The 115343-nt window shown below is 44.9% G+C and carries 94 protein-coding genes and 1 tRNA gene (2 of these 95 cut by a window edge); 56 read left to right on the plus strand and 39 right to left on the minus strand.

The features are described 5' to 3' along the window. Positions 1 to 1327, minus strand: partial view of a YfbK domain-containing protein gene (locus K1Y79_RS19550; RefSeq protein WP_220251844.1) — the 5' portion only. 566 nt of this gene lie to the left of the window's left edge; only the first 1327 of its 1893 coding nucleotides appear in the window; it begins with the start codon at positions 1325 to 1327; the stop codon falls past the left edge of the window. A gap of 145 nt (positions 1328 to 1472) precedes the next feature. Here K1Y79_RS19550 and K1Y79_RS19555 point away from each other — a divergent pair, with 145 nt between their 5' ends. Further along, complete coding sequence (locus K1Y79_RS19555) at positions 1473 to 2555, plus strand: anhydro-N-acetylmuramic acid kinase (protein ID WP_220251845.1); 1083 nt, start codon at positions 1473 to 1475, stop codon at positions 2553 to 2555. Between the two features lie 55 nt (positions 2556 to 2610). On the opposite strand, the gene ade is transcribed toward K1Y79_RS19555, so the two are convergent. Together ade and K1Y79_RS19565 are read right to left on the minus strand one after the other, a co-directional pair. After that, positions 2611 to 4248 carry an adenine deaminase gene (ade, locus tag K1Y79_RS19560; RefSeq protein ID WP_220251846.1) on the minus strand — a complete coding sequence of 546 codons (1638 nt, stop codon included), beginning with the start codon at positions 4246 to 4248 and terminating at the stop codon, positions 2611 to 2613. A 12-nt stretch (positions 4249 to 4260) separates the two neighbouring features. Beyond that, entirely contained in the window at positions 4261 to 5268 is a 1008-nt protein-coding gene (locus K1Y79_RS19565) for a helix-turn-helix transcriptional regulator (protein ID WP_220251847.1), read from the minus strand. 101 nt (positions 5269 to 5369) lie between these two features. On the opposite strand from K1Y79_RS19565, the gene K1Y79_RS19570 reads away from it, so the two are divergent. Together K1Y79_RS19570 and K1Y79_RS19575 are read left to right on the plus strand one after the other, a co-directional pair. Continuing rightward, positions 5370 to 5954: a hypothetical protein gene (locus K1Y79_RS19570; RefSeq protein WP_220251848.1), complete on the plus strand. Its 585-nt coding sequence runs from the start codon at positions 5370 to 5372 to the stop codon at positions 5952 to 5954. Between the two features lie 262 nt (positions 5955 to 6216). Next, positions 6217 to 6852 (plus strand): peroxiredoxin, encoded by a 636-nt coding sequence (locus K1Y79_RS19575; protein ID WP_220251849.1) that lies wholly within the window; start codon positions 6217 to 6219, stop codon positions 6850 to 6852. 541 nt (positions 6853 to 7393) lie between these two features. Here the strand turns inward: K1Y79_RS19575 and K1Y79_RS19580 are convergent. The 3 genes from K1Y79_RS19580 to rlmN are packed head-to-tail and all read right to left on the minus strand — an operon-like array spanning position 7394 to position 10716. Continuing rightward, positions 7394 to 8137 carry an RluA family pseudouridine synthase gene (locus tag K1Y79_RS19580; RefSeq protein ID WP_220251850.1) on the minus strand — a complete coding sequence of 248 codons (744 nt, stop codon included), beginning with the start codon at positions 8135 to 8137 and terminating at the stop codon, positions 7394 to 7396. 3 nt (positions 8138 to 8140) lie between these two features. Continuing rightward, positions 8141 to 9637 carry a pseudouridine synthase gene (locus K1Y79_RS19585; protein ID WP_220251851.1) on the minus strand — a complete coding sequence of 499 codons (1497 nt, stop codon included), beginning with the start codon at positions 9635 to 9637 and terminating at the stop codon, positions 8141 to 8143. Between the two features lie 35 nt (positions 9638 to 9672). Continuing rightward, on the minus strand, positions 9673 to 10716 hold the full coding sequence (rlmN, locus tag K1Y79_RS19590) for a 23S rRNA (adenine(2503)-C(2))-methyltransferase RlmN (protein ID WP_220251852.1): 1044 nt from the start codon (positions 10714 to 10716) through the stop codon (positions 9673 to 9675). Between the two features lie 283 nt (positions 10717 to 10999). Here rlmN and K1Y79_RS19595 point away from each other — a divergent pair, with 283 nt between their 5' ends. Continuing rightward, complete coding sequence (locus K1Y79_RS19595) at positions 11000 to 12202, plus strand: thiolase family protein (protein ID WP_220251853.1); 1203 nt, start codon at positions 11000 to 11002, stop codon at positions 12200 to 12202. 57 nt (positions 12203 to 12259) lie between these two features. Here the strand turns inward: K1Y79_RS19595 and K1Y79_RS19600 are convergent, their stop codons facing one another. Continuing rightward, positions 12260 to 12841 carry a sigma-70 family RNA polymerase sigma factor gene (locus K1Y79_RS19600; protein ID WP_044217966.1) on the minus strand — a complete coding sequence of 194 codons (582 nt, stop codon included), beginning with the start codon at positions 12839 to 12841 and terminating at the stop codon, positions 12260 to 12262. A 312-nt stretch (positions 12842 to 13153) separates the two neighbouring features. Here K1Y79_RS19600 and uvrA point away from each other — a divergent pair, with 312 nt between their 5' ends. After that, on the plus strand, positions 13154 to 15970 hold the full coding sequence (gene uvrA / locus K1Y79_RS19605) for an excinuclease ABC subunit UvrA (RefSeq protein ID WP_220251854.1): 2817 nt from the start codon (positions 13154 to 13156) through the stop codon (positions 15968 to 15970). A 186-nt stretch (positions 15971 to 16156) separates the two neighbouring features. On the opposite strand, the gene K1Y79_RS19610 is transcribed toward uvrA, so the two are convergent. Next, positions 16157 to 16597, minus strand: a complete 441-nt coding sequence (locus tag K1Y79_RS19610) for a DUF4293 domain-containing protein (RefSeq protein WP_220251855.1) — start codon at positions 16595 to 16597, stop codon at positions 16157 to 16159. A gap of 120 nt (positions 16598 to 16717) precedes the next feature. Here K1Y79_RS19610 and K1Y79_RS29640 point away from each other — a divergent pair, with 120 nt between their 5' ends. From K1Y79_RS29640 to K1Y79_RS19680, 14 genes are all read left to right on the plus strand, one after another. Further along, positions 16718 to 19000, plus strand: coding sequence for an NADP-dependent malic enzyme (locus K1Y79_RS29640; protein WP_220251856.1), 2283 nt, complete (start codon positions 16718 to 16720; stop codon positions 18998 to 19000). A gap of 151 nt (positions 19001 to 19151) precedes the next feature. Continuing rightward, positions 19152 to 20183, plus strand: a complete 1032-nt coding sequence (locus K1Y79_RS19620; RefSeq protein ID WP_220251857.1) for a hypothetical protein — start codon at positions 19152 to 19154, stop codon at positions 20181 to 20183. A 56-nt stretch (positions 20184 to 20239) separates the two neighbouring features. Further along, positions 20240 to 20983 (plus strand): MlaE family ABC transporter permease, encoded by a 744-nt coding sequence (locus tag K1Y79_RS19625; RefSeq protein ID WP_220251858.1) that lies wholly within the window; start codon positions 20240 to 20242, stop codon positions 20981 to 20983. A 71-nt stretch (positions 20984 to 21054) separates the two neighbouring features. After that, on the plus strand, positions 21055 to 21858 hold the full coding sequence (locus K1Y79_RS19630; protein ID WP_220251859.1) for an ABC transporter ATP-binding protein: 804 nt from the start codon (positions 21055 to 21057) through the stop codon (positions 21856 to 21858). Between the two features lie 65 nt (positions 21859 to 21923). After that, the gene (gene sucD / locus K1Y79_RS19635) at positions 21924 to 22805 is read left to right on the plus strand and encodes a succinate--CoA ligase subunit alpha (RefSeq protein ID WP_220251860.1); all 882 of its coding nucleotides are present in this window, start codon (positions 21924 to 21926) and stop codon (positions 22803 to 22805) included. 219 nt (positions 22806 to 23024) lie between these two features. Then, positions 23025 to 29129 carry an alpha-2-macroglobulin family protein gene (locus K1Y79_RS19640; protein ID WP_220251861.1) on the plus strand — a complete coding sequence of 2035 codons (6105 nt, stop codon included), beginning with the start codon at positions 23025 to 23027 and terminating at the stop codon, positions 29127 to 29129. 178 nt (positions 29130 to 29307) lie between these two features. Continuing rightward, entirely contained in the window at positions 29308 to 31683 is a 2376-nt protein-coding gene (locus K1Y79_RS19645) for an ABC transporter permease (RefSeq protein ID WP_220251862.1), read from the plus strand. Positions 31684 to 31710: 27 nt separating this feature from the next. Then, positions 31711 to 32766 (plus strand): NAD(P)/FAD-dependent oxidoreductase, encoded by a 1056-nt coding sequence (locus K1Y79_RS19650; protein WP_220251863.1) that lies wholly within the window; start codon positions 31711 to 31713, stop codon positions 32764 to 32766. Between the two features lie 87 nt (positions 32767 to 32853). Continuing rightward, entirely contained in the window at positions 32854 to 34602 is a 1749-nt protein-coding gene (gene aspS / locus K1Y79_RS19655) for an aspartate--tRNA ligase (protein ID WP_220251864.1), read from the plus strand. Positions 34603 to 34812: 210 nt separating this feature from the next. Beyond that, positions 34813 to 35343: a glucosaminidase domain-containing protein gene (locus tag K1Y79_RS19660; protein ID WP_220251865.1), complete on the plus strand. Its 531-nt coding sequence runs from the start codon at positions 34813 to 34815 to the stop codon at positions 35341 to 35343. 44 nt (positions 35344 to 35387) lie between these two features. After that, entirely contained in the window at positions 35388 to 36827 is a 1440-nt protein-coding gene (locus K1Y79_RS19665) for an SGNH/GDSL hydrolase family protein (protein WP_220251866.1), read from the plus strand. Next, the gene (locus K1Y79_RS19670) at positions 36799 to 38073 is read left to right on the plus strand and encodes a GDSL-type esterase/lipase family protein (protein WP_220251867.1); all 1275 of its coding nucleotides are present in this window, start codon (positions 36799 to 36801) and stop codon (positions 38071 to 38073) included. Before K1Y79_RS19665 ends, K1Y79_RS19670 begins: the two co-directional genes overlap by 29 nt. Continuing rightward, entirely contained in the window at positions 38070 to 39554 is a 1485-nt protein-coding gene (locus K1Y79_RS19675) for an MBOAT family O-acyltransferase (protein WP_220251868.1), read from the plus strand. Before K1Y79_RS19670 ends, K1Y79_RS19675 begins: the two co-directional genes overlap by 4 nt. A 144-nt stretch (positions 39555 to 39698) precedes the next feature. Further along, complete coding sequence (locus K1Y79_RS19680) at positions 39699 to 41021, plus strand: porin (protein ID WP_236059702.1); 1323 nt, start codon at positions 39699 to 39701, stop codon at positions 41019 to 41021. Positions 41022 to 41023: 2 nt separating this feature from the next. On the opposite strand, the gene K1Y79_RS19685 is transcribed toward K1Y79_RS19680, so the two are convergent. Together K1Y79_RS19685 and K1Y79_RS19690 are read right to left on the minus strand one after the other, a co-directional pair. Continuing rightward, on the minus strand, positions 41024 to 42070 hold the full coding sequence (locus tag K1Y79_RS19685; protein ID WP_236059703.1) for a sensor histidine kinase: 1047 nt from the start codon (positions 42068 to 42070) through the stop codon (positions 41024 to 41026). Positions 42071 to 42214: 144 nt separating this feature from the next. Further along, complete coding sequence (locus K1Y79_RS19690; RefSeq protein ID WP_106600547.1) at positions 42215 to 42898, minus strand: response regulator transcription factor; 684 nt, start codon at positions 42896 to 42898, stop codon at positions 42215 to 42217. A gap of 1005 nt (positions 42899 to 43903) precedes the next feature. Here K1Y79_RS19690 and K1Y79_RS19695 point away from each other — a divergent pair. The 10 genes from K1Y79_RS19695 to K1Y79_RS19740 all read left to right on the plus strand — a co-directional run bounded on the left by K1Y79_RS19695 (position 43904) and on the right by K1Y79_RS19740 (position 56711). Beyond that, positions 43904 to 46102 (plus strand): hypothetical protein, encoded by a 2199-nt coding sequence (locus tag K1Y79_RS19695; RefSeq protein ID WP_220251870.1) that lies wholly within the window; start codon positions 43904 to 43906, stop codon positions 46100 to 46102. 72 nt (positions 46103 to 46174) lie between these two features. Further along, positions 46175 to 47938: an ABC transporter ATP-binding protein gene (locus K1Y79_RS19700; protein WP_220251871.1), complete on the plus strand. Its 1764-nt coding sequence runs from the start codon at positions 46175 to 46177 to the stop codon at positions 47936 to 47938. A 280-nt stretch (positions 47939 to 48218) separates the two neighbouring features. Further along, positions 48219 to 49391, plus strand: coding sequence for a F0F1 ATP synthase subunit A (gene atpB / locus K1Y79_RS19705; RefSeq protein WP_220251872.1), 1173 nt, complete (start codon positions 48219 to 48221; stop codon positions 49389 to 49391). A 45-nt stretch (positions 49392 to 49436) separates the two neighbouring features. Continuing rightward, a complete protein-coding gene (atpE, locus tag K1Y79_RS19710) occupies positions 49437 to 49718 on the plus strand; it encodes an ATP synthase F0 subunit C (protein ID WP_012788904.1) in 282 nt (93 codons plus the stop codon). A 118-nt stretch (positions 49719 to 49836) separates the two neighbouring features. Continuing rightward, on the plus strand, positions 49837 to 50331 hold the full coding sequence (gene atpF, locus K1Y79_RS19715; RefSeq protein ID WP_220251873.1) for a F0F1 ATP synthase subunit B: 495 nt from the start codon (positions 49837 to 49839) through the stop codon (positions 50329 to 50331). Positions 50332 to 50427: 96 nt separating this feature from the next. Then, positions 50428 to 50988 (plus strand): ATP synthase F1 subunit delta, encoded by a 561-nt coding sequence (atpH, locus tag K1Y79_RS19720; protein ID WP_220251874.1) that lies wholly within the window; start codon positions 50428 to 50430, stop codon positions 50986 to 50988. 85 nt (positions 50989 to 51073) lie between these two features. Then, complete coding sequence (atpA, locus tag K1Y79_RS19725) at positions 51074 to 52651, plus strand: F0F1 ATP synthase subunit alpha (RefSeq protein WP_220251875.1); 1578 nt, start codon at positions 51074 to 51076, stop codon at positions 52649 to 52651. 183 nt (positions 52652 to 52834) lie between these two features. Then, positions 52835 to 54985, plus strand: a complete 2151-nt coding sequence (locus K1Y79_RS19730) for a TonB-dependent receptor (protein WP_220251876.1) — start codon at positions 52835 to 52837, stop codon at positions 54983 to 54985. A 54-nt stretch (positions 54986 to 55039) separates the two neighbouring features. Then, positions 55040 to 55687 carry a hypothetical protein gene (locus K1Y79_RS19735; RefSeq protein ID WP_220251877.1) on the plus strand — a complete coding sequence of 216 codons (648 nt, stop codon included), beginning with the start codon at positions 55040 to 55042 and terminating at the stop codon, positions 55685 to 55687. A gap of 178 nt (positions 55688 to 55865) precedes the next feature. Continuing rightward, positions 55866 to 56711: a class I SAM-dependent methyltransferase gene (locus tag K1Y79_RS19740; RefSeq protein WP_220251878.1), complete on the plus strand. Its 846-nt coding sequence runs from the start codon at positions 55866 to 55868 to the stop codon at positions 56709 to 56711. Positions 56712 to 56784: 73 nt separating this feature from the next. Here the strand turns inward: K1Y79_RS19740 and pdxA are convergent, their stop codons facing one another. After that, the gene (gene pdxA, locus K1Y79_RS19745) at positions 56785 to 57849 is read right to left on the minus strand and encodes a 4-hydroxythreonine-4-phosphate dehydrogenase PdxA (RefSeq protein WP_220251879.1); all 1065 of its coding nucleotides are present in this window, start codon (positions 57847 to 57849) and stop codon (positions 56785 to 56787) included. 113 nt (positions 57850 to 57962) lie between these two features. Here pdxA and rsmA point away from each other — a divergent pair, with 113 nt between their 5' ends. The 4 genes from rsmA (at position 57963) to K1Y79_RS19765 (ending at position 60770) form a co-directional block, all read left to right on the plus strand. Continuing rightward, positions 57963 to 58712 (plus strand): 16S rRNA (adenine(1518)-N(6)/adenine(1519)-N(6))-dimethyltransferase RsmA, encoded by a 750-nt coding sequence (rsmA, locus tag K1Y79_RS19750; RefSeq protein WP_220251880.1) that lies wholly within the window; start codon positions 57963 to 57965, stop codon positions 58710 to 58712. Next, positions 58709 to 59638, plus strand: a complete 930-nt coding sequence (locus tag K1Y79_RS19755) for an NAD(P)-dependent oxidoreductase (RefSeq protein ID WP_220251881.1) — start codon at positions 58709 to 58711, stop codon at positions 59636 to 59638. Before rsmA ends, K1Y79_RS19755 begins: the two co-directional genes overlap by 4 nt. A 173-nt stretch (positions 59639 to 59811) precedes the next feature. Then, a complete protein-coding gene (gene greA, locus K1Y79_RS19760; protein ID WP_220251882.1) occupies positions 59812 to 60285 on the plus strand; it encodes a transcription elongation factor GreA in 474 nt (157 codons plus the stop codon). 89 nt (positions 60286 to 60374) lie between these two features. Next, a complete protein-coding gene (locus K1Y79_RS19765; protein ID WP_220251883.1) occupies positions 60375 to 60770 on the plus strand; it encodes an HIT family protein in 396 nt (131 codons plus the stop codon). Here the strand turns inward: K1Y79_RS19765 and K1Y79_RS19770 are convergent. After that, on the minus strand, positions 60748 to 61452 hold the full coding sequence (locus tag K1Y79_RS19770; protein ID WP_220251884.1) for a response regulator transcription factor: 705 nt from the start codon (positions 61450 to 61452) through the stop codon (positions 60748 to 60750). The genes K1Y79_RS19765 and K1Y79_RS19770 overlap by 23 nt on opposite strands. A 157-nt stretch (positions 61453 to 61609) precedes the next feature. Next, complete coding sequence (ruvC, locus tag K1Y79_RS19775; protein ID WP_236059704.1) at positions 61610 to 62170, minus strand: crossover junction endodeoxyribonuclease RuvC; 561 nt, start codon at positions 62168 to 62170, stop codon at positions 61610 to 61612. 76 nt (positions 62171 to 62246) lie between these two features. Here ruvC and K1Y79_RS19780 point away from each other — a divergent pair, with 76 nt between their 5' ends. The 7 genes from K1Y79_RS19780 to K1Y79_RS19810 all read left to right on the plus strand — a co-directional run bounded on the left by K1Y79_RS19780 (position 62247) and on the right by K1Y79_RS19810 (position 68561). Then, positions 62247 to 63194 (plus strand): lysylphosphatidylglycerol synthase domain-containing protein, encoded by a 948-nt coding sequence (locus tag K1Y79_RS19780; RefSeq protein WP_220251886.1) that lies wholly within the window; start codon positions 62247 to 62249, stop codon positions 63192 to 63194. Between the two features lie 9 nt (positions 63195 to 63203). After that, complete coding sequence (locus K1Y79_RS19785; RefSeq protein WP_220251887.1) at positions 63204 to 63992, plus strand: DUF3108 domain-containing protein; 789 nt, start codon at positions 63204 to 63206, stop codon at positions 63990 to 63992. Positions 63993 to 64109: 117 nt separating this feature from the next. Further along, the gene (locus K1Y79_RS19790; RefSeq protein WP_162333794.1) at positions 64110 to 64811 is read left to right on the plus strand and encodes a response regulator transcription factor; all 702 of its coding nucleotides are present in this window, start codon (positions 64110 to 64112) and stop codon (positions 64809 to 64811) included. Between the two features lie 100 nt (positions 64812 to 64911). After that, a complete protein-coding gene (locus K1Y79_RS19795; protein ID WP_220251888.1) occupies positions 64912 to 65619 on the plus strand; it encodes a response regulator transcription factor in 708 nt (235 codons plus the stop codon). Then, complete coding sequence (locus K1Y79_RS19800; RefSeq protein WP_220251889.1) at positions 65616 to 66992, plus strand: HAMP domain-containing sensor histidine kinase; 1377 nt, start codon at positions 65616 to 65618, stop codon at positions 66990 to 66992. The genes K1Y79_RS19795 and K1Y79_RS19800 overlap by 4 nt, the downstream gene beginning before the upstream one ends. A 150-nt stretch (positions 66993 to 67142) precedes the next feature. Then, positions 67143 to 67622, plus strand: a complete 480-nt coding sequence (locus K1Y79_RS19805) for a hypothetical protein (protein WP_220251890.1) — start codon at positions 67143 to 67145, stop codon at positions 67620 to 67622. 21 nt (positions 67623 to 67643) lie between these two features. After that, on the plus strand, positions 67644 to 68561 hold the full coding sequence (locus K1Y79_RS19810) for a bestrophin family protein (protein WP_220251891.1): 918 nt from the start codon (positions 67644 to 67646) through the stop codon (positions 68559 to 68561). A gap of 222 nt (positions 68562 to 68783) precedes the next feature. On the opposite strand, the gene ruvB is transcribed toward K1Y79_RS19810, so the two are convergent. After that, positions 68784 to 69812 carry a Holliday junction branch migration DNA helicase RuvB gene (ruvB, locus tag K1Y79_RS19815; RefSeq protein WP_220251892.1) on the minus strand — a complete coding sequence of 343 codons (1029 nt, stop codon included), beginning with the start codon at positions 69810 to 69812 and terminating at the stop codon, positions 68784 to 68786. Between the two features lie 110 nt (positions 69813 to 69922). On the opposite strand from ruvB, the gene K1Y79_RS19820 reads away from it, so the two are divergent. Next, positions 69923 to 71221, plus strand: a complete 1299-nt coding sequence (locus tag K1Y79_RS19820) for a M28 family metallopeptidase (RefSeq protein WP_220251893.1) — start codon at positions 69923 to 69925, stop codon at positions 71219 to 71221. A 3-nt stretch (positions 71222 to 71224) separates the two neighbouring features. Here the strand turns inward: K1Y79_RS19820 and K1Y79_RS19825 are convergent, their stop codons facing one another. Beyond that, complete coding sequence (locus K1Y79_RS19825) at positions 71225 to 71899, minus strand: peptidoglycan DD-metalloendopeptidase family protein (protein ID WP_220251894.1); 675 nt, start codon at positions 71897 to 71899, stop codon at positions 71225 to 71227. Between the two features lie 592 nt (positions 71900 to 72491). Next, positions 72492 to 75260 (minus strand): leucine--tRNA ligase, encoded by a 2769-nt coding sequence (leuS, locus tag K1Y79_RS19830; RefSeq protein ID WP_220251895.1) that lies wholly within the window; start codon positions 75258 to 75260, stop codon positions 72492 to 72494. 138 nt (positions 75261 to 75398) lie between these two features. On the opposite strand from leuS, the gene K1Y79_RS19835 reads away from it, so the two are divergent. The 5 genes from K1Y79_RS19835 to K1Y79_RS19855 all read left to right on the plus strand — a co-directional run bounded on the left by K1Y79_RS19835 (position 75399) and on the right by K1Y79_RS19855 (position 80078). After that, positions 75399 to 76274: a cell division protein FtsX gene (locus K1Y79_RS19835; protein WP_220251896.1), complete on the plus strand. Its 876-nt coding sequence runs from the start codon at positions 75399 to 75401 to the stop codon at positions 76272 to 76274. Between the two features lie 26 nt (positions 76275 to 76300). After that, complete coding sequence (locus tag K1Y79_RS19840; RefSeq protein WP_220251897.1) at positions 76301 to 76567, plus strand: DUF3098 domain-containing protein; 267 nt, start codon at positions 76301 to 76303, stop codon at positions 76565 to 76567. A 102-nt stretch (positions 76568 to 76669) separates the two neighbouring features. After that, positions 76670 to 77470, plus strand: a complete 801-nt coding sequence (locus K1Y79_RS19845; protein WP_220251898.1) for an undecaprenyl-diphosphate phosphatase — start codon at positions 76670 to 76672, stop codon at positions 77468 to 77470. Between the two features lie 66 nt (positions 77471 to 77536). Continuing rightward, entirely contained in the window at positions 77537 to 78775 is a 1239-nt protein-coding gene (locus tag K1Y79_RS19850; protein ID WP_220251899.1) for a PorT family protein, read from the plus strand. A gap of 97 nt (positions 78776 to 78872) precedes the next feature. Beyond that, entirely contained in the window at positions 78873 to 80078 is a 1206-nt protein-coding gene (locus K1Y79_RS19855) for a PorT family protein (protein ID WP_220251900.1), read from the plus strand. Here the strand turns inward: K1Y79_RS19855 and K1Y79_RS19860 are convergent. Then, complete coding sequence (locus tag K1Y79_RS19860; RefSeq protein ID WP_220251901.1) at positions 80075 to 81292, minus strand: alanine dehydrogenase; 1218 nt, start codon at positions 81290 to 81292, stop codon at positions 80075 to 80077. The genes K1Y79_RS19855 and K1Y79_RS19860 overlap by 4 nt on opposite strands. A 67-nt stretch (positions 81293 to 81359) precedes the next feature. Then, positions 81360 to 81782 (minus strand): tRNA (adenosine(37)-N6)-threonylcarbamoyltransferase complex ATPase subunit type 1 TsaE, encoded by a 423-nt coding sequence (gene tsaE, locus K1Y79_RS19865; RefSeq protein ID WP_220251902.1) that lies wholly within the window; start codon positions 81780 to 81782, stop codon positions 81360 to 81362. Positions 81783 to 82006: 224 nt separating this feature from the next. Between tsaE and K1Y79_RS19870 the strand changes: the two genes are divergently transcribed. Then, positions 82007 to 84082, plus strand: coding sequence for a heavy metal translocating P-type ATPase (locus K1Y79_RS19870; protein ID WP_236059706.1), 2076 nt, complete (start codon positions 82007 to 82009; stop codon positions 84080 to 84082). 52 nt (positions 84083 to 84134) lie between these two features. Beyond that, positions 84135 to 86042 (plus strand): RecQ family ATP-dependent DNA helicase, encoded by a 1908-nt coding sequence (locus tag K1Y79_RS19875; RefSeq protein ID WP_220251904.1) that lies wholly within the window; start codon positions 84135 to 84137, stop codon positions 86040 to 86042. Between the two features lie 104 nt (positions 86043 to 86146). On the opposite strand, the gene K1Y79_RS19880 is transcribed toward K1Y79_RS19875, so the two are convergent. The 11 genes from K1Y79_RS19880 to K1Y79_RS19930 form a co-directional block, all read right to left on the minus strand. Beyond that, complete coding sequence (locus K1Y79_RS19880; protein WP_220251905.1) at positions 86147 to 87193, minus strand: Gfo/Idh/MocA family oxidoreductase; 1047 nt, start codon at positions 87191 to 87193, stop codon at positions 86147 to 86149. Positions 87194 to 87342: 149 nt separating this feature from the next. Then, positions 87343 to 87744, minus strand: a complete 402-nt coding sequence (locus K1Y79_RS19885) for a DUF1573 domain-containing protein (RefSeq protein ID WP_220251906.1) — start codon at positions 87742 to 87744, stop codon at positions 87343 to 87345. Between the two features lie 53 nt (positions 87745 to 87797). Further along, positions 87798 to 89360: a helicase HerA-like domain-containing protein gene (locus tag K1Y79_RS19890; RefSeq protein ID WP_220251907.1), complete on the minus strand. Its 1563-nt coding sequence runs from the start codon at positions 89358 to 89360 to the stop codon at positions 87798 to 87800. A 139-nt stretch (positions 89361 to 89499) separates the two neighbouring features. Continuing rightward, entirely contained in the window at positions 89500 to 89850 is a 351-nt protein-coding gene (locus K1Y79_RS19895) for a co-chaperone GroES (protein ID WP_236059707.1), read from the minus strand. 103 nt (positions 89851 to 89953) lie between these two features. Further along, positions 89954 to 90793: an MBL fold metallo-hydrolase gene (locus K1Y79_RS19900; RefSeq protein ID WP_220251909.1), complete on the minus strand. Its 840-nt coding sequence runs from the start codon at positions 90791 to 90793 to the stop codon at positions 89954 to 89956. Positions 90794 to 90828: 35 nt separating this feature from the next. After that, the gene (locus tag K1Y79_RS19905) at positions 90829 to 92130 is read right to left on the minus strand and encodes an MFS transporter (protein WP_220251910.1); all 1302 of its coding nucleotides are present in this window, start codon (positions 92128 to 92130) and stop codon (positions 90829 to 90831) included. Positions 92131 to 92208: 78 nt separating this feature from the next. Further along, positions 92209 to 92826 carry an ABC transporter ATP-binding protein gene (locus tag K1Y79_RS19910; protein WP_220251911.1) on the minus strand — a complete coding sequence of 206 codons (618 nt, stop codon included), beginning with the start codon at positions 92824 to 92826 and terminating at the stop codon, positions 92209 to 92211. Beyond that, the gene (gene lpxA / locus K1Y79_RS19915; protein ID WP_220251912.1) at positions 92823 to 93617 is read right to left on the minus strand and encodes an acyl-ACP--UDP-N-acetylglucosamine O-acyltransferase; all 795 of its coding nucleotides are present in this window, start codon (positions 93615 to 93617) and stop codon (positions 92823 to 92825) included. Before lpxA ends, K1Y79_RS19910 begins: the two co-directional genes overlap by 4 nt. A 9-nt stretch (positions 93618 to 93626) precedes the next feature. Further along, positions 93627 to 95042, minus strand: a complete 1416-nt coding sequence (locus K1Y79_RS19920) for a bifunctional UDP-3-O-[3-hydroxymyristoyl] N-acetylglucosamine deacetylase/3-hydroxyacyl-ACP dehydratase (RefSeq protein ID WP_220251913.1) — start codon at positions 95040 to 95042, stop codon at positions 93627 to 93629. A gap of 34 nt (positions 95043 to 95076) precedes the next feature. Next, positions 95077 to 96126 carry a UDP-3-O-(3-hydroxymyristoyl)glucosamine N-acyltransferase gene (gene lpxD / locus K1Y79_RS19925; protein ID WP_220251914.1) on the minus strand — a complete coding sequence of 350 codons (1050 nt, stop codon included), beginning with the start codon at positions 96124 to 96126 and terminating at the stop codon, positions 95077 to 95079. Positions 96127 to 96224: 98 nt separating this feature from the next. Beyond that, positions 96225 to 97451, minus strand: coding sequence for an HD domain-containing protein (locus K1Y79_RS19930; protein WP_220251915.1), 1227 nt, complete (start codon positions 97449 to 97451; stop codon positions 96225 to 96227). Positions 97452 to 97745: 294 nt separating this feature from the next. Between K1Y79_RS19930 and porX the strand changes: the two genes are divergently transcribed. The 4 genes from porX (at position 97746) to K1Y79_RS19950 (ending at position 100969) form a co-directional block, all read left to right on the plus strand. Then, positions 97746 to 99299 carry a T9SS response regulator signal transducer PorX gene (gene porX, locus K1Y79_RS19935; protein ID WP_220251916.1) on the plus strand — a complete coding sequence of 518 codons (1554 nt, stop codon included), beginning with the start codon at positions 97746 to 97748 and terminating at the stop codon, positions 99297 to 99299. A 31-nt stretch (positions 99300 to 99330) separates the two neighbouring features. Next, the gene (locus tag K1Y79_RS19940; protein ID WP_220251917.1) at positions 99331 to 99666 is read left to right on the plus strand and encodes a hypothetical protein; all 336 of its coding nucleotides are present in this window, start codon (positions 99331 to 99333) and stop codon (positions 99664 to 99666) included. Next, complete coding sequence (locus K1Y79_RS19945) at positions 99663 to 100427, plus strand: MBL fold metallo-hydrolase (protein ID WP_220251918.1); 765 nt, start codon at positions 99663 to 99665, stop codon at positions 100425 to 100427. The genes K1Y79_RS19940 and K1Y79_RS19945 overlap by 4 nt, the downstream gene beginning before the upstream one ends. 179 nt (positions 100428 to 100606) lie before the next feature. Beyond that, positions 100607 to 100969 (plus strand): hypothetical protein, encoded by a 363-nt coding sequence (locus tag K1Y79_RS19950; protein ID WP_220251919.1) that lies wholly within the window; start codon positions 100607 to 100609, stop codon positions 100967 to 100969. A 59-nt stretch (positions 100970 to 101028) separates the two neighbouring features. Here the strand turns inward: K1Y79_RS19950 and K1Y79_RS19955 are convergent, their stop codons facing one another. Continuing rightward, entirely contained in the window at positions 101029 to 101568 is a 540-nt protein-coding gene (locus K1Y79_RS19955; RefSeq protein WP_220251920.1) for a hypothetical protein, read from the minus strand. A gap of 475 nt (positions 101569 to 102043) precedes the next feature. Here K1Y79_RS19955 and K1Y79_RS19960 point away from each other — a divergent pair, with 475 nt between their 5' ends. From K1Y79_RS19960 to K1Y79_RS19970, 3 genes are all read left to right on the plus strand, one after another. Beyond that, positions 102044 to 102970, plus strand: coding sequence for a ComEA family DNA-binding protein (locus K1Y79_RS19960; protein WP_220251921.1), 927 nt, complete (start codon positions 102044 to 102046; stop codon positions 102968 to 102970). Further along, positions 102967 to 104106: an acyl-CoA dehydrogenase family protein gene (locus K1Y79_RS19965; protein ID WP_220251922.1), complete on the plus strand. Its 1140-nt coding sequence runs from the start codon at positions 102967 to 102969 to the stop codon at positions 104104 to 104106. The genes K1Y79_RS19960 and K1Y79_RS19965 overlap by 4 nt, the downstream gene beginning before the upstream one ends. A gap of 167 nt (positions 104107 to 104273) precedes the next feature. Further along, entirely contained in the window at positions 104274 to 105899 is a 1626-nt protein-coding gene (locus K1Y79_RS19970) for an NADP-dependent glyceraldehyde-3-phosphate dehydrogenase (RefSeq protein WP_220251923.1), read from the plus strand. Between the two features lie 410 nt (positions 105900 to 106309). On the opposite strand, the gene K1Y79_RS19975 is transcribed toward K1Y79_RS19970, so the two are convergent. Next, positions 106310 to 106519: a hypothetical protein gene (locus K1Y79_RS19975; RefSeq protein WP_220251924.1), complete on the minus strand. Its 210-nt coding sequence runs from the start codon at positions 106517 to 106519 to the stop codon at positions 106310 to 106312. An 89-nt stretch (positions 106520 to 106608) separates the two neighbouring features. On the opposite strand from K1Y79_RS19975, the gene K1Y79_RS19980 reads away from it, so the two are divergent. Further along, a complete protein-coding gene (locus tag K1Y79_RS19980; RefSeq protein WP_220251925.1) occupies positions 106609 to 106938 on the plus strand; it encodes a hypothetical protein in 330 nt (109 codons plus the stop codon). 166 nt (positions 106939 to 107104) lie between these two features. On the opposite strand, the gene clpX is transcribed toward K1Y79_RS19980, so the two are convergent. The 8 genes from clpX to K1Y79_RS20020 all read right to left on the minus strand — a co-directional run. Continuing rightward, the gene (gene clpX, locus K1Y79_RS19985; RefSeq protein ID WP_220251926.1) at positions 107105 to 108340 is read right to left on the minus strand and encodes an ATP-dependent Clp protease ATP-binding subunit ClpX; all 1236 of its coding nucleotides are present in this window, start codon (positions 108338 to 108340) and stop codon (positions 107105 to 107107) included. A gap of 103 nt (positions 108341 to 108443) precedes the next feature. Further along, positions 108444 to 109148 carry an ATP-dependent Clp endopeptidase proteolytic subunit ClpP gene (gene clpP / locus K1Y79_RS19990; RefSeq protein ID WP_220251927.1) on the minus strand — a complete coding sequence of 235 codons (705 nt, stop codon included), beginning with the start codon at positions 109146 to 109148 and terminating at the stop codon, positions 108444 to 108446. Beyond that, complete coding sequence (locus K1Y79_RS19995; RefSeq protein ID WP_220251928.1) at positions 109138 to 110514, minus strand: trigger factor; 1377 nt, start codon at positions 110512 to 110514, stop codon at positions 109138 to 109140. The genes clpP and K1Y79_RS19995 overlap by 11 nt, the downstream gene beginning before the upstream one ends. Before the next feature lie 231 nt (positions 110515 to 110745). After that, positions 110746 to 110827 (minus strand) — tRNA-Leu (locus K1Y79_RS20000). 104 nt (positions 110828 to 110931) lie between these two features. Further along, the gene (locus tag K1Y79_RS20005) at positions 110932 to 111849 is read right to left on the minus strand and encodes an arginase family protein (protein ID WP_220251929.1); all 918 of its coding nucleotides are present in this window, start codon (positions 111847 to 111849) and stop codon (positions 110932 to 110934) included. A 90-nt stretch (positions 111850 to 111939) separates the two neighbouring features. Then, entirely contained in the window at positions 111940 to 113139 is a 1200-nt protein-coding gene (locus K1Y79_RS20010) for an MFS transporter (RefSeq protein WP_236059708.1), read from the minus strand. A 37-nt stretch (positions 113140 to 113176) separates the two neighbouring features. Next, positions 113177 to 114346: a M20 metallopeptidase family protein gene (locus K1Y79_RS20015; protein ID WP_220251931.1), complete on the minus strand. Its 1170-nt coding sequence runs from the start codon at positions 114344 to 114346 to the stop codon at positions 113177 to 113179. 17 nt (positions 114347 to 114363) lie between these two features. After that, on the minus strand, positions 114364 to 115343 hold the 3' portion of the coding sequence (locus tag K1Y79_RS20020; RefSeq protein ID WP_220251932.1) for a helix-turn-helix domain-containing protein. Its footprint extends 25 nt past the window's final position; only the last 980 of its 1005 coding nucleotides appear in the window; its start codon lies off the right edge, out of view; it ends in the stop codon at positions 114364 to 114366.

Here is a 115343-nt window from a genome sequence, read left to right on the forward strand (position 1 = left end):
ATGTACTGCCAAATTCGGTGACGAAGGTGCGTCTGGCCTCTTCAAAATTGTCTATGTAAGCATAGTTCCCATTGCCTTTGTCGGCCAGTGTTTCCAGTTTGTTGTCCTTATAGTTGCCCATGCCGAAACCCAATACCGACAAGAAGATACCTTTCTCCCTTTCCTTTTCAATCAGGCGTTGCAGCTCTCCATCGCTGGATGCGCCAACATTAAAATCTCCGTCGGTAGCGATGATGACTCTGTTATTGCCGTTCCTCATGATATGGGCAGCAGCGGTCTCATAGGCCAGTTTGATGCCTGCGCTGCCTGCAGTGGATCCGCCTGCTTCCAGTTTATCCAAAGCATCCAGGATAGTGGTCTTTTCATTACCAGGTGTAGATGGCAGTACGAGGCCCGCAGCGCCGGCATATACCACTATAGCTACCCTGTCAGCAGGTCTCAGCTGGTTAACCAGTACCTTAAAGGCCTGCTTTACCAATGGCAGCCTTTGCGGACCTTGCATAGAGCCGGAAACGTCAATAAGGAATACCAGGTTAGATGGGGGCAGATTTTCTTTAGCCACCTCTTTCCCCTTCAGCGCAATACGCACCAGCTGATGTTCATTATTCCAGGGGCATACTGCCATATCTGTATGTATTGCAACCGGGTCATTGCCTGTGGGATTTTTGTACTGATAGTCAAAATAGTTGATCATTTCCTCCACTCTCACTGCATCAATGGGCGGCATATCTCCATTATTCAGAAAACGGCGCACATTAGCATAAGAGGCTCTGTCTACATCTATAGAGAAAGTACTAAGTGGGTTAGTAGAAACAGTATGGAAAGTATTCTCATTGATTGGGCTGTAGTCTTCTGTATTATATTCTGCAGCATATCCTTGTAAAGATCTTGAGCCATATAATGCCGGACTGGCCATTAATGCTTTACCCCGAATGCCTAACGATACTACAACCGTTTCCTGCAATGCATTATGGGAAGGTTTCAGCTTTATGTTGAGCGCAGATCCGGGTTTGAGCGCTTTCACCTGGAAGCTTTGCGTAATATATCCTATATACATCACCTGGATACTTGCAACATTGCTATCTAGTTCAAACATCGCCTTTCCGTTTTCATCAGAGACTGTACCCGCTATAACGACGCCTTTCTTACTACGCAGTTGTATGGTAACAGCAGGTAAAGGTTGATTATTGTCAGCATCAACGATGGTAGCCTTCACCTTACCAGCACTTCGTGATGATAGGGCAGATTGTGCAAATCCTTCAGTAGGTATACCCGTCTGGAAGTATATCATGAGGCCCAGGAGCAGGGTGGGAAGATGTTTGAGCATATTGCAGTTATTTTAGTCCGCTATCATGATGCTGCCGATATGGGTGATTCCATAAATGCCTGGAAAAATTATTTATCCGGAAATACGCCGGCGATGCTTACAAAGAAATTGCTGATTCCTGATTCCTAATTCCTAATTTTACCCTATGATTTATAATGTAATCGGCGTCACATCCGGCACGTCGCTGGCAGGACTGGATATAGCTTTCGCAGTATTGACAGAAGTACGTGGGAAATGGACATATGAAATAAAGGCGGCAGAACGCCTTGCTTATACCCCTGAGTGGGAAGAAAAACTCGGTAAGGCTGCTGAGATGCCTGCCCGTGATTATATGTTGCTGAATAGCGAGTATGGTCACTTCATAGGACAGGCTGTTAATCAGTTCATTACACAACATCAACTGGATCATAAAGTGCATTTTATAGCAAGTCATGGACATACCGCATTCCATGTGCCTGCACAGAAAATGACGGCCCAGCTGGGAGATGGAGCTGCTATTGCTGCATTGACAGGCATCTCTGTAATCAGCGATCTTCGTGCGATGGATATTGCGCTGGGTGGAAAAGGTGGTCCTGTATTACCAGTTGCAGAGCAGCTGTTATTTCCTGATTACCATTACCGGGTGAACCTGGCAGAAAATGCTACCCTTGCTGCACAGTCAGAAGGTCAGCTGATTGCTTTTGATATCTGTCCATGCAATTATGTGCTGGATACACTGGCCGGTATGCTGGGACGTGCTTTTGATGATGAAGGTAAACTTGCTGCAGGCGGCGTAACTGATCAGCGTCTGCTGGATACATTGAACGGACTCGCTTTCTACAGTCAAAAATATCCCAGAACTTTAGCTGCGAAATTTGGTACTGGTACTATTCTGCCAATGATACAACAACACCAGTTGTCTACGCAAGGAAAATTGAATACTTATACGCATCATATTGCCGCTCAGGTGGCAGCAGCTGTACAGCAACTGCAAGCACCACAGGAAGGCGCTTCTAATAACTTGCTGCTGACAGGCGGTGGTACTAAAAACGCATACCTGGTACAGGCTATCCGCGAAGCAGTACAACCATTGAACATCAATGTTACTGTGCAGGAAGAGCCATTCCGTAATGCATTAATGGTTGCATTACTGGGCGCTTTGCGCTGGAGACAGGAATCTAATGCTTTCGCATCTGTGACGGGTGCAGAGAAGGATAGTGTGGGTGGTGCTTTATGGGCGGTAGAATAAAATGAATGCAGGCATAACAGCGCCTCTGCTGGTATGCCTGCATTCATTCAGATTGTTATATCACAGCCGCTGTAAAGCTGAAACTGTCGCCATCAAACAGACCTTTGTCACTTAACTTCAGATGTGGGATCACCAGCAGTGCCATAAAAGATAATGTCATGAACGGTGCATCCAGCTTACTTCCCAAAGCTTTTGCTGCTTTATCCAGCTCACTATATTGAGCAGCTACTTCATAGCCATCCAGATTACTCATTAATCCTGCAACTGGTAAAGGCAATATCTTTACCTCACCATCTACCGCCACACTTACGCCTCCTTTATGTGCAATGACTGCATTAACTGCCAGCGCAATACTTTCATCATCTGCACCAACTGCAATGATGTTATGACTGTCATGTGCAACGGAAGACGCGATAGCACCATGTTTGAAACCGAAGTTCCTGATAAAGCCCAGTGCAGCAGGAGCAGGCGTGTATCTGTTAACTACAGCCAGCTTCAGTATGTCTTTTTCTGTAGAGGAAAACAGCTGATCATCTGTTACAGGTAGTGTTTCAATGAAGCTGTTAGTGATCAGCTGACCATCCAGTGCTTCAATCACTTTTACTTTAGTAGTCATGCCACTGGCAGTAATACGGAAATCGCTGGTAGATCGCTGTGCACATTCAAAGTTATTGATAACTGGCGCGATGACTGAAGGTATTAATGTTTCGCCATTCTGCGCGACCAGCTGTCCGTTGATATAGGTTGCTTTGATGTTAAATGTATCAGGATGATCAGCAACGATAAAGTCAGCAGTATCCCCAATGCGTAATAATCCAGCGGGTATTTTATAATGCAATACAGGGTTCACACATGCAGCACGTAATACTTTAAACAGGTCAATCTTCAGGGCGAGTGCTCTTCTGACCAGTGCATCGATGTGCCCTTCCACGAGATTGTCCGGATGTTTATCATCACTGCAGAACATAATCTTTTCCGGATGATCGTGCAGCAATGGTATCAATGCATCAAAGTTACGTGCAGCGCTGCCTTCCCTGATAAGGATATGCATACCATGCTGCAGCTTGTCAAGTGCTTCTTCAGCTGTGAAGCATTCATGGTCAGTGCTGATGCCGGCAGCAATGTACTTCCTTGCATCTTCTCCGCGCAGGCCTGGGGCATGTCCATCTACCGGTTTCCCGATACGTTTTGCGGCAGCTATTTTAGCCATTACGTCCGGTTGTTCCTGTAACACGCCGGGAAAGTTCATCACCTCTGTCAGATAAAGTATTTCCGGCTTTTGTAATAGTGCTTCTACATCTGCCACAGTAACCTCTGCGCCGGCAGTTTCAAAGATCGTTGCCGGTACGCAGGATGGGGCACCAAAGCAAAATTTAAAAGGAACAGTTTTGCCATTTTCAAGCATATATTCCACACCACTTACACCGAGTACATTTGCTATTTCATGCGGATCGGAAACAGTGGCAACAGTACCATGCACTACTGCTAATCTGGCAAACTGGGAAGGCGTCAGCATTGAGCTTTCCACATGCACATGCGCATCTACAAAGCCGGGTAGCAGATATTGCTCGTGTGTGATGGTATCTTCTGTAATATCTGTAATGATACCATTTTCAACAGTGACAGTAGCAGGATAAATCTTCTGTTGCAGTATATCTATCAGGTTACCGGATATCTGAAATGAGTTTGTCATCAGCGAATGATTTTAGGATGAATAATTCTGCAGCATAGATTTTGCTTCCGCTGCGATTTTCTCTGCCAGTACTGCTGGTTGCAACACTTTTACATTCGCACCATAACTCAGCAGGAGCATCTGTAGTTCGTGATTGATCACAACCCGCAAAGATATATGGCATTCTTGATCTGTATCTTTTTCAATCTGCTGTGAGGGATGTATCGGCTGCGATTTTATGTATTTGCCTTGCAGCGGAGTAAATGCCAGTACTACTTTCTCAGGTTCACCCTGTGGCACAGTTACGCCGATGGCATGTTTGTAATAACTGGCATCATCAAAGTTCTTTTCATCAAACGTTTTGCTGGTTGGCCATATGTCTACAATCCTGTCCAGTGCAAATGTCAGCAGTGTACCACCTTTTGCTTTCTGGCTTTTACCAATCAGATAGAAGCGGTACTGGTATTCGCGCAGGTGGTAAGGCTCTACCCAATGTTCTTTTGGTTCATTTCTGTCAAAGCTCTGGTAGGCAATACGGATGACTTCTCTTCCTTTAATGGCATCAACGATGAAAGGAATATGAGCAGCGCCTTTGTATTGTGTGGCGCGTGCAAACTTTATCAGTCCTTTATGCTCCAGTACTTCCCTGTTTTTTTTCAGGCTGTTTGCTATTTTCAGTATAGCATCTTCAAACTGCACAATAACAGGCAGACTACGGAATTGTTCCAGTATACCGATCGCGATTTCCAACCCCTGCAAATCCGCTTCATCGATCGGCAGACTGTTAATAGAATATGTTTCGTCTTCGTAGCGATAGGTGCCTGTACTACGGTCGTACAGGATAGGCGCCTTATAATTCAATTCGGGGTCATGGCGCATGTCCTGGATATCTTTCTGAATGGTACGGGTAGAAATGGTGGCATCCATTTTCCCGGATACAAATTCAATAAGGTCCTCCAGGGTGGGTTTTCTCAAACGCTTGTTGCGTAAACGCTCGTCTATCCAGCGATAACGCGAAACAGCATCCTTGTTTTTAGGCATGCATTCAATTATTTAGAGGATAAAAATAGTTAAAATTCGCTACGCAAATTCTCTGCGTTTTGCCTGGGTATCTTTGTATTGTTATCAACAATGATTCAGTTATGAAACAGATAAATACCGCTATAGTAACCACCTCGCAGGCTATATCAGTTGGTCAGATCATTCTGGATGATACCAATTATTTAACATTCTGGGGGCACATCCAAAGAGATGATACCTGGCAACGTTGTGACTTTATAACGACGTATGAAGTGTTAAATACGATGTTGCGCTATGTGCAGGACAGGAGTGATGCTGTGCAGATGACAATCGTGCACAAGTTGGAGAATATGGAGCAGATACCTGATATGATTGATCTGGAGATGGAGCTTGGAAAGGCGGTATTATTTGATAACATGTATTTCAGGTTAACCCTGCCGGCAAATCGTGAAAATGAACGCTGGGCTGAGTACACAGCAGGAGAATGCTACTATATTGAACAAGTTACCCCATTACCATCTGCCCGGGTACCGCAGTACGTCAGACAAATAGACCATTGTATGGAAATGCTTCATAAGAGCTATGAGCTGTACCTCGGGTATATTGAGCTGGAGTTTGATGAAGACGGTGCGCGTAAGAAAGCGGATCTGGCAGATGACCTGAAGTTTACACTGGCATATTATGCATGGAAAGAACGAACCTCATAAACTCGTACCCCTGCTATCCTCATGAACCCCTAATTACCCCTGAAAAACCCTGATAACCCCGAAAAAGCGACCCGGTAACCCCTGACGGTGTTGTGTTGCGCTTTAAGTAAGCGTTATCCCTGATACCTTTTGCGTCCAGTTGTTTGTTTTAACTCCGCCCCGCCTGATTCACAGGTGGGGAATTTTTTTTTGAAAAATAGTTGTAAAGTCTATAATATTTGTAGGAAATTCCTATTTTTGATTACTCTAAAAAATTGCACTTATGGGTTTAAGATTAGGCGATATAGCTCCGAACTTTCAGGCGAAGACTTCACAGGGTGATATTGATTTTTATGAGTTCCTGGGTGATAGCTGGGGTGTTTTGTTCTCCCATCCTGCAGATTATACTCCAGTGTGTACTACCGAATTAGGTAAAACCGCACAACTGAAAGACGAATTTGCAAAACGCAACGTAAAAGTACTAGCCCTCAGCGTAGATCCACTGGATAAACACCTGGGCTGGATCAATGATATTAACGAAACTCAGAATACCAATGTAGAGTTTCCGATTATTGCAGATGAAGACAGGAAAGTTTCCGATCTTTACGACATGATTCACCCGAATGCATCAGAAACCTTCACCGTAAGGTCCCTGTTTGTAATCGGACCAGACAAAAAAGTAAAGCTGACAATTACATATCCGGCTTCTACCGGTAGAAATTTCCATGAGATTCTCCGTGTAATTGACTCGCTGCAGCTGACTGCTAATTATAGTGTAGCAACTCCTGCAAACTGGGTTGATGGTGAAGATGTTATCGTGACTGCTGCGGTTAAAACCGAAGACATTCCCGGTCGTTTTCCTAAAGGCCATAAGATTATTAAGCCTTACTTAAGAACAACACCGCAGCCAAATAAATAAAGTAGCGGCTTGTTATAAGTGGGCATTCATAAAAATGTTCGTTTAAAACCTGCGCAGCAATGTGCCAGGTTTTTATTCATAAGAGTTTTTAATGGTTGGTTTTTGATTTTTACGAAACGGGGATTTCTCCCCGTTTTTTCTTTTTATACCCTTTCCCCAGCTCAAACTTTCGTTTAAACAGGTATAATGTCTTATATCTAACCTGCACTAATTCATCACTTCAAGGTCACCTCAATATCCCCGGGATATTGAGGTGACCTTGAAGTGCCCTTTTGGTGCCAGGATGATGTAAAACACTAACAATAACCAGACAGACAACTGTCGTCGCAATCAGCTTAGCCGGATCATGGATTATTTCCGGGGCAAGGGCGATGTAAAAGATTCATTATCAATGATGAAAAGTCGATGAAATGCAATGCTTTGCATGTAAATGATTTGCTGGACACCCACGTTATTACTCGGCCAGCTTTATCAACCGAAACAATAGGGCATAAAAAAGGCGGTTTCTTTCAAAATCGCCTTGCTAATCAATATCTTATGCTTACAACACCAGCTCTGTACTTCTACCGGTATTTTTACGTAACTGCGTCACAACTGCCTGAATATCTTTAGGTAATGGCGCTTCAATCACATGTTCTTCCCCCTGCTGATCTTTAAAGTGCAGCTGCCATGCATGTAGGGCAAGTCTGCTCAACAGCGGACGTTCTTCCTCTACACGCTTACCTAGCTTGTAATTTTTCTTGATAGCAGAAAGGAAAACAGGTGTTGCTGTACCATACAGCTCATCCACTGCAATAGGGTGGCCTATATGTTTCATGTGTACACGGATCTGGTGCGTACGGCCTGTGTGAATCTGTATCTTCACCAGGCTATAAAGACCAAATGCCTCTTCCACTTCATATTCACTCAGGGCATTTTTACCTTTCCTGTTAGTTACCATTTTGCCTTTGATAGTCGGATGCTCCATAATTGGCTCATCCACAGTACCAGTAGCAGGGTGTAACTGTCCGTTTACCAACCCTTTATAGAATTTCTTCACATTACGGCCTTCAAACAGTTGTGAGTAATATTTGTGAGCCACTTCATTTTTGGCAAACAGAATAACACCACTGGTGTCTTTGTCCAGGCGGTGTACAGTGAATATTTCTCCGAAATGTTTTCTCAGCATTCCCTGGAGGGATTGTAGCTGATTGTCATGCCTGTCCGGAATGGTCAGGGTGCCCGCAGGTTTGTTGATAATAACAAAGTCTGCTGTTTCTTTTATGATAATATCGTTAATACGCATAGTTTACTTAAAGTGCTTCAGAAGGATGATTTCTTTTTCAGTCAGGAAACGCCATTTACCACGATTGATATTCTTTTTGGTAAGGCCGGCATAAGTAACACGATCCAGCTTTTCTACCTCGTATTCCAGGTGTTCGAAGATGCGACGTACGATACGGTTTTTACCACTGTGAATCTCAATACCTACCTGCGTTTTGTCTCCTGCTTCCACATAACCCAGCGCATCTACATGTGCTACGCCGTCTTCCAGCGTCACACCCTGAAGAATGTTCTCGAAGTCAGCTTTTGTAAGCGGTTTGTTCAGTCCGACGTGATAGATCTTTTTAATATTATGCTTTGGATGCGCAAGTTTCTGCGCCAGTTCACCATCATTGGTCAGCAGCAGCAGTCCTGATGTATTACGGTCCAGACGGCCTACAGGATATACGCGCTGCTCCTCTGTGGTAGCATCCTGAATCAGTTCCATCACTGTTTTACGGCCTTCAGGATCATCTGTCGTGGTGATATACCCTTTTGGTTTGTTCAGCAGTATGTACACCAAGTTTTTCTGGATGCTGATTCTTCTGTTATTGATCGCCACTTCGTCTTTTGCAGTTACCTTGAATGCAGGCTCAGTCACGAGCGTTCCATTCACGGTCACTTTTCCTTCTTTTACGAAGTCTACGGCTTTCCTGCGGGAGCAGAGTCCGGAGTGAGCGATGAATTTGTTCAGCGGCATTTCACCCGGAACGCTATTGCTATCTTCTTTCTTTGAGAATTTTTTACCGAAGTTATCATCTTCATGTCTGGCTTTTCTCGCAGCTAACTTACGATCTTGTTTGCCCGCAAAGCGTTCATTTGCAGAATCGAAGAACTTTTTGCGGTTAAAGCCGCTGGGAGTAGAGCGCTCATCTTTGTTACCGCGCTTGAAACTTTTCTTTTCGCCGGCACCATGGAAAGCGCTGTCATCAGCCTGTTGTGGCTTTGGTTTGAAAGGCGTTCTGCCGCTTGCTGTCTTGCGCACAGGTTCTATACGACGTCTGCGGCCATTCTCATCTCTTTCAGTAGGTTTAGGAGTTGCCTTTTCACTACCGCCTGGTTTAGCGAATTTGCGGGAACGTGGTGTTTCCTCACCTTGATCCTTACGTTCGGTGCGGAAAGGACGTTCGCTTCTTTCAAACTTGCCACGGCCTGTTGCTTCGTTATCCTTCTCTTTGCGTTCGCTACGGAAAGGACGTTCTCCTCTTGGAGATTCGCTACGGGAGGGTCGTTCTCCTCTTGGAGATTCGCTACGGGAAGGTCGTTCTCCTCTTGGAGATTCGCTACGGAAAGGGCGTTCTCCTCTTGGAGATTCACTACGGAAAGGACGGTCACCTTTAGAGGAATCGCCGCGTCCTTTACTGTCATCATCATTTCTTTTACGGTCAGTGCCACCAGAGCGCTGGCCGCCTTTATTTGAACTGCTGTTCTTATTTTCCTTGAAAGGGGAAAATCCTTTCTTAGCAGGTGTATTTTTTCTCATCTGTTTGTTTTTGTAATTGTTTGCAGGGTAACTGATCAACCTTTATTAGCCAACTGGCCACAGGCCGCATCTATGTCTTTACCACGACTACGGCGCAAGCGGGCATTTACCTTGTTTTTAGCAAGGTATTCCATGAATGCCTCAGCAACGTCTTCGTCCGGCTTCATAAAGCGGGCATTGGATATTGGATTGTATTCAATTATGTTGACCAGGTCTGCAGGTACCTGGCGGTATATGCGGATCAGCTCATCGGCATCTTTGAAGGAGTCATTGAAGTCCTTGAAAAGGATATACTCGAATGAGATCTGGTTTTGTGTCGCTTTGTAGAAGTAGTTCAGCGCTTCAATCAGTACCTTAAGGTTGTTAGTATCATTGATAGGCATAATCTGGCTGCGTTTTTCATCGTTGGCAGCATGCAGGGATAATGCGAGGTTGAACTTAACTTTATCATCTCCCAGCTGGCGGATCATTTTGGCTACACCGGCAGTAGATACGGTGATTCGTCTTGGGGACATGCCAAGACCATCCGGGGAGGTAATACGTTCGATAGATTTCAGTACATTCTTGTAGTTCAGGAGGGGTTCGCCCATACCCATGAACACAATATTGCTGAGTTTCTTGCCGTAAGCTTCCATAGCTTGCTGGTTTAGCATAGCTACTTCATCATAAATCTCGTCATATTCCAGGTTACGCTTACGGTCCATATAACCTGTTGCACAGAATTTACAGCTAAGGCTGCAACCCACTTGTGATGATACGCAGGCAGTCTGCCGGGTATCCGTAGGAATCAGCACACCTTCTACCAGGTGACCGTCATGCAGGCGGAAGCGGCTTTTGATAGTGCCGTCATCGCTATGCTGAGTAGTATCTGTAGAGATAGCCGGAAGTGTAAAATGTTCTTCCAGTTTAGTGCGTAAGTCTTTGGAAATGTTGGTCATAGCGTTGAAGCTGGTAGCGTGTTTCAGCCACAACCATTCATACACCTGTTTGGCGCGGAAGGGTTTTTCATCTATAGACCCAAAGTATTCCTGTAATTCCGGTAAGCTGAGATGCCGGATGTTTGTTTTGCCCGATTTCATTCCTGACCTTTAAATGAGATAATGTCTGCCTTACGGCAGTCGGTAGTAAGCCGCAAAGGTACATTATTTTAACGCACTGACCATCAAAGGGGGCCAGTCGCCCGTATTTCCCTGGGTTAGTGGCTGGTTAGCCGGCATCTGACGCAGGATTCGCGGAATACAGGAGAGGAGTAGTAGCGGGTAGCAGTCTGCCGCAGATACACGCTGGTATTCACTGCATTGGTATTAAGTCCGATTCACCTACATTTACAACCTTTATTAACCAAAGCAATCCATCCAAGCAATGCAAGCTGCTTACATAGTAGACGCGGTCCGCACCCCAATAGGCCGTTATGGTGGGGTTCTCAGTACAGTCAGGCCAGACGATATGCTGGCTCACTTAATCAAAGCCATCTTAGCGCGTAATCCAACCCTTGATCCTGCCAGTATTGAGGACGTGATTGCCGGAGCCACTAACCAGGCCGGTGAAGATAACCGCGATATAGCCAGGATGGCGGCATTGCTGGCAGGGCTACCTGTAACAGTACCCGGAAATACGGTTAACCGCCTCTGTGCTTCAGGCATGCAGGCTATCATGGATGCAGCCAGGGCTATTATGTGCGGAGACGGAGATGTATACCTGGCCGGTGGAGTAGAAAGCATGACACGAGCACCATTGGTAATGCCAAAAGCAGATGGTCCGTTCAGCAGAAAGACGGAAATTTATGATTCTACCATAGGCTGGCGCTTTACTAATAAGAAGCTGGCAGATATGTATCATCCCTACTCAATGGGAGAAACTGCTGAGAACATTGCCCGCCAATGGAATATCAGCAGGGAAGAACAAGATCTGTTTGCCTACGAAAGCCAGGTGAAATACAAGGCAGCCTATGACGCCGGAAAGTGGGACGCGGAAATTATCCCTATTGCCATCACTCCTAATAAGCAGGGGCAGGTTATCATTACAGATGATGAGCCGCCCAGAGAAACTTCTATCGAAAAGCTGGCAGGACTCAAACCTGCTTTTGCAAAAGAAGGGAGTGTAACCGCCGGTAACTCAGCAGGTATCAACGACGGTGCTGCTGTAGTATTGGTGGTATCTGAAGCAGCCCTGAAACAATACAATCTGACCCCAATAATGCAGATTAAGTCTATGGCAGTGGCCGGAGTAGATCCTTCTATCATGGGCATAGGACCAGTACCGGCAAGTGAGAAAGCCTTACGCAGAGCGGGACTTACAGTTAATCAACTGGATCTGATTGAACTAAATGAAGCTTTTGCAGTACAGGCACTCGCCTGCATCCGTGACCTTAAACTGGATACTTCAAAAGTGAATGTGAACGGAGGCTCTATTGCTATCGGGCATCCGCTGGGCTGCACAGGAGCAAGGATTGCAGCAACATTACTCAATGAGTTTACGCGCAGACCAGGAGCAAAGTATGGGTTGACGACGATGTGTGTAGGAGTGGGGCAGGGAGCGGCGATGGTGTATGAGAAGTTGAGTTAAAATAAAACGGGCGGTCGGAATCTACCGGCCGCCCGTTGATGGCAAGCAAAAAAAGGATTACAAACAAATCTGTTTCTCCGTCATCATCTTCCGGAGATTTATCAGACCGTATCTCATCCGGCCTAATGCGGTATTGATACTCACCTGGGTGAGATCTGCAATTTCTTTAAAGCTCAGGTCTGCGTAATGGCGGAGGATGATCACTTCCCGTTGCTCTTCAGGCAGCAGGTCGAGCATACGCCTTACTCGGTCGTGGCTCTGTGCGGTGATCATTTTTTCTTCTGCACTGCTTTCACTGAAATTCAATACGTTGAAAATATCTTTATCGTCGCTGGTTTTAATGATCGGAGTACGCTTGATCTTGCGGAAATGATCCACACACAGGTTGTGCGCGATACGCATTGCCCAGGGTAGGAACTTACCTTTCTCTGTATAGCGTTCTGCTCTGATAGTATCTATGATCTTTATAAAGGTATCCTGGAAAATATCTTCAGCCAGGAATGCGTCTTTCACAAGTAATACAATAGAGGTATAGAGCTTATCTTTGTGTCTGTGCACTAATTCTTCCAATGCGGAGGCATGACCCTTTTTGAAGAGGGTAATTAGTTGCTCATCACTTAGTTTGTACATTATTTGCATAAACTTCTACAATAGCGGGTTTAAAATAAAAATAGGACTTGTGACAGTCGTAGGAAAAAAGTGTAGAGTTTACGCTATAATAGGTAGATTTTATGTTAGTAATTCGGATTCGGAAAGGGCTCCTGAATCCATCTAATGCAAATATAGAGTAATAGTTCAATAAAACAATCCCTCATTTGTGCAATTTTCCAGCAATTTAATATAGTCGCAAGTCAGCTGAATTGACCCACTGTTGCAGGTTTCGTACATAACACGTTCAGGAAGAATGGAAATCCACCGGAATGGTTTACTTTCGGTATTTTTGCATCCATTATGGCTACTAAAGTGAAGAAAACGGAAACTATAACTGATGATCAGTCAGTTAGTACGCAAGATCAGATTTTCATTAAGGGCGCACGCGTTCACAACCTCAAAAATGTAAGCGTTGGTATCCCCAGAAGCAAGCTGGTAGTGGTAACCGGAGTATCCGGTTCAGGAAAGTCTTCACTGACCATGGACACATTGTATGCTGAAGGTCAGCGCCGCTATGCGGAAAGCCTCAGCGCATATGCCCGTCAGTTCCTCATGCGCATGAACAAACCTGACGTTGATTATATCAAAGGCATCTGTCCTGCCATTGCCATCGAGCAGAAGGTAATAACCCGTACGCCCCGGTCTACCGTAGGCTCTATGACTGAGATATATGATTATCTCCGCCTGCTGTTTGCCCGTATAGGTAAAACCTATTCTCCTGTCTCCGGTCAGCTCGTGAAGAAGCACGAGGTAAGTGATGTCGTAGACTATATCAAAAAATTACCCGCCGGTTCTAAAGTACAATTGCTGGTAACTTTCCGACGCCATGAAAAGCGCGATGTGAAAGAAGAACTACAGATCCTGATGCAGAAGGGGTTCTCCCGCCTGTATGCCAAAGAGAAAGGAGTGGGTTCCCTGCTGCGTATTGAAGAACTGCTAGATGAGAAGAAACCGTCCTTGCCTAAAGAGGCTTACCTGTTGGTAGACCGTATCGTGGTGAAGGATTTTGAGGAGGATGACCTGCATCGCATAGCAGATAGTGTGCAGACCTCTTTCTATGAAAGTGAGGGCGACTGCCTGGTAGAAGTGAATGGTGGAGAAATGAAGCATTTTTCCAACCGCTTCGAGCTGGACGGTATGCAGTTTGAAGAACCTGTTCCCAACCTGTTCTCCTTCAATAACCCTTATGGCGCATGCCCGGTATGCGAAGGTTTCGGACAGGTATTGGGTATAGATGCGGATCTGGTTATACCTGATAAACGCCTTAGTGTTTATGAAAATGCCATTGCTCCCTGGAGAGGCGAGAAGATGGGTGAGTATAAAGAGGCGCTAATCAAGGCTTCCCGTAAGTTCAATTTCCCTGTTCATAAACCTATTGTTGATCTGACAGAAGAACAGCTTCAGTTACTGTGGACAGGCAATGAGCATTTTTATGGGCTGAATGAGTTCTTCAAAATGGTTGAGCAAAACCTGTATAAAGTGCAGTATCGGGTGTTGCAATCCCGCTATCGTGGCCGTACCATTTGCCCGGAATGCGGAGGGGGACGCCTGAGGAAAGAAGCATTATATATCAAAATTGCCGATACCAATATTGCCCAACTGGTAGATATGCCGGTAAGCAATCTCTACGAATGGTTTAGCAAGTTGCAGTTAACGGAATACGATCAGCAGGTGGCTAAAAGGATCCTGGTGGAGATTGATCATCGCCTGAAAACATTGCTCGACGTAGGATTAGGTTACCTTACCCTGAATCGTGTGGCTAATACCCTGAGTGGAGGAGAAAGCCAGCGTATTCAGCTGACCCGTTCGCTGGGTAGTAATCTGACCAATTCCATGTACATTCTTGACGAACCTAGTATTGGGCTGCACGCCCGGGATACCAGCCGGCTGATAGGTGTATTAAAGGAACTGCGCGACTTGGGTAACACAGTGGTAGTAGTAGAACATGACGAGATGATGATGCAGGAAGCTGACTATATCATTGATATGGGGCCTTTGGCTAGTCACCTGGGAGGAGAAGTGATTTTTGCGGGCAACTATCAGCAGATACTCAAAGACACAAAAAGTCTGACCGGGAAATATCTCAGCGGGCAATTCAGTATTGACCCACCAGCTAAAACACGCAAGTGGAAAAAGGCCATCTCTCTGGAAGGATGCCGGCAGCATAATCTAAAAAACATAGATGTTGATTTTCCTTTACAGGTACTTACAGTAGTAAGCGGTGTGAGCGGTTCAGGAAAGACAACACTGGTGAAACAGATCCTGTATCCCGCCCTTATGAAACTGAAAGGTGAGTTTGCGGAGCGGGTAGGCCAGCATCGTGCATTGAAAGGTGCAGTTGATGATATCACCCAGATTGAGATGGTTGATCAGAATCCTATTGGTAAGTCATCCCGTTCCAACCCAGTAACATATATCAAAGCCTATGATGAGATCCGTGACCTGTTTGCCAAGCAGCAGCTGAGCAAGATGCGCGGATTCCAGCCTAAACATTTTTCCTTCAACGTAGATGGGGGACGCTGTGATGCTTGTAAAGGGGAAGGTGAAGTGATCGTAGAAATGCAGTTCCTGGCAGATGTGCATCTGCAATGTGAAAGTTGCGGTGGCCGGCGCTTTAAAGAAGAAGTGCTGGAAGTAACCTATAAAGGTAAAAATATCCATGACGTACTGGAAATGAGCGTAGAGGAATCGCTGGACTTCTTTAAGGACGAAAAGGATGTATGTAATAAGATCCGCCCATTGAGTGATGTAGGCCTTGGCTATGTAAAACTTGGTCAAAGCAGCGATACCCTGAGCGGTGGTGAGGCACAACGTGTAAAACTGGCTTCCTTCCTGGGCAAAGGCAAGGCGCAGGGACATATTCTGTTTATATTTGACGAACCTACTACAGGGCTTCATTTCCATGACATCAAGAAACTGCTTGCTTCCTTTAATGCCCTGATTGATCAGGGGCATAGTGTGCTGGTGATAGAACACAATATCGATGTCATCCGTAGTGCTGACTGGGTAATTGATTTAGGACCAGAAGGGGGTGCCGGTGGCGGAAAACTACTATATGCAGGGTTACCGGAAGGGTTGAAGAAGGTACCTGAAAGTTATACGGGACAATACCTGTAACACCAATAAAACAATGGAATAGTGCCGCTAGGCATCAGGATAAAAAAAGGAGCAGCCGTATGACAATCATACGGCTGCTCCTTTTTTTATTTGATTCAAACGCTAAATTTGAATAGTTCATTATTGATTATCAGCCAGTTATTGGATGGTTGTTACGCTTATGCCAACTCCTGATAATTGATGGTCTTATCTCAGTCTGTCAAGTGATTTAATCAGCTTTTCATCCTTATAAATGCCTCTCGCAGCCATCAATAGAAATATAAATATCAGTACCGGCAGGAATGCGCCTGGCAGATAGGTAGCGGTAGTAATAAGTTTACCAGAGGCCTGGAGCTCGTTAGCCGTATCCTGTACCTTAAAGTATTGCAGCACAACTGCCGCTAGGGACAGAAGGATATTTAATATTGTCAGCCGGAACTGAAGCTTACGGTTTTTGAACAGGAAAATGCAGAAAAGGGCTAACCCTACGATCAGCATGAGGACCAGAAACACTATAAAACTCGACTGTGCATTAAAATATCTGATCGATCCGTCGTTAACTGTAGCCTTCCATATATTCAGGAACCAGGTACCTACACCGGCCGCAGCCGCTAATAAAAGGTAAAGACTTTGAATGCGTTGTATCATGTTTGTCAGAGAGATTTACCGGGTAAAAATAAGTAAATATTGTGAACCTACTCTTTCGTGCTAGTCACTGTTCCTTCAATACTTCGTATATTGCACGCCCAAGAACAATCTTTTATTGAAATGGCAAGAAAACAGAACAAGCAGGATGCGTTGGATTACCACGCATTGGGGCGGCCTGGAAAAATTGAAGTAATACCTACAAAGAACACCAAAACTCAATGGGACCTTTCACTGGCTTACTCTCCCGGAGTTGCCGAGCCATGTAAGGAAATTGCGAAAGACGTAGAAAACGTGTACAAATATACCGCCAAAGGAAATCTTGTAGCGGTAATCAGTAACGGTACGGCGGTACTCGGCCTGGGCGATATTGGCCCTGAAGCTGGTAAACCAGTAATGGAAGGTAAAGCAGTATTGTTCAAAATATTTGCAGACATCGACGTGTTTGACATTGAGTTGAACACAAAAAACGTAGACGAGTTTGTACAGGTTGTGAAAGCCATGGAGCCGACTTTTGGTGGTATTAACCTGGAAGATATCAAAAGTCCTGAGTGCTTTGAGATAGAGGAGCGTCTGAAAAAAGAACTGAAGATCCCTATCATGCATGATGACCAGCATGGTACGGCGATCATCTCCAGTGCTGCGTTACTGAATGCACTGGAACTGGTAAAAAAGAAAATAGATAAGGTTAATATCGTTGTTAATGGCGCTGGTGCAGCTGCCATGGCCTGTGTAAAACTATACGTAGCACTGGGCGCGAAAAAGGAGAATATCATTATGTTTGACAAGGATGGCGTCATTAATGTAGGCCGTCCTAATCTCTCCGCGCTGCATACACAGTTTGCTACCACATCTAAAGTACTGGAGCTTGCAGAGGCATTGAAAGATGCTGACGTATTTGTTGGTCTGTCTGTAGGTAATGTAGTGACGCCTAATATGATCAAGAGTATGGCGAAAAATCCGATTGTGTTTGCAATGGCAAACCCTGATCCGGAGATCGCTTATGATCTGGCTATTGCTTCCCGTCCTGATGTTATTATGTGTACCGGCCGTTCTGATCATCCTAACCAGGTGAACAACGTATTGGGTTTCCCATATATTTTCCGTGGAGCACTTGACGTACGGGCCACTCAGATCAATGAAGAGATGAAACTGGCTGCAGTACATGCACTGGCTGAACTTGCCAAAGAATCAGTACCAGATATCGTGAATCTGGCCTATAATGAGAAGAACCTGTTCTTCGGTCCGCGATATATTATCCCTAAGCCGCTGGATCCACGCTTATTAAGCCATGTAGCTCCGGCGGTGGCAAGAGCAGCAATGGAAAGTGGTGTTGCACAGCAACCTATTACCAATTGGGAAGAATATGTAGAAATACTGAACAAGCGTCTCGGACTGGATAATCAGTTGTTCCGTGTGATAGGTACTAAGGCGCGTCAGGACCCACGTAAGGTTGTATTTGCAGAAGCAGATAACCTGAAAGTACTGAAAGCTTCCCAGGTAGTGAGGGAAGAGGGTATTGCCTATCCCATACTGTTGGGTAATGAACTGCGTATCCGTAACCTGGCAGCAGAACATGGTATAGAGCTGGACGATACAGTGATTATCGATCCGAAGAGTGATGAGATGAGCGAAAAGCGTCATCAGTTCGGAGAGTTGTTCTTTAAGAAACGTCAGCGTAAAGGCTTTAACCAGTACGAAGCAAAGAAAGTAATGCGTGAGCGTAACTACTTTGGTTGTATGCTGGTGGAAACAGGAGAAGCAGATGCACTGATCTCTGGTCTGACCCGTAATTACCCGGATACTATTCGTCCAGCGTTACATGTAATCGGTATGGAGCCGAATGCTAAGCGCGTGGCCGGTATGTATATTATCAATACAAAACGCGGTCCGCTGTTCCTGGGAGATACTACTGTAAACTTTAATCCTACAGCGGAAGAGCTGGCGGAAATAACACTGCTGGTAGCTAATGAGGTAAGGCAGTTTAATATTACGCCACGTATTGCGATGCTGTCCTATTCAAGCTTCGGCTCCAGTGGTACACCTGAAGCCCAAATGGTTGCTAAAGCGCGCGAGATTGTAAAACAGAAAGATCCTACCCTGATAGTAGATGGTGAGATACAGGCAGCTATGGCCTTCAACCAGGAGATCCTGAAGGACAGTTATCCTTTCAGTGAACTGATGGGACAGGAAGTGAATACGCTGATCTTCCCTAATCTGGCAGCAGGAAACATTGCTTATAATCTGCTCCAGGAAGTTGCTGGTTTCGATGCCATCGGACCAGTACTGCTGGGTATGAAGAAGCCTGTGCATATTCTTCAGTTGGGCAGCACCGTGCGTTCAATTGTGAACATGGTGAATATTGCTGTAGTGGATGCACAGCATAAATGTTGCGATAAGAAATAACTTCCAATAATTAAGAATTGGGAATTAGGAATGGGCAATAAATGCCTGTAATAGAATTTATATCGGTATTGATTCATTAACTTAATGATGGAATACCGTTTGTAGACGAAGGGCTACTGGATTCTAAATTCCTAATTCCTAATTTTTTTTCATGCAGCATATATCAAAGAAAAAAGCTTTTTTTCCGCTGAATCCTGCATTCAGAGGCTATCTTAAATTGTATGAGAGAGAGGTAAAGCTGCCTGTCACTTATGAAGAGATGCGTTATTTTGATAACAGCATTCCGGTGTACGACAAGAGTGGAAAGGATACCTTATGGGAATCTGTTTTTTATCCGCAGAGTATGTATCATCAGCTGCAGGCAGGATTGAAAAGGATCTATTCTATCCTGAAGGCCGGGGGAGATTTTACTGCAGAAGAACACCTGGAGGTGGAGCGTATTGACTTCTGTACATTCGGCAATTCAAATCCTTTCCGTATCAGGATCAGAAATACCTACAATGATGTGTACGACTACTTCTATATCAAAGTCGCAGATGCTTCCCGTATCTATGGACTAGAGCTGGAACATATCTTATCTCCCTATTGGATTACCTATATTGTTGATGGAAATACCCTGATAGAAGAACATATTGCCGGCGTACCCGGAGACCAGTTCATTCTGCACTACCTGGACAGACCGGAGTTTAACCCTAAGCGTATCGCCAAGGAGTTTGTCAAGTTCAATGAGCGTTGCTTCGTACGATTGCTGGGAGATATGCGTTCCTACAACTTTGTTTTTGACATTACCCAGGATTTTGATGATGTACAGTTCAGGATAAGGGCAATTGATTTTGACCAGCAGTTTTATGAGGGAAAGCGGACATTATATATGCCGCAGTTTTTCAAGGAGAACCGGATTTTTGTTGAACTGGCTATGAAACATCTCAATGCCGAGGTAGTGAAGCAGTATCAGCAGGAGGAACGTTCAGTTATTGCCCGTAGGATCAAGACACAACGGCACCGTATAAAGGACCTGCGGGATGTGATTATGACCGACAGGGTATCATTCCCAGAGAAAATAAGTCAGCTGGGCCATGAATTGGCAGAGTACTACCAGGATCCTGTCTTTTCCCGTTGTAAGACAATGGGTGCGATCATAGAGCGTAGTCTAAAGCGCCTGCTGGTGAGAAGTCTTAAATAACGGGAACTGCCGGAGGCTATGTAGTCCCAACTATTTTTCCCTATCTTTGGCCAGTTATGGAATTTAGATTCTTTCATCATTTCGGAAGCTACCTGCTTATGCTCAAAGGCATGTTTACCAGACCGGAAAACATGCGTATGTTCTGGAAGGAGTTTATGCGACAGTGTGTAGATATAGGCATTGGGTCTTTAGGGATAGTACTTATTATTTCACTGTTTATGGGAGGGGTGACTACCCTGCAGATCGCTTATCAGCTGGTAAGCCCTATTATCCCCAGGTCAACTATTGCACAGATAGTAAGAGACACCATTATACTTGAATTTGCACCTACACTTACCTGTATCGTATTGGCAGGTGTGGTAGGCTCAAAAATAGCCTCAGAGCTGGGTAATATGCGTGTATCCGAGCAGATTGATGCTCAGGAGATAATGGGTATCAATACTAAGGGGTACCTGATTCTGCCAAAGATTATGGCTGCTGTAATTATGATACCATGTCTGATCAGTATTGCAGGTTTCCTGGGCATCTGGGGAGGCCAGAAGGCAGGTGAACTGGGTGGTATATTGTCATCTGATCAGTATTGGCAAGGACTTAGACAGGACTTCAGAGCTTATAATATCTTTTTTGCTTTGTTTAAGTCTTTCGTATTTGCCTTTATTATAGCCAGCGTACCTTCTTATTATGGATATCATGTACAGGGGGGCGCGTTAGAGATTGGTAAAGCCAGTACCAGTGCTGTGGTTGTTACCTGTGTACTTATATTATTTATGGATTTCGTGCTGGCCGCACTTTTGTTATAAGACGTTCGCCCATTACAAACGACAGGATTGCTGTAGCGTTTTGTAGTTCGGATTCTAATTCGTAATTGTTTATGATTGAATTGGTTAATATTAAGAAGGGCTTTGGCGATAAGATCATTCTGCCGGATGTTTCGGCAGTAATGGAGACCGGGAAGGTCAATCTTATTATTGGAAGCAGTGGTAGTGGAAAGACGGTAATGATGAAGTGTATGGTGGGACTGATGGAGGTAGATGCTGGTAAGATCCTGTATAATGGTGAGGATTTCGGTGCTATGGCCGATCAGGAGAAGAAGGAGATCCGTCAGCAGATAGGAATGCTTTTCCAGGGGTCAGCCCTGTTTGACAGTATGACAGTTGAGCAGAATGTGATGTTCCCGCTGGATATGTTTGGAAAAGGTACCCTCCGGGAGAAGAAGGCCCGTGTGATGGAGTGCCTGGAAAGAGTACAGCTGAAAGATGCAGCCAAGAAGTTTCCTGCTGAAATCAGTGGCGGGATGAAGAAAAGGGTGGGTATTGCCCGTGCTATTGTATTGAATCCTAAGTACTTATTCTGTGATGAGCCTAACTCGGGACTTGATCCTCAGACATCATTATTGATTGATAAGCTGATCAAGGAATTAACACTTGAGTACAACATCACTACGGTAATTAATACACATGATATGAATACCGTGATGGAAAGCGGTGACCATATTGTATATATGTATAAGGGGCGTAAGCAGTGGGAAGGAAGTAATAAAGATATCATTTTCAGCAAAGATGAGAAGCTGAATGACTTTATATTTGCATCCGACTTCCTGCGGGATGCAAAGGAAATGAGGCAAATGGAGATGTTCCAGAGTCAGGATTGGCGTAATAAGTTAAAAAAAGATTGATTTGGAAATTGGGATTAGGACTTTAATTTTGCCGATATCTATTATAAAACAATAAACCAAGCGCGATGAGTGTTTTAGTTAATAAGAATAGCAAAGTGATTGTACAGGGCTTTACCGGTACAGAGGGCACATTCCATGCCACACAGATGATAGAATATGGCACGCAGGTAGTAGGCGGCGTTACGCCGGGTAAAGGCGGCACCAAGCACCTGGAACGTCCGGTTTTCAATACCGTAAGCGATGCGGTAAAGGAAACAGGCGCTGATGTTTCTATCATTTTCGTTCCACCAGGTTTCGCAGCAGATGCGATCATGGAAGCAGCTGAAGCTGGTATTGAGCTGATCGTATGTATCACTGAGGGTATTCCCGTTCAGGATATGATCAAAGCTAAAAACTTCCTGGTTGGTCGTAATAGCCGCCTGATCGGACCAAACTGCCCTGGTGTAATCACTGCTGAAGAGGCTAAAGTAGGTATCATGCCTGGTTTCATTTTCAAAAAAGGTAACATCGGTATCGTATCTAAATCCGGTACTTTAACATATGAAGCTGCTGATCAGGTAGTTAAAGCTGGTCTGGGTGTTTCTACCGCTATTGGTATCGGTGGAGATCCAATCATCGGTACACCAACCAAAGATGCAGTTGAATTGCTGATGAACGATCCTGAGACTGTTGGTATCATCATGATTGGTGAAATTGGCGGTAGCATGGAAGCTGACGCAGCAAAATGGATCAAAGAAAACGGTACTAAACCTGTAGTTGGTTTCATCGCAGGCCAGACTGCTCCTCCGGGACGTCGTATGGGCCACGCTGGTGCTATCATCGGTGGTGCTGATGATACAGCAGCTGCTAAAATGAAGATTATGGCTGAATGTGGTGTACACGTAGTAGCAAGCCCTGCTGACATTGGAAAGACAATGGCGGAAGTGCTGAAGACTGCAAAAGCATAATAATCAGTATCTTATTATATTTTATGTCCTCCCATGGGTTAATCCGCGGGAGGATTTTTTTTGGCCCCAATAACATTATTAGTGAATTTTATAATGGAACCCTGTGGAATAGGACATTTTTCTGCATCCTGTTTCGGAGACAAACTGAATTTTATGCTATCCCGTATGCGTCTTATCGGAGCTGTATTTATTTTATTAACTCTAAGCTGTACAAATGCTATGGCACAGTTTAACTATGACACCCAATGGAAGAAGGTATCAGAACTGGAATCCAAAAGTTTCTACAGAGCAGCCTTTGAGGCGCTCGATGTGATTTCAGCAAATGCAATTAAGGAGAAAAATGAACCACAACTGCTGAAAACATATATCTATCGTGTGAAATACACCGGATATGTAGATATTGGCCCGTCTGACGGAAATAAAGCCTGGAGGAAACAGGCCTTTTCACCAATATCTTATGCCGTGCTAAAAAGTATGCAGGCAGAGTTACTTATGAACTACCTGCGTAACCATAGGTACGAGCTATATAGTCGTACCGACGTACCAGGAGATACATCCAGGGATGTAGACACCTGGAGCGAGGAACGTCTCCATAGAGAGATCACTGCTGCTTATGAAGCCTCTTTGCAGGATGCTGCTGTGCTGAAAAAGACAGATATCAGCCAGTACCATGTAATTCTCACTGAAGGTTCCAAGGAAGGTCGTGCGGTACGTTCCACTTTATATGACCTGTTGGCGCACCGTGCACTGGACTATTATAAGTCTGGTGAGAGTCTCATCACCAGCCCTGAAAATCAGTTTGAACTGACAGATGCTGCTGCTTTTGCACCAGCGGCTGAATTTGTTAATCATACATTTACTACCACTGATTCCACCTCGCTTCAGTTTAAAGCGCTGCTGATCTTGCAGGAACTAATGCGTTTGCATGCTAATAACAAAACAGCATTACTGGAAGTAGATCTGGAAAGAACCTTATACATTCATCAGGTTGGCATTATGCCTGACAAAGATGAATTATACCTCAAGTTGTTAAAGAGTCAGGAAAAAGAATATACAGGGGAAAAGGAAGTCGCCAAGTTTATACATTTGCTGGCAGAATACTATCATAATGAAAGTAATAAGAAGGAGCCAGGTATGATCGATGGTATGACCGCATCAGCAGCAAGCAAGTACGCCAAGGAGCTGTGCGAGAAGGGAAAAGCAATCGCCCCAGGTTACCAGGGAAGTACAAACTGCGCCAATCTGCTTATTAGTATCCTTCAGAAGCAGCTGGAACTGCAAACAGAGTTGGTTAATCTACCAGGTGTACCATTTCGGTCACTGGTAAGCTATCGCAATACCGACAAGCTGTATCTGAGAGTTATCAGTATTAATGAGGCCTTCCGAAGTTCTCTACGTGCTGCTCAACGTGATTACCGCGATACCACTCACCGTTACTGGAGGCTGATGCTGGAGAAACAACCAGTAAAAAGCTGGGAGCAAACATTGACCGGGTCTGAAGACTATTTGCAGCATGCAGCTGAAATTAAAGTAGACGGATTACCGCTGGGTATGTACGTAGTGCTGGCCAGTGTAAAGAGTAACTTCTCATTGGAAGATAATTTGATGGCAATACAGTTTATTCATGTATCCAATATCAGTTACGTATTGCATGAATTTAATGCAGACGATATTATTAACCGGTTCTATACCTTACATCGTCAGAGTGGGCAACCTTTGCCTAATACAAAACTGAATGTATGGAGCTTCAATGATGACGGTAAAAAAGAAAAGTTACAGCTGGTACAAACATATACCACAGATAAAGAAGGAAAGATTGATGTTAAATGGTCAAATCTTCGTCAGGATGTCAAACTGGAATGGATAAGTGGGAATGATCAGTTGTATCTGGATGATCATAAATATGTGTACAACTACAAATATCAGCAGGAATCCGAAGGGCAGGAAGAAAATTACAAAAGCTTTTTGTTTACTGACAGAGCAATTTATCGTCCTGGGCAGACAATGCATTTCAAAGGAATTATGCTGTCCAAAAATGGTAAGGGAGCAACTATAGTAGCAGACAAAGCAGCGGTTGTATTGCTGAAGGATACAGAAGGTCAGACTATTGAAGAAATACGTCTTACAACAAATGAATTTGGTGCATTTTCCGGCCGTTTCACATTACCTTCAAACCGATTAAATGGAGAATTTAGTATTGAAGAAACGAACACAGACGCAGAGGTATCTTTCAGTGTGGAAGAATACAAGCGCCCTAAGTTCTATGTTGAGTTTGCGCCAGTACGTGGCACTTACCGTGTAAATGATTCGGTGAAGGTTACTGCGAAAGCAATAGCTTATGCAGGTAATAATATTACAGGTGCAAAAGTAGAATACCGGATTGTCAGAAATACACGATTCCCTTATCCGTGGCTAATGTGGAGATCTCCTTACCGGGGTACCACACGTGAGATCACACACGGACAGAGTACGACAGGTGCAGACGGAACGTTCAGTGTAACTTTTCCTGCGCTGCCGGATAACAAAGTGCCGGCATCTCAGAAGCCGGTATTTACCTACACTGTATCAGCAACAATCACAGACATAAATGGAGAAACACACAGTGAGGAACAGTTGGTAAATGCCGGATATCAGGCACTGGAAATAGACATAGAGCTGCCTGACAGAGTAACAGCAAAAACGCTGGACTCTGTAAAGCTGGTCACACAGAATCTCAATGGTGTGTTTGAAGCTGCTAATGTGAAGGTAGTTGTAAATACTGTTAAACCGCCAAGCAGGTTGCTGAGAGCAAGATACTGGCGTAAACCGGATCAGTTTGTCATGTCTCAAGCTGAATTTCAGCGTCTATTTCCTAATGACATTTACAATGATGAAAACAAACAGGAAAGCTGGGAAAGGGCTGGTGAAATGTCATCGTTGAATGTAACCACTGTTGAGAATGCAAAGGTGAAGCTGGTAAAAGGAAAGTTAGACGCTGGTTGGTATGAGGTACAGGTAAGCACCAAAGATAAGTATGGTGAAGAAGTGGTACAAAAGAAGTTGTTTGAAGTAGTGGACCCTGCTGCAAAGAAGCCTGCTTATCCATCATATATCTGGAAATACGCAGAAGGAGGACCCATTGAACCAGGAGCAAAGAAACAGATAAAAATAGGGTCTGCTGCAAATGATGTACATGTACTACAGCTATTTCAGCAGCAGAATAAACAGGAAGTATTTAGCAGCTTTACGCTTAATAACAGTATAGCAAACAGAGACTATGATGTGCAGGAAGCTGACCGGGGTAATGTTGTTTTCCAGTATGCATTCGTTAAGGACAATCGCATCTATCTTGAAAGCGAAACTGTCAATGTACCCTGGACAAATAAACAGCTGGATATTACTATCGGTACACACCGCGATAAACTGCAACCTGGCGAAAAGGAAAAATGGCAGGTGAAAATTAAAGGCTATAAAGGTGAGCAGGTAGCTGCAGAAATGCTGGCCACTATGTATGATGCTTCCCTTGATGAATTTCGCAAACATGCTTATACAGCTCCTTTTTTAGATAGCTATCTGACACCGTTCCGCTTTTGGGCAGGCAATGATAACTTCAGAGGCGTATATTCACAGGAATATAATAACATATGGCAGCCTGGTATAGCAGCTCAAATTGATCAGACATTTGATCAGATTGACTGGGAAGGCAATGAAGGCGGTAGCATGGGTGACAATGCATATCTCTTGGTAAATAAATCAGAGAAGGATGCAGCAGAAGTGAGAATAGTCGGTTATGCAACAAACAGGAAAAAAAGAATGATGAGTAGCGCTGTTGCCCGTTCCGGTTCTGCTGAATATAATAAGTTGTATGATTCTGCACCTATGCCTGCTGCGCCGGTGATGGCAGTGCAAGCTGAAAATATACGTGCAGCAGCTGTTGATATGGAGAGTGAGGTATTGGGTGGCGCTGCCGAACAGGCCACGATTTCTAAAGAGAAAGTGCAACCACGTAAGAACTTCAATGAGACTGCCTTCTTCATGCCAGCCCTGCGCACCGATAAGGATGGTAACATCAGCTTTGAATTTACAGTTCCTGAAGCATTAACACGCTGGCATTTCCTTTCACTTGCACATACTAAAGAGGCAGCATTTGGTACAGCAGAATCAAGTATTGTTACGCAGAAAGCACTGATGGTACAACCAAATGCACCCCGCTTCATGCGTGAAGGAGATAAGATTGAGTTTTCTGCCAAGATTAGTAACCTGGCGGATAAACAACTTAGAGGCGAGGCAAGGCTAGAATTACTGGATGCAGCAACTATGCAACCAGTAGATGGATGGTTCCAGAATCTGTTTCCTGTACAACATTTTACAGTAGAGAAAGAACAAAGTACAGCTGTTAGCTTCCCGGTACAAATTCCTTTCAATTTTAATAGTTCATTGGTATACCGGATTATAGCTACGGCAGACAAATACAGTGATGGTGAAGAAAGTGCGCTGCCTGTACTGACCAACACGATGCTGGTAACAGAAACAATGCCATTGTCCATGAGGGGTGACGGTACGCGTACCTTTACCATGCCTAAGATGTTGAAGAGTGGTGAATCTGAAACATTGCAACAGCACTCCTTCACATTGGAATATACATCTAATCCTGCCTGGAATGCAGTGCAGGCATTACCTTACCTGATGGAATATCCATACGAATGTTCTGAACAGATATTCAACAGGTATTATGCAAATACACTCGCTTCGTACATTTCCAATGCTGCACCAGGCGTAAAAGCAATCTTTGAAAAATGGCGTACTACTGATACTGCCGCATTATTAAGTAACCTGCAGAAAAATGAAGAGTTGAAATCTGTTTTGCTACAGGAAACTCCTTGGGTGCTTGAAGCAAAGAATGAGGCTGCGCAGAAGAGTAAAATTGCATTGTTGTTTGATCTTCAGCGTATGAGTGGCGAACAGCAGAAAGCTATTGAACAGTTAAAAGACCGGCAGCTTTCCAGCGGTGCCTTCCCATGGTTCAATGGAATGTGGGCTGACCGTTACATCACGCAATATATACTCGCCGGAATTGGCCGTTTGCAGGAATTAAAGGCGCTGGACGCAGAGACAAATGATGATGTGGAAAATATAGTTACTAAAGGTCTGGCATATGCCGATAGAGAAACTGATGCCTCATATAACCGCCTGAAGCAACAGAAGGTAGATATGAATCAGCAGCATATAGGACCAATGGAAGTACATTACCTGTATACACGCCGGCTGCTGAAGCAAGTAGAGCTGCCAAACGAATACAGGGAAGCCTACCAGTACTACATCACACAAGCTAAGAAATACTGGCCTAAGCTGAACATTAATTCACAGGCTATGCTTGCAATAGTATTTAAGAGAAGTGCAGATGTAAAAACAGCAACAGAAATTATTGCCTCGTTGAAAGACCGTGCTATTGTTAATCGGGAGACTGGCATGAGCTGGAAAGATCTGACTGGTGGTTACTGGTGGTATGAAGCTCCTGTGGAAACACAGGCGATGCTGATTGCCGCGTTTCAAGAAGTAACTAACGATGCCACCGCAATAGGAGATATGAAAACATGGCTGCTGAAGAACAAACAGACTAATAGCTGGCCTACAACTAAATCAACAGCAGATGCTTGTTATGCAATGCTGTTAGGTGGTGAGAACTGGTTAAGCACTACTGCGCAGGTAAGTCTGAAGGCTGGCGCTCTTACAGTAAGCAGCGAGCAGGAAAAAACAGAAGCTGGTACCGGCTACTTCAAAAAACGGCTTAATACTACCGAAGTAAAGCCTGATATGGGAACAGTAACTGTTACCGTAAAAGATAGTAAAGGGCAGCCGTCATGGGGCGCTGCTTACTGGCAATACTTTGAGCAGCTGGACAAGATTACCAGTGCAGCAACTCCACTTCAATTGCAGAAAGAACTGTTTATTGAGAAGAATACAGAGAAAGGCCCTGTGCTTACTGCTGTAACTGATGGTAATAGCCTGAAGGTGGGTAGTAAGGTTAAGTCCCGTATCATATTGCGTGTAGATCGTGATATGGAATACGTACATCTGAAAGATATGCGTGCTGCATGTTTTGAACCGACCAGTGTACTGAGTGAAAGCAAATGGCAGAACGGTGTGAGTTATTATGAAAGCACAAAAGATGCGAGTACCAATTTCTTCTTCAGCCGCTTGCCAAGAGGTACTTATGTGTTTGAATATACATTGTTTGTGACCCATCAGGGTAATTTTAGCAATGGTATCAGTACAGCACAGTGTATGTACGCGCCCGAGTTCAGTGCACATAGCGAAGGAATCAGAGTAAAGGTGACTGAGTAAGAAATATCTTTAGACTAATTGTTAAAGCGGATGGGCAACCATCCGCTTTTTTTGAAACCGGACGTTTCTGTACTAAAACCGGACAGTGGACTGTTTGTATGATATTGATAATCAATTGTTCGTTACGTGGCATTCTTTTGGAACCAACTACGGTAAGTGTCTTATAAAAAACAGAAAGATGTTCAAGAGTTACCTGAAAGCAACCTTACGCAGCCTTTGGAAAAACAAAACCTATAGTTTCCTGAACATATTCGGGCTGGCTATAGGTATAGTCTGCGCTAGCGTAATTTTTCTATGGGTAGAAGACGAGGTTAACTTTGATGATGTTCATGTTAAAAAGGACAGGCTGTATGCTGTAATGAATAACTCATATTATGGGGGTGATATCCGCACATTCGGTTCTACTCCCGGACTAACCGGACCTGCTATAAAAGCTGAAATACCTGGTATAGTCAACAGTTGCCGCATGACAGACTATTCTCCCTCATTGCTCGTAAGGACAGGTGACAAGGCTGTATATGCCAGTGGCAGATATGTAGATGCTTCCTTCTTTGATATGTTTACCATTCCTTTCTTGGAAGGAAGCTCCTCGGTAGCATTCCGTGACCTTTATTCTATTGTCATTTCACAGCGTACTGCGCTGAAGTTCTTCGGTCAGGACAAGAACGTTGTAGGCCGGAGAATAATGGTAGATAATCAACAGGAATATGTGGTAACAGGAGTAATGAAAGATAATCCGGAGAATAGCTCTTTCCGTTTTGAATGGGTAGCGCCGTTTGATATCTATTTTCAGCAGCATAGAGAACAGCTATCAGTATGGACTAACAGTTCTCCGCTAACATACGTAGAGCTGGCACCTAATGTTGCTCCTGATGTAGTTAATGGTCGGCTGCATGGCTTCCTTCAGCAAAAAGTAAAGGAAGCCACTAATCGTCTGTTTCTATTCAACATGAACGACTGGCATCTGTATGGGACTTTTAAGAATGGTGAACAAGCTGGCGGGCGTATTACATACGTACGTATGTTCTCTTTACTGGCATGGATTATTCTGCTGATCGCCTGTATTAATTTTATGAATCTATCCACCGCCCGTAGTGAGAAACGTGCAAGGGAAGTAGGTGTACGAAAGGTAATGGGGGCAAATAAAAAAGGTTTGATTGCCCAGTTTATCGGCGAGGCTATACTAATGGCTGCCCTTGGCTGTATACTTGCACTATTGATATTAGTGATTGTATTACCTGCCGCCAGTGCGCTGGTAGGCAAGACATTGGCCATTGGACTTGACAAACCTGTTCATATTACTGCGCTAATTGTAATCACTTTATTTTGTGGAATAGCAGCTGGCAGTTACCCTGCGCTGTATTTATCTTCCTTTAATCCGGTTGTGGTTCTAAAGGGTATTGGTTTCAAAATAGGCGGAGCCGGCTTTATCAGGAAAGGGCTGGTAGTATTACAGTTTACCATATCCATCGTACTGATTATTTCTACAGTGATCATCTATCAGCAGATAAGTCATGTTAAAAGCAGAGATATCGGCTTTCGGAAGGAAAGGTTATTAAGTATAGATCTGAAAGGGAAAATGCTGAACAACTACCCAGGTATCAGACAGGAGCTACTAAATACAGGTATGATAGAAAGTGTCGCATTATCAGATCACCCTACCCTGTATGATGGTAATAATACAAGCGGGTTGAAATGGGCTGGGAAACCGGAAAATAGTAATATACTAATCTCAACTCGACTGGCAAGTCCAGGCTTCATCAGCACGATGGGTATGGAACTGGTGGATGGTAAAGATTTCAATGAAGGCAGTGCGGATAGTACAGGTATAATCATTACTTCTTCCCTTGCTACAAAGATGGGGGAAGGAAGTGCAGTAGGGAAGAAAATTGAAATGCCATTAGGGCAAGGTAGCTCCATGTTTTTAACAGTAGTCGGTGTAGTAAAAGACTATGTGTATGGCAATATGTATAGTACGCCAGACCCTGTATTGTTTTATAATATGCCACAGTTTGCCAATGTAATGTATCTGCGTATGAAAGCAGCTGCCAGGCCTGAAGATGCAGTTGTCGCAATAGAGCGCGTCATTACCAGCGCTAATCCCGGATATCCTTTTGAATATACTTTCGTCGATGATCAGTTTAATAACATGTTCCAGACTGAAATGCTGATAAACAGGTTGTCCCGCGTATTTGCTTTATTAGCAGTGATCATCTCCTGCCTTGGACTATTTGGACTAGCAGCTTATACTGCAGAACGAAGGACGCGTGAGATCGGTATAAGGAAGGTATTGGGGGCAAGCGTTGCAGGTATTACAACCCTTTTGTCAAAAGAGTTTTTACGACTGGTACTGATTGCATGCGGAGTAGCCTTCCCTTTCGCATGGTGGGCTATGTCAGTCTGGCTGCAACAGTACCCATACCGGGTAAGTGTGCATTGGTGGGTCTTCCTGCTGGCAGGATTAGCAGCTGTGGTTATCTCCCTGATAACAATCAGTTTTCAGTCTGTAAGGGCGGCTTTAATGAATCCGGTAAAAAGCCTTCGGTCAGAATAGCCGGAAGGATTGTAATTTGCGGCCCTGATGAATATAGATTTTCTGATTATAGGACAGGGTATTGCAGGTACTGTATTAAGCTATACCTTGATGCAGGCAGGACAGTCTGTATTAGTGATGGATGAGTATAAGGCTAATAGCTCTTCCCGTGTGGCTGCAGGAGTTGTAAATCCTGTGTCTGGCCGCCGTTTCACTGTTGCCTGGGAATATGATAATATTTACCCTGTGGCTGTAAAGGTGTATAGGGAACTGGAAGCGTTACTGGGCATCCCCGTTTTTATAGAAAGAGATATCTATAACGTCTTGCCGTCTGCGCAGCTCAGGCAGGCTTTTACAGAGCGTACCACAGGCCTTTCCTATATGGAAGATGTTTCCCCGGAACGTCTGGCCAGTTATGAGCAGTGGCTGGATCAGCCATTTGGGGCTGCCATTGTAAAAGGAGGTACTGTACTACTTCACCATTTACTGCCTGCCTGGCGTGACTACCTTATCAGCCGGAACAGTCTGAACGAAAGCAGGTTTGACCTTAATCTATTGGAAGTCAATGCTACTGGTGTAAAGTATGGCGATATTACTGCACGTTACCTTATTTTCTGTGAAGGTGCAGCCATTGTGAATAACCCCTGGTTTAACTATGTTCCTTTCCTCCTCAATAAAGGTGAGGTGTTATATGTAGAAGTTCCCGGTTTTTCAACCCCTGATATCATCAAAAGGAGTGTTTCCCTGGTACCCCGTGGTGAAGATACCTATTGGGTAGGATCCACCTTTGCCTGGAATTTCCCTGATGAAGCACCCACCGTAGACAAAAGGGCTTTCCTGGAAAATGGACTACAGCAGTTGCTGAAGGTTCCTTATAAGATCCTTGAGCAGCAGGCGGCAGTGCGGCCTTCAGGTACAGACCGGCGGCCAATAATAGGGATGCATCCGGTATCGAGGGTTTTAGGTATATTTAACGGCCTCGGGACCAAGGGCAGTTCTCTTGCTCCGGCTATAGCAGCAGAGTTTGCGGCGCATCTGCTGCAAAACACTCCGCTGCGGCCTGATATAGACATTAAACGGTTTTTTAACAAGTATAAGGGGTAGAAATGCTGGCGGCAAAATGTATCTTTGCCCACCGTTTGGGCCTCGACCCCCCGGAAAACAAAAAGTTGAACTTTATAATATAAGTATATGTACAGAACGCACACTTGCGGCGAGCTTAGACTGGAGCATCAGGGCACACAGGTATCAATGTCTGGCTGGGTTCAGACGATAAGGAAATTCGGAAGTATCACGTTTGTGGACCTGCGCGACCGCTACGGCGTAACGCAGCTGTTACTAGGAGAATCCTTTAATCAGCAGCTGGATGCACAACCCCTGGGTCGTGAGTTCGTTCTGCAGGCAAAGGGTACAGTAACTGAGCGCTCTAACAAGAATCCAAATATGCCTACCGGTGATATTGAAATCACCGTAAGTGAGTTTACTATATTAAATGCTGCCAAAACACCTCCTTTCACTATCCAGGACGATACAGATGGTGGTGATGAGTTACGTATGAAGTATCGCTACCTGGATCTGCGTCGTAACATCGTGAAGCAGAACCTGGAACTGCGTTACCGCGTAAATAGAGCTGCACGTAACTATCTGGATAGCAGAGGTTTCATGGATATTGAAACGCCTTTCCTGATTAAATCTACACCAGAAGGCGCTCGTGACTTCGTCGTACCCAGCCGTATGAACGATAATGAGTTTTATGCATTACCGCAATCTCCGCAGACGTTCAAACAGCTGCTGATGGTAAGCGGATATGACAGATACTACCAGATTGTAAAGTGCTTCCGTGATGAGGATTTACGTGCTGACCGTCAGCCAGAGTTCACGCAGATTGACTGTGAAATGAGCTTTGTTGAGCAGGAAGATATCCTTACTAACTTTGAAGACATGCTGAAGCATATCTTCATGGAAATCAAAGGTATCAGCTTTGAAGGCCAGTTCCCACGTATGACCTGGGACGATGCTATGGAGTTCTATGGTAATGATAAACCAGACATCCGTTTTGAGATGAAACTGGTGAATATGAATAGTACCGCCAAAGGAAATAATTTCAAAGTGTTTGATGAAGCTGAGCTGGTTGTAGCCATCTGTGCAAAAGGATGTGCTGACTATACCCGTAAGCAGCTGGACGAACTGACTGAATGGGTGAAACGCCCTCAGATCGGTATGAGTGGCCTGATTTATGCCCGGTACAATACTGACGGAACACTAAAAAGCTCTGTAGATAAGTTCTTTGATGAAGAGAAACTGAAGGGCTGGGCTGAGAAATGTCAGGCAGAACCAGGTGACCTGATCCTGGTGCTGGCAGGTAAGGAAGAACGTACCCGTAAGGCAATGAGTGAACTGCGTCTTGAGATGGGTGAGCGCCTTGGCCTCAGAGATAAAAGTGTATTTAAGCCACTTTGGGTGATCGACTTCCCGCTGTTTGAATATGCTGAAGAAGAAAACCGTTGGGTAGCCCGTCACCATCCATTTACGTCTCCTAAACCAGAACATATCGAGTGGATGAATGACCTGTCTAAATATGCCGACATCAAAGCTAACGCCTATGATATCGTGCTGAACGGTACAGAAGTGGGAGGCGGATCTATCCGTATATTCCAGCGTGACCTTCAGGAAAAGATGTTTGCTGCACTGGGTATGAGTCCAGAAGAAGCTGACCATAAATTTGGCTTCCTGCTCGGAGCGTTTGAGTATGGTGCACCACCACACGGCGGTATCGCCTTCGGTTTTGACCGCCTATGCTCCCTCCTCGGTGGAAGTGAAACAATACGCGATTTTATTGCCTTCCCTAAAAATAATTCCGGCCGCGACGTCATGCTCGATGCACCAAGCGCAATTGATCAGACTCAATTGAAAGAGTTGAAGATCAGCCTGGTAAAGTAGATTGGCATAGTGTTTGACTATGTGGGTGGCACAAAGAACTGAATCCCCCTTGATGCTGATAATACGGTGTTAAGGGGGATTGGTGCTAACTAAAAGAGTAGCTCTAATTGACACGGATTTAAATTAGAATAGATTATTAAATTTTAACAAGTTATAGTCATATTGTACAAATATTTCAACTATATTGCCAGGACAAAAAACAATTCTGCCATGACATCTAAGAAAATGTTCAGCAGCGGATGGTTTTGTGCTATGCTCGGTATACTTTTGCTGTTGGGAAACAGTGCCTTCTCACAACGTTACGCAACTAACTATGTGAAAAAGTATAAACCTACGGCTATCCGTATTATGAATGAGACGGGTATACCAGCAAGTGTGATATTGGGGGTGGCTATGCTGGAATCAGGAATGGGTACAAGTAAGAACGCAAAATACTTACACAACCATTTTGGGATTGTGGGACGCAATTCCTTACATAAAAAGAAAGGAGTAAGTTATCGCTCCAGATATAAAGAGTTCGCCAGTCCGGAAGCATCGTTTGATTACTTCGCGAATATGGTGAAGAAAAAGAAATGGTTCTCTACATTGAAAGGGAATACCGAATACAAACTCTGGCTCAAAAACATGAATCATGGTGGTTACTCCACCGCAGGACATGAATGGGTCAAAAGAGTTACAAGCATGATCAGTCGCTATAAATTGTACAAACTGGATGAGCAAATGGCATATACGGGGCGTTAATTTATAGTTTGTAGTCTTATACGAACAAATCAGATTCAGCAGCTATGTCCGGCAATAATAAATCTGCCTATCCTTTTTACATCATTACGGGGACTTTAGTGTGTTTAGTGGCACTGTCACTCATTAAGAACAGCTTCTCTATCAATGAATTTACAACCCGTCCGCTGGACATGTTGGCCGACGTTAGAAAAGATGCCCCTTCATTACCTTCAGAAATAAACGATAGCACTGCTTATGCAGGCGCTACCCAACCCGGAAGCATTGACACTGCCAATGGCAGGAACCTGGATACTGCAGCTATTGCAGCAGGTACGTCTATTCCCGATCCAGATCATCTGCATAACTTCACTACGTATACAGGCATCCTGAATTATCATCCCCCGGCAGGTACAGACAGTACCGTTACTGCAGGGCTTGAGCATTTCCTGGTTGCACTGGATGAGCTGAAGGCCAAAAAGAGGAAGAAAGTACGTATCGCGTACTTCGGAGACTCCATGATTGAGGGCGACCTGATCACAGAAGATCTTAGAGATAGTCTCCAAAGTATCTTCGGCGGGCAGGGTGTTGGCTTTGTACCAGTCACCTCAGTAGTAGCCGGTTTCCGGACCACCATTACACACACCTTCTCCAAAGACTGGAAAGACTATAGCTACAAGCAACTTCCTCCGTCAAACGTATTACTCGGCATCTCCGGACATACCTTCATGCCGGCAGGGTCCAGCTGGATAAAATACCAGCCTGTAAAAAAGCGCGGCCTGAACAAATTTGAACAGGTGAGCGTATTATACGGTCCTGCCTCTGCTGGTAATATCTCAATAAATGATAAGTCATATACCCTTTCCGGCAACCAGGCTGTTAACAAGCTGTCTCTCCGGATGGACTCTGCCAGGCAGGTAACTATCAAATGGGCCGGCGGTACCGCTGCTCCATTATATGGCGTCTCTTTTGAAGGCGATACCGGCGTTTATGTAGATAACTTCTCCTTCCGCGGTATCAGTGGTATAGAGCTGGGTAAACTGTCAGGAAGGATACTGCACGAGATGCAGACTGAACATCCCTATGACCTGATTGTATTACATTATGGTGCCAATGTGTTGTGGAAGCCTGAGCTGACCGACTATAAATGGTATGGTGACCCTATGAAAAAAGTTATGGACTCACTCCGTAATGATATCCCTAATGCTTCTTTCCTCGTAATTAGTACAGCCGATAAATCATACAAGAAAAGTGGAAATTATGTAACCGCACCTGGCGTAACCGCATTGCTGAAGGTACAACATGACCTGGCCAAAATGCATGGTACTGCCTACTGGAACCTTTACGCTGCAATGGGAGGGGAAAACTCTATGATCCGTTGGGTACAGGGTGATCCGGTGCTGGCTAATAAAGACTACACGCATTTTAACCGACAGGGAGCGGCCAAGGTAGGGGCGCTGCTGTATAAAGCGATGATGGATGAATATATGCAGCTGGAACGCCAGTAAGAAAGGAATTATTAGTCTTTTTGCGGGAGTGTTGACTACCATCAGCAGCGTAGCTGTTGCGCAGGTGAACACTATCGCACAGGATACTGCCCTCAATCGTTTCTTCCGGGCATTACATCAGGCTGATAGCAATGTTGTATCTGTCCTGCATGTGGGAGACTCCCATATCCAGGCAGGCTTCTTTCCATTTACTACTGCTTTCTTCCTGCAACAGGATTTTGGAAGTGCAGGCAGGGGCTGGGTGTTCCCCTATAATCTGGCTAATACAAATGGCCCTTCTGACTATCGCTGGAATAGTACCGGCAGATGGGAGGTAGACCGAATCATTGACAGAAATAAATCAACAGACATACTCGGACCAGGCGCTATCGTGATCACTTCCAGAAATGACGCACCTGCGCTGGCCTATAGTGGGAAAGAAGACGATGAGAAGATGGATAACAACATCCGGCAGGTCGAGCTATTCTATGACGCCGGTAGTGAAGAGGCCCCAATAACCATCCCGGGAGCAGGCGTTGATATTTCCGCAATGCCGTTTGATGCCGACGTAACGACCTTAAGAAAAGCGTCTGTCACCTTCCCTGAGGCCGTAAAGTCCTTTCAGGTAAGATGGGACAGAAAGAATACTCAGCCCTTCAGGTTCTACGGTGCCTTATTGCAAAACGGAAATAACGGCGTGTTGTACAGTGCCGTAGGTATCAATGGTGCTACCTTTCAGCAATATAACGACAACCGGAATACGCTCATTGCTGAGATGCAGGTAATAGAACCACAACTGGTTATCGTATCGCTTGGCACCAATGAGGCGCATAATAGTATGAACGGCCAGTTATTCAGAACACAGCTGGATGAAACGGTGAAGACCATCAGGAAATACCAGCCCGATGCATGTATCATACTCACTACTCCACCTGAAGGTAAACGGGTCAGTAAAAAGCCTTACCGCAGAAAAGTAGGTAAGAAGTACAAAACATATTACCGTGTTGCCTATTATCCAAACCCATATGTAGCAGTTATCACCCAACAGATTGTTAGCTACTGCAAGGAAAACGGATTGGCATGCTGGAACTTTAATGCTGTTAATAAGGCTATGACGTCCAGCTTTGCCAGCGGATGGCAGGGAGATCATATTCATTTTAACAGCCGTGGGTACCAACTACAGGGCAAACTGCTGTACGAAGCATTGCGTAACAGCTATGACAAATTCTTAAAAGTAGAAAAGACTTATAAAAATACAGCTGAATGATTGACGTAAATAAGCTGCTGGAGATCTTGCTATACCAGAAAGATGATCCTATACTCTTCAACAGCGCCTTTTTCTTTTATTTCTTTGCCGCTTTCCTCCTTATATATCTGGCCGTGGGCAGAAGTAAAGAGGGCAGAGTAGCCGTTTTTACCATCTTTTCGCTCTATTTCTTCTACAAAGCCTGTGGTTACTACGTTGGGCTGGTAATTATATCCGCCATCGTGGACTTTAACCTGTCCCGCTGGATCTATTACACAGAAGATAAGCGAAAACAGAAAAGTCTCCTGATACTTAGTATCATACTGAACCTCGGCCTGCTGTTCTTCTTTAAATACACCGACTTCTTCATAGGTATTGTCAATGATCTGAAACTGGCCAACTTCCAGCCGCTAAAGCTGCTGCTGCCAATCGGTATCTCCTTCTATACCTTTGAGAATCTAAGTTATACAATAGACGTATACCGCCGCGAAATCAAGCCGGTAGATAGTTTTATGGACTATCTCTTTTTCCTCTCTTTCTTCCCTAAGTTGATGATGGGACCTATTGTGAGGGCGGCTGACTTCATCCCCCAGATCTCCCAGCCTTACGTGCTGGATAAGGATGATATCGGTAAAGGCATGTACCTGATTATCGCCGGGTTGTTTAAGAAAGTAGTGATTTCTGACTTTATCAATCAGAACTTCGTACAGTATATCTTCGATGATCCTTCTAAACATACCGGGCTGGAATGCCTGTTAGGTGTATACGGATATGCGCTGATTATCTATTGCGACTTCTCAGGGTATTCTGATATGGCGCTGGGTATTGCCCGGTGGACTGGCTTTAAGATCCCACCCAACTTCGATTCCCCTTATCAAAGCTCAAATATTACAGAGTTTTGGCGGCGTTGGCATATTTCCCTGTCTTCCTGGTTGAGAGACTACCTGTACATCCCCCTGGGAGGTAACCGTAAGGGTAAGATCCGTCAGTACGTTAACCTATTGCTAACCATGCTGATAGGTGGATTCTGGCATGGTGCCAGCTGGAACTTTATCTTCTGGGGTGCAATGCATGGCGGTGCGCTGGCTGTTGATAAAGTAAGGCTGGACTGGCTGAAGGCACGGGGCGGTGGCGCTACCGGATGGGTAGGCACTGTTATGAAAGTCGGGGGCGTCATCTTCACTTTCCACTTCGTATGTTTCTGCTGGATCTTCTTTAAGGCTAGTACTTTCCAGGATGCCTGGGCACTGATACATCAGGTAGTATACGATTTCCAGCCTGAAGTATGGCTCGAACTGTATAACGGCTATACGGCGGTATTCTGGGTAATGTTGCTGGCCTTCATCCTGCACTTCCTTCCCGGACGTATGGAACGCTATACTGAACAGGGCCTTTCCAGACTGCCGGTTGTGGCCAGTGTGGTAGTCATGGTGGTATTCATCTGGTTGCTGGTACAGGTTAAATCCACCCAGCCGATGATGCCTATCTATCTCCAGTTCTGATTTTAATTATAAATATCTTATTCGGGGCCGTCTCACCAGGGACGGCCCTTTTGATTTGATCAGCTATACAACTGAACGCCTGTTTGGTTCGTTATCTTTTTGTTATCAACATCTTTTTCCGTTGTTTTGCCCAAATTTTCCTGAATGCGACTAAAACATATGGCAATCCTTTGCTTGCCTTTGTTATGCTCCGGCGTAGCCCGGGGCCAATTTCTGATGGACATGATCGATACCACTACCAGTGTGGGCAAAGGCATGTTCTCCCTCTATCAGAAGTATGACGCCGTGCGCTTCAGTGGTTATATCCAGCCACAGTTCCAGTATGCAAGTCATAAAGGTATAAACAGTTATGCCGCCGGTAACTTTCCTGCAGGAGTAGATAACAGGTTCTCCCTGCGCCGTGGCCGTTTCCGGCTGGACTATGCCAGATACAATGATGCGCAGATGCCGGTGGTGCAGTTTGCATTCCAGTTTGATGGTACAGAAAGAGGGGTAGTCATCAGGGACTTCTTCGGACGTCTCTTTGAAAATAAATGGGATGTATTCTCCATTACAACAGGTATGTTTGCCCGCCCTATCAGTTATGAGGTGAACCTATCCTCCGGAGATCGTGAGACGCCCGAACGTGGCCGTATGTCACAGATACTCATGAGAACTGAACGTGATATCGGTGCAATGATCACTTTCGAGCCGCGCAGGGCAAACCACCCCTTAAAATTCATGAAAATAGATGCCGGTCTGTTCAATGGTCAGGGGCTGACTGCCACCAGCGATTTTGATAGCCATAAAGATTTTATTACCCGCTGGGCTGTAAAACCTATCAAGCTCAATAGCCGGAACTGGCGCTTATCAGGCGCTGTGTCTATGCTATACGGCGGGATGGAGCAATATACCAGGTACATATATCAGGTAGGGCAGCAGTCAGGAAAACCTGCTTACTATGTTGATTCTACCGCTTCCAATATAGGAAAGATCTCTCCCAGGCACTACTATGGCGCAGATGTACAGTTCAGAATACCCAATGGCAAGAATAAAGGCTATACAGAGTTCAGGCTGGAATACCTCAGCGGCACACAGACTGCCACTGCATCAACAACAGAAACACCAGGTACCATTCCGGTAAGCGGAGGCGTAAATGCCCCACTGTATCGCAGGAGATTTGACGGGGCCTACTTCTACTATATGCAGCATCTTGGGAATATCAAAGACATGGTAGTAATTAAGTACGACTGGTACGATCCTAATAAGAAAGCAAAAGGAGCAGAGATTGGCGCGCCGGGTGCTGGTATGACGCCAGCAGACATCCGGTATAATACCCTCGGATTGGGATATGTACACTACTTTAACCCCAATACGAAAGTGATATTATACTATGATATTGTAAATAATGAAGCTACTTCGCTGGAAGGCTACACAGATGATATACCGGATAATGTATTCACCTGCAGGCTGCAATACCGGTTCTAAGACTATTCTCCTGATTCAAGCGTAAACCCGAATGTAGAACCTACTTCCGGTTTACTACGGATGTTGATAGTCTGGCCGTGGGCCTCAATAATGTGTTTAACAATTGCCAGTCCCAAGCCAGTGCCACCAATATCGCGGCTGCGGGCCCTGTCTGTACGGTAAAACCGCTCAAACACACGTGGCAGGTGTTCTTCTGAAATACCAATACCATCGTCAGAGATCTCGATCAGTACACGTTTGTCATCCATTACATAGATGCTGGCAACGGTATGGCCATCTGTACGGCCGTATTTAATGGAGTTATCTACAAGATTAATCAGCACCTGCCTTACCTTTTCCTTATCAGCAAGTACATGAATAGGCGCTTCACATCCCTTTTTCACGTTGAACTTAATGCCTTTTGTATTGGCCTTCAATGAAAGTGTATCAAATACATCTTTTATCAGTTCCTGAATCACAAAGTTCTCACCATTGATGGTCATTTCGCCGCTTTCCAGTTTGGAGATCTCATCCAGGTCATCAATCAGGCGGCATAACCTGTCAATGTTCTTGGTAGCGTTTTTCAGAAATACCTTATTGACATTAGGATCTTCCAGCGCACCATCCAACAGTGTATGGATATAACCCTGTACTGCAAAGATGGGCGTTTTCAGCTCATGACTCAGATTCAATAGAAATTCCTTTCTGAACTCTTCATTGCGACGAAGGTTATCCAGTTCTTCTTTTTTCTGACTCGCCCATTTCTCCACATCTTCACTCACTTCCTCAATCGTCTTTAACGGCAGAATGTTCTTGTTGAAGAACTCTTCGCGCTTAGACGCTTTTGTCTGGTAAATGAATTTGTAAATAAGCTTGATCTTCCTGTAGATAAAGTTCTGTAAGGTATACAGATACAGGTAGTAAGACACAAGGAACGTCAGTACAAATGCAATCAGTACTACCTTCCACGGAGCATCTATAAAAAGCGTGCCCAGCGTGATAATCGCTGAAAGGATCAGGGCAGTGAAACCTGCCAGTTTTTGCGGAGAAAGATTTTTGGCTTTAAACATACTCCATAGTGAGTAATTGCTATAATAGCGGGAAATTAAACCAAATTTTTCACTTGACATAACACACTAGGTGGATACGTAGTACCCATTTACGTATCCGATATACGAATAATGAAGGTTAATGGTAAAAGTTTAAGCGGTAGCCTACATCTCGAATTTATAGCCAACGCCTTTCACAGTAGTAATCAGATCAATACCTATTTTCTGACGTATTTTCCGGATATGTACGTCGATGGTACGGTCGCCTACAATTACTTCAGTACCCCATACCTGGTTCAGGATCTCGTTACGCAGGAATACACGGCCTGGCTTGGATGCCAGTAACTGCAGTAACTCAAACTCTTTCTTTGCCAGAATGATTTCCTGGCCTTTGTATGTAACAGTGAATTTTTCGCGGTCAATAATCAGATCGCCCAGCTGTACCTGCATGTCTTCCGGTTTGTGCAAACGGCGGAAAAGTGCATTGATACGGCTTACCAGCAATTTGGGCTTGATGGGTTTAGCGATGTAATCATCAGCACCCATATTCAGACCGTCTATTTCTGATTTCTCGTCATTCAGGGCTGTGAGGAACAGCACCATGGTATCTTTAAATTCAGGGATTTTTCTGATTTCACGACAAGTGTCAATACCGTTTTTATTCGGCATCATAATGTCAAGCATAATGAGGTCAGGGCGGAATACCTTTGCCTTCTGCACAGCTTCACTACCGTCTTTCGCCGTGATGGTATCATATCCGGCAGATTTCAGATTATAACTGATAATTTCCAGAATGTCTATCTCATCATCCACCACCAAAATTTTACCTGCAACCGCTTGGTCTATCATATACTTTGACTTTTTAAAGACGGCACAAAATTATATCGCCGGCTTTGCTATTAATGAAAAATTAACATTATCTAATTGTTAATTCGATCACAACGCAGAACAGGACAGGGATACGGGTAATGCAAAAGTACGCTAATTTTTGCTCCCTGAAACTAAGCTACAATAGTATTATTAAACACCTTTTTCATCTGTATGTTCATGATTGTTATTATTTCCTGCCATCTTTTTTACAACCTGACAGTGTTCTTCCTTCAATACAGCATATCACCGCCCGATGTAGGTCGCCAACGGCCATGAACAAGTAACCATAACACCCCCTTTCCTATATAACTCTTTCCGCCCGGGATCCCTTTACCTGGCTGCTTCAATCCGCCTCTCCAGCTGCTAGTAACAACCTGGCGATGAGGCCTGAAAATGCAGCCGCTCATTCCCCGATAATAGCCGTACTACCAGCCGTATAAAGCCCTGAACACTGTTTCCCTCTTACCCGCGCATCCGTTTCCAGGCAACACTGTCGAAAACAACCTGCTAACAGCGTTTCCTCGGTGGAAATATGCAGGCTTCTCTGACCGGCATAGGTACTTGCATGCTTCGGGCTACGTGTTCCGAGTAGTTGTATACAGGTAATTTCCGACGTATCCCTGCTTTAATCAGGCTTCATGTTTCATACTTTCCCTTCGCTAAAAGCTTACTAAGAGGTCACCTCAATATCCCCGGGATATTGAAGTGACCTCTTAGTGACGAATTGATGTACTTATAGTGCAAAACATTTACCCTGATCGGATAAAAATCGGCTGTAAAACGATTGTAAAACCTTCATCGTCAACAATCGCTGTGATGAACGGCCGTTCCATCTTCTGGATGACCATAATAATCGCCTGCAGACTGGCGTCTCATTGTAGCCTGATAATGAGGCTAAAAGCGCGGACATGCGGTGCTGTAGTATTTTGGTCGTAAATTTGCTGTACTAGCTTTATAATGTAAGAGTAAAGCTGATTGACATTAATGAAAAAAATTATAACTATTATCTTATTGCTGGTTACCCTACAGACCAGCCTGGTACATGCTCAGACCCAGAAAGTTGATATACCTATCGGGAGAATCGGATTCCATGATAATATCGATAAAGAACAGGCTGCCGCACTGAAGTTTGACGGAGAGGCGGACGACCTGGTTCGTGTGTCAGATGACCAGACTATCAATCTACAGGTAACAAATGCATTGATCAAACAAATAGACGATATGCAGACGCAGATAGAATTAGACTCTGCACTGGATCATCGGTTGAAGATCAAATACTTGTCAGGATTGTTCGTCATGATCCATGATTATAACACTAAGCGTACCTACACCAGGATAGCGCCTGAAGAAGCGCCTGTAATGGTGACCGCTTACCGTGAAATGATGAAAGCCGACATTAAAGGCGAAAGTATTCTGCCTTACACTTATCCGTTGTCATTTGAGGCCGGAGAAAGAATGATCGAGCCTTTTAAAGACAACGTAGGCTACAAGGAAGCAAGGGGTGTGTTATTCTCGAAATATGCATTCAATAATCTTGAAACGGTAATGCCGCAGATAGGCAACTACCTGGAATATCCGGCTACTGACTCTGTCATTGCAGCAGTTGCCAGGAAGTATCCAAACCAGGTACTGACCTACGCTACATCATATACGCCGGTAGCTACTGCTATCAGAAAAAATCCTGACCCTATCGTACAACTGATTGTGCAGATAGGTAACTCAGGCAACTCTCAGCTGATACTTCCTTTCATCGATGAACTGATGGCGGGAACCATTACTGTTGATAAGATCGGCGCTGTGGTAGACAATGAAGATAAATACTTCAAATTGCTGGTGAAAAGCGCCATCAATCTGCAACACAGAAAAAACACCGGCGATAATGTAATCGGTCTGAAAGCGATGATGGAAAATCTGCAGGCACGTTCGCTGCGGTACATCCGCGAAATAAACGATCTGCATGAAGAGCCGGCGAATGTACGTTTCAGAGTAGTAAAAGACTTTACACCGGAAGAACTGTATTACCTGATCATCAATGGGCAGGAGGAACTGTATACTTCCAGTTATACCAACCATAGTAATGCCGGTCTGTACGATCAGATGATGCTACGCATGAAGCCAGCACGAGGCGATAGTTTGCTGATGCTGGTTGAGTTTGACAGGTTTAAAAAGTTCATTGCAATGGCAGCGGGCTTTAATACGCTGGACCATTTCCTGAAGTCTATGGCACCGGAAAATTCCAACTATCTGATGAAGAAGTATGTGAGTAGTCTGGAGAAAACAGAAGACCTGGAAGATGCAGTGGATGTAGCTAATTCATTCGGTAGTATCCGTGATCAGAAACTGCTGGCATTCCTGCGTGAAGAAGTACAGAAAAACTACCTGTTTGTATCACGTAAAAAAGAAAGAAGAGGTACCGTTATCTATGAGCTGTTAGGTAGCTTGTTTGATACGGAAAACAATACCGGCAGTGACTCTTCTAAAGCCAGCCAGATGGCTGTTAAGCTGCAGTTGCCGCCAATCAACTTTGTAACATATAAGACATTGCTCAGTGATAGTGGCCGTGTATACCAGCAGGTATTTTTCTACGGAGATAAAGATGGTCATGATTCATACATCAGTTTCATGGGTAACTTCCCTTCAAGCGAGTGGAGAGTGAGTAAAAACAAGTACTGGACAACCATCACTTCTATCAAAGGTAAACCTATCACGATTTATGCTAACCTGCCACTGGAAGAACCGGAAGATAAAACAGCTATTGAAAAGCTGAGTGAATATCTGGATGAGCAGGATATACATCCTACAGTATTTATCCACCGTGGCCATAGTTATCATGTGAACACTACGCTGGATAATCTGCAGAGTTCTGCCAAGATTGTAGTGCTGGGATCATGTGGGGGATATCATAACATTGCGATTGTATTGCAGAAATCGCCTGAGGCACATATCATCTCCTCTAAACAGGTAGGTACGCGCTTTGTAAACGAGCCGATCATCCGTGCGCTGGATGAAACGATCCGTGCAGGTAAGAACGTTGACTGGGTGCAGATGTGGGCTTCATTAGGCAAGCGGTTTGCGGGTGATGCAAGGAATAAAGAACTGTTCAGTGACTATGTGCCACCGCACAAAAATCTGGGAGCTATCTTTATCAAGGCTTACAAACAGATCATGAAGGAAGATAAGTAAACGAATTGTGAAATAGAAGAAAAAGCCCTCCTGCAATGTTGCGGGAGGGCTTTTTCTTTATACTTTTGTACAGTGGAAAAAACAGCGGTCAAAAAGGTTTTTGATATTAGCTTATTAAGGAGGATATTCACTTTTGCAGTTCCATACAGGCGCTCGTTTTATCTCTCGATGTTCCTGACGGTGCTACTTGCCGTTATATCGCCTATGCGGCCATACCTGATACAGCTAACAGTTGATAAATATATTGCAGGTCAGCTCATGCAGATGCTGATCTTCATCACTATGGTGCAGGTAGTATTGCTGCTGCTTGAGACGGTGATGCGTTTCTATTTCTCTTATCTCACCAACTGGCTGGGGCAGTCGGTGGTGAAAGATCTGCGGGTAGCCGTATACCGGAAGATAGTTCGGCTGAACCTGGGTTTTTTTGACAAAACGCCTATTGGTACACTCACCACCCGCACCATCAATGACATTGAGGCCATTAACGATGTGTTCTCGGAAGGGCTGATATCGATCATCGCAGACATGCTGATGATCATAGCCATTCTTGCAGTCATGTTTGTGGAAGACTGGCGTTTGACGTTAATCAGTCTGTCACCGTTTCCGATCCTGATCATAGCCACCTACATTTTCAAAGAAAGCGTGAATAAGTCTTTCCACCGGGTAAGGAATGCTGTGTCTTCGCTGAATGCCTTTGTGCAGGAGCATCTGACCGGCGTAGTGATTGTACAGGCTTTTACCGGAGAGAAGCGTGAATACGCCCGTTTTAAGCAGATCAACAAAGAGCATCGTACGGCTAATATAGATGCAATTTTTGCGTACTCTGTTTTCTTTCCTGTGGTAGAAATTATCCTGGCTATTTCATTAGGGTTGATGGTTTGGTGGGGAGCGAATAAAGTACTGAACTACGAGGTAACACAAGGGGTAATGATCGCCTTTATCATGTACCTGAATATGTTATTTCGTCCGCTGCGTATGCTGGCAGATAAGTTCAACACCCTTCAAATGGGTATGGTAGCCAGTGAGCGGGTATTCAGAATCATGGACAGCGATGACTATATACCGGATACTGGTACGAAGGAGGCAGCGGCTATGCAGGGCGCTATTACGTTTGACCATGTGTATTTCGCCTATAAAGAGGACAAGTATGTACTGAAGGACATTGACTTTAGTGCCCGTCCGGGAGAAACCATTGCAATTGTCGGGCATACCGGTTCTGGTAAGACGACTATTATCAGCATTCTGAACCGCCTGTATGAGATCCAGAAGGGACGTATACTGATAGACGGTACAGATATCAGAGATTTTACGCTGGCGGCGCTGAGAAGCAAGATAGGGGTGGTGTTACAGGATGTGTTCCTGTTTGCCGGTTCGGTATATGAAAACATAACGCTGCGTAATCCGGCTATTACGAGGGATGAGGTTGAGCAGGCTGCTAAACTGATTGGTTTGCATGACTTTATCCAGCAGTTGCCGGGCGGATATGATTATCAGGTAATGGAGAGAGGCAGTACGCTATCACTGGGGCAGCGTCAGCTTATATCTTTTGTGCGGGCATTGCTGTATGATCCTTCTATTCTGATACTTGACGAGGCTACCTCTTCTGTAGATACTGAGTCAGAAATGCTGATTCAGCAGGCGATTGACAAGCTGATATCTGACAGGACTTCCATCATTATTGCGCATAGGTTATCTACCGTTAGTAAAGCCAGTAAGATTATAGTGCTGGACAAGGGGGAGATCAGGGAGATGGGAACGCATGAGGAGTTGTTAAAGCTTGGCGGTTTCTACCATAAGTTGCACAGTATGCAGTTCAAGCAGGCGGGAGTGGTATAGGGTTGGAGGGTGTTTCCCTTAAATCAGGAGTTTTATGAGATGTGGGGATAAACAGATTCCTGTGACAACATTGAACCGGGAGCGTTCCCGGAGACAGCGAAATGCTTTCGTTTAATGGTACCGGTTGAGCAGAAATAGTTTTCATTTAAGTAATTAGTTCAATATGTTATGTAAAAGAGGGGCCGTCAGAAACGGTCCCTCTTTAGTTGTATATATTTTTTGTAGTCGCTTACCTTTTTGATAATAAAACTGCTATCTTTGCGCAAAATTTCAGAAAGCGGTGATTTCCTACAATCTGTCCAAATATAGACTGGTAGCCCTTATTCTTGCATTTTGCATAAGCGGTTTTAACACGTTTGCGAATACTTCAGAAGCTCATCAAGATGCGCACGAAGCTCATGATGCTCATGAAGAGACAAAAAAGGGTTTTGATGCCAAGGAAGTACTTCTTGGTCACGTAAAAGATGCACATGACTGGCATCTGTTCAGCATGGGAGAGTCACATGTGACGATTCCTTTGCCTGTGATTGTGTATGAAAAAGGCAAAGGTGTTACTACCTTTTCTTCTTCAGCATTTCATCATGGCCATGCTTCTCATGAAGGTTACCGTCTGGTAAACAAGCATTATCGTGAGGAGAAGGGTCTGGAAGAGGCGAAGTATCCTGATGAGAAGATCATTGCGGTTGATGCTAATGATAATCCGACAGGAGCAGAGATCTACGATCTGTCTATTACAAAGAACATCACTTCCATGATCATTGCAGCTATCCTGTTGATCTGGCTGATGATATCTGTAGCGAAAGCTTATACAACGAGAGGTTCCAAGAAAGCGCCTAAGGGTATGCAAAGCCTGATTGAGCCGGTAATTATCTTCATCCGTGATGAGGTAGTAAAGCCCAACATTCCGGGAGCAAATGCTGAGCGTTATACGCCATTCATTCTGACTTTCTTCTTCTTTATATTGATTAACAATCTGTTAGGGCTGTTACCTGGTTCTGCCAACGTAACGGGTAATATTGCTGTAACCTTCGCACTGGCGCTGATCAGCTTTATTGCAACGATGGTAAGTGCAAACAAGCACTTCTGGTCTCACCTGTTGAACCCACCGGTTCCGGGATGGGTGAAGCCGATCCTGGTTCCAGTAGAGATCATTGGTATCTTCACTAAGCCGGTGTCTCTGATGATCCGACTTTTTGCCAACATTCTGGCGGGTCACATCATCATCCTGAGCATTATCTCCCTGGTATTCATATTCGGATCTATCAACAAAGGTGCTGGTTATGGTTTCTTACCGATCACCATCCTGTTCAACATCGTGATGATGATGCTGGAATTGTTGGTAGCGTTTATCCAGGCGTTCATCTTTGCTAACCTGACGGCTGTATTCATCGGTCAGGGTATGGAAGCGCCACACCATGATGATCATCATGCAGGTGACCACGGCCACCATTAATTATTGTAGTACAAATTAGTAATCAAACATAAATACACATTCATTATGGCAATTTTAACTGTTTTATTGCAGGCTGCTCCTGAAGCTGCTGCAGCTGCTGCTGCTTCAGCAGGTCTGGCTAAGGCTGGTGGTGCTATTGGTGCTGGTATCGCTGCTATCGCAGCTGGTATTGGTGTAGGTAACATCGGTAAAAGCGCGCTGGAATCCATCGCTCGTCAGCCAGAAGCTGCAAATGACATCCGTGCAAACATGATCCTGGCTGCGGCGCTGGTAGAGGGTGTTGCCCTGTTCGGCGTTATCGCGGGTCTGTTGGCAGTAGTGCTGTAAGGCTATTTGTTACTGCATCCGGCGCACAGGGCAAGGGATGCAGTAATCTTTTTTTTCTTAAGGATGTGTATCCGGATTGCTTATCAAATAACTTGCGAACAAATAAATATTCATCATCATGGATCTGTTACAGCCCGCGTTAGGCTTGTTTTTCATTTCACTAATCATATTCATTATAGTATTCCTTATCCTGAAGAAATTCGCGTGGAAACCAATTCTCTCTACGCTGAAAGAAAGGGAAACATCTATCTCTGATGCCATTGCATCTGCAGAAAGAGTAAAGGAAGAGATGGCTCAGATGAAAGCTGAACATGAGCACGTACTGGCGGAAGCTAAAGCTGAAAGAAGCAAAATTCTGAAAGAGGCGAAAGACGCTAAAGATCAGATCCTCAGCGAAGCTAAAACTCAGGCTCAGGCAGAAGCTAAGAAAATTATCAGCGAAGCGTATACTGCTATCGACAACCAGAAAATGGCTGCACTGACAGACGTTAAAAATCAGGTTGGTAAACTGGTAATTGAAGTTGCTGAGAAGGTATTGCGCAAGGAACTGTCTGACAAGGCAGCGCAAGAGACCTACATCAAAGAACTGGCAGGAGAAATCAAATTAAACTAAAGCGATAGGCTGGACCAGCCGGAAGCTACAGGAGATAGATGACCAGATTGTCTTTCCCTTGTAGCTTTCAGCTTGAAAGGCCAAAAGATATATAATATGCAGAATCCCCGTTTAGCATCCCGCTATGCAAAATCTCTGGTAGACCTGTCCTCCGAAAAAGGTCAGCTGGAAGCGGTAAACGCTGACATGCAGTTTATGCAGCAGCTGTCCAAGTCCAATCCGGACGTGGTTGCCCTGCTGAAAAGCCCGATCGTGAAGCCTGACAAGAAACAGCAGATCCTCTCTGCTATCTTTGACGGTAAAGTGAACACTATCACTGCTGCTTTCATTAAGCTGCTGGTAGCTAAAGGAAGAGAAGGTAACCTGCCTGAAATAGCACAGGAGTTCAGCAAACAGTATGATGTACTGAAGAACATCAGTAAAGTAAAGATCACTACCGCTGTGCCAATGGATGCAGCTGTACTGGAAGTAATCAAAAACAAAGTACAGGCAGGTACCGATAAGAAAATTGCCCTGGAAGCTGCGGTTAATCCTGAGCTGATAGGCGGTTTCGTACTGGAATCTAACAATACCCTGTTTGATGCTTCTGTACTCCGTGACCTGAACGATATCAAAAAGCAATTTGCTGAGAACATTTACGTTCATTCTATCAAATAAACAATTAACAGCAGCCACTGCGTACACGTAAAGCTGTTGTCGTTATATTCATTCTTTTAACGACTTTTTATAAAAAGCATACATTATGGTGGAGATAAAACCTGATGAAATTTCGGCGATATTACGCCAGCAACTAAGCAACTTCAATGCTGCTGCAGACCTGGAAGAGGTTGGTACAGTACTGCAGGTTGGAGACGGTATCGCTCGTATCTATGGATTAAATAACGTTGGTTACGGAGAACTGGTTGAGTTTGAAAATGGCGTAAAAGCTATTGCACTGAACCTGGAAGAAGACAACGTAGGTGTGGTATTGATGGGTGAGTTCGGAGAGATAAAAGAAGGTTTTAAAGTACGCCGCACTGGCCAGATCGCATCTATCAAAGTAGGTGAAGGTATGGTTGGTCGTGTTGTAAATACTCTGGGTGCTCCTATCGATGGTAAGGGCCCTATCACTGGCGATCTGTATGAAATGCCACTGGAACGTAAAGCTCCGGGCGTTCTGTTCCGTGAACCAGTAAAAGAACCACTGCAGACTGGTATCAAAGCGATTGATGCAATGATCCCTGTAGGTCGTGGTCAGCGTGAGCTGGTGATTGGTGACCGTCAGACCGGTAAAACCGCCATCTGTATCGATACCATCATCAACCAGAAAGAGTTCTTTGACGCTGGTAAACCAGTATATTGTATCTACGTAGCAGTAGGTCAGAAAGCATCTACTATCGCAGGTGTAATGAAAACCCTGCAGGAAGCTGGTGCAATGGCTTATACTACTATCGTTGCAGCTTCTGCTTCTGATCCTGCTCCACTGCAGTTCTACGCTCCATTCGCTGGCGCTGCCATCGGTGAGTTCTTCCGTGATACCGGTCGTCCTGCATTGATCGTTTATGATGATCTGTCTAAACAGGCAGTAGCTTACCGTGAAGTATCCCTGCTGCTCCGTCGTCCTCCTGGTCGTGAAGCATATCCTGGTGACGTATTCTACTTGCACTCCCGCTTGCTGGAACGTGCTGCGAAAGTGATCAACAAGGATGAAATTGCTAAGCAGATGAACGACCTGCCAGAGTCTATCAAACACCTGGTAAAAGGTGGTGGTTCCCTGACAGCTTTGCCTATCATCGAAACACAGGCCGGCGACGTATCCGCATACATCCCAACCAACGTAATCTCCATCACTGACGGTCAGATCTTCCTGGAATCCAACCTGTTCAACGCAGGTATCCGTCCGGCAATCAACGTAGGTATCTCCGTAAGCCGTGTGGGTGGTAACGCGCAGATCAAATCCATGAAGAAAGTATCTGGTACCCTGAAACTGGACCAGGCACAATATCGTGAGATGGAAGCGTTCTCCAAATTCGGTGGTGACCTCGATGCTGCAACCAAAGCCGTACTGGACAAAGGTGCTCGTAACGTGGAAATACTGAAACAGGCACAGTTCGCTCCATATCCGGTCGAAAAACAGGTAGCTATGATCTATCTGGGTACACAGGGTCTGCTGCGTGACGTTCCAGTTAAGAATGTAAAAGCTTTTGAAGAAGCTTTCCTGAATGAACTGGAAGTACGTCTGCCGGAAGTATTAACTGAATTTAAGAAAGGTAACCTGCCTGATGACGGTATCAAGCGTATGGTAACACTGGCTAACGAACTGAAACCAAGATTCGCTTAATCAGCATATATTCTTTTTATCAAGCCCACCGGTTTTACCGGTGGGCTTTTTTTATTCCTATCTTTACGCAACATTCCTACCGACGAATCCCCTGTTTTTACCGACGTTATGCCCTGCATTTGCCTTTTATGGATTGAAAAGGGCTCACTGTACAAGTAGTTTTGTTAAAAATTCACCTCCCCCATGAAACACTTCAACCTGATGCTGTTAACAATGCTTTTACCACTCTGTATGATGGGTCAGCAGCGTATCTCAGGTAAAATTACTGACAGCAGAAAGCGCCCTTTACAAGGCGTGAACATCTCCATTAAAGACTCATATGATGGCGCTACCAGCGGTGCCGACGGATCGTATTCATTCACTACCGATGCCAAAGGAACACAGTATATCACTGCCACCTTATTGGGATATGCCAGCCAGGAACAGAAGATATTTATTACCGGTCCACAGGAAATCAACATCATTATGCGCAATAATGTGAACGACCTGAAAGTCGTTACTATCAGTGCCGGCAGCTTTGAAGCAAGTGATGAAGGTAAAGCAACCGTGCTGAAACCACTGGATATAGTGACTACCGCAGGTGCGAACGCTGACATTGTCAATGCACTGAAAACCCTGCCTGGTACACAGCAGACCAACGACAGAGAAGGCCTGTTCGTACGTGGCGGTACCGGTTATGAAACACAGACCTTCATTGACGGCATGATGGTACGTAACCCCTTCTTTTCAGGTCTGCCTGACCAGCCAGGACGCGGCCGCTTTTCGCCATTCCTGTTTAAAGGAACTACTTTCAGCAGCGGCGGTTACTCTGCACAGTATGGCCAGGGACTATCATCAGCCCTCATCCTGGAATCAACAGATCTTCCTCAGCGGTCCTCTTACTCACTAGGTGCCTCAGTGATTGGAGTAAGTGGTGGGCTGGAAGAACTGATGCGTGACAAGAAAGGCTCTTTCGGCGTGGAAGCAGATTATACACACCTTGGCCCCTACCTGGGTGTAGTGAAACCTACCTATGCGTTCAGTAAAAATCCTGAAATCATCGGTACTTCGGCTAACTTCCGCAGGAAAACATCTTCTACAGGGATGATCAAGTTCTACGGCTATTATAATCAGACGAATATGGGTACTATCCGTCCCAGCCTGGAATATCCGGGTTTTGAAGAACTGTTTGAGCTGAAGAACAAAAACGTCTATACTAATCTTACCTATAAAGAAAGCCTGGGCCATGACTGGAAACTCAATGCCGGATTTTCCTTCAGCTCCAATGCCGACAATATTTACCTTGACACCTTGAATAAAACAAACCCGTTGAAGGGTAAAACACAGTCACAGCTGACACAGACACGCCTCGTGCTGACAAAAGGGCTGGGACAATATTCTATCCTGCGTTTGGGTGGAGAGTATCAGTATGGCGTTGAGAAATCGAATTTCGGTGGCTGGCAGGCCAACTATGTAGATAACTATACCGCCGGATTCGCAGAAAGCGATATATATGTTACACCAAGGCTGGTAGCCCGCGTAGGAGGCAGGGTAGAATATACCTCTATTCTGGCCAAAGCAAATGTTGCACCGAGAGCGTCTCTCGCTTACCGGCTTACCGCCAATAGTCAGTTCTCACTGGCCTACGGAGACTTTTATCAGAAACCGGAACAGCAATACCTCCGCTTCAAAAATGATCTGGGATTCACTAAGGCAACTCACTATATAGCCAGCTATCAGCATGTTTCCAAGAACTATACACTGCGCGTAGAAGCCTTTTACAAGAAGTATAATGACCTGGTAAAGACAGGCAGGGATACAAGCACCAGCGGTACCGGCTATGCAAAGGGTATTGAACTGTTCTGGCGTGACAGAAAGACCATTAAGAATACTGACTATTGGATTTCCTACTCTTACCTGGATACAAAACGTAACTACCTGAACTACCCATTTGAAGTACAACCGGATTTTGCCGCCAAACATACACTGAGTATCGTGTACAAGTATTTTATCCCTGCTATTGCAACCAATCTGGGTGTTACTTATAGTTTCTCGACCGGCAGACCTTATTACAATCCGAACCTTCCGGTAGAGAAGTTCATGTCAGAAAAGACAATGACCTATAATTCTGTCGGGTTCAGTGCCAGCTACCTGACCTCCATCCGCAAAGCGTTCACCATCTTTGTACTGTCTGTTTCTAACGCGCCTAATTTCAAACAGGTGTATGGTTACCGCTACTCAACAGATAAATTACGCCGGCAGGAAATCGTACCTAATATGCCCCGGTTCGTCTATCTGGGTATGTTCATGAACTTTGGTATAGATAGAAGACAGGACATGATTAACAACTTATAAGCCCATTCCAAAACCATTCATATAAACACTCAAAATCTTTAAAATCAATTTACAATGAAGCGTATCTTATTTTCTATTTGTTTGTCAATTGGCCTGGTATCAGCCGCAATGGCCCAAAGTACACAGTATGAAGGCGCAATGACCCGCCAGGTAGCTATGCTGGATGATTCGACCAACTTTGCACCTGACAGGTTACTTGAAATAGCCAATACTTTTGAGCGTATAGGAGCAGCAGAGAAAACACAATGGTTGCCATTTTATTATGCCAGCTATTGTTATGTAATGAGCTCTTTTATGCAGAAGGATAATGATAAGGTAGACGATCTGGCAGATAAAGCAGCGGTGAATATTGAACAGGCAGAAGCTATCAGTCCGGAGAATGACGAGATTAACTGTATCAAATCACTCATCGCCACTGCGCGTATCCGGGTAGACCCGATGAACAGAGGTATGAAGTATGGTATGGAATCGGCAGACCTGCTGGTGAAGGCTAACAAGATCAACCAGGAGAATCCGAGAGTATACATGTTACAGGGACAGTCACTGTTTTATACACCAGAGCAATTTGGCGGCAGCAAGACTGAAGCAAAGAAGAAGTTTGAAGTTGCTATGCAGAAGTTCAGTTCTTTCAAGCCAGCGAGCAAAATTGCGCCTCACTGGGGAGAGGGATATACCAGAGGATTACTGGCACAGATAAAATAGAGGAAAATAAGTAATTGATACTTATAACTTATTGAATGGCAGTTATTTCTGACAGGAATGAACTGCCATTCTCTTTTCCTGGTCACCCTGCATTCCGCTGTCAGTCAGCTGTCTTATCTTTACATTGTATGTTAACAAACTAGCCTTGTAATCTGTTAACCTTGAAAATGTAAGTTCCATGAAAACTGGTGTGAATAAGCTGAGCGTGGCTTCCACTTCAGCATTGGTATTGACCTATGTTAAAAGTTTGTACGAACAAGGGTGGGGGAAAGCATACTTATCTCATATAGATTTCAGCCAGGTGAAGGGGTTGGCTGATGAACTCAGCCGGATTACTCCTTTATTCAGGGAGGCTTTGTTACTGAGAAAGCGGATGGTGCGGCAGTTGATCAGGCAGAAGATGGCGCAGCGTTCGCGTACACAGATCTGTATTTTGGCGGCGGGGCTGGATCCGTTGGCTTTGCAGATAACAGAGTACTTCCCTGACAAAGATCTGATGATCTATGAAGTAGATAGCTCGAATATGCGGGAGAAGCAGGAGATATATACAGCGATCAATTTCACAGATGAAAGAGTCCGCACATTACAGGCAGACATCAACAATACGCATCAGCTGATGACTACTTTGATAGATGCAGGGTATGATCCGGAGCAGCCGGCACTGATCATCTTTGAGGGCATTATGCACTATATCTCAGAGGAGCAGTTTCTGAGCATTATGAGGAATTTCACGACCAGGGCAAAGCAGCATGCCGTGATCATGGATTACCTGGTATATGCAGAAGGGCTACCATCAGAAGCAGTGTCAAAGGCTACAGAAATGCTGGATACGATGGAGAGTTATATCGGCAGCCGTTTACAGCAATTCAACCGGAAGAAGATATTAAACCTCTTGTCGCTATTGGAGGCAGATGTGGTGGAAGTGTATGATATGCAGTCGGCAGAGCTGACATTGGACGGGCAAAACCGGGTGTATAAGGGAGAGCGTAAGGGTATGCTGGAAATGATATCCTTTCATATATAGATATGATGAAAATAGAAAGGGAGTACGGTGTTCGTGCACGGTACTCCCTCTCTGAATATATTATCCGGCCGGATTATTCAGAAGCCAGCTCTATTTTCTTCAGCGGATTACGGGTATTCTCAGCATATGTTTCTCTCTTTTCCAGAATATCGAGGCAACTGAATATTGCCTGACGGAAAGAGTTTGCGTCAGCCAGGTTCTTACCGGCAATGTCGAAAGCGGTGCCATGGTCAGGAGAGGTACGTACAATGGGCAGACCTGCCGTGTAGTTGATGCCATGACCTGCAGCGAGTGACTTAAACGGAATCAGTCCCTGATCGTGATACATGGCCAGTACGCCGTCAAACTGTTCATGCATGTTACGTGCGAAGAAAGCGTCGGCGCTGTATGGGCCAAAGCACAGCAGTCCGTTGCCTTTAGCATGGTTGATGGCAGGAATGATTTCTTTGATTTCTTCCTGACCGATCAGGCCATCATCGCCGGCGTGCGGATTAAGACCCAGTACGGCGATACGTGGGTTGTCGATACCGAAATCTTTGATGAGGCTTTCTTTCATCATGTGCAGCTTGGCAAGGATGTTCTCTTTGGTTACGAACCTGGAGATTTCGGCAACGGGTACGTGTTCAGTCAGCAGACCAACTCTCATATTGTCGGCAGTCATGAACATGAGAACATCTTTTGCTTCAAATGCATCGCGCAGGTAAGGCGTATGGCCGGTGTAATTGAATTGTTCGCTCTGGATGTTCTTTTTATGAATAGGAGCGGTGATGAGGCCTTGAATATATCCTTCTTTCAGGCAGTCGATGGCGACGGACAGAGAGCGGGCAGCATATTTGCCACCAACTTCGTTCAGGATACCGGGGGTGATCTGTACTTCTTCTTCCCAGCAGTTATAGACATTCACCTGTTTATGGTTCAGGCGGGTAAATTCTTTAATACTCTGGTAGTTGAAGTTATTTTCATTCATCAGCTTCCTGTAGAAGTTGACGGTTTTGTTTGAAGCGAATATAACCGGTGTGCAGAACTCAAGCATTCTGTTGTCAGCAAAGGTTTTGATGATAAGTTCTGTGCCAATGCTGTTGATATCGCCAACTGTAATGCCGATAACCGGTTTATTTGGATGGGTGTTGTTACTCATGCTAAATTGAGAATAATGGGCAAATATATGAATAATAGCCGGGAAGCTGAACGGCATAACGACTGTATCTTGGAGCTTTGCTGGTAAGTTTTCCTTAATTTTGCAGGCTAATCATGTATACACTCAAAAAATCGCTGGGTCAGCATTTCCTGAAGGATGAGAATATCTGTAGGAAGATCGTGGAGGCATTACCTGTAATTCCCGGACAACAGATAGTGGAAGTAGGCCCTGGTGGGGGCGCTATTACCAAATACCTTTTACAGATTCCGGACGTACACTTTAAAGCAGTGGAGCTGGATACCGAGAAGGTGCAGTTTTTGGAAAAGACATATCCAGACATCCAGGGCAAGATCATCAATGAAAGTATTCTCGATACCCAGGTTCCTTACCAGGGCGAGTTTAGTATGATTGGTAATTTCCCTTACAACATATCTTCTCAGATCATGTTCCGGGTGCTGGAGTGGCGTGAGCAGATACCGACTGTGGTGGGTATGTTCCAGAAAGAGGTAGCATTGCGTATAGCGGCTACAAAGGGTAAGGAATATGGCATCTTAAGTGTGCTGACGCAGGCATATTACAAGGTTGAGTATTTGTTTGAGGTACATGAGAACTGCTTCAATCCACCACCCAAGGTGAAGTCAGCAGTGATCAGATTGGAGAGACTTGAGCAGCCGGTAGATATTGCCAGTGAGCGTAAGTTTTTTGTGTTGGTGAAGACGGCATTTGGTCAGCGGCGTAAGCAGTTGCGTAATCCGTTGAAAGGGTTATTTAATAAAGAAGTATTGCAGGACAGCATTTTTAATAAGAGAGCTGAAGAGTTGAGTGTGGCTGATTTTGCAGCATTATCCCATAAGATGATATGAGCAGGAAAGTATTGATCACCGCTAAGGTGCATAATTATTTGATTCAACGGCTGGAAGAAAAAGGATTTGAGGTTAGTTATCAGCCGTCTGTTACATACGACGAGGTGGTAGCAGCCATCCCGGAGTTTACCGGTATGATCGTCACTACCAGGATCAAGGTAGATAAAGACATGCTGGATCGTGCAGGGCAGTTGGAGTGGATTGGCCGGTTGGGTAGTGGAATGGAGCTGATTGATGTACCCTATGCAGAAAGTAAGGGCATCAGATGCGTAAGTAGTCCGGAAGGCAACAGAGATACGGTAGGAGAGCAGGCAGTAGGCATGCTGCTGGTGCTGATGAATAATATTCTGAAGAGTAACCTGGAACTGCGTCAGGGTATCTGGGAGCGGGATGGTAACAGAGCCACAGAACTGGGAGGCAGAACCGTCGGTATTATCGGGTACGGTAATACAGGAGGTGCATTTGCACGTAAGCTGAAAGGTTTTGACGTGGAAATACTGGCGTATGATAAGTATAAGACAGGGTTCAGCGACGAGTATGTTACCGAGGCAACGATGGAAGAGTTGTATGAGCGGGCGGATATAGTGAGCGTACATCTCCCGTTGACAGCAGAGACACACCATCTGGCTAATGCGGCTTTCTTCAGGGCTTTTAAGAAACCGATCCGGTTTATTAATGCCGCCAGGGGGAAGATTGTGAATACGGCAGATATTATTGCAGCGCTGGAAGATGAGACAATTGCAGGAGCTTGCCTGGATGTGCTGGAGAACGAGAAACTGTCTACTTATAGTGCAATTGAGAAAGAACAGTTTGAGAAATTACTCCAGTTCAGCAACGTTGTGATGACGCCGCATATAGGTGGTTATTCACATGAGGCCAGTATCAAAATGGCGCGTATTGTATTGGAGAAACTGCATATTCTCTGATAGTATGGGCTGCTCAGTCTGTTTTATTACAAATACTGTACATACGACAATATTTGTTGTATAAATCGGCGAGGTGATGTAAAAAATATTATATTTGCGATATACCAATCTTGCAACGCTTCTGTGCAAACGGAGGCGTTGATTTTTTTTCTTTATTTCAAAAACATAACGTTATGTCTGGTATAAACTACGTTACCAAAGAGACGCTGGAGCAGATGCGTGAGGAACTCACCTTCCTGAAAACCAAGGGACGCGCAGAGATAGCCAGGGCCATTGCGGAAGCGCGGGAAAAAGGTGACCTCAAAGAGAATGCGGAGTATGATGCTGCTAAAGAAGCACAAGGTATGCACGAAGCAAAAGTTGCAGTACTGGAGAGCGCGATAGCAACGGCAAGAGTGGTGGAAGCGGATTCCATTGATACCTCCAAAGTATCCATATTATGTAAGGTAACCATTACAAATCTGGCTAATAAGAAGACATTTACCTACCAGTTGGTTTCCGAGAAGGAAGCTGATCTGAAGCAGAACAAGATCTCTGTAACATCTCCGATTGGCAAGGGCCTGTTGGGCAAGGCAGTTGGTGACGTTGCGGATGTACAGGCACCTAATGGTAGTATGAAATTTAAGATTGAGAATATTACGATATAAGTAGCAGCATATTTTTGCACAAAGCCCGCCCTTGTTTCCAGCAAGGGCGGGCTTTTTTTTATAACTTTAGGCAGATTAAAACGAAACCCATGTCTGTTTTCACAAAGATCATCAAAGGAGAGATACCAAGTTACAAGATAGCCGAGAACGATAGTTTTTATGCCTTTCTGGATATATTTCCGTTAGTGAAAGGTCATACGCTTATCGTACCCAAGGTAGAAATTGACAAGTTTTTTGATTTGACGGATGATCTGCTGGGGGAGTGGTTATTGTTTGCGAAGCCTATTGCACAGTCTATAGAGCGTAACTTTCCCTGCAATCGTGTAGGTATAAGCGTGGTTGGGCTGGAAGTACCACATGCTCATATGCACCTGATACCTATCAACTCATCCGATGATATGAACTTTGCGCGGCCTAAGCTGAAGTTGACTGAGGAGGAATTTAAGGCCATTCAGCAACAGATTATAGCTGGCCTGGAACGTTAAACCGGAAACCTACTCCGTGTAGGGTTTCTAATTTGATGGAGGGGTCTGACTTAAAGTGTTTTCTGAGTTTGGTAATGAATACGTCCATGCTGCGGCCCAGAAAATAGTCATCCTTTCCCCATACGTGAAACAATATTTCTTCCCGTTTGAGTGTCTTATTTGCATTATCGCAGAGATACTTGAGCAGGTCGGCTTCTTTTTGGGTAAGTGTACTGGAGACTTCTCCGTTCTTTTCACGGAGGATGAGGTCATTATAGTCAAAGGTGAGTTTGCCTATATTGTACTGTGTGCGTTTTTCTGATGCGGTGTGAGCAGCTTTGCTCCGTTTCAGGAATACTTCAATACGCAGCAGGAGTTCCTGCATGCTGAATGGTTTGGTTATGTAATCGTCTGCGCCGGTCTTGAACCCTTTGATTTTATCTTCATCCAGTGCTTTCGATGTCAGAAAGAGAATGGGGATGAAGTCATTTTTTCTACGGATTTGTTCTGCCAGTGTAAAGCCGTCTTTTTTAGGCATAACAACATCCAGTAAACATATATCAAAGGTTCGCGACTGGAATTGTTCCCAGGCCATCTGTCCGTCTGTGCTATGTACCACGTCGTAGCCTGCTTCTTCCAGTCGTTTCTTAGTTACCGCACCAACATTCTGATCATCTTCCACCAATAGGATTCTTGCTTTCATAGCTTGTGATGCTGATTATATAAATACCATATTCATGGTGAAAAGCCCCAAGTACCTTACGGGGCATTTATGAAGATTTTGATTCAAAGTAAATACAATTTCTCAACTTCTGGAAAAACGTCAGCGTTAAACCTGGAATTATCTGTCAGACAAAATATTATCCTATAATTCTATCGGGGTGCTTTTGAAGGAATTGATCCCATCCTTTGGCTTTACGTGTATCCGGTAATACGCTTGATTCCTGAAAGTGGTGACACACGGCAACAGCGAGTGCATCGGAAGCATCCAGGTACTCAGGACGTTCATTAAAGTGTAATATTCTTTGTAACATCTGCCAAATCTGCTCTTTATCGGCATTACCATTGCCGGTAATAGACTGTTTGACTTTTTTTGGAGAGTATTCTGTAACGGGTACTCCTGCCTGCATTGCAGTGGCTATAGCTACGCCCTGGGCACGGCCAAGCTTTAACATGCTTTGCACGTTTTTACCAAAGAAAGGAGCTTCAATTGCGCAGGAAACCGGTTTGTGCAAATGTATCAGTTCATTTACACGGGCGTGTATCAGTTGTAGCCTTTCATAGTGGTCTTTATGACGGGACAGTTTGAGCACATCCATTTCCAGCAGGCTGGCTTTAGATCCCTCTACCAATATCAGTCCGTAACCCATCACAAGTGTACCGGGGTCAATGCCCAGAATTATTTTTGACTTGTTTGCCAACCACAGTTTATTTTTGCCAAAATCTTGATGTCTGAACAAAAATACCAAAATAATTCTCAATTATCTGCTGGGAGCAGTGCTTTTTACGTGGTTAGCCTATTCTATCTATACACAATTGCTGCATCAGCCCAATCTGACGGCTTCATTATGGCAGATGATGGGCACTCTCAGGAGTAAAGGCGGACTTGCCTTAGTACTTGTACTCATAGGAATGTTGTTAAACTGGGGCCTGGAAGCCCGAAAATGGCAATTACTGGTCAAGCCGTTGCAACACATATCGTTCTTTAGAGCCTTTAGCGCAGTACTCTCAGGAGTATCTTTTTCTATCAACACCCCTAACCGTATCGGTGAATATGGCGGCCGGGTATTATACCTCCGGAACAACCGCAGTAAGCTGAAAGGGATTGCTGCCACAATGGTGGGCAGCTTCAGCCAGCTAATCGTGACTATTATCTTTGGGTTAACAGGACTGTGCTATTATATCAACAAATTCCCGCTGGTTAAGGGAAATAACTATTTTGCCCCTCACTTCTGGGAGAAAATTCTGGTAGGATTGCTAATAGTTATTTGTGCCTTGGTCATATTGTTATATTTTAGACTGCAAATCATCCTGGCCATATTTGAAAAGATCCCATTGTTGAGAAAAGCCAGGATATTTGTGCAGATCATTGTTCGTTACTCAGCTGGTGACCTCGAACATCTACTCCTGCTTTCAGCCGTCAGATATGTGGTCTTCTCGGCACAGTATTTGATTTTGCTTGACACATTGGGCGTGGAGATGCTCTGGTGGCAAGGATTTTTGATGAATGCTGTTGTTTATCTTGTAATGGCCCTGGTACCTACGATCGCTATTGCGGAACTTGGACTCAGAGGAAAAGTCAGCCTGTACTTCATGGGATTACTGAGTGCCAATAGTCCGGGAATCATCGCTGCCACTGTATGCATCTGGGTAATAAACCTGGTTCTGCCAGCCATCCTGGGAAGTGTGTTGTTGCTGGGAATCAAGATTTTTAAGGAAAAATAGCTTTCATCAATGAGGTTTCTTCTACTATTAATCATTAGTCTGGCCGCTATCCGCCCTGTATCAGCGCAGAATGAATTTTGTGGACTTACGAATACCAGTTTCAAAGCCGGCGAAAGTATCACATTTAAGGTATATTATAACCTGGGCAAACTCTTCGTAGGAGCAGGGGAAGCCGTATTTACCTGTAACCTGGAAAAACTCAATGGAAGAGATGTATACCATGTTACCGGTGATGGTAAGACCTTCCGTACCTATGACTGGTTCTTTAAAGTAAGAGACAAGTACGAAAGCTACATCGATACAGCCTCCCTTCAGCCTCAGCGCTTTGTAAGGAATGTAAATGAAGGCGGTTATAAAATAAACCAGAACGTAACCTTCAATCATGCCCAGAATACAGCCATCAGTAACACATCCACACAGAAAATACCCAATTGCACACAGGATGTGATCAGCGCCATCTATTATGCCCGGAATATCAACTTTGACAAGTACAAACCCGGCGATAAGATATTCTTCAATATGTTCCTTGACGACAAAGTTTACAATATCTATATCCGTTATATCGGCAAAGAAACAGTGGAAACCAAGTTCGGGAAGTTTCGCGCTATCAAGTTTGCACCACTCCTGATACAAGGTACCATGTTCGAGGGAGGAGAGAAAATGACAGTGTGGGTAAGCGACGACGCTAATAAAGTACCCCTCCGTGTAGATAGCCCTATCTCAGTAGGTAGTATCAAAGTGGATATGGTCGATTACAAAAACCTCCGGTATAACTTCACCTCCCTGATCCGTAAGTAGCCTACCGGGTATTATCGTCCGCTTTTCACCTAATTTTAACGTTCTGTATGCAATGGCCTGTCATTTGCGGACTATAATAATACCTATATTTGTTTGCACATTAATACTTTATTGAATATGGAAGAACGTAAACCAAAGATATTGCTGGCGGAAGACGATACCAACCTGGGTATGGTCCTGAAGAATTACCTCGAACTGAATGACTACGATGTGGAACTGTGCCGGGACGGTATACTTGCACTGGCAGCCTTCAGACGCGAGAAATTTGACATCTGCCTGCTGGACATCATGATGCCCAATATGGATGGTTTTAAACTGGCAGAAGAAATCCGTGACGTTGATCCGGATATTCCGTTGTTCTTCCTGTCTGCCAAGACAATGAAAGAAGATGTTATCCACGGATATAAACTTGGTGCAGATGACTATATCTCCAAACCATTTGATAGCGAACTGCTTCTACTCAAAATAAAGGCGATACTCAAACGTAACCAGGAATTGAACAGCAAGGAGGAAGAGCAGCATGAGTTCCGTATCGGACGTTATGCATTTAATGCCCGTCTGCGTACTCTTACAAGAGATGGCGACTCGCACACCCTGTCTCCTAAAGAGAATGAATTGCTGCGTATGCTCTGCGAACATAAGAACGATCTGCTGCCAAGGGAACTTGCTCTGAAAAAGATATGGGGTAGTGATACTTACTTCAATGGTCGTAGCATGGACGTTTATATTGCCAAATTGCGTAAATACCTGAAAGAAGACCCGGATATTGAAATAGTTAATATCCATGGAAATGGTTTCCGCCTGGTAGTGAAGGACTGATCATATTACGAGAGTATAATGGAAAAGCTCCCGGCGAATGTAGTCTGAAAGACTTTCCGCCAGGAGCTTTTTGTTTGTAGCAAAGCATATCAGAGATGTAATGAAACTTTTACTTATTGAAGATGAACCATCGGTTGTATCATTCATACGCCGCTACCTCACTGAGGCCGGGTATGATGTAAGCGTAGCACTGGATGGGCATTCAGGATTACAAATGGCAACAGAATACAGCTTCCAGCTGATCATTCTGGATGTCATGCTACCAGGTATGAACGGGATTGCCGTTTGTAAAGCTCTGCGTAAACAACAGATGACTACTCCAATCCTTATGCTGACCGCACTTGGATCTACAGAGAATGTCGTAGCCGGCCTAGATAGTGGCGCTGATGATTACCTGGTAAAGCCATTCAAACAGGCAGAGCTACTTGCGCGTATCCGGTCACTATTACGCCGTAATAACGATGCGAACGTCACTGTTGCTACTACTGCCATACAGAATAATAGCAATGTACTGAAGGTGGCCGACCTCGAACTGGACCTGAACACCAAAAGCGCCAGCAGGTATGGAGAAAACATCACCCTGACTGCTACTGAATACAGGTTACTGGAATATATGATGCGCAATCCCCGGCGTGTACTGTCAAGGATGGAAATACTGGAGAACGTATGGGGGGTTGACTTCAACATGAATACCAAAGTGGTAGATGTATACGTCAACTACCTCCGGAAAAAAGTAAATCGTAAAGATCAGCCGGCACTGATACAAACGGTGGTCGGTATGGGATACATGCTCAAAGAAGAAGAATGACCATACGTAATAAGATATTAGGCCTGTTTACAGGACTTACTGTCTCCATCATTGTTATGATGGTAGCGTTTGCCTATTTTCTTATTAACAGACAGTCTTTTGACGACTTCTACAAGCGGCTTGAAATCAGAGCCTATATTGCCGCTCGTGCCCGCCTTACAACAGATGAAGGGAATAGTGCGGCATATGCAGAAATCAGGAATGAACACCTGGAACGGCTACCGCATGAAAAGGAATATTTCATCCGGCTGGATACTATAGGCAAGCCCCCCAGGTATCCTGACCTGTCCCCTCTACGCTCAGGATTTTATGATAAAATAAAGGCCTTTGGAAAAGCCACTTACCGGTATAAGGATACATTCTTCCAGGGAGTACTGTTCGAGAATGAGGCCGGCAGATATATTGTAATTGTCTCTGCCAGTAATGTATATGGTAAAGAATTTATGACCGAGCTGAGAAGAACACTACTCATCTGCCTGATACTTGCCGCTGTGGTAATAGTAACAGCCGGGTTGTTCTTCTCCCGCTATATCCTGCAACCTGTACGCCAGATAACTGCCCGTGTAAAGAATATCCGCGCGCATAATCTACATTTACGGTTGGACACGCCTGACAGTGATGATGAAATGAGTGAGTTGTCTCTGACGTTCAACAATATGCTGGACCGCTTGGAGACTGCCTTCGAGACACAAAATAACTTTGTTAGCAATGCCTCTCATGAACTTGGCACACCCTTAACTACTATTATTGGAGAGGCAGAGCTGGCACTCAATAAAAAGCGATCTGACGAACAATATCAGCAATCATTATCTGTGATATTAAGGGAGGCGGAAAGACTGGAACATATTACAAAAAGCTTACTGAATCTTGCACAGACCGGTTTTACCGATAAGAAGCAACGACTGGAGAAGATCCGTACAGATGAGTTGATCTTTACAGTAAAAGAAACCATTGATCGTATTAACCCGGAAAATCAGGTAGAAATTGATTATTCGATGCTACCGGAGGAGGAAGATAAACTCCTCATATTAGGCGACCCACAGTTATTGCAACTGGCACTTAGCAACATTGTCCAGAACGCCTGCAAATATTCTGACAACCGCCCTGCTACTATAGCCTTGGCTGCTACTGATAACGATAACGTTATTATCATTAAAGACAATGGTATTGGCATTCCTGCCCAGGATCTGCCATTTATCTATGATCCGTTCTTCCGTGCATCTAATACCAGTGGATATAAAGGATATGGTATCGGATTACCGCTTGCGCGTAATATTGTACGCCTGCATGGGGGGAATATCATTGTAAACAGCTGGGAGGATCAGGGCACTGAAATCCGTATAACCCTGCCTACATATAAGCGTCCAGTGTGATTTCTTACTGATTTCTTACCGTTTTATGAAGACTTTCTTACCAGATGCCGGTTTTCTTACGGCATTTTTACTTTCTTTTTAACTGCTTTTTATCTCCTATTTACCTGTTACTAATCTCGTGCTGGTAACTTTGTATCAAATGAATTACCAATGAAGCACGTATTGATTCCAACAGATTTTTCAATTAGATCTCTGCGGGTAGTACACGGTGTTGTTGAACGCTTTGGTGGTGAACCGCTTAATCTAGTATTAATGCATGCTATAGAAATGCCTACTTCTATCATGGATCTGATGATGCTTTCGAGGAGAACATCTCACCATGACCTGATCACGGCTGACTATAAAGATGCTTGCGAGATCATAAAGAACAAATATGCCTCTGTTATTCAGTCAATGAAAACAGAATTTCTAATAGGGAACGGAAAAGGAGTATTCAGAAACTTTCTGCTGTATCACAATATAGATATCATAGCGTGTGCAGCAAAGGAGGAGTTCCGTAAAGCTGGTCCGAACAGTTTCAATCCTGCGGAGTTGATCAGAAAAAGCAAATATCCTGTGCAGCAAATACCGTTGACGCCAAGAAAGGAGAAGTACCTGGTGTCCGCAATGTCGGAGTTGTTTGAGGCATAGAAACAATTAAACCGTTACAAGATGTTACTGAAAAAGAACATCCCGTTGAAGTACGTTTTAGGGAAAATCAAATTTGAGATCCTGCTCGTAGCGGTATATACCTTGGTCATTGTAGTGCTGCACGACAGGTTCAACCTTAAGCACATGGCAATTCCATTGTCAGTGCCAATGATAATGGGAACTGTAATATCCCTTTTGCTGGCCTTTCGCTCCAACCAGGCATATGACCGTTGGTGGGAAGCAAGAACAGTATGGGGAGGAATAGTGAACGATTCCCGGTCTTTTGCCAGGCAAGTGCTATCCTTTGTGGACGAAACTTCTTACGATTCAGAAGAGGTCAGTCATTTCAGAGAAAGAATGATACGCCGTCAGATAGCCTGGTGTTATTCTCTCAGCCAGTCTCTACGAGGACTGGACGGCAAGGAGGGACTTGAACGCTATATTTCCAAAAGGGAAGTTTCACAAGTCTCCAGGTATGCTAATGTTCCCATGGCATTACTTGAGTTGCATGCCCGCGACCTGAACTATGCATTAAAGCAGGGATGGGTGAACGAATATCAGCAGGTAGCGCTGGACCAGATGTTGACGCGCTTTAGTGATGGAATGGGTAAATGTGAGCGTATTAAGAACACCGTGTTCCCGGCGACTTACAGCTTATATATTCATTTTGCACTGAACTTCTTTATACTGCTGTTGCCGTTTGCATTGATAGAGTACTTTGGCCTGGTGGAAGTACCGCTTGTAGTAGCCATCGCAGCTTCTTTTCTACTGATAGAAAAGATGGCGATTCATCTGCAGGATCCGTTTGACAATAAACCTACGGATACACCAATGACAGCTATCTCAAGGACTATTGAGCGAGATCTGAAGCAGATGCTGAATGATCATCAATTGCCGGAGACGACTGTGAATAACGAACAAACATTCTACATTATGTAATAATAATAGCTGTACAACCTACACTTACTCTGTTGGAGGAGGGATAGCGTTCTGGCGTATTTTGAACATCAGATTAATCAAAGATTCAGGAAGGGAGAAATATTGCGCCAGACGCGGTCCTAACATGGATATAGAGTGTTATATGGAGGAAACAAGTAAGGGAGCTTTTGCTCCCTTAAGTTTTTTTATACAGTTCCTGTATTTTCAGTGTAAAAGCTATGCTCAGAATAACATCCCGGGAGCCCCCCCGCTTCTCGGTGTTTTGCCCAGATGTACATAAGCCTTCTCTGTCACTTCTCTTCCTCTCGGTGTACGTTTGATAAAGCCTTCCTGTATCAGAAAGGGTTCATATACTTCTTCCAGTGTTCCCGCTTCCTCGCCTACGGCCGTTGCAATAGTCGTAATACCCACTGGTCCTCCTTTAAAGTTTTCAATGATTACCTGCAGGATGCGGTTGTCCATCTCATCCAGGCCATATTCATCCACATTCAACGCTTTCAGGCTAAACTGTGCTATTTCCAGATCTATAGTGCCATTGCCCACCACCTGTGCAAAATCACGTACCCTTCTGAGCAGTCCGTTAGCGATACGCGGGGTACCACGTGAACGGCGGGCTATCTCCATGGCGGCATCGGATGTGATCTTTGAATGTAAGATATCAGCTGCTCTCCATATAATCTTCTGCAAAGTTGCAGCATTGTAGTACTCCAACCGGGATTTGATACCAAAACGGGATAACAGCGGAGCTGTAAGTAAGCCGGAACGTGTCGTAGCGCCGATCAGGGTAAAAGGCAGCAGTGAAATCTGTATGGAACGGGCACTCGGTCCTGTATCTATCATGATGTCAATGCGGTAGTCCTCCATGGCAGAATACAGGTATTCTTCTACTACCGTACTAAGCCGGTGGATCTCATCGATAAAGAGAACGTCTTTATCTTCGAGATTGGTCAGCAAGCCTGCAAGATCGCCTGGTTTCTCAATTACCGGACCTGACGTTTCCTTGATACTCACCCCCATTTCATTCGCCACAATACGGGACAGGGTTGTTTTACCCAATCCCGGAGGGCCATGGAACAGGATATGATCCAGCGCTTCTCCTCTTAATTTAGCAGCCTTGATAAATATTTTCAGGTTCTCTATAATCTGGTCCTGTCCGGAGAAATCTACGATCTCCCGGGGCCGGATACTATTCTCAAACTCCTTTTCTGCCGCACTCTGGCGGTGTTCATCTGGTCTTATCGGATTAGACATATCAGGGCGAAAGTTACCAAAAATATAGCTGTCCCGACATCAGCTTGCGGCATTGTTTGGTATATTGTATATATTCAATTCAAAATAACGCAACCCGGAAAGGTCACAACATGAGAAAACATTATATCATTCTGCCTGCACTATGCCTGACAGCCCTGTTTGCCCAGGGACAGCAGATCAAAAAAACAGAGGTTAAACGTATCCTATCCGTTCTGGCTGCCGATGATATGGAAGGTCGGGAAACATTCAAGCCAGGCGCTGAAAAAGCAGCCGTCTTCCTCGAAAAAGAATTTGCTGCCGCGGGCCTCCAACCGCTCAAAGGTGATAATGATTTCAGGCAATCGTTTTTCCAGTACGATACCAAGCCTCTACGCCAGGACCTGATACTGAATGGCCAGCCTGTTTCGAGCAGCCGCGTATTCGTAACCGGTGTAGAAACCCATATTAACTGGAACCAGGATTCAAAGGTAGAAAAGGCAGTTATTGCTGCCGGAGATAGCTTTGAAAACAAACTTAGAGAGTTGAAACGCAGCACCATGCCAACCATAGTATGGGTTGATCAGGCTCACAATGAGAAGTTTGGAATGTACATTAAGGCTGTTCAGCAACATGGAGCCGGCAAGCAGGATAGTACTGCAGCTGTAGCTTTCGTATTAAAAACAGCCGATGACGGGGAGTTTGACAGCTGGTCGCTGGAGGCAAAACAAGAGGTTACCCGCCTGCCGCTCTGCAACATTGCCGGCATGATACCCGGTACCGGTAAGCCTGAAGAATATGTCATTTTCTCTGGCCATTATGACCATATTGGTTTCCAGAAACCCGTGGAGCAAGATAGCATAGCTAATGGCGCTGATGATGATGCCAGTGGTGTAACAGCAGTATTGTTGCTGGCCAGGTATTTCATGGCACATCCGCCGGTACGGAGTATCCTGTTCGTTGCCTTTACCGGCGAAGAAATCGGAGGGTATGGTTCCCGTTACTTCTCCCGTCAGCTGGATCCGGAGAAGATTATAGCCATGTTTAATATCGAGATGATTGGTAAAGAGTCTAAGTTTGGTAAGAACAGTGCCTTCATCACCGGTTATGAACGTTCTAACTTTGGTGAGATTCTGGGTAAAAACCTGGCCGCTTCCAAATTCCGCTTCCATCCCGATCCATATCCGGAGCAGCAGCTGTTTTACCGTTCAGACAATGCTACACTGGCCAGACTGGGTGTACCTGCACATACTATCTCGACCACACAGATTGATAAAGATGAGCTTTACCATAGCGTGAATGACGAAATAGAAACCCTCGATCTGGATAATATTACAAGCATTATTCAGGCAATAGCTACCAGCGCCCGCTCAATAGTAGATGGTAAGGATACGCCTACCCGTATTGACAAAAGCACTGTCACACAGCGATAAGTATTAAGGCATCAGCTGGAGTATAAGGTCGGGGTCGGGGCAGTTAGCGAGGTATTGTTCTCTTTGGCTGTAACGGCATACACCGGGATAGTCTCCCTGCTTACCTTCCATGTCAATAATGATCTGGAAATGCAGGTGAGGAGGCCAATGCCCGTTTTCAGTAGTATCTCCGAAATGAGCGATGAGCTGTCCGGCTGCTACTCTCATACCCTCGTGTAGCCCTTCCAGGTCTTTCAGCGAAAGATGGCCGTAAAGGGTATGAAAAGTATATCCTTCGAGCTGGTGCTGTAGTATAATAGTTGCGCCATAGTCGCCGTGAGCATCATTGAAACGGAAGCTATGTACCGTGCCATCCATCGGAGCGAAGACATGGGTACCGGTAGGTCCCCAGATATCAATTGCCAGGTGAAATCCACGAGGTTCCTCAGCGGTCGAGAAGTGATCATTCCGAGAGTAGATAGTGCGGTGCTCCGCATAACCGCCAATACCGAAAGTGCATTCATGATCTTTCAGCAGCTGATCGACATAATTGGAGAATAAACCGGTATTATCAATTATTTCCGGTGTAAGGGAGGTGTTTCTCTCTGTAAAATCCATCAGCAGAAGCCTGTCGATCTCGGGATCAAGCAATACTACAGGCTGAAAAGGCTGGTAACGTTCTAAGATCTTATCTAACATGTTGACCGGTTAAGGGGAACAAAATACAGAAATTAGTTATAAAACTGAGCGGCTGTACCTATCCGGCAATAATCTTCCTACGTGTTTGGATGCGTGCAGCTGAGTAGGTAGGTGTGGACAAGTGAAACAGTAGTAGGCTTTCGCCTCTGCCTCAGATTCGACGCTTCTTCGTCGCCAGGAGGTCGCTAGTTATATTCAAGTCCACGTCTAGTTCGTCGCCAGGAGGTCACTAGCTGTATTCAAGTCCACGTCTAGTTCGTCGCTAGCAGGTCGCTAGTTGTATTCAAGTCCACGTCTAGTTCGTCGCTAGCAGGTCGCTAGTTGTATTCAAGTCCAGGTCTAGTTCGTCGCCAGGAGGTCGCTAGTTATATTCAAGTTCACGTCTAGTTCGTCGCTAGTAGGTAGCTAGTTGTATTCAAGTCCACGTCTAATTCGTCGCTAGTAGGTTGCTAGTTGTATTCAAGTCCACGTCTAGTTCGTCGCCAGGAGGTTGCTAGTTATATTCAAACCTATCGGTGAAGCGTCGGAGGAAGATATAAAAGAGACAGCCCTGTCAATTGACAGGGCTGTCTCTTTTATATCATGTCTGACATTAAACAACCAGGTTGATCATTCTGCCTTTAACTATCACTATTTTCTTTACTGGTTTACCATCTATCCATTTCTGCACGGCCTCGTTAGCAAGTACTTCCTTTTCAATAGCTGCATTGTCTGCGTCTAGTGCGAAGCTCAGTTCAGTACGTGTCTTACCGTTTACGGCGATAGGGTAGTTAAATGCGCTCTCCTTGGTATATTGTTCTTCAAATACCGGATATGGAGCATCCAGAATGCTGGTAGTATGACCTAACAGGTGCCACAGCTCTTCAGCGATGTGCGGCGCATACGGGGTGAGTAATACCAGTAACGGTTCCAGTATACTGCGTTTGTTGCATTTAAGGCTGCTCAGTTCATTCACACAGATCATAAACTGGCTTACTGCTGTATTGTAAGAGAAGTTCTCGGTGTCTGCGTCGATCTTCTGAATCGTCTTGTGCAGCGCTTTGAGCTCTTCAGCTGTGGGCGGAGCATCTGTTACAATCAAACCTTTCTGCTCATCAGCGAAAAGACGCCATAGTTTCTTCAGGAAGCGGTGTACGCCTTCAATGCCTTTGGTATCCCAAGGTTTGGACTGCTCTACAGGGCCAAGGAACATTTCATACATACGGAAGGTATCAGCGCCGAATCTCTCTACGATGTCATCCGGGTTGACGGTGTTATACTTTCCTTTACTCATTTTCTCAAGCACAACTCCACAGATGTACTTTCCATCTTCCAGTATAAATTCGGCATCTTTATTAGCAGGACGCCAATTTTTAAACGCCTCAATATCCAGTTCCAGACCATCGACAATATTTACATCTGTATGTAATTCATCTGTCTCATATTGATCTTTCAGGCCATGAGAAACGTAAGTATTAGTACCGCGAACGCGATACACCATGCGTGAGCTACCGCCGATCATCCCCTGGTTAATCAGCTTTTTGTATGGCTCCTGGAATCCGATGAAGCCGAGATCATACAGCGCTTTAGTCCACATACGGGAATACAGCAGGTGACCTACTGCGTGTTCGGTACCTCCTACATAAACATCTACCTGGTTCCAGTAGTCTGTTGCTGCACGATCAGCAAATACTTCCGTATTCTTAGGATCGGCATAACGCAGGAAATACCAGCTGGAGCCTGCATAACCAGGCATTGTATTAGTCTCCCTTTTCGTCTCAGCATCAACAGTTACCCAATCAGTGATATTAGCCAGCGGCCCTTCACCTTCTTCACCCGGCTTGTAGTTTTCTACGTGCGGAAGTGTCAATGGCAGTTCTTTTTCGTTCAGTGCGTAAGGAATACCATTTTTGAAAACGATCGGGAACGGCTCACCCCAGTAGCGCTGACGGCTGAAACCGGAGTCTCTCATTTTATAGTTAATCTGGCGTTTACCGAGACCTAATGCTTCTATTTTGTCAATTACCACATCCATGGCTTCCCGCATGTTCATGCCATCCAGGAAGTCGCTATTCTGCAGCGTGGCCTCTTTGGTTGCGTTTGCCTCTTCACCATTGAACGCATCACCAATAATATTGGTAATGTGGATGTCGAAGTGTTTAGCGAAGTTAAAGTCACGCTGGTCGCCGCAAGGAACGGCCATGATTGCGCCGGTGCCATATCCTGCCAGCACATATTCAGAGATCCATACCGGAATGCGCTGACCGTTGAACGGATTGAGCACATAAGCGCCGGTAAAGCAACCGGTGATCTGTTTTACTTCAGCCAGACGTTCTCTCTCTGAACGGCTCTGCACATAATCAAGGTATTTGTCTACTTCTGCCTTTTGGTCGGGAGTTGTGATGAGTGATACCAGGTCATGTTCTGGCGCTAACACCATAAAGTCTACGCCAAAGATGGTATCAGGGCGGGTTGTATATACGGTAACGCCTGCATTTTCAACACCGTCTATACTGAAAGTGATCTCAGCACCCTGGCTTTTACCGATCCAGTTACGCTGCATTTCTTTCATAGCTTCGCTGAAGGATACTGTTTCCAGTCCGTCCAGCAGTCGGTTAGCGTACTCGGTAATACGGAGGAACCATTGTCTCATTTTCTTTTTGACAACAGGGAAGCCTCCACGCTCACTCACACCATTGACTACTTCGTCGTTCGCCAGTACTGTACCCAGTGCAGCGCACCAGTTTACTTCTGCGAAGGCCAGGTAGGCCAGGCGGTAGTGCATAAGTATCTCACGCTGACGGGCTTCGGAGAACTGACTCCATTCTGCGGCAGTGAATTTTATGGTACGATCACCAGGACATTCGTGTGCAGCATTACCTGACTGTCCGAATATGGCGATCAGCTGGTCTATCCTTTCAGCTTTCTGGGTGGCACGGTTAAACCAGCTATCAAACAGCTGGAGGAAAATCCATTGCGTCCATTTGTAGTAACCAGGATCGCTGGTCTTTACTTCGCGTTCCCAATCGAAAGAGAAGCCGATGTTGTCCAGCTGTCTGCGAAAGGCTGCCAGGTTATTGGCGGTAGTTACGGCAGGATGCTGACCTGTTTCCAGGGCATATTGTTCTGCCGGCAGGCCGAAGGCATCCCAACCCATAGGGTGAAGGACGTTAAAGCCTTTTAGTCTTTTATAGCGTGCATATATATCAGAGGATATGTATCCAAGTGGGTGTCCCACATGGAGTCCCGCTCCCGATGGGTAGGGGAACATGTCCAGTACGTAACATTTGGGTTTGGAGCTATTGTTGCTGACCTGGTACGCTTTCGTTTCAACCCAGCGAGCCTGCCACTTTTTCTCAATCGCCCTGAAATTGTATTCCATATAATAATTAATATTCTTTCTAATCTGTGCATGAGTCTATTTCAGCTGCTCATGTAGCAGCTTAAAATAACGTTAAAGGATGACAAAAGTAAACATAACTCCTAATTTTTATTATTTTCGCCAATAAACGGTAGATTAATGGCGCAGCAACCCGGTAAATCATCATCTAAAAAATCGAAACCTTCCTATCTCTACTCTATTATCGGGGTGGCACTTGTTCTTTTCCTGCTGGGAACGCTCGGGACGATTGTCATACATGCTAACAGGCTGAGTGAGTTTTTCAAGGAAAGTATTGAAATACAGGTGATTCTGAGGGATAACGTGAAAGAGGAACAGGCAATCGCCCTGCGTGACTCTATCGGTTCCCGCCCATACGTAAAGTCGATCGAGTACGTATCTAAAGAGAAGGCTGCTGACCGTTTTAAAAATGAGTTTGGGGAGGATTTTATCACACTTTTACAATACAATCCCTTATACGCAAGTATTAACGTAAAGGCGAATGCGCGTTATGTGAACCCGGACAGTCTTAAAATTATTGAGACTAACCTCTCACAGCAGAGCATTGTAAGAGAAATATCTTACCAGCGCGGACTTGTAAGCAAACTAAATGAAAATGTCCGTAAAATCGGGCTGGTAATACTGGGTATTTGTGTGTTATTGTCACTGGTAGTTATAGTGTTGATTGACAATACTATCCGTCTTGCCATGTTCAGTAACCGCTTCCTGATCAAGACCATGCAGATGGTAGGCGCTACGCGGTGGTTTATTGCCAAGCCGTTCGATATCCGCAGTATCATCAATGGGGCCATTAGTGCTATACTGGCAATAGCCGGACTGGTAGGTCTCATCTACGGTGCTGATCAGCTGCTGCCAGAACTGGCTGGTATGAGGGATTACTTCCTGATGACGGCACTGTTTATTGGTATGATCATTCTCGGTATCTGTATCTCCCTGGTGAGTACACACCGCTCTGTAATGAAATACCTGCGTTTAAAACTGGACGATCTTTATTAATCTGATAATTACAGCATACCATACATATGAGTAAAGCAACCTCACATATTAATGTTGATAAAACGGGCCAGGAGGTTCGTTCCGTTTTTCCAAAAGAGAATTATAAGATCATGGTTGCCGGACTGGCAATCGTAGTAGTGGGCTTCCTGTTGATGATGGGCGGTAACAGCAATGATCCTAATTCATTCAAGCCTGAAGAAGTATATAGTTTCCGTCGTATTACCCTGGCACCTATTGTAATTGTACTGGGACTGGTAGTAGAGATCTATGCTATAATGCGCAGGCCTAAATAAGCTGATAAATAAGATATGAACATTCATATGGCGATGAGCAGTTCATCGCCTTTTTTTTGATATTTACTTCACACCTCAGAAACTTAAACCCATTTAATTGTCATGGAAATCTGGCAGGCGATTATTATTGCGATTGTAGAAGGACTAACAGAATTTTTACCTGTTTCATCAACAGGGCACATGGTTATTACCAGTGCGTTGTTAAATCTCAACAAAGACGAATTTACCAAACTGTTTGAAGTATGTATCCAGCTGGGTGCTATTCTAGCGGTAGTCGTATTGTACTGGAAAAAGTTCCTGGTATTTGACAGGAACAGATTGAACTTTTACCTCAAGCTGGTGATCGCAGTATTGCCGGCGCTGATAATAGGTTTTCTCTTTGCAGACAAGATTGATGAACTATTGGAAAGTCCGTTAGTAGTAGGTATTATGCTGCTATTAGGCGGTATCGTATTACTGTTTGTGGATAACTGGTTCAAGCAACCGACCATTGACAAGGACGAGGATATCACGTTTTTTAAGGCGTTGCGGATAGGTTTCTGGCAATGTGTGGCCATGATACCTGGGGTAAGCCGTAGTGCAGCTACCATTATCGGTGGTATGCAGCAGAAGCTGACCCGTAATGTAGCTGCTGAATTTTCCTTTTTCCTGGCGGTGCCAACCATGGCCGCAGCAACAGGATATAAGTTGCTAAAAGGTCATGAACTGCTGATGTCAGATATGAACAACCTGAAGCTGTTGCTGATAGGTAACATAGTGGCGTTTGTAGTAGCAATGATCGCTATTAAGTTCTTTATCAATGCGCTGAAGAAATATGGTTTCAGAGTATGGGGATACTACCGCATCGTGGTGGGTATTGCTATTCTGGCAGCCATCGGTATGGGCTATAAATTATCCGTATAAATTTACCTTTTAATACCAGCTCCGCCCACCCAAGGCGGAGCTTCTTTTTATTCCCTGAACGTTTTTATGAAAAATAGTTTCCTGTACCTGTTCTGTACGCTGATGGCCTTTAGCGCCATGGCGCAGCAAAATTATGTTCCTGCAACTATCATCACCTTACAGCAGGATTCCCTGAAAGGATTTATCGAATTTCACGATTGGTTTCAGCCTCCTACTGAGATCCAGTTTAAGCAACAGCTATCAGATGCTACTGTGCAGCATTTCAAACCTGCAGATATCAGTGGCTTCCTGGTAGCAGTCCCTGATGTTGCGTATGCAGCGCGTAAAGTTCGTCTTGATATTACCTTTGAGGAGCTGGCTAATCTTCGGAAAGGGAATGAACGGGAAATACAGGACGCGGTGGTATTTCTCCGGAAGTTAACAGGGGGTGTTTACACGCTGTATGAATATATGGACAAGTATTCCCGCGCGCATTACATTTACGAGGGGAAACAAGCGCCTCCTACCGAGCTGGAATGTATCAAGACTTATTACAATCGTGCGTCAACTGAAGGCCTTGTGGAGGATGACCGTTACCATGCACAGCTAGAGGTACTATTTGCAGATAATCCGGCTGTGGCAGCCAGAGCCGGCACGGTAAAGTATCACCGGAAGAACCTTTCGAGGCTGTTTATTGCCTATAATACAGCTAGTAATCCGGCTACGGTAACAGTACCGGTAAATAGTGTCAGAACGAGGGTGAGATATCCGGTATCTTTCGGTCTGCTGGCTGGAGTGTCGCATAACAGCTTTAAAGTGAAAGGCGGCAATTCCGTAGCAGCAGCAACATATCATTCAAATACATTCCTGACTGGCGGCGCATGGGTAAATATCCCGCTCGGAAAGGCACTGCCTAATGTATCGGCAGTAGGAGAGGTGATGTATAAGCGCTCAAGGGCACATACCAAGCCCTGGGAGGGTAGTATGTACAAATTTGACTTCAGTTACATACAGGTAAATACCCTGATTCGATATACTTACCCGCTAAAAGGGCTGTTCAGGCCATATGCCAATGTTGGTTTTGGTAATGGTTGGATGATCAGAGAAACTGAGAACCTGGCGCAATATCCATGGCGGCCTGGTATCTGGGAAAAGTCAGCAGAACCGCTGAGAAAGTATGAGCAGTCATTTATTGCAGGAGTTGGTTTTGATGTATCCAGAATGGGCGTGGAGTTTCGTTATAATTCCAGCAATGGATACGCCCCCCTGAATGGTAACCGGACAGTTATCAACAGTTTGCAGCTGCTGGTTAAATTCAGGTTGTAACAGGCGTATATTAGTAGTTATATAACACAACATTATCGGTCCGTGAAAGGACAATTTCTTAGTATTTATGAAACGTATTTCCCTTTATCTATGCTGTATGTTCACGGCCTTAGCTGCCGTTGCACAGCGTAATTATGTGCCTGTAACGATCGTTAAAGCACCCAATGATTCATTGAAAGGTTTTATCAATTTTCGTGACTGGTATCAGGCACCTAAGCAGATTATTTTCAAGGAAAGTTTATCAGACACCAAAGAGCAGCATTTCGGCCCTGGAGATATCAGTGGTTTTGTGATCGGAGAGCCGGAGATGGAATATGTATCTCGTAAGGTCAGTATAGATGTTACGAAAGAAGATCTTACGGGCGACCAGGAAGCATGGCAGCGTACCATACAGGATACGCTGGTTTTTCTGAGGAAGATTGTTGGCGGTACGTACAACCTTTATGAGTATGCAGATATGCATTCCAGGATGCACTTTATTTATGACGGTCAACAAGTGCCTGCGCGTGAACTGGAAGTGATTAAAGCTTATGTGAAGCGTCCGAGTGGGGATGGTATTGTGACTGACGCACGTTATAAGCAGCAATTGGAGGAACTGTTTGCAGATAATAGATCGGTCGTAAAGAAGGTGTCTTTTTCAGGCTACAACGATAAGAGCCTGACTAGGCTATTCGTAGCTTATAATAGCCAGAAAGATCCTGCTACAGTAACCGTGCCGGATGTAAAAAAGAGGACCAGGTATCCGATATCCTTTGGTCTTATGGCAGGAATGGCATTTAACAGCTACACTTTTGACGGGATTGCGTTTAACGAGCAGAAAGGACGTCATAAGTCAAACAGTACGCCAATAGCAGGTGTATGGTTAGATGTTCCTTTCGGAAGAATTGCCCGCAACTTTTCGGCTGTAATAGAGGGCTTTTATAAACAGTCCAAGACAAGTTTTACAAATCAGCCGGGCGATCAGTTTAAATATAATTTTAGTTATATCCAGTTCAACACAATGTTTAGGTATACCTATCCGACCAAATCCGGCATTTCTCCTTATTTGAATGTTGGTATGGGTAATGGTATGGTAATAAAAATAACAGAGAATGACTACGCATACTGGAACAGGCCGAATGAGTGGCGAACTGCTATTGTGGGTCCGCGCAAACATGAGCAGTCATTAGTAGCAGGCGTCGGTGTGAACATTTACCGACTGGCTGCGGAGATCAGGTATAACAATGGTAATGGTTTCTCGCCGTACAGTTCCGGGAAGACAACCTTTAACAATGTTCAGGTGGTAGCTAAACTGCGGTTTTAGCCCTTAACGGCCAGCAGCAGTTCCAGGTCAGTATACTTTAATTTGAACTTTTCACTGAGGTGGTAGTTGGTCAGCGCGCCTTTGTACAGGTAAATGCCGTTACGTACGCCGCGCTTGATCCATACCAGGTTCTCGAAGCCGCCATCATCAGCAGCCTCCAGCAACAGGGGCATCAGTACATTACTGATTGCTTCTGATGCTGTACGGGCAAACCCGGAAGGGATGTTAGGCACGCAGTAGTGTACAACATCATATTTTTTGAAGACAGGGTTTTCGTGGCTGGTAATCTCTGAGGTTTCAAAACAGCCGCCACGGTCTATACTTACGTCAACGATTACAGAGCCGGCCTTCATATTGCTGACCATAGATTCGGTAACCACGATCGGGGTACGGCCACTCTGAGAGGATAATGCACCGACTGCTACATCGGCGTTACGGAGTTGTTCTGCCAGCACCTTAGGTTGCATAACAGAGGTGAATATACGTACGCCTATATTGTTCTGCAGGCGTTTCAGCTTGTAGATATTGTTGTCGAATACTTTTACGGAAGCACCCAGCGCCATTGCAGTTCTGGCAGCAAATTCCCCTACGATGCCAGCGCCTATAATCACTACCTTAGTGGGTGGAATGCCGGTTACACCGCCCAGAAGGATGCCTTTGCCGCGGTTACTGTTACTGAGGTACTGGCCGGCAAGCAGCATTACCGCCCCTCCTGCAATTTCACTCATCGCGCGTACAATAGGGTATGTACCAGCATCATCTTTCAGATTCTCGAATGAAAGTAAAGTGATTCTCTTTTCCATCATCTTCTGTACCTGCTCAATTTTGAGTGCGGCGAGATGGATAGGAGAGATGACGATCTGGTGAGGGTGCAGCAGTTCTATTTCCTCGTCATTCAGTGGAGCAGATTTGATGATAATCTCTGCTTTGAATACCTCTTTTTTATCATAGAGGATTTCAGCGCCTGCCTCTGAGAAATCGGTATCATAGAAGTGGGAGCCGTCTCCTGCCTTATGTTCAACCACAATATGGTGCCCATTACTGGCTAGGATACTTACAGCATCGGGTGTTAATGCAATACGGTTTTCCTGGAAGGACGTTTCTTTTGGTATGCCTATGAATAAACGGGAATTTTTTTGAGGAATATCCAGCGTTTCTTCCAGTGGTGAATATGTAAAGCCAGCACTCACAACAGGTTTTTGCCTTTGCTCCATATGATTATCAAGATTGGTCCGGGTGATTTTTTCCGAGTATCCAAAGATACATCATTTGTTCAAAGCTTTATCCGGCGCGTAAAACCCTTTTTTTATCCGGTAGTACAGAGAGTTGCAGCCTGACAGTATCCGTTGGTAGCAGGTCGCTGATGATGTCAGGCCATTCTATGAAACTGATAGCATGATCGCGGTATAAGGTATCTTCTACGCCGGCAGCAATGGCTTCTTCTTCATCTTTCAGGCGGTATAGGTCCAGGTGGTAAATGCTGTGTTGCTGACCGTCTTCCGTGAATGCATATTCATTGATGATGGAAAAGGTAGGACTGGCGGTGGCGTCTTCCACCCCCCTGGCAGCGCAGAGCGCTTTAACAAATGTCGTCTTGCCGGCACCCATTGGTCCTTCCAGGGTAAATATGCGTTGCTCCTTATAATGCTGCCAGAAGCTTTCCGCCGTAGCAGGAAGTTCTTCCTGAGAAAATATCCATTCCATGAAGTAAATTTAGCTAATTACTATGTCATTGGTTGCTACCGGGTTGCATTAAAAATGCCGGTGTCCCGAACGAATTGATATTCTGTATGATAAGTCCGTATGCCGATACTGCGTTGCATTAATATTTTATTCGCATAAATCAGTGCTTGGTACCTTTGTTATGGTATTTTGATATTAATAATTTTCCGAAGATCATGGAAACGATTAGTTGTAAAGTTAGGGGTATGCATTGCACCAATTGCGCGCAATCGGTGTCAAAGTACCTTGAAAATAAAGGGATGCAGGATGTAAATGTCAGCTTCGCTACTGAGGAGTTAAGTTTCTCTTTACCGGAGGGCAATGCATCTGCCACTGAAGTACTCAACGGCATTAACCAGATGGGTTACCAGGTAGTATTGCCTGACCAGCCTCAGCCCCGTACGGCATTTTTGAATAGCCTGACCTTTAAGTTTATCTTTTGCGCCATATTCACCGCCCCGTTATTATTGCATATGTGGGTACACTGGAGCTGGCTGCATAATCCCTATATACAGCTGGTATTGTCAACGCCGGTGTATCTGGTGGGATTATGGCATTTCGGGCGAAGCGCGTGGAGATCACTGGTCAACAGACTGGCAAATATGGACGTATTGATCATCCTGGGCGCTACCGCCGCTTACGGATATAGCCTGACAGGAACATTACTCCACCTGGGGAATGAGTATATGTTTTACGAAACGGCAGCTGCCATCATTACCCTTGTATTCCTGGGTAACCTGCTGGAGGAGCGGTCAGTAAAGCAGACTACTACCGCTATTGCCGACCTGGCCCGTATGCAGGTAACAACTGCCAGGTTAATTACTGATCATGACAATCATGAACATATTAACATCGTAGACAACCAGACACTGAAACCCGGGGATAAGGTGCTTGTCAATACCGGCGACAAAATACCGATGGATGGTACTATCTATTGGGGCAACGGCCATATTAATGAATCCATGATTACAGGAGAGAGTACACCGGTAGCTAAAAAGGAAAAAGATAAAGCTATCGGCGGGACCATCATGGAGGATGGCAGCATTAAGATGTTTATCACCGCCACCGGAAAAGATACCGTATTATCATATATCATTGACCTGGTAAGACAGGCGCAAGGCAGTAAGCCTGATATGCAAAAGCTGGCTGACCGCATCAGCGCCATATTTGTGCCGCTGGTATTGGGCATAGCCCTTGCCACCTTCCTGGGATGGATGCTGTTTGGCCAGGTAACTACCGGTAATGCTATTATGAAAGGTATTGCCGTGCTGGTGATTGCCTGCCCCTGTGCAATGGGATTAGCCACACCGGCAGCCGTGATGGTAGGACTAGGCCGCGCTGCCAAAAACGGGATTCTGATTAAAGGCGCTAATACACTTGAGGCTTTCAAGGATATCAAATACGTAGTACTGGATAAAACCGGTACATTGACAACAGGTAAACTAAAGATCGGGCAATACCATTTTACCGGAATGACCGAACAGGCGTTTAAAGCTACAGTATACAGCCTGGAAAAGTATTCTTCTCACCCTATAGCCCGCTCGCTTTCCACTCAATGGAAAGGGCAAGGTGAGGCCGGCCTGTTACAGGTCAGAGAGATCAAAGGCCGTGGTATGCAGGCTAAAGATAACCTGGGAAATGAATGGCAACTAGGGTCATTTGCAATGGCAGAACATGCCACGACAGATGACAGTCATAACATATATCTGCTGAAGAACGGAGAGCTGGTAGGCTGGATTGATTTTACAGATGAGATCAGACCTGATGCAGCGCAGATGGTCCAGCAGTTACAGCGAAGAGGTATCCGTACCGTGCTGCTTAGCGGGGATACCGAAAGGAAATGCAGGGAACTTGCTGCGGAGGTAGGTATTAAGGAAGTGTATGCCGGCCAGACGCCAGAGCAGAAGTTGCAACAAATCGATGCATTAATGAATGATGCGCCTGTAGCAATGGTGGGAGATGGTATCAATGATGCACCAGCGCTTGCCCGTGCAAGTATTGGTATCTCGTTGAGTGACGCCACGCATATAGCCATGCAGAGTGCAAATGTGATACTGTTGAACAGCCGTTTGTCTTCTCTGCCGCTGGCACTTGGACTTGGCAAGCATACTTACCTGACTATTCAACAGAATCTCTTCTGGGCATTTATCTATAATATCATCGCCATCCCGTTTGCTGCTTTGGGCGTATTAAGCCCTATTACCGGCGCAGGAGTGATGGCCTTGTCAGACATTGTCCTTGCTGTAAATTCAGTCAGATTGCGCTATAAAAAGGTGATCTGATGACCATTTCGTGCAGATGTGCGCAATTCTTTATTTTTACACCTGCACTTATATGACCGATCCAGCAGACATACTCAGGAAATATTGGGGGTACGCACAATTTCGTCCTTTACAGGAAGATATTATCCGCGCCATCATCAGTGGTAAAGATACGCTTGCATTATTGCCCACGGGCGGCGGTAAGTCTATCTGTTTCCAGGTGCCTGCCCTGATGAAACCGGGGTTATGTCTGGTAGTAACACCACTCATCGCCCTGATGAAAGATCAGGTAGCAAATCTTCAGAAGCGTAACATTCCTGCTGCCGCCATTTATGCCGGGATGTACTACCAGGACGTGGAACGCCTGTTGGAAGAAGCGCGCAGGGGTAAATATAAATTCCTCTACGTATCTCCTGAACGGCTACAGAGCAATCGCTTTCTGGAATACTGTGACGGCATGCCGGTCAATCTGCTGGCAATTGATGAAGCTCACTGTATCTCACAATGGGGATATGACTTCCGTCCGGCCTATCTCGAGATAGCTGCTATCCGTAATTATTTTCCGGCAGTACCCGTACTCGCGCTGACAGCATCAGCGACTCCGGAAGTACAAAGGGATATATGCAGCAAACTGTTGCTGCAGGAGGCGGCAGTATTCACCAAAAGCTTTACCCGCGCTAATCTTTCCTACAGTGTAATTGAAGAGGATAATAAACCTGAAAAGCTCACACACATACTGCAAAGAGTTTCCGGCAGTGCCATTGTATATTGCCGTAACCGGAAGCGCACGCGGGAGATAGCGGATATGCTGGAGCAGCAGGGTATACCAGCTACCTATTACCATGCAGGTCTGACAGGAGAGGAGCGTACCGCCCGTCAGGAGCTCTGGATCAATAACCGTATCAGAGTAATGGCTTGTACCAATGCTTTCGGTATGGGTATTGATAAACCAGATGTGCGGGTAGTCATTCATTATGATGCAACAGATGCATTAGAGGCATATTATCAAGAGGCTGGCCGTGCGGGCAGGGATGAGCAAAAGGCTTACGCAGTACTATTATACCAGCAGCAGGAGCTGAAAGAAATGCTGAAGGCGCTTGTCTTGCAATTTCCTGAAACTACAGAGATCAGGGAAGTTTACCAGTGCCTGGTCAACTACCTGCAGGTGCCTGTAGGCAGTGCAGAAGGGATCTACTATGATTTTGACATCAACGACTTCGTACGCAAATTTAATCTGAACATTACTGTTACCTATAGCTCGCTGCGCATACTGGAACAGGAAGGGATTCTGCAGTTAAGTGAGAGCGTGTTTATGCCGTCGCGTGTGGAGTTTATTATCAGTAAGCAAACACTGTATGACTTTACTGAAATACAGCCGGCATTTGACCCGATTATACAAACATTATTGCGGACCTATGAAGGTATCTTTGACACGCCGGTACCTGTTTATGAAAAGCAGCTGGCCCGCCTGTTACGGAAACCTGAATTACAGGTAACAGAATGGTTGCAGCAATTGCATCAGCGAAGGATTATTAAATACAGCCAGCGTAAAGAAGAACCACAATTGTGTTTTTCGCAGGAACGTGTCTCTGCGCAACATCTCCGGATTGATGCCGGCAGGATTAAAGCTCGTATGCAGGCCTATAAGGCCAGGCTGGATGCCATGCTGGATTATGTGCAGAATAGGGATATCTGTCGTACGCAGTTACTGGTCAGATATTTTGGTGAAAAGAATGCACAGCCATGCGGCTCCTGCGATGTATGTATTGAAAAGAAGAAAACACCGCTGAGCGCTAAAACAGGGGAGAGTATTGCTACACAATTAATAGCACAATTAGCTGACCAACCAGAGGACTGGCTGACAGTGCGTAACAGGTTGCCGGCTATAGAGGAAGATGCTTTGCTGGAGGTGATGCAGTTCCTGATACACGAAGAGAAAGCAGGGAGAGATGCAGATGGGAAAGTCTATCTCAAACAATAAGCCGCCGTATTTTACTATTAGGGAACGTCCAGGTAACTAAATGAAAAGAGGGTATATCAGCTAAATGTGATACACCCTCTTTTGTTTATTATACCTGCTGTAAATTATAACTTCACTATCGCGCCTGATTTACTGCTTTCAAAGGCAGCTTCAATAACACGTATCACGTTTACTGCGTCGGTCGGTTCAACTGGTACAGGCGCACCTTTTGCCAATGCATTGTACATTTCGTCAAAATACTCGAGGTAGTTGCCTTTAGGCGAAGGCAGGTATTTCCTGATTACTTCTCCATCTTTTTCTGTATGCATCAGGCCCCACTCGTGAATCCCTTCTACACCCCATCCTGGCGCACCTGGTAACAGTCCCTGTTGCAACATAGTCTCTTGGGTGTCTGCTTTTGTTTTGATGAAAGAACCTTTCCGGCCATGGAATTGATAGGAAGGAATAGGCTCTCTGGTAATATAACTGCTTTTCAGTCGTACGCGCAGGTTGTCATAGAAGTATACTAATTCAAAGTAATCATCTACTACAGAATCTTTTCTTATGATACGGATATCCGCCCATATACCATTGGGTATACCAAACAGCTGTAATGCCTGATCTACAAGATGTGAGCCGAGGTCATACAGTCCGCCGGTACCTGGTAACGCAGCTTCTTTATGTTTCTTATAGCTTAGTTCTTCTCTGAACCTGTCGTAATGAATTTCGGCTTCCAGTATCTCGCCCAGGTCACCGCTGGCAATAACTTCCTTCACGATTTTAAAATCGCTGTCAAAGCGTCTGTTGTGGTATACGCTTATTAGTAAGCCTTTGCTCTTAGCTAGTTCTACGAGCTCCTGCCCTTCGGCAGAAGCTACTGTAAATGGCTTTTCCACTATAACATGCTTACCCGCATTTAATGCAGCTTTTGCATATTCATAGTGTGTATAGTTAGGTGTGTTAACAATAACCAGTTCCAGGCTTTTATCCTGGAGCATTTCTTCTACACTCTTATACACTTTCACATCAGGATATCTTTCCTGCGCCATGTGTTTACTTCTTTCCACTACGGCAGTAAATTCAAATCCGGGATGTACATGAATAAAAGGTGCGTGAAAAATGTTACCTGACATGCCATATGCACATATGCCGGTTTTGATGATTTTTTCCATGTAATCTTTTATTTGATCTGTTAAGGCAATAAGATAGTAAATATCGGGCAATGGTATCAATAAAATGTAAGCCAGTTATATCCATAAATGACATTGCCTGGCAAAACGGTCCAAACCGTATGCCAGGCAATATGCAGTATGTCTATTATTTAGTTCTGTACTGTACCGGTGAGGTGTAACTCCTTCTCCTGATCAATACCTTTTATTTTCACCCATATGGTTTTGTTCTGCTGGCCAACAGAGTTAGCAGAATATGTTGTCGTAATCTTGCCGGCTTTACCGGGCAGTACGGGTTCTTTTGTCCACGTAGGGGCTGTACATCCGCAGCTGGTGCGTACATTTTCAATCAATACCGGTTGTTTTTCAACATTAGTGAACTCAAAGTTGACAGTAACCGGTTTGTTAAAAGCGGTAGCGCCGAAGTCAACGTTTTCTTTCTTGAATTTTACTTTGGCATCAACCGGGTGTTCTGTAGTAGTGTTAGCGGTTGTCTGGGCCTGGGCGCATAACAAAAACAGGCTGGCAAATAGGGTTAAAGCTAATTTCTTCATACAATGTTTTTGAGGGTTATAGATATCTGAATATAAGAAAAATATGGCGGAGATCAGAACCAGCTACTGCTTTTTTTACTGCTTTTACCACCGAGTCCGAGTGCTCCCAGCAGACTGCGTGTGATGATGTTGGCGGCAGTACGGCCTACCTGCCTGGCAGCTGAACTGGTGAGTACAGTTTCCAGCACACTTTTTTCCTGTTTTTGCCGGCTTCCTTTAGGAGCAGCTTTTTCCTCTTTTGCTGCTGCTGACTTTTCCGCAGCTTCCTCCAACTTCGCTGTCAATATTTCATAGGCGCTTTCACTGTCTATCTCCCTGTTGTACTTCTTAACAAGCTTCGAGTTGTTCACAATAGTATCAGCTTCTGCATCTGTTAGGACATCCATGCGGGAACGAGGTGATACGAGCATTGTGGCTGCGAGTGGAGTTGGCTGGCCTTTCTCATTCAGGCAGGTAAAAAGTGCCTCTCCTATGCCGATTTGTGTTAATAGTTCATCTGTTTGATAGAAATCGGATAAGGGATAGTTTTCTGCTGTCTGTTTGATGGCTTTCCTGTCATTTGCCGTAAATGCACGTAATGCATGTTGCACCTTCATACCCAGCTGTCCCAGTACGGAGGGAGGTATATCCATAGGATTTTGTGTACAGAAGAAAATACCTACTCCTTTGGAACGGATCAGTTTAATGATTGTTTCAATCTGTTGTAGTAATGCGGTACTGGCTTCCTGGAAGATCAGATGTGCTTCGTCAATAAATATTACCAGTTTAGGCTTCTCCAGGTCGCCCTCTTCCGGCAGAGTAGCATATAATTCTGCCAGGAGGCTTAACATGAATGTAGAGAATAGTTTCGGACGATCCTGAATATCGGCTACTCTTACTATAGAGATTATACCACGGCCATCGTCACTGATACGCATCAGGTCATCCACTTCAAACGATGTTTCTCCAAAGAAACGGTCAGCACCCTGTTGTTCCAAGGCTATTACTTTGCGCAGAATAGTACCTGCGGAGGTAGTAGAGATCTTACCGTAATCTTTCTCCATATCAGCCTTGCCTTCATTGCTGATGTACTGCAATATTTTCTTGAAATCTTTGAGGTCTAGCAGAGGTAGTTTATTATCGTCGCAGTATTTGAAGATCATAGCTACCAGGCCTTCCTGGGTATCGTTCAGCTCAAGTATTTTGGAGAGTAGTACAGGACCAAATTCACTGACTGTGGCACGGAGCCTTGCGCCTTTTTCATTGCTCAGAGAAAGCAGTTCTACAGGATAAGCTGAGGGAGACCAGCTGCCGCCTATTTTCTGATAACGTTCTTCAATTTTGGTATTACTGACACCGGCAGCAGCTACGCCACTCAGGTCGCCTTTGATATCCATCAGTAGTACCGGTACGCTTGCATCACTCAGGGATTCTGCAATAACCTGGAGGGTTTTGGTTTTACCTGTACCGATAGCGCCGGCAATAAGACCATGCCGGTTCAATGTTTTTAGCGGTAAGAACACATCTGCACCGGTCACAACGTCGCCATCCAGTATGGCGCATCCCAGTTTAATGTGTTCCCCTTTAAAGGAATAACCATTGCGGATGTATTCCAGGAATGCTTCCTTCGTTGCCATGGGGTACAAATTTTCACTGAAGTTAAAGAAAAGCGTCCTCGGACAGCAGTAAGCAGCAAAAAAATTACGAATGCCTGGTGCGGTAAAGTAATGCTTTATACGCGCCTGGCATTCGTAATAGTTAAAAGACTACCTGTAATTACAGATCTTCTTCACGTTCCAGCAGGAGTATAGCTCCCTGCGGAACAATGTAATATTTTTCTCCCTGGTAGGATACTTCGGTGGATCCGCTAAGCAGGAAGATGGCAAGATCGCCTTCTTTCGCCTGTAGTGGTATGTATTTTACTTTATCTTCTTCCGGTTTCCATGCATCATCTTCTTCTGACGGAAGTGGTAGCGCATATCCCGGGCCTGTTTTTATCACATATCCCTGTTGAACCTTCTCCTTTTCCTGCATGCCGGGAGGAAGATATAAGCCGCTGTCGGTACGTTCGTTTTGCGTACTGAGTTTGATCAGCACGCGGTCTCCTACAACTATTAGCTTCTTCAATTTATTGTCTTGAGTCAAATGTATAGCCATGGTAATATAACCTTCTGTAAAGGTATTGCAAATTGCGTGCAGCAGGGACGCACGATGCCAATATGGCATTGTTTTATATATCAGCCAGCCGGAAAGTATCAGCTACCCTGATGCCTCTGTCTGTCTGTTGCACCGTACAACACTCTGTTACAGGATCATGTTCAAAGAACAGGATATAATTATTCTCCAGGGCCTCCTGCAGGAATGTCTTTTTTTCCTGGAGAGTGGTGAGCGGGAACATATCGTATGCCATCACATAAGGAATGGGAAGATGTCCGATACTGGGTAGTAAATCTGCCATATACAGGATGGTTTTGTCCTTGTATTGGATCTGGGGCAGCATCATAGAATCAGTATGCCCGTGCACGAAGCGTATATTGAAGTCTGTGCTGAAAGGAATACCTTCTTCCCGGGGAATGAATTTCAGTTGCCCGCTTTCCTGTATGGGCAGTATATTATCTTTCAGGAAAGAGGCTTTTTCCCGTTCGTTTGGCTGGGTAGCCCACTTCCAGTGTTCTTCATTACTCCAGTATACCGCATTTTTAAAGGCAGGCGTCAGTTTATCTCCTGTTCTTTCTATACAACCCCCACAATGGTCAAAGTGAAGATGTGTCAGGAAAACGTCAGTGATATCATTACGGCTGAAGCCATGTTTTGCCAGGGACTTATCAATGGAAGCGTCGCCATGGAGGTAGTAATGACTGAAGAACTTTTCGTCCTGTTTATTACCGATGCCAGTGTCAATAAGGATGAGCCGGTTACCATCTTCTATCAGCAGACTACGCATTGCCCAGGAGCACATATTGTTGTCATCCGCAGGATTGAGCTTATTCCAGATGCTTTTTGGCACTACGCCAAACATAGCGCCGCCGTCCAGTTTGAAATGTCCTGTATCTATTGTGTATAAATTCATTGTGTTGTCAGTTTGCCTGCTGAAGTTCGGGAATTTCAGCTTTTTACGGTAGCGCTTTTTTGGATCTTCTGTGCGGAGTATAGCCAGATGAGGCCAATCACAAAGAACAATACAAGTGCCAGTACGGAGTTCCGCATACTACCTGTCAGTTCATGGATATATCCGAAGGTAATCAGTCCGAAGGCAACTGACAGCTTTTCGAGTACATCATAATAGCTGAAGAAGGAGGCAGTATCTTCAGTATCAGGCATTAGTTTAGCGTATGTAGAACGGCTGAGGGATTGTACTCCTCCCATTACGAGTCCAACAGCTACAGCAAGCATATAGAAGTGCATATCTGTCTGCATACGGTAACCAGCCAAACAGATCGCTATCCATAGGATGATAACGATCATCAGTACTGGCAGGTTGCCATATTTTCCCGAGAGTTTTGCCATTGCCCATGCACCAAGTACAGCGACCAGCTGAATTGCTACAACAGAAGCAATCAGTTTGTCTGATGGTAGGCCCAGTTCCTGACTGCCAAATATGGTGGCTGCCATCATCACTGTCTGTACGCCCATGCTGTAGAAGAAAAAACCACGTAGGAAGCGTTTCAGTACAGGCAGCGCCTTTACCTGGGCATATACCTTTTTGATCTCCCGGAAACCTTCTGTTAATGCGCTGGCGCTGTGTTGTGTAACACTGCCTCTGGATGCAGGCAGGCGTAGGAAGGTAATCTGGGAAAACCCTATCCACCACAAGCCCACCAGCAGGAAGGTAATACGTACAGCCTGCCCGTCGTCAATGCCCAAAGGCAGGAATACAACTAATACAAAGCCTATCAGCTGAAGAATCACACTACCGATATACCCCATTGCGAAACCTTTGGCACTAATACGGTCACGGTCTTCAACGGCAGCAATTTCCGGGAGGTAGGAATTATAAAATACCAGTCCGCCGCAATAGCCTAATGTAGCCAGGATAAAGAAGATAACACCGTATTCTACATTCGGCTCCGGACCTTTGAAGTTAAACAGCGCGCAGCAGCTCAGGCCTCCCAGCCAGGTAAACAGCATCAGGTATCGTTTCTTATTACCTCTGGTATCGGCAATGGAAGAGAGTATCGGTGAGAGCAGTGCTGCTAATATAAAAGCAGCTGCCATGGCATAGTCATACAAGGCGGAATTAACAAAGAATTTACCGAAGAAGGAGACATTATTGCCGTGTTCTGCTGACTGAGTTGCTTTCGTAAAGTAGATAGGGAAGAAGGTGGTAGTAATTACCAGGTTGTACACTGAGTTTGCCCAGTCATACATTGCCCAGCCATTGATAACCTTTTTACTGGCAGTTTGCATATTGAGTAAGTAAGTTAGTGATCAAATATAAGGAAACTGACGTCGGCAGTGACTATTAGTGCACTGTACGGGAGGAGGTTATTTGTAATCCTGTATCCGGAGATGGTCAGGACACATAAAATATTCCTGTTCATCATTAGAACTAACGATGATCAGGCGATCTCCGCTATAGTCAGTAATAAGTTGCTGATAGAGGCGGATACCTGCGGCATCCAGATTAGTACATGGTTCATCCAGCAGCAGCACGGGTACATCAGAAAAGATAGTAAGCGCCAGTTTAAGGCGTTGTTTCATGCCGGATGAGAAGTTGCGGATCTGTTTATGCATGGATTTCTCCAGGCCTACAATAGCTACTGCTTCAGTGGGTGTGATAGCAGGAAGGAAGTTTTTGAACTGCAGGTGGAATTGCAGGCTTTCTGCAAGTGTAAACTCTTCCACAAGTTCCAGATAGGGTGCAGCAATGGCACAATGCCGGAAAAACTGATCATTACCGAGCAGTTTTTCCGGAGTGCTATAGGTAACGGTACCTTCATTCTGTTGAAGGTGCCCGCTTATAACCTGTAATAAAGTAGATTTTCCCGAACCGTTGGGACCCAGTATGGCATATCGCCCACCTTGCTCAAAGGTGGCAGACACCCGACGGAATATCCAGTCGTAGTTAAAGCGTTTGCCTGTCTGGTCGAGCGTTATTTTCATTCGTCGCCTGCTAGTGACGTATAACCTTTCATAATGCCCCGTCCGGATTCACGGATAAAGGAGAGTATTTCATCTCTTTCATCAGTGGCTGGATATTCTGCTTCTATGATACTTATCGCTTTAGACAAATTGTACCCTTTCACGAATATCACACGGTATATATCCAGTATGTGGTTGATCTTATCAAGGGAGAAACCTCTTCTTTTAAGACCGATAGAGTTCACACCAACGTAAGACAACGGTTCACGCGCTGCTTTTACATATGGAGGAACGTCTTTTCTTACCAGGGAGCCGCCTGTAACAAAAGCGTGGTCGCCAATTTTACAGAACTGCTGTACTGCAACCATACCTGCCAGTACCACATGGTCGCCTACAGTGATATGACCCGCAAGGGTGGTGTTGTTGGAAAATACGCAGCTGTTACCTACCTCACAGTCATGGGCAATATGGCTATAGGCCATGATCAGGCAGTTGTTGCCAATCACAGTTTTCCATTTGTCCTTCGTACCGCGGTTGATAGTTACATACTCTCTGATGGTGGTGTTGTCTCCTATTTCTGTTGTGGTTTCCTCGCCTGCAAATTTGAGGTCTTGCGGGATAGCGGATATTACAGACCCCGGGAAGATGCGGCAGTTTTTGCCGATCCTGGCGCCTTCCATGATAGTTACGTTTGAACCGATCCAGGTGCCTTCACCGATTTCAACATTTTTGTGAATCACGGTGAATGGATCAATTTTTACGTTTGGCGCTACCTTAGCGTCCGGGTGAATGTAAGTAAGCGGATGGATCATTGCTATTATTTAGCTTTCTCTTGTTTTAATGATTTGAGCGGTCAGGTCTCCTTCTGTCACTACCTTATTCCCTACAAATACGGTTCCTCGCATTTCCACTATACCTCTTCTGATGGGGCTCAGCAATTCCATCTTCAGGATCATGGTGTCTCCTGGAAATACTTTTTGCTTGAACTTACAGTTGTCGATCTTGATAAAGTAGGTATCATAGTTATGAGGATCCGGAACAGTACTGAGTGCAAGAATGCCTCCGCATTGTGCCAGTGCTTCTACCTGCAATACGCCCGGCATTACCGGATTGCTTGGGAAGTGTCCCTGAAAGAAATGTTCGTTGAAAGTAACATTCTTAATCCCTACTACCTGTGTATCGTTAAGATCGATAATCTTGTCCACCAGCAGCATCGGATAACGGTGCGGCAGGGTTCTTTCAATACGAGGGACGTCGAAGATAGCCGGTTTATTAGGATCGTAAACAGGCACATCTTTAGTATGCTTGTTCTTCTTAATGTACTGTTTGATCTTACGCGCAAACTCCACATTAGACGCATGTCCCGGACGGTTTGCGATAATATGTGCCTTGATAGGAACGCCTACCAGCGCCAGATCTCCTACGATATCCAGCAGTTTATGACGTGCCGGCTCGTTAGGAAAATGAAGCTGAATATTGTTGAGGATGCCTTCTCTTTGCTCTACGCTGATGTTCTCACGCTCAAATACCTTAGCCAGGTGTGCCAGCTGTTCTTCGCTAACCGGTTTATCAACAATTACAATCGCATTATTGATATCGCCACCTTTGATCAGATTATTTGAAATCAGGTATTCCAGTTCGTGCAGGAATACGAAAGTGCGACAAGGCGCTACTTCTTTTTTGAAGTCCTGCAGGCTGTTGAGATTGGCATGCTGAGTACCTAATATAGGAGAGTTGAAATCGATCATGCAGGTGATGCGATAATCTACAGCTGGCAATGCTACCATCTCTACGTTCTTCTTATCATCGTAGAAGCTGATGTTGGTATCAATAGTATACCATACTTTTTTCGCATCCTGTTCAGCAATACCTGCTTCTTCTATTTTCTGGATAAAAGGGTAGGAGCTACCATCCATAATAGGAATTTCAGGACCATCGATCTCAATGTGTACGTTATCGACGCCGGTGCCAACGAGGGCAGCCATGATATGCTCAATAGTACTAACGCGGGCGCCGTTGTGCTCAAGGGTAGTGCTGCGTGAAGTATCTACTACGTAATCCACATCGGCTTTTACTACTGGTTGTGCCGGCAGGTCTACACGTTGAAATTTAATGCCATAACCGGGGTTAGCCGGCTTCAGGGTCATATTTACATGCGCTCCTGTGTGTAAACCAACACCCGATATTGTAACTGGGGCTTTTATCGTGTGTTGGTTAGACGACTGTTGATTATCCATATTTAGTTATAACTGTTTATCCTGACTTAAATCATCAAACACCTTCCCGCACGGAAAGCAGTTGTTTTACCATATCTTCCAATTCCTTCACACGCTTTTCCAGGTCGGGCAAATTTCTAAAAATTGCCTGACTTTTTAACGAACTTTTATAATCAAAAGCCGGGGATCCCATCAGGGCGGTATTCGGTTCTGCTATAGATTTGGACAGGCCACTCTGTGCATTGATCTTGGTACCGTCAGCCAGCTGGATGTGTCCAACCAGACCAACCTGACCGCCAATCACACAGTTCTTACCAATTTTAGTGCTGCCGGAAATGCCTGTCTGCGCGGCAATCACCGTATTAGTATCTACATCAACATTATGCGCAATCTGAATAAGGTTGTCCAGCTTTACACCCTGGCGGATGATAGTAGAACCCATCGTAGCGCGGTCTATCGTTGTATTTGCACCAATCTCAACATCATCATGAATGATTACATTCCCGATCTGTGGTACTTTCTTGTAGGTGCCATCCGGCTGAGGCGCAAAGCCAAAACCGTCTCCCCCGATCACACAACCTGCATGCAGAATAACACGGCTGCCCAGCACACAGTTCTCATATACTTTCACCCCAGGGAAGATAACCGTATCGTCCTTCACAATTACATTGTCTCCAAGGTATACGCCCGGGTATATCTTTACGTTGTTGCCCAGTACAACATTTTCGCCCAGGTAGGCAAAAGCGCCGATAAAGACATTCTGTCCGGTCTTAACAGACGCAGGAATATGAGACGGTTGTTGAATACCCGTCTTGTTACCCATGATCTGTTTATATTTCTCTAAAAGGAGGGCAAAGGCACTATAGGCATCTTTAACCCTGATAAGCGTTGATTTAACAGGTTTTTCCGTTACAAGGCTCTCATTCACTATCAGTATGGAGGCATTAGTCGTATAAATAAACTCTTCATACTTGGGATTGGCGATAAAGCTGAGCATTCCTTCCCCCGCCTCTTCAATCTTGGCGATGTTGCTCACTTTTACGTCCGGGTTGCCTTCCAGCTTACCATCCAACATGGTAGCCAATTGTAATGCGCTAAACTGCATAGTTATTAATTAATGATGTTATCCGAATCTGACCAGTTATCAAACCACTATTCCTCCTATCGTATTTTTGTTAATCTTAATTGATAATTAGCCATTCATCAGATTTTTGGATGACAAATGTAGAATTTTTTTACGGGTATAGCCAGAGTATGACTAACCAGGGCATTATCAATAGACGAAATGTCCTTTACAGTCCCGTCTTTAAAGAGAATATTAATCTTCTCGTTATTCATGTTATAAGCGCTGAGACACGCTGTACCCGTGAATACGAAGTAGTCCAGGTCGGTTCCGCTAAAGCCATATTCCTTCTGTACCTGCTGTTTCAATAAATTGATAACTCCCACGTCAAAAGCTTCACTATTCAGAATACACTTAAATAACTTCCTGTCAATGAGCCAGTTGCATAATAGTGAGAGTATTTTATCAGGATGCTGCGTCCATACCTTAATGGCTCCCATAATGTCATAGTCATCCAGCAGGCAGAACTGTTGCAGGCAAGCTGGCTCCTGTTCAAAGTTGGCGGCAGTAATAGGGTGGTATAGAAAATATTGCAGTGCAGGAGACGCATAAACTGATTCTCCACGTAAAGCCAGTTCTTTGGCCCTGCGCAATATTTTAACCAGCAGATTCTCGGCACTCAGTACTGTCTTATGCAAATACACCTGCCAGTACATCAGCCGTCGCGCAACTATAAATTTCTCAATTGAATAGATCCCTTTCTCTTCCACCATGAGCTCGTCACGATGTACAGTCAGCATTTTTATGATCCTGTCATAGCCAATTACCCCCTCAGAAACACCCGTATAAAAGCTGTCCCTGTTCAGGTAATCCATCCTGTCCACATCCAGCTGACTCGATACCAGCTGGTGTAAAAACGTTTTATGATAACGCCCGTTAAAGATCTCGATTGTTAATGTCAGGGCCCCATCCATCTCCTTATTCAACTCCTCCATCAGCCACTGACTGATCTTCTCGTGAGAGACGCCCTCTATTATGCCGTTTTCCAATGCATGAGAGTATGGCCCATGGCCAATGTCATGCAAAAGTATGGCCATCTTTGCGGCAAGCTCTTCCTCCTCACTAATATCAACTCCTTTCCCTTTCAACTCGGAAAGCGCACAGCTCATCAGATGATATGCCCCCATACTATGATGGAAGCGGGTATGCATTGCACCAGGATAAACCAGATGTGCCAGCGCCATCTGATGGATCCTGCGCAAACGCTGATAGTAAGGATGGGAAATCAATTTAAAGATCAACGGATGGTCAATCGTAATGAAACCATATACCGGATCGTTGACAATTTTACGCTTGCGTTCTGCCATTTACCGTTCTCCTTTAGCTCAGACAAAGCTACGTTAAGGAATTATTATCTGTAACTTTTTCTAATGTATAGACGCACAAGGAGACACTTTCCCCTATCTTCCCCTCTATTTTCAGTAATTTTATAATCGAAATTATTAATATTTAGTGATAGCTGACAGAACATGTTGTTTTTTAACAATTTATTGTGTGCGTCAGCCGCAGCAGGAATGGTTTTTGACAAAATGAAATGGTACCTTGAGTACAATAGTTGTCTGTGCAAACTAATCTTGCTTAACTATAAACACATTACTTGAATGAGTCAAATAAATATACTTTGGGTAGATGATGAAATAGAATCACTGAAATCCCAGATCATGTTCCTGGAAACAAAGGGCTATAAAGTATCAGCTCTTACCAATGGGTATGATGCGCTTGAGTTTCTTAAAGATCAGGTGGTGGATGTGGTACTGCTGGATGAATCTATGCCGGGTATAACTGGTCTGGAAACATTGGGTAAAATCAAAGAGATAGATCAGCAGATTCCTGTAGTAATGATCACCAAGAATGAAGCAGAGAACGTAATGGATGAAGCAATCGGTTCACAGATCACAGACTATCTGATTAAACCGGTAAATCCTAACCAGGTATTACTCTCACTCAAGAAAATCATTGACAACAAGCGCCTCGTTGCTGAAAAGACGACTATCGCTTATCAGCAGGAGTTCCGCAGCCTGTTTATGGCCCTAAATTCCAATCCTGACTATAACGAATGGATGGATATTTACAAGAAGCTGGTGTATTGGGAAATGGAAATGGGAAAAACCAATAGTCCCGAGATGCTGGAAGTACTCAATACACAAAAGGCAGAGGCAAATACCGAATTTGCCAAATTCATCAGCCGCAACTACGCCAGCTGGGTCAATCCCAAGTCAAAGGATGCCCCGGTGATGTCTCATACTTTATTCAAAGAAAAGATTGTACCCGCACTGGATAGCGAAGCGCCTAACTTTGTTATTATCATTGATAATCTTCGCCTGGACCAGTGGAAGGCAATACTTCCCATCTTCCTGGAGTCGTTCCGGTTGGTACAGGAAGATACATTTTACAGCATCCTGCCGACCTCTACACAGTATAGCCGTAATGCGATCTTCGCTGGGTTACTTCCTGTGGATATCGAAAGCCGGTTTCCGCAGGAGTGGAAGAATGATGATGAAGAAGGCGGTAAAAACTTATATGAAGAGGTCTTCTTTGCCGATCAGCTGCGCCGCCTGAAAATGGATGCACGCTTCTCCTACACAAAGGTGACCACCCACAATGACGGGCAACATCTTGTCAATAATATCCATAATCTGATGGCCTATCCGCTGAACGTCATTGTATATAACTTCGTGGATATGCTGAGTCATGCCCGTACGGAAATGGAAGTGCTCAAAGAACTGGCTGCAGATGAAATGTCTTACCGTTCCATCACCGCCAGCTGGTTTGAACATTCGCCGCTACACCAGGCACTGCGTAAACTGGCAGACAAAAAGATAAACCTGATTGTGGCTACCGACCATGGTAATGTGCGGGTAAAAACGCCAATTAAGGTAATAGGCGATAAGCAGACTACCACGAATCTCAGGTATAAACATGGCCGTAATCTGAACTATGATGCGAAGGAAGTGCTGGCTTTCCGCGATCCTAAAGAGGCAGGACTGCCAAGGCCTAACGTTAATTCGTCCTACATATTTGCCAAAGAAGACGGTTACCTGTGTTATCCTAACAATTATAACTACTTCGTAAACTTTTACCGGAATACGTTCCAGCACGGTGGTATTTCACTTGAAGAAGTGATTGTGCCCGTTGCCAGGCTGGTGAGTAAGTAGGCACTCCGGGCTTTTTCCTTATTTTTGCTGAATGAACTTTAAAGTCACACCCAATAACCTGACCCGCCTCGAAAAGATATTTGGAGAGGCTAAGTATGAGTTGCGTTTCGAGAAAGGAACGTTTAACTCCGGCTATTGCGTACTTGAACATAAGAAGGTGGTTGTTATCAACAAGTTCCTGAACCTGGAAGGACGTATCAATACCCTGCTGGATATTCTCGCTTCCATGGGACTGGACGATACCCTGCTCTCTCCCGAATCGCTTAAACTGTACAAGCAGATTCTGGAAAATAAGAGCACTCAGGATGCTACGGCCAGCAACACCGACGAAAACACACCTTCACCCGAACAACCTTCAGAAAATTGAAAGTAACCTTTTTAGGCACAGGTACATCGCAGGGCGTGCCTGTTATAGCCTGTGACTGCCAGGTATGTACGTCTTCCAACTCAAAAGATAAGCGCTTGCGCAGCAGCATCCTGATCAGTGATACGCCCGCAGGTAACATCGTGGTAGATACTACTCCTGATTTTCGTTACCAGATGCTAAGAGCAGGTGTAAAACACCTGGAAGCTGTGCTTATCACACATTCACATAAAGATCATATTGCCGGCATGGATGATATCCGTGCCTTTAACTATTTTCAGCAGCGCGCTATCGATATCTATGCAACTCCCTTCTCACAGCAGATTATCCGTAATGAGTTTTCCTACGCTTTTGCTGAACAGAAATATCCCGGCATTCCGGAACTGAACCTGCGCGAAATTGGTAACTCGCCCTTTATGGTAAATGGCCTGGAGATCGTTCCGATCAATGTTATGCATCATCAGATGCCGGTGATGGGCTTCCGTTTTAATGATTTTACCTACATCACTGACGCTAACTTTATAGCAGAAGAAGAGAAAAAGAAGATCCTCGGATCAAAAGTGCTGGTACTGAACACCCTCAGAAGAGAGAAACACATCTCACATTTTACGCTGGATGAAGGCATTGCCATTGCCAAAGAACTGGCTATCCCGCAGGTATATTTTACCCACATCAGCCACCAGCTGGGATTACATCAAGACGTATCAGCAGAATTGCCACATGGTATGGCACTGGCATATGATGGCCTGGAAGTGATATTGTAACTTTCAACAGCTCACCACCGTTTTACTGGAAATCCTTTTTATGCGATCTCTATCTGTTTCATTGTCTGTAGCAGGTCTGTTCCTGTTATGCCATGCCCGTGAAAATAAGATAAACATATCTGCATCGCAGAAAGGACGTAAACGTATTCACCAAAACGGTATTTAATATCCCTATTATTATGAAGCCATCAATTGTTATCACGTTCATTACCTTACTGCTAACAGCCAGTTCCGGCTGTAGTAAAAACGATGTGGAAGAGAAAATGACCCTTCAGAGAGGGTTGCGTGGTAAAATAGTTTATTCCTCCTGTGCTACTTCTGTTGTGCAGGTATTGAACAAACCGATCGGAGCCGCATGGACCAATTGCCATGATCAACAGCGTTATGAGAACATCATCGGCGTTGGTATTGTGAACAGAAACAACCTGGCCATCGGAGAGGAGTTTACTTTCAATATCATACAGCTGGAGCCGGTTGTAATCTGCGACATGGCAGACTGCGGTCCGCTGTCATATCATACTATTCTCATTACCGGCAACTAACCGGTTCACAAGGCCATATTTTTTCTGGCTGTAGATAAGTAGCAGAGTCACAAGATTGGCTAAATAAGCAACAATTCCCTGACTGTTTCTCTCCCGGGCAAATCTACCGCTGTAATAACGACCTTGCCTCCGGCAGGTAAGGAGGTTATTTTATAGTACCAGTCCACCCCGTTTCTGCTAATGACGGCAGAACCACACGCTGCTACTATACCAGCTGCATCCATCACCTGTACATTTACTTCTGCTACCCGAAACTCATCCCTGGCAGTTACAACTATCTGTTCTTCTTCTAATTTTATATGCTGGATTTCAGGTGAATGATAAGCATCTTTCACCGCCATGTTATAGGCATTTTGTCCTGGTCCTGCCAGCGAGGCGTAGTAAGCCTTTATCTCCGGGTCATTTAGTAATTGCTGGGCATATGCTGCCGCGACGGCCATTTTTTGCCTGGCTTCCAATTGCTTAGCTGTAGGCTTTTTATTGGAAGGACCACGCTTTTTTGCCATAATAATCTGTCCGTTTCTTTCATAAACGGTGACAAGTCTGCCGATGGAACCCCGCACCAGTTGCAGGAGAACGTTATCTTTTACAATAGCCATATAGATTAATTGTTGCGTTTACTTCCATAAAGTTATGGTTTGGTACTGCTATGGTATTTGTACTGACCGTTCATTTTAAGGTCATATAAAGGGTACTTCAATATCCCCAGGATATTTAAGTGCCCTTTATATGTACTGATGGTGAAAGGAAAGTATGAAGTACAGGCCGAATACAGTAGGATCATTTTTGCCGGGGATATCGTAAATGCTGGTGGCAGCAACTTATCTGACGAATGGCATTCAACTGGCTGAGGGGCATGGCTATAAACGCATCTATGAATAAGGGCAATTATGGTTACGTAGATAGCGGCGAGAGGTGTTGGCAGTGTGGTATCTGGAGGCGGTATTACACTATACTGGGGATGAGGGAAGTATATGTCTGCATTGCTGCGGATATATTAGTGGAAGATTAACTTCGCATTAACCGATTCAGGTTGTTTAAGACCTAACTTGCCCTGCTTTAAATTGTTAACCCATGAAGCAGGATTTATGGAGCGTGTATTGCCGCTTTTCAAAGAAAGAGCGGCAAGGCATTATTATATTACTTGTGCTGACAATTACCTGTGCAGCAATGCCTGCTTTATGGGAATATCATACGCCTCCAGCAATTTTTCTTGAACAGGACAGTCTTTTCAGGGCTGATGTGCGCGCATTACGCGACGTGTACCTGGGCAATGCAGTGGCCTCCCGGAACATGGATAGTGGAAGGAGTAAAGTTGAACGTTTCCACTTTGATCCCAACATGCTGGATACTACGGGATGGATGGCGTTGGGCGTTAGCAGGCAAACTGCTATGACAATTCAACGCTATCGGATGAAAGGCGGAAGGTTTCGCAGGAAGGAAGATTTGCTGCGTATTTATGGTTTGCCGCCAGCGCTGGGGAAAGAGTTGCTTCCTTATGTAAGTATCCCGGCAGGCTTTAAAGAAAGAGATACCACGGGCTTACGGCAGCTGAAGCAACGTAATATATCTTACGTCCGGCGGCGGTTTCCTGCACTGGACATTAATACCGCAGATTCTGCGCAATGGGAGTCCCTGCCGGGAATAGGGCCGGTGCTGGCAGCCAGGATCGTCAGGTTCAGAGAGAAGCTGGGAGGCTTTTATGCAATAGGGCAGGTGGGGGAAACTTTCGGATTACCAGACACCACATTTAATAAAATTCAACCTTATCTCATAATGAATAAGGTTTCACTAAAAAAACTGGACATCAACCAGACGGATGAAAAATCTTTGGCACAACATCCATATATCCGTTACAAACTGGCGCGGTTAATAGTACTGTATCGCAGTAACCACGGGCCTTTCAGGCGACTGGAAGACCTTCTTGGCATACCATTGGTAGATGATAGTATTTATCGTAAAATTGAGCTTTACATCAAAATAGAAAATTCCCCATTATGAACTTCGAGCCCACAGAAACGCAACAACAGATTACCCAGGTGATACGCGATTTCGGAAAGACACATATGCAGCCCTATATCCTGGAATGGGATGAAAATCAATCATTTCCTGTTCAACTATTCAAGCAGCTCGGTGAGTTAGGACTCATGGGAGTGCTGGTGCCTGAGAAATATGGCGGCAGTGGACTTGGATACCTGGAGTATGTTACTGTGGTCAGTGAAATATCGAAAATCTGTGGAGCGATCGGATTGAGTGTAGCAGCGCATAATTCCCTGTGTACCGGCCACATTTTGCAGTTTGGATCTGAGGAGCAGAAACAGCGTTATCTTCCTAAGCTGGCCAGTGCAGAATGGATTGGCGCATGGGGACTTACAGAACCAAATACCGGATCAGATGCTATGAACATGAAATGCGTAGCGCGTAAAGAGGGGGACGAGTGGGTACTGAATGGCACGAAGTGCTGGATTACGCATGGTAAGAGTGGTGATGTGGCCGTGGTAATTGCCCGTACAGGCGATGTACGGGATAGTCATGGCATGAGCGCTTTTATTGTAGAAAGGGGAACTCCCGGATTCAGTGGCGGAAAGAAGGAGAATAAGTTAGGTATGCGTGCTTCTGAAACAGCAGAAATGATATTTGATAACTGCCGCATTCCAGCCGGGAACATGTTGGGCAACGAGGGAGAAGGCTTTATCCAGTCGATGAAGGTACTGGATGGAGGCCGTATATCCATCGCTGCATTGTCACTCGGTATTGCGAAAGGGGCATACGAGGCTGCATTGAAGTATGCACAGGAAAGACATCAGTTTGACAAACCGATAGCCAGTTTTCAGGGTATATCCTTTAAGTTGGCAGACATGGCTACAGAGATCATGGCAGCTGAGTTGCTGACTATGCAGGCGGCCGACGGAAAAAGCAGGGGTGCTAAAGTAACACAACATGCAGCGATGGCTAAATATTATGCTTCAGAAGTAGCGGTAAAGGCTGCGAATGAGGCCGTACAGATATTTGGAGGCTATGGATATACGAAAGATTTTCCTGTAGAGAAATTCTATCGTGACGCCAAGCTGTGTACTATCGGAGAAGGTACATCTGAAATACAGAAACTGGTGATTGCGCGTGAAGCATTGAAATAATCCATATAAATATGGGTAGATAGTCCGTCGGTAAGCCCGGCGGACTTTTTTATGTCTGATAATTTGTCCAAAAGAAAGAATTACCTGCGAAATTCAAATACTACTTATGAGGGGCTATAGTCTCTGCAGTCCTTTTCTTATCTTCATCAGACTAAATTAACTATGTCATGAGCTTTGAAGAACAATTACACCAAATGTTTCCGACAGCTGACGCTATTCCCGCAGAGTATCAGTTATCAGGGGAACTACACCAGCGGGAGTATCTTTCTGGTGGTGAGATGAAACCATGGAATGGCGATGTGCATACTGTATTATCTCCGATCTGTATTCAGACAGCAAACGGGCTGGAGAGAAAAGTGATTGGTTCTTATCCACTATGTGGCCAGGAAGAGGCGATGGCAGCCCTGGATGCCGCCGTACTTGCCTACAATGATGGTCGTGGAGAGTGGCCGACTATGACGGTTTCAGAGCGTATTGCCTGCATGGAGAAGTTTACGGGCAAGATGATTGAAAAGAAGCCGGAAATTGTCAAGCTGATTATGTGGGAAATCGGCAAATCATATGCTGATTCCATCAAGGAGTTTGACCGTACCATTGAATACATCAACACGACAATAGATGCGCTGAAAGACCTGGATCGTAATTCCAGCCGTTTTGAAATTCAGCAGGGCATTATTGGTCAGATCAGGCGTTCGCCACTTGGGGTAGTGCTTTGTATGGGGCCATTTAACTATCCGCTGAACGAGACATTCACTACCCTGATTCCTGCATTGATTATGGGGAATACTTTGCTGTTTAAACCTCCTAAGCATGGTACATTATTACATTATCCATTACTGGAAGCATTTGCAACCTGTTTTCCGAAAGGAGTGGTGAATACCATTTACGGTCGTGGGAATGTGATTGTAGGTCCGTTGATGGAGTCTGGCAAGATCAATGTGCTGACGTTGATTGGTAGCAGCAAGGTGGCCAATCAGCTGAAGAAGATGCATCCGAAGGTGAATCGTCTGCGGGCAATTCTTGGTTTAGATGCTAAGAATGCCGCCATTATATCTGACAAGGCGGACCTTGATCTGGCGGTGCAGGAAACTGTATTGGGAGCGTTGTCTTTTAACGGCCAGCGTTGTACTGCCCTGAAGATCATATTTGTACATAGCAAGGTGGCAGATGCGTTCCTGCAAAAGTTAAATGCGGCTATTGGTCAGCTGAAGGTGGGTATGCCATGGGAAAAAGGTGTATTTCTTACGCCTTTACCTGAGCCGCAAAAGCCGGCTTACCTGAAGGAATGTATTGAGGATGCGCTGGCTCATGGAGCAAAAGTGATGAATGAGAATGGTGGAGCAGCATATGAGTCATTCGTTTACCCTGCGGTGTTATATCCGGTTAACAGTCAGATGAAGGTATATCGTGAGGAGCAGTTCGGGCCCATAATACCAGTGTTGCCGTTTGATGATATTGAGACACCTATTGAGTATCTGATAGCGTCTGATCATGGCCAGCAGGTAAGTATCTTTTCTGATGATGCGGATGAATTAGCGTCATTGATTGATCCGCTGGTTAATCAGGTAAGTCGTGTCAATATTAACTGTCAATGTCAGCGTGGTCCTGATGTTTATCCATTTACAGGGCGTAAAGACTCTGCGGAAGGAACATTGAGTGTTCCGGATGCACTACGTGCGTTTTCGATTCGTTCAATGGTAGCGACAAAACAGACGGAAACGAATAAAAATTTGCTTAATCGTATAGTAAATGATCAAACTTCTAACTTTTTGTCAACAAAATATATATTTTGATCAAAATATTATTAGTCTTGAAAATGGTTAGTACAGCCTTCTTATTTAGTAGATTAACTATACAATAATATATTAATATGAAGTGAGGTGTTGATTTTTTTTGCAAAAAAGTGACTGTTAGGTTGTTAGGGTGATGGAATTATGGATTAAGAACGTTAAATTTGGGTTAATTCATCACTCTTTACCATTTATCAACCTTCAACAAAGAAAGACAATCGAAACATTTTTACGCAACCCACAAGGAAAGCATCCGCCTTCAAAGCGGATGTTTTTTTGTCTTGCGAAATAGATGTAAACGATCCATTACTATTAGTAAGTCCATAGCATGTTATCGACTGCCGGACTTGATTCTAAGGAAAAGGCCGATCTGTCTCAGACAGATCGGCCTTTTGTTATCCTGTTATCCTGGTTTAATGTTCCAGAAAATCATTGTCTTTACTTTCGTTCGGGCTATCATTGGAGCCGGCTCTTTTTTCAATATCGGCAAACCATTTTTCCACTGTACCTGACAGGAATACGGGCACTTTACCTCTAACATACTCTTTCAGTATCTCGAAGGTTTTTTGTGCCTGTTCATTGGAGAGCCCTGCTTTTTCTTTTAGTTCTTTTAAGAGGTCCATATCGTATTACTTTGAGTTTAAAGGTAATGAGAAATTAGAGGATGTATGAATTATATTCTATTTTTGTCCTCAGTAATCCCCCTATACCTATGAAGAGAATGCCTATTGGAATTGATCACTTTAAGCGGAGGATGTTGACGCTGCAGGAAGCAGGGTTAGCCAGAACAATACCCGCAGTTTTACAACTGGAGTATATCCAGTTTTATATCCACATTTTTCAGATGCCTGTTATCTCTACGCGTGCCGGCTGGTATGCAAGGTATGAGGATGGGGCCCTGGCGCAACTACCTGATGATATAGTAGGGCAATTAAATGCAGTATACCGACCGCGTTTTTCCTTATGGGCCTGTCAGGGTGCATTGTTGCTGATTGCTACGATCATGCTGGCCATCTTCGGGAAAGCGATAGCTGATTATTAGAGCAGTCTTCCTGACGGTCTGATGGTTAGTGTGGTAGTAAGAGACTTCTAGCTGGTCTGAAGCCTTAAACTGGTTTAAAGACTGATTACCTGAGCCACACTGATATAATATAAAAAGGCGTACCGCGTGGTACGCCTTTTTTATTTCCTGAAGTATAAATTAGTTATTAAGCGACTTTCAGCTGTACGAGTGTGGATTTATCCAGTCTTTCTTCAGCATAAGCTCGTGTTAGTACGAAGCTGCTTTCGCTGGAAGAAGGCAGGTTAAACATCGCGTCACTTAGCACAACCTCACAGATGGAGCGAAGGCCACGTGCGCCAAGTTTGTACTCCATTGCTTTTTCCACGATATAATCAACTGCGTCATCTTCCATTACCAGGTCAATACCTTCCACTTTGAACAGTTTCTTGTATTGTTTTACAAGAGCGTTCTTAGGTTCGGTCAGGATGGCTTTCAGCGCGTCATGATCGAGAGAGTTCAGGTAAGTCACTACCGGCAGACGGCCCAGTAATTCCGGGATCAGGCCGAAGGACTTAAGATCCTGAGAGTTTACGTAGCGAAGGATGTGTTTCTTGTTTTCTTCTTCTCTGTCAGTATTAACAGTGAAGCCGATACTATGTGTCTGCACCCTGCGGCTGATGATCTTGTCAACGCCATCGAATGCACCACCGCATATAAACAGGATATTCTGTGTATTAACCTTGATAAGCTTCTGCTCAGGATGCTTACGTCCGCCTTGTGGGGGTACAAGTGCTTCAGTACCTTCCAGCAGTTTCAGCAATCCCTGCTGCACACCTTCGCCACTTACGTCGCGGGTGATAGAAGGGTTATCGCTTTTACGTGCGATCTTATCAATTTCGTCAATGTATACGATACCGCGTTCAGCGGCTTCTACGTCGTAGTTACATACCTGCAGCAGGCGGGTAAGGATGCTTTCCACATCTTCACCTACGTAACCTGCTTCGGTAAATACGGTAGCATCTACGATAGTGAAAGGTACATTGAGCAGGCGCGCAATAGATTTGGCCAGCAGGGTCTTACCGGTACCGGTCTCACCTACCATAATGATATTGGATTTTTCAATTTCAACATCATCATCACCAACCTGTTGGTTAAGTCGCTTATAGTGATTATAAACGGCTACAGCCAGTATCTTTTTAGCGTCATCCTGACCGATTACGTATTCGTCCAGGAACTTCTTTATTTCGATTGGCTTCGCCACTTTAGGAACAAAGTGGGAAGGCGCTTTCTTGCCTTGCTGCTGAAACAGCTCCTGTTCTATGATTTCCTGCGCGTTTGCCACACAGTTCTCACAGATATGACCTTCTGCACCTGCAATCAGTATCTGCACTTCATCTTTTGAACGGTTGCAAAATGAGCAACGGATTTTGGACTCTTTCATAGCTTACAAAGGTACGTTAAATGGGGGAAAGGGAAATTAAGAAAAAAGGGTGCAGAAAAGACATTTTCGCACCCTTTTTCCATTAACTTATTTCCGTAATCTATTATTGCGGAGTGTTGTTTTCCTGCTGTTTTCTTGGATTTCTGGTTAATACGTCATCGATGATGCCATATTCCTTTGCTTCATCAGCAGTCATCCAATAGTCACGATCAGAGTCTTTTTCTACCTTTTTCACTGGCTGACCACAATGGGTAGCGATGATTTCGTTCAGCTCTCTTTTCAGCTTAACGAACTCACGTGCGGTGATTTCGATATCGGAAGTTTGACCTTCTGCACCACCATGAGGCTGGTGAATCATAACTCTGGCGTGTTTCAGTGCAGTTCTCTTACCTTTTGTACCAGCTACCAGCAGTACGGCACCGAAAGAAGCGGCCATACCGGTACAGATAGTTGCTACATCAGGAGCGATGATCTGCATGGTGTCATATATACCTAAACCTGCATAAACGCTACCACCGGGGCTGTTAATATACATTTGTATATCGCGGGTACGGTCTGTAGATTCCAGGAACAGTAACTGAGCGGTAATAATGTTAGCTACGTAGTCATTAACAGGGTCTCCCATGAAAATGATACGATCCATCATCAATCGTGAGAACACGTCCATGATTGCCATATTCATCGGGCGTTCCTCGATGATGTTTGGCGTTAGGGCATTAATCTGATGACGGGTATAGCTATCTACTACCAGGCTGCTGATCCCTCTATGCTGGATGGCATATTTCCTGAATTCGTTATTAATGTTCATGATGGTGATGTTTATTAGGTAATTTAGCAAATTCTTCGGCTGTTACTTCCTCATCCTTCACATTTACCTTATTTTCTGCCCAATCAAACAATTTCTGGGTCACCATTTCGCGGTAGGTCTGGTCCACGAATTTCTCATCCTGCAGCAGGCGCTCCAGGTAGCTGTCCAGCCAGTCAGCGCCATCGGTAGCGGCAGCACCACCAAAGTAGCCCATAACTTTCTGTTTAGCCGCTTCTTTCACTTCATCGAAAGAAACGTCCAGCTGATTTTCGCGGATCAGTTTATCGCTGATCAGTGTCCAGCGTAACTGATGATCAAAACCTGGATATTCTTTGTCGGCTTCCTCTGCGGTTTTTGGTTTTTCACCGCCGGTTTGCAGCCAACGTTTCAGAAAATCCTTAGGCAGCTCAATAGGCGTCTCGTGAACCAGCACTTCAAACAGGTCGTTATGCAGGCGGTTGCGGCTTTCGGCATCCCAGGATTTTTCTATTTCTGATTGCAGTTTTTCGCGGAAGGCTGCTTCAGTAGTGATTTCTTCAGCAGGGAACACTTCTTTGAAGAACTCTTCGTTCAGTTCTCTTTTTTCAATTAATTCTATTTTGGTAATAGTCAGCTTGTAATGTTTAGCTGAGATATCTTCATGCAGACCCAGTACATCGTGCTGGAACCACACCAGTTTATCAGCGTCAACAGCTGCAGAAGCCAGCACTACAATGCTGTCATCTTTTTTCTTACCCTGCATTTCTGCCTGAGTAGCAGCAGAGAAATTCTTTACCAGGAAAGAAACTTCTTTCTGCAGACCACCTTCAACAGCTGTACCCTGGGCGTCTGTTTCAACAACATTCAGGCCGAGTACATTATTTTCAGAAGATATTGCTTCAACTTCAGAAGATTTGCCACCTCTCAACTGCAGGCGCTCCACCTCTTCGTTCAGCATTTCAGGAGTAGCTTTGATTTTATAACGGGTCAGTGTAGTCTTACCCGCTTCAAGTGGAGTTACATCAAAAGCTGGTTTCAAACCAATCTCGAAATCAAAGTTGTATTCAGATGGATTATTGTGATCGAAAGTTCTCGCTTCTTTATCAAGTGAAAGCGGCTGAGCAAATATTTCCACTTTTTCGTTCTGGAGATATCCCATCAGCTCTTTTTCAACAGTTTTCAATATTTCGTCCGCGAAGATGGCCTGACCGTGCATTTTCTTAACCATGCCAGCAGGCACCATGCCCTTACGGAATCCTGGTATATTGGCTGTTTTGCTGAGTTGCTTTACTGCTTTGTCGAAATTGGGAAGGTAATCTTCCTGGCTCACTTTCACAGTGATCTTATCATTCAATAAACCGATGTTTTCTCTGGTAACGGTTGCCATAATAGTTTAAATGTTCTTGTATGAAGCAATAATAATTCCGAGTTGAAATATCTGCCATGAAGTCACAAAGGCACGAAGGAATGGCAGCTGGGTGGGAGTTACTTGGTGACTTAGCGCCTTAATGGCAATTTTAAGAAGCCGGATGCCGGTTGCCGGATAAAAAAAACGCTTAATGCTGAGGCAGTCTCTGCGTTAAGCGGTCAGCATCTTGCATTAAGCGTCAAAAAAAAGTGCGGGTGATAGGACTCGAACCTACATGCCGTGAAGCACCAGATCCTAAGTCTGGCGTGTCTACCAATTTCACCACACCCGCAATTAATATTTATAAGAACTGTTTCCCCAATACTGGCATACCGGGAAAAGGACTGCGAAGGTATGTTTTTTTATTGATTAAAAAAATCGAACACAGCAGAAATTTTAATCTTGGGTAAAACCTGTCACTGCTTTCCGCAAAAGACGCGCCAGCCAGACCGAAAATGGACGGGTATACCGGTTATCCGGATCAAGCGTCGGATCCAGTATTGTGACATGCATCCCCCGAAAAAGCGTGGATGCCAGCAGCGGGGTAAGTGCTTCCTCCAGTTCCTCATAGGAAAGACCTCCGGCGTCCGGACTATCCACACACGGCATGATCTCATTATCAAGGATATCCACATCCAGATGTATCCAGAAGCCATCCAGCCCAGCCTGACCATTCATTGTCAGGAATGCCTTGATAATAGCCGGAATACCCTGTTCCCTGATAGCCGGCAGGTCATAATAGCTGATACGGCTGTCAATAATAGGCTGTACATACGCAGGGTCCATCTCCCGATTGCCAAACGCATATATATGCTCCTCTCTGATATAAGGGCTTAACTGCGCAATATCCGATAACTTAGGATGCCCATTGCCAGAAACAAACGCCAGTCCCATTCCGGCTGCTCCGGCCGTACCCGAATGCTCCGGTAACATATAATCATGGTGCCCATCCATAGCAAACAGCCCATATGGTCTGCCTGTACGCCGTAAACCCAGCGCTGTGCCAATAAGGATACTGCAATCTCCACCAATTACTATGGGAATGATGTCTTTATTGACGGCTTCATAGACTTTATCTGCCAGTAGCTGGCTGTAATTGATAATGGCGTCTGCATTCCTGACCTGCGTGTCTGGGTCAATATCCATCGTATAAGGTGGGGCAGGAACAGTAATGATCTGGGAAATCCCTGCTTCTTCAGCAAAGTCATTCCGTCTCAGGGCCTCGGGAAAAAACTTAACACCTGGTTCTATGCCGGGTTGTAATTCCTTCAGACCCAGGTTGCTTGGGGCTTCAATGATCATGAAATTGCGCATCGGTACATGTTTTTGTACTGTCTGAGATATGACAGAGCGTCATGTACCGAAGATAAGTGCTTTCAGGCTAACGATGAATGCAGTGAGCTATCAAATTTTCTGCATGGCTAATTGGGCACTACGGGCTGCCTTCGCCTTATTCCTGAAGAACAGTAAAATATTGATAGTGATAACCATACAGCAGCCTGCACATACTGCCGGCCAATGGCCTATATTCCATAAGAACAATCCCAGGGCCGAACCGGTAGCTCCACCAATAAAGGTGGACGTCATAAATACAGTGTTAAACCTGTTCCTGGCTTCCGGCAGGATAGCATAAATAATAGTCTGATTGGTAACCTGTACCGCCTGGTGGCCTACATCAAGGATGATAATCCCTGCCAGCATCAGGAATAGTCCGCTGCCTGTAAAATAAAAGCCGATAAAGCTAACCAGTTCACACACCAATCCTATAATAATATTGTTCCTCGGGTCGCGGCCGTCGCTGATCTTACCTACCAAAGGAGCTGCCAGTGCACCGGCTGCTCCGGCCAGGCCAAAAAGTCCGATCTCGAAACTCTTAAAGCCAAACGGTGGAGCGGAGAGAAATAATACCATCGTTACCCAAAAGGCACTCAGTACCGCAAATGACAGGGCGTTTGTAACTGCTGCCTGTCTTAACAGCGGCTGAGTCATAGCATAACGTGCTACTGATTTCATCAGCTGACCATAGTTCCCGTTAAAGGACGGCTGACTAACCGGGAACCGGAAGCGCATCAGTACCAATAATACCGCACATACTCCGGCAGCAATGTAATACATGGCCCGCCATCCATAGAAAGCGCCGATAGTGCCGCTAAGACTACGGGAGGCCAGTATACCTACCAGTAGTCCTGCCATGATAGTCCCGATTGTACTGCCACGTTTGTGATCAGCTGCCAGCGTGGCGGCCAGCGGTAAAATGAGCTGAGGTATAATACTGCAGATGCCAATCAATACACTGGCTATCTGTAAAATGATGAAGTTTGGGGCTGTTGCTGCCATCAGTAATGCCACAACGGCTGCGCCTGTACCTACCAGAATCTGTTTACGCTTCTCCAATATGTCACCCAATGGTACCAAAAGGAGTAAACCAAGAGCATATCCTATCTGCGTCAGATAGGTCACCCTCCCCGCTATACTCTCGTGCAGGCCCCACTCTTTCGACATTAATACTATCAGTGGCTGACAATAATAGATGTTGGCTACGATCAGTCCGGCACAGGCTGCCATAAAAGCTGTATCTCCCTTTCCCAGATGTTGCTGTTCCATTCCCATGATTTCTGATGAAGGCGCAAAGTTAAGACAATTAACGGAAGCCTTCCAGCAACTCAACTGCTCCCTTAGCCAGGAAAGAAGCACCAAAAGGAATACATCCTTCATTAAATATCACTTTCGGATGATGCAGGTAGTAACCTGGAGAAGCAGGATCCTGCGCGCCCAGCAGGTAGAACATAGAAGGTACTTTACGGGAATAATAACAGAAGTCTTCTCCTGCCAGCAAAGGTACTACCTCGGATACATTGTCCTTTCCAAAAACTGTAGTAAGACTACCTTGTAGTCGTTGATGGACTGTTTTGTTATTAAGTACGCTGGGGATCGTAAAATAGAGATCAAAAACGATTGCTGTCTGGTGTATCAGTTGCAGGCCGTCAATCAGCTGCTGTAATCTCCGGACTACTGCTTCATAGACTTCCAGGTTGAGTGCACGGATAGTACCCTCGAGTATCACTTTATCTGCAATCACATTTGGTGCAACACCGCCATTGATCTTGGTGAAGGATAACACGGCAGTTTCCATAGGTGGTGTATTCCTCGACACAATGCTCTGTGCTGCCTGTACCAACTGGGAGGCTATCAGTACAGCATCTATGCCCAGCTGTGGAGATGCGCCGGCGTGTGCCGCTTTACCAGTAACCTCCAATGTGAAAAAGCCCGTGCATGCCAGCGCAGGGCCTAATGCGTAGGTTATTTGTCCTACGGGAAGAGATGGATCAACGTGCATTCCCAGTGCGGCCTGTACATCATCCAGGTGGCCGGCTTCCACAAACTTGCGGGCACCGCTCTTCCGTTCAGGGTCATTTGCTGGACCTTCTTCTGAAGGCTGGAAAAGAAACTTAACGGTTCCCCGGAAGTCAGTATCCTTTAATAATGCTGCAGCACCTATCAGCATAGTAGTATGCACGTCATGGCCGCAGGCATGCATTTTTCCGCTAACCGCCGAAGCAAATGGTAACCCCGTCTCTTCCTGCATGGGAAGAGCGTCCATATCGGCACGGATGGCTACACAAGGCCCTTCACCCCGGGTAAGGGTAGCGATAACGCCGGTACCGGCAACATTTGAAATATATGCGATTCCCAGCCTGTCTAATTCCCTTTTCACCAGGCCGGATGTGTGTTCTTCTTCGTATCCCAATTCAGGGTTAGCATGAATCTGTCTTCTGATCTGAATAAGCCTGTCCGCTAGTTGTGTGTCCATCTATACAGCATTTCCCATCAAGTTAAGCGGTTTTTCCGATATTCTCTGGGAGAACAGCGGTATCGCTTGCGGAATACGGCGGTGAAGTAGTTTGCGCCGCGGTAACCGCTGCTGTAACTGATTTCTTTAATGCTCAGTGATGTTTGTGATAGTAACAAAGCAGCTTTTTTAAGTCGCAGGTGCTCTATATAACCTCTGGGGGATACGCTGAGCAGTTCTTTAAAAGCGCGCTCAAACGTATTAATATGCATACCTGCCTGTTTGCTTAGCTCTGATATACTAAGCGGCTGGTGATAGTGATGTTGGATGTATTGACAGATCTGCCGGAGCTTCTGTGCCTGATCGCCATTTTGCAGGTATTTGGGCGTAAGTGCGTTGATGTACTGCGTAATGAGTTCCTGTATTTTTTCGTCAATAAAGGACTTCAGTGTAGCTGACACAGCAGGGGGCTGCCGCATTTCAAGTAATACTTTCAAATCCGATGCATCCATCCTGATTGCCGGCAGCAACGCAGCTCTGCGCGCCTGCCGCTGATGCAGCTGATAAATCTCGTCAAAGGAAGCATGATGGGCAATAAAGTTCTTAAAGAACGCCGGAGAAAATGATATGCATATCATTTCGTAATAGCCGGGTCGCAGCTCTGCTATATTCTGTGAATTGGACGGAATGTAGTAGATGCCGAACTCCTTTTCGATCAGCATCAGTTTCCCTTTTCCCTGTAATCTGCAGGATATATTGCCTTGCATAATACAATACATGGCAATCATAGACTCGTTAACAGATGGCTGCAGCCGTACTTTGTCCTTTACGAAACAGTGCTGCCAGCTGATGACCCAGTCAGTATCCTGGATATGCTGTGTAAGATAACTGCCAAAGGGGGCTTCTGAATAACTTATCTCTGTAGCTTGTGCGATCCGGTATTGCTGATATCTTTCCGGTAGACTGTCAGAGGTCCGGACATGGGGTTGCATCTTTTCAGGTATCCCGAAATGCAATG

It is taken from the genome of Chitinophaga rhizophila (assembly GCF_019492185.1).
Classification (GTDB): Bacteria; Bacteroidota; Bacteroidia; order Chitinophagales; family Chitinophagaceae; genus Chitinophaga; species Chitinophaga rhizophila.

Bases quoted from the DNA above. Each gene is read 5' to 3' on its own strand.
- K1Y79_RS19845 (WP_220251898.1), top strand. From the start codon at position 76,670: ATGGAAATCTGGCAGGCGATTATTATTGCGATTGTAGAAGGACTAACA.
- K1Y79_RS19820 (WP_220251893.1), top strand. From the start codon at position 69,923: ATGAGAAAACATTATATCATTCTGCCTGCACTATGCCTGACAGCCCTG.
- K1Y79_RS19585 (WP_220251851.1), bottom strand. From the start codon at position 9,637: ATGAGAAAAAATACACCTGCTAAGAAAGGATTTTCCCCTTTCAAGGAA.
- K1Y79_RS19730 (WP_220251876.1), top strand. From the start codon at position 52,835: ATGAAACACTTCAACCTGATGCTGTTAACAATGCTTTTACCACTCTGT.
- K1Y79_RS19640 (WP_220251861.1), top strand. From the start codon at position 23,025: ATGGCACAGTTTAACTATGACACCCAATGGAAGAAGGTATCAGAACTG.
- rlmN (WP_220251852.1), bottom strand. From the start codon at position 10,716: ATGAAATCGGGCAAAACAAACATCCGGCATCTCAGCTTACCGGAATTA.
- K1Y79_RS19620 (WP_220251857.1), top strand. From the start codon at position 19,152: ATGCAGCATATATCAAAGAAAAAAGCTTTTTTTCCGCTGAATCCTGCA.
- tsaE (WP_220251902.1), bottom strand. From the start codon at position 81,782: ATGGAATGGATATTTTCTCAGGAAGAACTTCCTGCTACGGCGGAAAGC.
- K1Y79_RS19930 (WP_220251915.1), bottom strand. From the start codon at position 97,451: ATGGCAGAACGCAAGCGTAAAATTGTCAACGATCCGGTATATGGTTTC.
- greA (WP_220251882.1), top strand. From the start codon at position 59,812: ATGTCTGGTATAAACTACGTTACCAAAGAGACGCTGGAGCAGATGCGT.
- K1Y79_RS19740 (WP_220251878.1), top strand. From the start codon at position 55,866: ATGAAAACTGGTGTGAATAAGCTGAGCGTGGCTTCCACTTCAGCATTG.
- K1Y79_RS19785 (WP_220251887.1), top strand. From the start codon at position 63,204: ATGAGGTTTCTTCTACTATTAATCATTAGTCTGGCCGCTATCCGCCCT.
- aspS (WP_220251864.1), top strand. From the start codon at position 32,854: ATGTACAGAACGCACACTTGCGGCGAGCTTAGACTGGAGCATCAGGGC.
- K1Y79_RS19765 (WP_220251883.1), top strand. From the start codon at position 60,375: ATGTCTGTTTTCACAAAGATCATCAAAGGAGAGATACCAAGTTACAAG.
- K1Y79_RS19735 (WP_220251877.1), top strand. From the start codon at position 55,040: ATGAAGCGTATCTTATTTTCTATTTGTTTGTCAATTGGCCTGGTATCA.
- lpxD (WP_220251914.1), bottom strand. From the start codon at position 96,126: ATGCAGTTTAGCGCATTACAATTGGCTACCATGTTGGATGGTAAGCTG.
- lpxA (WP_220251912.1), bottom strand. From the start codon at position 93,617: ATGATCCATCCGCTTACTTACATTCACCCGGACGCTAAGGTAGCGCCA.
- K1Y79_RS19795 (WP_220251888.1), top strand. From the start codon at position 64,912: ATGAAACTTTTACTTATTGAAGATGAACCATCGGTTGTATCATTCATA.
- atpA (WP_220251875.1), top strand. From the start codon at position 51,074: ATGGTGGAGATAAAACCTGATGAAATTTCGGCGATATTACGCCAGCAA.
- K1Y79_RS19835 (WP_220251896.1), top strand. From the start codon at position 75,399: ATGGCGCAGCAACCCGGTAAATCATCATCTAAAAAATCGAAACCTTCC.
- K1Y79_RS19910 (WP_220251911.1), bottom strand. From the start codon at position 92,826: ATGAAAATAACGCTCGACCAGACAGGCAAACGCTTTAACTACGACTGG.
- K1Y79_RS19595 (WP_220251853.1), top strand. From the start codon at position 11,000: ATGCAAGCTGCTTACATAGTAGACGCGGTCCGCACCCCAATAGGCCGT.
- K1Y79_RS20005 (WP_220251929.1), bottom strand. From the start codon at position 111,849: ATGCGCAATTTCATGATCATTGAAGCCCCAAGCAACCTGGGTCTGAAG.
- K1Y79_RS19555 (WP_220251845.1), top strand. From the start codon at position 1,473: ATGATTTATAATGTAATCGGCGTCACATCCGGCACGTCGCTGGCAGGA.
- K1Y79_RS19770 (WP_220251884.1), bottom strand. From the start codon at position 61,452: ATGAAAGCAAGAATCCTATTGGTGGAAGATGATCAGAATGTTGGTGCG.
- K1Y79_RS19800 (WP_220251889.1), top strand. From the start codon at position 65,616: ATGACCATACGTAATAAGATATTAGGCCTGTTTACAGGACTTACTGTC.
- K1Y79_RS19580 (WP_220251850.1), bottom strand. From the start codon at position 8,137: ATGCGTATTAACGATATTATCATAAAAGAAACAGCAGACTTTGTTATT.
- K1Y79_RS29640 (WP_220251856.1), top strand. From the start codon at position 16,718: ATGGCAAGAAAACAGAACAAGCAGGATGCGTTGGATTACCACGCATTG.
- K1Y79_RS20015 (WP_220251931.1), bottom strand. From the start codon at position 114,346: ATGGACACACAACTAGCGGACAGGCTTATTCAGATCAGAAGACAGATT.
- K1Y79_RS19565 (WP_220251847.1), bottom strand. From the start codon at position 5,268: ATGCCTAAAAACAAGGATGCTGTTTCGCGTTATCGCTGGATAGACGAG.
- atpH (WP_220251874.1), top strand. From the start codon at position 50,428: ATGCAGAATCCCCGTTTAGCATCCCGCTATGCAAAATCTCTGGTAGAC.
- K1Y79_RS19965 (WP_220251922.1), top strand. From the start codon at position 102,967: ATGAACTTCGAGCCCACAGAAACGCAACAACAGATTACCCAGGTGATA.
- K1Y79_RS19680 (WP_236059702.1), top strand. From the start codon at position 39,699: ATGCGACTAAAACATATGGCAATCCTTTGCTTGCCTTTGTTATGCTCC.
- K1Y79_RS19955 (WP_220251920.1), bottom strand. From the start codon at position 101,568: ATGGCTATTGTAAAAGATAACGTTCTCCTGCAACTGGTGCGGGGTTCC.
- K1Y79_RS19810 (WP_220251891.1), top strand. From the start codon at position 67,644: ATGTTACTGAAAAAGAACATCCCGTTGAAGTACGTTTTAGGGAAAATC.
- clpX (WP_220251926.1), bottom strand. From the start codon at position 108,340: ATGAAAGAGTCCAAAATCCGTTGCTCATTTTGCAACCGTTCAAAAGAT.
- K1Y79_RS19600 (WP_044217966.1), bottom strand. From the start codon at position 12,841: ATGCAAATAATGTACAAACTAAGTGATGAGCAACTAATTACCCTCTTC.
- K1Y79_RS19975 (WP_220251924.1), bottom strand. From the start codon at position 106,519: ATGGACCTCTTAAAAGAACTAAAAGAAAAAGCAGGGCTCTCCAATGAA.
- K1Y79_RS19645 (WP_220251862.1), top strand. From the start codon at position 29,308: ATGTTCAAGAGTTACCTGAAAGCAACCTTACGCAGCCTTTGGAAAAAC.
- K1Y79_RS20010 (WP_236059708.1), bottom strand. From the start codon at position 113,139: ATGGAACAGCAACATCTGGGAAAGGGAGATACAGCTTTTATGGCAGCC.
- K1Y79_RS19570 (WP_220251848.1), top strand. From the start codon at position 5,370: ATGAAACAGATAAATACCGCTATAGTAACCACCTCGCAGGCTATATCA.
- K1Y79_RS19855 (WP_220251900.1), top strand. From the start codon at position 78,873: ATGTTCACGGCCTTAGCTGCCGTTGCACAGCGTAATTATGTGCCTGTA.
- K1Y79_RS19670 (WP_220251867.1), top strand. From the start codon at position 36,799: ATGAATATATGCAGCTGGAACGCCAGTAAGAAAGGAATTATTAGTCTT.
- leuS (WP_220251895.1), bottom strand. From the start codon at position 75,260: ATGGAATACAATTTCAGGGCGATTGAGAAAAAGTGGCAGGCTCGCTGG.
- K1Y79_RS19805 (WP_220251890.1), top strand. From the start codon at position 67,143: ATGAAGCACGTATTGATTCCAACAGATTTTTCAATTAGATCTCTGCGG.
- atpF (WP_220251873.1), top strand. From the start codon at position 49,837: ATGGATCTGTTACAGCCCGCGTTAGGCTTGTTTTTCATTTCACTAATC.
- K1Y79_RS19695 (WP_220251870.1), top strand. From the start codon at position 43,904: ATGAAAAAAATTATAACTATTATCTTATTGCTGGTTACCCTACAGACC.
- K1Y79_RS19755 (WP_220251881.1), top strand. From the start codon at position 58,709: ATGAGCAGGAAAGTATTGATCACCGCTAAGGTGCATAATTATTTGATT.
- K1Y79_RS19890 (WP_220251907.1), bottom strand. From the start codon at position 89,360: ATGGCAACGAAGGAAGCATTCCTGGAATACATCCGCAATGGTTATTCC.
- K1Y79_RS19920 (WP_220251913.1), bottom strand. From the start codon at position 95,042: ATGGATAATCAACAGTCGTCTAACCAACACACGATAAAAGCCCCAGTT.
- K1Y79_RS19665 (WP_220251866.1), top strand. From the start codon at position 35,388: ATGTCCGGCAATAATAAATCTGCCTATCCTTTTTACATCATTACGGGG.
- sucD (WP_220251860.1), top strand. From the start codon at position 21,924: ATGAGTGTTTTAGTTAATAAGAATAGCAAAGTGATTGTACAGGGCTTT.
- K1Y79_RS19950 (WP_220251919.1), top strand. From the start codon at position 100,607: ATGAAGCCATCAATTGTTATCACGTTCATTACCTTACTGCTAACAGCC.
- K1Y79_RS19880 (WP_220251905.1), bottom strand. From the start codon at position 87,193: ATGGAAAAAATCATCAAAACCGGCATATGTGCATATGGCATGTCAGGT.
- K1Y79_RS19905 (WP_220251910.1), bottom strand. From the start codon at position 92,130: ATGCAAACTGCCAGTAAAAAGGTTATCAATGGCTGGGCAATGTATGAC.
- atpE (WP_012788904.1), top strand. From the start codon at position 49,437: ATGGCAATTTTAACTGTTTTATTGCAGGCTGCTCCTGAAGCTGCTGCA.
- K1Y79_RS19875 (WP_220251904.1), top strand. From the start codon at position 84,135: ATGACCGATCCAGCAGACATACTCAGGAAATATTGGGGGTACGCACAA.
- K1Y79_RS19900 (WP_220251909.1), bottom strand. From the start codon at position 90,793: ATGAATTTATACACAATAGATACAGGACATTTCAAACTGGACGGCGGC.
- K1Y79_RS19650 (WP_220251863.1), top strand. From the start codon at position 31,711: ATGAATATAGATTTTCTGATTATAGGACAGGGTATTGCAGGTACTGTA.
- K1Y79_RS19610 (WP_220251855.1), bottom strand. From the start codon at position 16,597: ATGATACAACGCATTCAAAGTCTTTACCTTTTATTAGCGGCTGCGGCC.
- porX (WP_220251916.1), top strand. From the start codon at position 97,746: ATGAGTCAAATAAATATACTTTGGGTAGATGATGAAATAGAATCACTG.
- K1Y79_RS19630 (WP_220251859.1), top strand. From the start codon at position 21,055: ATGATTGAATTGGTTAATATTAAGAAGGGCTTTGGCGATAAGATCATT.
- K1Y79_RS19940 (WP_220251917.1), top strand. From the start codon at position 99,331: ATGAACTTTAAAGTCACACCCAATAACCTGACCCGCCTCGAAAAGATA.
- K1Y79_RS19675 (WP_220251868.1), top strand. From the start codon at position 38,070: ATGATTGACGTAAATAAGCTGCTGGAGATCTTGCTATACCAGAAAGAT.
- K1Y79_RS19660 (WP_220251865.1), top strand. From the start codon at position 34,813: ATGACATCTAAGAAAATGTTCAGCAGCGGATGGTTTTGTGCTATGCTC.
- K1Y79_RS19685 (WP_236059703.1), bottom strand. From the start codon at position 42,070: ATGTTTAAAGCCAAAAATCTTTCTCCGCAAAAACTGGCAGGTTTCACT.
- K1Y79_RS19960 (WP_220251921.1), top strand. From the start codon at position 102,044: ATGAAGCAGGATTTATGGAGCGTGTATTGCCGCTTTTCAAAGAAAGAG.
- rsmA (WP_220251880.1), top strand. From the start codon at position 57,963: ATGTATACACTCAAAAAATCGCTGGGTCAGCATTTCCTGAAGGATGAG.
- K1Y79_RS19980 (WP_220251925.1), top strand. From the start codon at position 106,609: ATGAAGAGAATGCCTATTGGAATTGATCACTTTAAGCGGAGGATGTTG.
- K1Y79_RS19995 (WP_220251928.1), bottom strand. From the start codon at position 110,514: ATGGCAACCGTTACCAGAGAAAACATCGGTTTATTGAATGATAAGATC.
- K1Y79_RS19870 (WP_236059706.1), top strand. From the start codon at position 82,007: ATGCATTGCACCAATTGCGCGCAATCGGTGTCAAAGTACCTTGAAAAT.
- K1Y79_RS19690 (WP_106600547.1), bottom strand. From the start codon at position 42,898: ATGATAGACCAAGCGGTTGCAGGTAAAATTTTGGTGGTGGATGATGAG.
- K1Y79_RS19825 (WP_220251894.1), bottom strand. From the start codon at position 71,899: ATGTTAGATAAGATCTTAGAACGTTACCAGCCTTTTCAGCCTGTAGTA.
- K1Y79_RS19885 (WP_220251906.1), bottom strand. From the start codon at position 87,744: ATGAAGAAATTAGCTTTAACCCTATTTGCCAGCCTGTTTTTGTTATGC.
- clpP (WP_220251927.1), bottom strand. From the start codon at position 109,148: ATGAACATTAATAACGAATTCAGGAAATATGCCATCCAGCATAGAGGG.
- K1Y79_RS19970 (WP_220251923.1), top strand. From the start codon at position 104,274: ATGAGCTTTGAAGAACAATTACACCAAATGTTTCCGACAGCTGACGCT.
- uvrA (WP_220251854.1), top strand. From the start codon at position 13,154: ATGGCTACTAAAGTGAAGAAAACGGAAACTATAACTGATGATCAGTCA.
- K1Y79_RS19840 (WP_220251897.1), top strand. From the start codon at position 76,301: ATGAGTAAAGCAACCTCACATATTAATGTTGATAAAACGGGCCAGGAG.
- ade (WP_220251846.1), bottom strand. From the start codon at position 4,248: ATGACAAACTCATTTCAGATATCCGGTAACCTGATAGATATACTGCAA.
- K1Y79_RS19575 (WP_220251849.1), top strand. From the start codon at position 6,217: ATGGGTTTAAGATTAGGCGATATAGCTCCGAACTTTCAGGCGAAGACT.
- K1Y79_RS19625 (WP_220251858.1), top strand. From the start codon at position 20,240: ATGGAATTTAGATTCTTTCATCATTTCGGAAGCTACCTGCTTATGCTC.
- K1Y79_RS19860 (WP_220251901.1), bottom strand. From the start codon at position 81,292: ATGGAGCAAAGGCAAAAACCTGTTGTGAGTGCTGGCTTTACATATTCA.
- pdxA (WP_220251879.1), bottom strand. From the start codon at position 57,849: ATGAGTAACAACACCCATCCAAATAAACCGGTTATCGGCATTACAGTT.
- ruvB (WP_220251892.1), bottom strand. From the start codon at position 69,812: ATGTCTAATCCGATAAGACCAGATGAACACCGCCAGAGTGCGGCAGAA.
- K1Y79_RS19790 (WP_162333794.1), top strand. From the start codon at position 64,110: ATGGAAGAACGTAAACCAAAGATATTGCTGGCGGAAGACGATACCAAC.
- K1Y79_RS19850 (WP_220251899.1), top strand. From the start codon at position 77,537: ATGAAAAATAGTTTCCTGTACCTGTTCTGTACGCTGATGGCCTTTAGC.